Source organism: Stenotrophomonas sp. BIO128-Bstrain (assembly GCF_030128875.1).
GTDB lineage: Bacteria > Pseudomonadota > Gammaproteobacteria > Xanthomonadales > Xanthomonadaceae > Stenotrophomonas > Stenotrophomonas bentonitica_A.
This window is the reverse complement of record NZ_CP124620.1, coordinates 3,602,672-3,716,264: the sequence shown is the minus strand read 5'-3', so window position 1 is coordinate 3,716,264 and position 113,593 is coordinate 3,602,672. Positions and strand designations below refer to the sequence as shown.

Annotated in this window: 104 protein-coding genes, 1 tRNA gene and 1 riboswitch (2 of these 106 cut by a window edge); of the genes, 67 read left to right on the top strand and 38 right to left on the bottom strand. The window is 67.5% G+C overall.

The genetic code is table 11. The features are described from left to right. The 3 genes from oleC to POS15_RS16960 form a co-directional block, all read left to right on the top strand. Window positions 1-1,267, top strand: partial view of an olefin beta-lactone synthetase gene (gene oleC, locus POS15_RS16970; protein WP_026070057.1) — the 3' portion only. The gene continues 389 nt to the left of window position 1, outside the view; 1,267 of the gene's 1,656 nt are visible here — the last part of the coding sequence; its start codon lies off the left edge, out of view; the stop codon is at window positions 1,265-1,267. Beyond that, complete coding sequence (oleD, locus tag POS15_RS16965) at window positions 1,264-2,274, top strand: 2-alkyl-3-oxoalkanoate reductase (RefSeq protein WP_019184874.1); 1,011 nt, start codon at window positions 1,264-1,266, stop codon at window positions 2,272-2,274. Before oleC ends, oleD begins: the two co-directional genes overlap by 4 nt. A 63-nt stretch (window positions 2,275-2,337) precedes the next feature. Further along, on the top strand, window positions 2,338-2,493 hold the full coding sequence (locus POS15_RS16960) for a DUF1328 domain-containing protein (RefSeq protein ID WP_019184873.1): 156 nt from the start codon (window positions 2,338-2,340) through the stop codon (window positions 2,491-2,493). Window positions 2,494-2,574: 81 nt separating this feature from the next. Here POS15_RS16960 and ddlA read toward each other — a convergent pair whose 3' ends face one another. Beyond that, a complete protein-coding gene (ddlA, locus tag POS15_RS16955; protein WP_019184872.1) occupies window positions 2,575-3,681 on the bottom strand; it encodes a D-alanine--D-alanine ligase in 1,107 nt (368 codons plus the stop codon). Window positions 3,682-3,843: 162 nt separating this feature from the next. Between ddlA and POS15_RS16950 the strand changes: the two genes are divergently transcribed. Genes POS15_RS16950 through POS15_RS16940 form a run of 3 tightly spaced genes read left to right on the top strand, consistent with a single transcriptional unit; the run spans window position 3,844 to window position 6,883 of the window. Next, window positions 3,844-4,485, top strand: coding sequence for an SCP2 sterol-binding domain-containing protein (locus POS15_RS16950; RefSeq protein ID WP_019184871.1), 642 nt, complete (start codon window positions 3,844-3,846; stop codon window positions 4,483-4,485). Then, window positions 4,482-6,140 (top strand): ubiquinone biosynthesis regulatory protein kinase UbiB, encoded by a 1,659-nt coding sequence (gene ubiB / locus POS15_RS16945; RefSeq protein WP_284128546.1) that lies wholly within the window; start codon window positions 4,482-4,484, stop codon window positions 6,138-6,140. Before POS15_RS16950 ends, ubiB begins: the two co-directional genes overlap by 4 nt. Further along, a complete protein-coding gene (locus POS15_RS16940; RefSeq protein ID WP_046272360.1) occupies window positions 6,137-6,883 on the top strand; it encodes a pseudouridine synthase in 747 nt (248 codons plus the stop codon). Before ubiB ends, POS15_RS16940 begins: the two co-directional genes overlap by 4 nt. Window positions 6,884-6,938: 55 nt before the next feature. Here POS15_RS16940 and POS15_RS16935 read toward each other — a convergent pair whose 3' ends face one another. Next, on the bottom strand, window positions 6,939-7,475 hold the full coding sequence (locus tag POS15_RS16935) for a DUF2059 domain-containing protein (RefSeq protein ID WP_019184868.1): 537 nt from the start codon (window positions 7,473-7,475) through the stop codon (window positions 6,939-6,941). A gap of 138 nt (window positions 7,476-7,613) precedes the next feature. On the opposite strand from POS15_RS16935, the gene arfB reads away from it, so the two are divergent. From arfB to dcp, 3 genes are all read left to right on the top strand, one after another. Beyond that, a complete protein-coding gene (gene arfB / locus POS15_RS16930) occupies window positions 7,614-8,045 on the top strand; it encodes an alternative ribosome rescue aminoacyl-tRNA hydrolase ArfB (RefSeq protein WP_019184867.1) in 432 nt (143 codons plus the stop codon). 46 nt (window positions 8,046-8,091) lie between these two features. Beyond that, window positions 8,092-8,652: a lysophospholipid acyltransferase family protein gene (locus POS15_RS16925; protein WP_235318846.1), complete on the top strand. Its 561-nt coding sequence runs from the start codon at window positions 8,092-8,094 to the stop codon at window positions 8,650-8,652. Between the two features lie 146 nt (window positions 8,653-8,798). After that, window positions 8,799-10,955, top strand: a complete 2,157-nt coding sequence (gene dcp / locus POS15_RS16920; protein WP_284128545.1) for a peptidyl-dipeptidase Dcp — start codon at window positions 8,799-8,801, stop codon at window positions 10,953-10,955. Between the two features lie 416 nt (window positions 10,956-11,371). On the opposite strand, the gene POS15_RS16915 is transcribed toward dcp, so the two are convergent. Next, window positions 11,372-11,821 carry a 3-dehydroquinate dehydratase gene (locus POS15_RS16915; RefSeq protein WP_046272278.1) on the bottom strand — a complete coding sequence of 150 codons (450 nt, stop codon included), beginning with the start codon at window positions 11,819-11,821 and terminating at the stop codon, window positions 11,372-11,374. Between the two features lie 3 nt (window positions 11,822-11,824). Beyond that, a complete protein-coding gene (locus tag POS15_RS16910) occupies window positions 11,825-12,235 on the bottom strand; it encodes a hypothetical protein (protein WP_284128544.1) in 411 nt (136 codons plus the stop codon). Between the two features lie 178 nt (window positions 12,236-12,413). On the opposite strand from POS15_RS16910, the gene lepB reads away from it, so the two are divergent. Together lepB and POS15_RS16900 are read left to right on the top strand one after the other, a co-directional pair. After that, the gene (lepB, locus tag POS15_RS16905) at window positions 12,414-13,043 is read left to right on the top strand and encodes a signal peptidase I (RefSeq protein ID WP_284128543.1); all 630 of its coding nucleotides are present in this window, start codon (window positions 12,414-12,416) and stop codon (window positions 13,041-13,043) included. A gap of 132 nt (window positions 13,044-13,175) precedes the next feature. After that, complete coding sequence (locus POS15_RS16900) at window positions 13,176-14,453, top strand: MFS transporter (RefSeq protein WP_284128542.1); 1,278 nt, start codon at window positions 13,176-13,178, stop codon at window positions 14,451-14,453. On the opposite strand, the gene POS15_RS16895 is transcribed toward POS15_RS16900, so the two are convergent. Continuing rightward, window positions 14,443-15,345, bottom strand: coding sequence for a LysR substrate-binding domain-containing protein (locus tag POS15_RS16895; protein WP_019184860.1), 903 nt, complete (start codon window positions 15,343-15,345; stop codon window positions 14,443-14,445). The genes POS15_RS16900 and POS15_RS16895 overlap by 11 nt on opposite strands. A gap of 10 nt (window positions 15,346-15,355) precedes the next feature. Then, window positions 15,356-16,321, bottom strand: coding sequence for a LysR substrate-binding domain-containing protein (locus POS15_RS16890; protein WP_284128541.1), 966 nt, complete (start codon window positions 16,319-16,321; stop codon window positions 15,356-15,358). A 108-nt stretch (window positions 16,322-16,429) separates the two neighbouring features. Here POS15_RS16890 and aceB point away from each other — a divergent pair, with 108 nt between their 5' ends. From aceB to POS15_RS16870, 4 genes are all read left to right on the top strand, one after another. Then, window positions 16,430-18,076: a malate synthase A gene (aceB, locus tag POS15_RS16885; RefSeq protein ID WP_284128540.1), complete on the top strand. Its 1,647-nt coding sequence runs from the start codon at window positions 16,430-16,432 to the stop codon at window positions 18,074-18,076. Window positions 18,077-18,128: 52 nt separating this feature from the next. Beyond that, window positions 18,129-19,421 carry an isocitrate lyase gene (gene aceA / locus POS15_RS16880; RefSeq protein WP_284128539.1) on the top strand — a complete coding sequence of 431 codons (1,293 nt, stop codon included), beginning with the start codon at window positions 18,129-18,131 and terminating at the stop codon, window positions 19,419-19,421. A gap of 223 nt (window positions 19,422-19,644) precedes the next feature. Beyond that, the gene (locus POS15_RS16875; RefSeq protein ID WP_019184856.1) at window positions 19,645-20,691 is read left to right on the top strand and encodes a GGDEF domain-containing protein; all 1,047 of its coding nucleotides are present in this window, start codon (window positions 19,645-19,647) and stop codon (window positions 20,689-20,691) included. A 13-nt stretch (window positions 20,692-20,704) separates the two neighbouring features. Further along, complete coding sequence (locus POS15_RS16870) at window positions 20,705-23,239, top strand: putative peptide modification system cyclase (protein WP_284128538.1); 2,535 nt, start codon at window positions 20,705-20,707, stop codon at window positions 23,237-23,239. Here POS15_RS16870 and POS15_RS16865 read toward each other — a convergent pair. Beyond that, the gene (locus tag POS15_RS16865; RefSeq protein WP_019184854.1) at window positions 23,226-23,525 is read right to left on the bottom strand and encodes an NHLP-related RiPP peptide; all 300 of its coding nucleotides are present in this window, start codon (window positions 23,523-23,525) and stop codon (window positions 23,226-23,228) included. The genes POS15_RS16870 and POS15_RS16865 overlap by 14 nt on opposite strands. 171 nt (window positions 23,526-23,696) lie before the next feature. Between POS15_RS16865 and POS15_RS16860 the strand changes: the two genes are divergently transcribed. Further along, on the top strand, window positions 23,697-24,875 hold the full coding sequence (locus tag POS15_RS16860) for a putative peptide maturation dehydrogenase (RefSeq protein WP_284129662.1): 1,179 nt from the start codon (window positions 23,697-23,699) through the stop codon (window positions 24,873-24,875). 15 nt (window positions 24,876-24,890) lie between these two features. Here POS15_RS16860 and POS15_RS16855 read toward each other — a convergent pair whose 3' ends face one another. The 3 genes from POS15_RS16855 to POS15_RS16845 are packed head-to-tail and all read right to left on the bottom strand — an operon-like array spanning window position 24,891 to window position 29,737. Then, the gene (locus POS15_RS16855) at window positions 24,891-26,897 is read right to left on the bottom strand and encodes an acetyl/propionyl/methylcrotonyl-CoA carboxylase subunit alpha (RefSeq protein ID WP_026070053.1); all 2,007 of its coding nucleotides are present in this window, start codon (window positions 26,895-26,897) and stop codon (window positions 24,891-24,893) included. Between the two features lie 55 nt (window positions 26,898-26,952). Next, the gene (locus POS15_RS16850; protein WP_284128537.1) at window positions 26,953-28,563 is read right to left on the bottom strand and encodes a carboxyl transferase domain-containing protein; all 1,611 of its coding nucleotides are present in this window, start codon (window positions 28,561-28,563) and stop codon (window positions 26,953-26,955) included. A gap of 10 nt (window positions 28,564-28,573) precedes the next feature. Beyond that, window positions 28,574-29,737, bottom strand: a complete 1,164-nt coding sequence (locus POS15_RS16845; protein ID WP_019184850.1) for an isovaleryl-CoA dehydrogenase — start codon at window positions 29,735-29,737, stop codon at window positions 28,574-28,576. A 146-nt stretch (window positions 29,738-29,883) separates the two neighbouring features. Here POS15_RS16845 and POS15_RS16840 point away from each other — a divergent pair, with 146 nt between their 5' ends. From POS15_RS16840 to POS15_RS16830, 3 genes are all read left to right on the top strand, one after another. Then, on the top strand, window positions 29,884-30,489 hold the full coding sequence (locus POS15_RS16840) for a TetR/AcrR family transcriptional regulator (RefSeq protein WP_019184849.1): 606 nt from the start codon (window positions 29,884-29,886) through the stop codon (window positions 30,487-30,489). Between the two features lie 114 nt (window positions 30,490-30,603). Next, on the top strand, window positions 30,604-31,122 hold the full coding sequence (locus POS15_RS16835; protein ID WP_019184848.1) for a c-type cytochrome: 519 nt from the start codon (window positions 30,604-30,606) through the stop codon (window positions 31,120-31,122). A gap of 94 nt (window positions 31,123-31,216) precedes the next feature. Further along, window positions 31,217-32,662 (top strand): ExeM/NucH family extracellular endonuclease, encoded by a 1,446-nt coding sequence (locus POS15_RS16830; protein WP_019184847.1) that lies wholly within the window; start codon window positions 31,217-31,219, stop codon window positions 32,660-32,662. 83 nt (window positions 32,663-32,745) lie between these two features. Here the strand turns inward: POS15_RS16830 and POS15_RS16825 are convergent, their stop codons facing one another. Further along, entirely contained in the window at window positions 32,746-33,612 is an 867-nt protein-coding gene (locus POS15_RS16825) for an EamA family transporter (protein WP_019184846.1), read from the bottom strand. 56 nt (window positions 33,613-33,668) lie between these two features. On the opposite strand from POS15_RS16825, the gene POS15_RS16820 reads away from it, so the two are divergent. From POS15_RS16820 to POS15_RS16810, 3 genes are all read left to right on the top strand, one after another. After that, window positions 33,669-34,343, top strand: coding sequence for a CocE/NonD family hydrolase (locus POS15_RS16820; RefSeq protein WP_019184845.1), 675 nt, complete (start codon window positions 33,669-33,671; stop codon window positions 34,341-34,343). Further along, window positions 34,340-35,440 carry a cell division protein ZapE gene (gene zapE, locus POS15_RS16815; protein WP_019184844.1) on the top strand — a complete coding sequence of 367 codons (1,101 nt, stop codon included), beginning with the start codon at window positions 34,340-34,342 and terminating at the stop codon, window positions 35,438-35,440. The genes POS15_RS16820 and zapE overlap by 4 nt, the downstream gene beginning before the upstream one ends. Before the next feature lie 127 nt (window positions 35,441-35,567). Then, window positions 35,568-35,828, top strand: a complete 261-nt coding sequence (locus POS15_RS16810; protein WP_019184843.1) for a hypothetical protein — start codon at window positions 35,568-35,570, stop codon at window positions 35,826-35,828. A gap of 256 nt (window positions 35,829-36,084) precedes the next feature. On the opposite strand, the gene POS15_RS16805 is transcribed toward POS15_RS16810, so the two are convergent. Then, the gene (locus POS15_RS16805) at window positions 36,085-36,906 is read right to left on the bottom strand and encodes a DUF2884 family protein (protein ID WP_284128536.1); all 822 of its coding nucleotides are present in this window, start codon (window positions 36,904-36,906) and stop codon (window positions 36,085-36,087) included. Window positions 36,907-37,473: 567 nt separating this feature from the next. Between POS15_RS16805 and POS15_RS16800 the strand changes: the two genes are divergently transcribed. The 5 genes from POS15_RS16800 (at window position 37,474) to POS15_RS16780 (ending at window position 43,647) form a co-directional block, all read left to right on the top strand. Further along, window positions 37,474-39,858 (top strand): ribonucleoside-diphosphate reductase subunit alpha, encoded by a 2,385-nt coding sequence (locus POS15_RS16800; RefSeq protein WP_019184841.1) that lies wholly within the window; start codon window positions 37,474-37,476, stop codon window positions 39,856-39,858. Between the two features lie 147 nt (window positions 39,859-40,005). Beyond that, on the top strand, window positions 40,006-41,025 hold the full coding sequence (locus tag POS15_RS16795; protein WP_019184840.1) for a ribonucleotide-diphosphate reductase subunit beta: 1,020 nt from the start codon (window positions 40,006-40,008) through the stop codon (window positions 41,023-41,025). Window positions 41,026-41,153: 128 nt separating this feature from the next. Next, complete coding sequence (locus POS15_RS16790; protein ID WP_019184839.1) at window positions 41,154-41,567, top strand: acyl-CoA thioesterase; 414 nt, start codon at window positions 41,154-41,156, stop codon at window positions 41,565-41,567. 54 nt (window positions 41,568-41,621) lie between these two features. Further along, a complete protein-coding gene (locus POS15_RS16785) occupies window positions 41,622-42,440 on the top strand; it encodes an NAD-dependent protein deacetylase (protein ID WP_070474332.1) in 819 nt (272 codons plus the stop codon). Between the two features lie 58 nt (window positions 42,441-42,498). Continuing rightward, window positions 42,499-43,647 (top strand): NADH:flavin oxidoreductase/NADH oxidase, encoded by a 1,149-nt coding sequence (locus tag POS15_RS16780; RefSeq protein WP_046272298.1) that lies wholly within the window; start codon window positions 42,499-42,501, stop codon window positions 43,645-43,647. Between the two features lie 51 nt (window positions 43,648-43,698). Here the strand turns inward: POS15_RS16780 and POS15_RS16775 are convergent, their stop codons facing one another. Next, window positions 43,699-44,631, bottom strand: a complete 933-nt coding sequence (locus POS15_RS16775) for a LysR substrate-binding domain-containing protein (protein WP_284128535.1) — start codon at window positions 44,629-44,631, stop codon at window positions 43,699-43,701. Between the two features lie 224 nt (window positions 44,632-44,855). Between POS15_RS16775 and aceE the strand changes: the two genes are divergently transcribed. Both aceE and purU read left to right on the top strand, forming a co-directional pair. Next, complete coding sequence (gene aceE, locus POS15_RS16770) at window positions 44,856-47,528, top strand: pyruvate dehydrogenase (acetyl-transferring), homodimeric type (RefSeq protein ID WP_284128534.1); 2,673 nt, start codon at window positions 44,856-44,858, stop codon at window positions 47,526-47,528. Window positions 47,529-47,603: 75 nt separating this feature from the next. Further along, window positions 47,604-48,455, top strand: coding sequence for a formyltetrahydrofolate deformylase (gene purU / locus POS15_RS16765; protein ID WP_284128533.1), 852 nt, complete (start codon window positions 47,604-47,606; stop codon window positions 48,453-48,455). Between the two features lie 164 nt (window positions 48,456-48,619). Here purU and POS15_RS16760 read toward each other — a convergent pair whose 3' ends face one another. From POS15_RS16760 to metE, 3 genes are all read right to left on the bottom strand, one after another. Then, the gene (locus POS15_RS16760; RefSeq protein ID WP_284128532.1) at window positions 48,620-49,246 is read right to left on the bottom strand and encodes a nicotinamidase; all 627 of its coding nucleotides are present in this window, start codon (window positions 49,244-49,246) and stop codon (window positions 48,620-48,622) included. Window positions 49,247-49,297: 51 nt separating this feature from the next. Beyond that, window positions 49,298-49,987, bottom strand: a complete 690-nt coding sequence (locus POS15_RS16755; protein ID WP_019184832.1) for an epoxyqueuosine reductase QueH — start codon at window positions 49,985-49,987, stop codon at window positions 49,298-49,300. 70 nt (window positions 49,988-50,057) lie between these two features. After that, window positions 50,058-52,355 (bottom strand): 5-methyltetrahydropteroyltriglutamate--homocysteine S-methyltransferase, encoded by a 2,298-nt coding sequence (gene metE, locus POS15_RS16750; protein ID WP_284128531.1) that lies wholly within the window; start codon window positions 52,353-52,355, stop codon window positions 50,058-50,060. Window positions 52,356-52,568: 213 nt separating this feature from the next. Continuing rightward, window positions 52,569-52,802: riboswitch (cobalamin riboswitch) on the bottom strand. A 103-nt stretch (window positions 52,803-52,905) separates the two neighbouring features. Here metE and POS15_RS16745 point away from each other — a divergent pair. From POS15_RS16745 to POS15_RS16690, 12 genes are all read left to right on the top strand, one after another. Then, window positions 52,906-53,688 (top strand): hypothetical protein, encoded by a 783-nt coding sequence (locus POS15_RS16745; RefSeq protein ID WP_019184830.1) that lies wholly within the window; start codon window positions 52,906-52,908, stop codon window positions 53,686-53,688. A gap of 70 nt (window positions 53,689-53,758) precedes the next feature. Further along, window positions 53,759-54,322 (top strand): sigma-70 family RNA polymerase sigma factor, encoded by a 564-nt coding sequence (locus POS15_RS16740; RefSeq protein ID WP_019184829.1) that lies wholly within the window; start codon window positions 53,759-53,761, stop codon window positions 54,320-54,322. Then, entirely contained in the window at window positions 54,319-55,104 is a 786-nt protein-coding gene (locus tag POS15_RS16735; RefSeq protein ID WP_019184828.1) for an anti-sigma factor, read from the top strand. Before POS15_RS16740 ends, POS15_RS16735 begins: the two co-directional genes overlap by 4 nt. A gap of 90 nt (window positions 55,105-55,194) precedes the next feature. Continuing rightward, window positions 55,195-56,154, top strand: coding sequence for an acyl-CoA desaturase (locus tag POS15_RS16730; RefSeq protein ID WP_019184827.1), 960 nt, complete (start codon window positions 55,195-55,197; stop codon window positions 56,152-56,154). Window position 56,155: 1 nt separating this feature from the next. Then, window positions 56,156-57,436: an FAD-dependent oxidoreductase gene (locus POS15_RS16725; RefSeq protein WP_019184826.1), complete on the top strand. Its 1,281-nt coding sequence runs from the start codon at window positions 56,156-56,158 to the stop codon at window positions 57,434-57,436. Further along, window positions 57,433-58,200: a DUF1365 domain-containing protein gene (locus POS15_RS16720; protein WP_019184825.1), complete on the top strand. Its 768-nt coding sequence runs from the start codon at window positions 57,433-57,435 to the stop codon at window positions 58,198-58,200. Before POS15_RS16725 ends, POS15_RS16720 begins: the two co-directional genes overlap by 4 nt. Next, window positions 58,197-59,453, top strand: a complete 1,257-nt coding sequence (locus tag POS15_RS16715) for a cyclopropane-fatty-acyl-phospholipid synthase family protein (protein WP_019184824.1) — start codon at window positions 58,197-58,199, stop codon at window positions 59,451-59,453. The genes POS15_RS16720 and POS15_RS16715 overlap by 4 nt, the downstream gene beginning before the upstream one ends. A gap of 1 nt (window position 59,454) precedes the next feature. Continuing rightward, window positions 59,455-60,012: a DUF2878 domain-containing protein gene (locus POS15_RS16710; protein ID WP_026070048.1), complete on the top strand. Its 558-nt coding sequence runs from the start codon at window positions 59,455-59,457 to the stop codon at window positions 60,010-60,012. Continuing rightward, entirely contained in the window at window positions 60,009-60,806 is a 798-nt protein-coding gene (locus POS15_RS16705) for a DUF1295 domain-containing protein (protein WP_284128530.1), read from the top strand. Before POS15_RS16710 ends, POS15_RS16705 begins: the two co-directional genes overlap by 4 nt. Then, on the top strand, window positions 60,803-61,876 hold the full coding sequence (locus tag POS15_RS16700; RefSeq protein ID WP_019184821.1) for a class I SAM-dependent methyltransferase: 1,074 nt from the start codon (window positions 60,803-60,805) through the stop codon (window positions 61,874-61,876). Before POS15_RS16705 ends, POS15_RS16700 begins: the two co-directional genes overlap by 4 nt. A 28-nt stretch (window positions 61,877-61,904) precedes the next feature. After that, a complete protein-coding gene (locus POS15_RS16695) occupies window positions 61,905-62,441 on the top strand; it encodes a lipocalin family protein (RefSeq protein WP_019184820.1) in 537 nt (178 codons plus the stop codon). Between the two features lie 144 nt (window positions 62,442-62,585). Further along, a complete protein-coding gene (locus POS15_RS16690) occupies window positions 62,586-64,475 on the top strand; it encodes a patatin-like phospholipase family protein (protein ID WP_019184819.1) in 1,890 nt (629 codons plus the stop codon). 321 nt (window positions 64,476-64,796) lie between these two features. Here POS15_RS16690 and POS15_RS16685 read toward each other — a convergent pair whose 3' ends face one another. Continuing rightward, a complete protein-coding gene (locus POS15_RS16685) occupies window positions 64,797-66,167 on the bottom strand; it encodes a short-chain fatty acyl-CoA regulator family protein (protein ID WP_019185503.1) in 1,371 nt (456 codons plus the stop codon). A 111-nt stretch (window positions 66,168-66,278) separates the two neighbouring features. Between POS15_RS16685 and POS15_RS16680 the strand changes: the two genes are divergently transcribed. From POS15_RS16680 to mmsB, 5 genes are read left to right on the top strand one after another with little or no spacing between them, the layout of a single operon-like run. After that, window positions 66,279-67,784, top strand: a complete 1,506-nt coding sequence (locus tag POS15_RS16680; protein WP_019185504.1) for a CoA-acylating methylmalonate-semialdehyde dehydrogenase — start codon at window positions 66,279-66,281, stop codon at window positions 67,782-67,784. A gap of 25 nt (window positions 67,785-67,809) precedes the next feature. Further along, window positions 67,810-68,976 carry an acyl-CoA dehydrogenase family protein gene (locus POS15_RS16675; protein WP_019185505.1) on the top strand — a complete coding sequence of 389 codons (1,167 nt, stop codon included), beginning with the start codon at window positions 67,810-67,812 and terminating at the stop codon, window positions 68,974-68,976. Next, window positions 68,973-69,770: an enoyl-CoA hydratase gene (locus tag POS15_RS16670; RefSeq protein ID WP_019185506.1), complete on the top strand. Its 798-nt coding sequence runs from the start codon at window positions 68,973-68,975 to the stop codon at window positions 69,768-69,770. Before POS15_RS16675 ends, POS15_RS16670 begins: the two co-directional genes overlap by 4 nt. After that, window positions 69,767-70,942, top strand: coding sequence for an enoyl-CoA hydratase/isomerase family protein (locus tag POS15_RS16665; protein ID WP_019185507.1), 1,176 nt, complete (start codon window positions 69,767-69,769; stop codon window positions 70,940-70,942). Before POS15_RS16670 ends, POS15_RS16665 begins: the two co-directional genes overlap by 4 nt. Beyond that, window positions 70,939-71,829 carry a 3-hydroxyisobutyrate dehydrogenase gene (mmsB, locus tag POS15_RS16660; RefSeq protein ID WP_019185508.1) on the top strand — a complete coding sequence of 297 codons (891 nt, stop codon included), beginning with the start codon at window positions 70,939-70,941 and terminating at the stop codon, window positions 71,827-71,829. The genes POS15_RS16665 and mmsB overlap by 4 nt, the downstream gene beginning before the upstream one ends. A gap of 186 nt (window positions 71,830-72,015) precedes the next feature. On the opposite strand, the gene POS15_RS16655 is transcribed toward mmsB, so the two are convergent. Then, window positions 72,016-72,441: an organic hydroperoxide resistance protein gene (locus POS15_RS16655; protein ID WP_019185509.1), complete on the bottom strand. Its 426-nt coding sequence runs from the start codon at window positions 72,439-72,441 to the stop codon at window positions 72,016-72,018. A 111-nt stretch (window positions 72,442-72,552) separates the two neighbouring features. On the opposite strand from POS15_RS16655, the gene POS15_RS16650 reads away from it, so the two are divergent. Beyond that, a complete protein-coding gene (locus POS15_RS16650; RefSeq protein ID WP_019185510.1) occupies window positions 72,553-73,389 on the top strand; it encodes an AraC family transcriptional regulator in 837 nt (278 codons plus the stop codon). Between the two features lie 21 nt (window positions 73,390-73,410). On the opposite strand, the gene POS15_RS16645 is transcribed toward POS15_RS16650, so the two are convergent. Next, window positions 73,411-74,367 carry a cation transporter gene (locus tag POS15_RS16645; protein ID WP_019185511.1) on the bottom strand — a complete coding sequence of 319 codons (957 nt, stop codon included), beginning with the start codon at window positions 74,365-74,367 and terminating at the stop codon, window positions 73,411-73,413. Window positions 74,368-74,536: 169 nt separating this feature from the next. Between POS15_RS16645 and dusA the strand changes: the two genes are divergently transcribed. The 4 genes from dusA (at window position 74,537) to POS15_RS16625 (ending at window position 78,340) form a co-directional block, all read left to right on the top strand. Continuing rightward, the gene (dusA, locus tag POS15_RS16640; RefSeq protein WP_019185512.1) at window positions 74,537-75,553 is read left to right on the top strand and encodes a tRNA dihydrouridine(20/20a) synthase DusA; all 1,017 of its coding nucleotides are present in this window, start codon (window positions 74,537-74,539) and stop codon (window positions 75,551-75,553) included. A 212-nt stretch (window positions 75,554-75,765) separates the two neighbouring features. Then, window positions 75,766-76,134, top strand: a complete 369-nt coding sequence (locus POS15_RS16635; protein WP_046272358.1) for a hypothetical protein — start codon at window positions 75,766-75,768, stop codon at window positions 76,132-76,134. Between the two features lie 77 nt (window positions 76,135-76,211). Continuing rightward, a complete protein-coding gene (locus tag POS15_RS16630; protein ID WP_019185514.1) occupies window positions 76,212-76,895 on the top strand; it encodes a response regulator transcription factor in 684 nt (227 codons plus the stop codon). Between the two features lie 20 nt (window positions 76,896-76,915). Then, the gene (locus POS15_RS16625) at window positions 76,916-78,340 is read left to right on the top strand and encodes a sensor histidine kinase (protein WP_019185515.1); all 1,425 of its coding nucleotides are present in this window, start codon (window positions 76,916-76,918) and stop codon (window positions 78,338-78,340) included. Window positions 78,341-78,456: 116 nt separating this feature from the next. On the opposite strand, the gene POS15_RS16620 is transcribed toward POS15_RS16625, so the two are convergent. Next, on the bottom strand, window positions 78,457-79,242 hold the full coding sequence (locus POS15_RS16620; RefSeq protein ID WP_019185516.1) for a M90 family metallopeptidase: 786 nt from the start codon (window positions 79,240-79,242) through the stop codon (window positions 78,457-78,459). Then, window positions 79,209-79,484, bottom strand: a complete 276-nt coding sequence (locus POS15_RS16615) for a hypothetical protein (protein ID WP_026070147.1) — start codon at window positions 79,482-79,484, stop codon at window positions 79,209-79,211. Before POS15_RS16615 ends, POS15_RS16620 begins: the two co-directional genes overlap by 34 nt. A 129-nt stretch (window positions 79,485-79,613) precedes the next feature. Between POS15_RS16615 and birA the strand changes: the two genes are divergently transcribed. The 7 genes from birA to POS15_RS16580 all read left to right on the top strand — a co-directional run bounded on the left by birA (window position 79,614) and on the right by POS15_RS16580 (window position 84,053). Then, complete coding sequence (gene birA / locus POS15_RS16610) at window positions 79,614-80,579, top strand: bifunctional biotin--[acetyl-CoA-carboxylase] ligase/biotin operon repressor BirA (protein WP_026070148.1); 966 nt, start codon at window positions 79,614-79,616, stop codon at window positions 80,577-80,579. After that, window positions 80,576-81,313, top strand: coding sequence for a type III pantothenate kinase (locus tag POS15_RS16605; RefSeq protein WP_019185519.1), 738 nt, complete (start codon window positions 80,576-80,578; stop codon window positions 81,311-81,313). Before birA ends, POS15_RS16605 begins: the two co-directional genes overlap by 4 nt. A gap of 9 nt (window positions 81,314-81,322) precedes the next feature. Then, entirely contained in the window at window positions 81,323-82,171 is an 849-nt protein-coding gene (locus tag POS15_RS16600) for an SPOR domain-containing protein (protein ID WP_019185520.1), read from the top strand. Window positions 82,172-82,211: 40 nt separating this feature from the next. Further along, window positions 82,212-82,287 (top strand) — tRNA-Thr (locus tag POS15_RS16595). Between the two features lie 93 nt (window positions 82,288-82,380). Beyond that, window positions 82,381-83,301 (top strand): arginase, encoded by a 921-nt coding sequence (gene rocF / locus POS15_RS16590; RefSeq protein WP_019185521.1) that lies wholly within the window; start codon window positions 82,381-82,383, stop codon window positions 83,299-83,301. Window positions 83,302-83,492: 191 nt separating this feature from the next. Then, on the top strand, window positions 83,493-83,630 hold the full coding sequence (locus POS15_RS16585; protein ID WP_019185522.1) for an entericidin A/B family lipoprotein: 138 nt from the start codon (window positions 83,493-83,495) through the stop codon (window positions 83,628-83,630). Between the two features lie 201 nt (window positions 83,631-83,831). Beyond that, window positions 83,832-84,053, top strand: coding sequence for a CsbD family protein (locus POS15_RS16580; RefSeq protein WP_019185523.1), 222 nt, complete (start codon window positions 83,832-83,834; stop codon window positions 84,051-84,053). Window positions 84,054-84,143: 90 nt separating this feature from the next. On the opposite strand, the gene POS15_RS16575 is transcribed toward POS15_RS16580, so the two are convergent. Beyond that, a complete protein-coding gene (locus tag POS15_RS16575; RefSeq protein WP_284128529.1) occupies window positions 84,144-84,944 on the bottom strand; it encodes a hypothetical protein in 801 nt (266 codons plus the stop codon). Window positions 84,945-85,050: 106 nt separating this feature from the next. Here POS15_RS16575 and POS15_RS16570 point away from each other — a divergent pair, with 106 nt between their 5' ends. From POS15_RS16570 to POS15_RS16555, 4 genes are all read left to right on the top strand, one after another. Next, window positions 85,051-86,340 carry a tryptophan--tRNA ligase gene (locus POS15_RS16570; protein WP_070474392.1) on the top strand — a complete coding sequence of 430 codons (1,290 nt, stop codon included), beginning with the start codon at window positions 85,051-85,053 and terminating at the stop codon, window positions 86,338-86,340. 169 nt (window positions 86,341-86,509) lie between these two features. Next, complete coding sequence (locus POS15_RS16565; RefSeq protein WP_019185526.1) at window positions 86,510-86,839, top strand: hypothetical protein; 330 nt, start codon at window positions 86,510-86,512, stop codon at window positions 86,837-86,839. 40 nt (window positions 86,840-86,879) lie between these two features. Continuing rightward, window positions 86,880-87,812: an MBL fold metallo-hydrolase gene (locus POS15_RS16560; RefSeq protein ID WP_284128528.1), complete on the top strand. Its 933-nt coding sequence runs from the start codon at window positions 86,880-86,882 to the stop codon at window positions 87,810-87,812. Window positions 87,813-87,883: 71 nt separating this feature from the next. Further along, a complete protein-coding gene (locus POS15_RS16555; RefSeq protein ID WP_284129661.1) occupies window positions 87,884-89,536 on the top strand; it encodes a M28 family metallopeptidase in 1,653 nt (550 codons plus the stop codon). A 239-nt stretch (window positions 89,537-89,775) separates the two neighbouring features. On the opposite strand, the gene POS15_RS16550 is transcribed toward POS15_RS16555, so the two are convergent. Further along, window positions 89,776-91,110, bottom strand: coding sequence for an MFS transporter (locus POS15_RS16550; protein ID WP_019185530.1), 1,335 nt, complete (start codon window positions 91,108-91,110; stop codon window positions 89,776-89,778). A gap of 177 nt (window positions 91,111-91,287) precedes the next feature. Here POS15_RS16550 and yedA point away from each other — a divergent pair, with 177 nt between their 5' ends. Continuing rightward, window positions 91,288-92,190, top strand: coding sequence for a drug/metabolite exporter YedA (gene yedA, locus POS15_RS16545; RefSeq protein WP_019185531.1), 903 nt, complete (start codon window positions 91,288-91,290; stop codon window positions 92,188-92,190). Next, the gene (gene rarD / locus POS15_RS16540) at window positions 92,187-93,107 is read left to right on the top strand and encodes an EamA family transporter RarD (protein ID WP_019185532.1); all 921 of its coding nucleotides are present in this window, start codon (window positions 92,187-92,189) and stop codon (window positions 93,105-93,107) included. Before yedA ends, rarD begins: the two co-directional genes overlap by 4 nt. A gap of 463 nt (window positions 93,108-93,570) precedes the next feature. Here rarD and POS15_RS16535 read toward each other — a convergent pair whose 3' ends face one another. The 5 genes from POS15_RS16535 to POS15_RS16515 form a co-directional block, all read right to left on the bottom strand. Then, window positions 93,571-96,393 (bottom strand): TonB-dependent receptor, encoded by a 2,823-nt coding sequence (locus POS15_RS16535; RefSeq protein WP_284128527.1) that lies wholly within the window; start codon window positions 96,391-96,393, stop codon window positions 93,571-93,573. A gap of 430 nt (window positions 96,394-96,823) precedes the next feature. Further along, window positions 96,824-98,134 (bottom strand): ABC transporter permease, encoded by a 1,311-nt coding sequence (locus POS15_RS16530; protein WP_284128526.1) that lies wholly within the window; start codon window positions 98,132-98,134, stop codon window positions 96,824-96,826. A 10-nt stretch (window positions 98,135-98,144) separates the two neighbouring features. After that, window positions 98,145-99,305: an FtsX-like permease family protein gene (locus POS15_RS16525; protein WP_046274366.1), complete on the bottom strand. Its 1,161-nt coding sequence runs from the start codon at window positions 99,303-99,305 to the stop codon at window positions 98,145-98,147. A 14-nt stretch (window positions 99,306-99,319) separates the two neighbouring features. Then, on the bottom strand, window positions 99,320-100,009 hold the full coding sequence (locus POS15_RS16520; RefSeq protein WP_019185536.1) for an ABC transporter ATP-binding protein: 690 nt from the start codon (window positions 100,007-100,009) through the stop codon (window positions 99,320-99,322). A gap of 195 nt (window positions 100,010-100,204) precedes the next feature. Beyond that, a complete protein-coding gene (locus POS15_RS16515; RefSeq protein WP_284128525.1) occupies window positions 100,205-101,449 on the bottom strand; it encodes an efflux RND transporter periplasmic adaptor subunit in 1,245 nt (414 codons plus the stop codon). 279 nt (window positions 101,450-101,728) lie between these two features. Between POS15_RS16515 and POS15_RS16510 the strand changes: the two genes are divergently transcribed. Beyond that, window positions 101,729-102,964: a sensor histidine kinase gene (locus tag POS15_RS16510; protein WP_284128524.1), complete on the top strand. Its 1,236-nt coding sequence runs from the start codon at window positions 101,729-101,731 to the stop codon at window positions 102,962-102,964. Continuing rightward, window positions 102,961-103,563, top strand: a complete 603-nt coding sequence (locus tag POS15_RS16505; protein ID WP_019185539.1) for a response regulator transcription factor — start codon at window positions 102,961-102,963, stop codon at window positions 103,561-103,563. The genes POS15_RS16510 and POS15_RS16505 overlap by 4 nt, the downstream gene beginning before the upstream one ends. Window positions 103,564-103,684: 121 nt before the next feature. On the opposite strand, the gene POS15_RS16500 is transcribed toward POS15_RS16505, so the two are convergent. From POS15_RS16500 to POS15_RS16455, 10 genes are all read right to left on the bottom strand, one after another. Next, entirely contained in the window at window positions 103,685-104,251 is a 567-nt protein-coding gene (locus POS15_RS16500) for a cytochrome b/b6 domain-containing protein (RefSeq protein WP_019185540.1), read from the bottom strand. Further along, window positions 104,248-105,360 (bottom strand): catalase family peroxidase, encoded by a 1,113-nt coding sequence (locus tag POS15_RS16495; protein ID WP_019185541.1) that lies wholly within the window; start codon window positions 105,358-105,360, stop codon window positions 104,248-104,250. The genes POS15_RS16500 and POS15_RS16495 overlap by 4 nt, the downstream gene beginning before the upstream one ends. A 153-nt stretch (window positions 105,361-105,513) precedes the next feature. Continuing rightward, window positions 105,514-106,884, bottom strand: a complete 1,371-nt coding sequence (locus POS15_RS16490) for a leucyl aminopeptidase family protein (RefSeq protein WP_019185542.1) — start codon at window positions 106,882-106,884, stop codon at window positions 105,514-105,516. Between the two features lie 28 nt (window positions 106,885-106,912). Beyond that, window positions 106,913-107,623 (bottom strand): HAD family hydrolase, encoded by a 711-nt coding sequence (locus POS15_RS16485; RefSeq protein WP_019185543.1) that lies wholly within the window; start codon window positions 107,621-107,623, stop codon window positions 106,913-106,915. A 64-nt stretch (window positions 107,624-107,687) separates the two neighbouring features. Further along, on the bottom strand, window positions 107,688-108,164 hold the full coding sequence (locus tag POS15_RS16480; protein WP_019185544.1) for a hypothetical protein: 477 nt from the start codon (window positions 108,162-108,164) through the stop codon (window positions 107,688-107,690). Window positions 108,165-108,248: 84 nt separating this feature from the next. Next, window positions 108,249-109,340, bottom strand: coding sequence for an AI-2E family transporter (locus POS15_RS16475; protein ID WP_046274360.1), 1,092 nt, complete (start codon window positions 109,338-109,340; stop codon window positions 108,249-108,251). A gap of 136 nt (window positions 109,341-109,476) precedes the next feature. Then, window positions 109,477-109,950 (bottom strand): protein sip-5, encoded by a 474-nt coding sequence (locus POS15_RS16470; protein WP_284128523.1) that lies wholly within the window; start codon window positions 109,948-109,950, stop codon window positions 109,477-109,479. Then, the gene (locus POS15_RS16465; protein ID WP_284128522.1) at window positions 109,947-110,447 is read right to left on the bottom strand and encodes a phage holin family protein; all 501 of its coding nucleotides are present in this window, start codon (window positions 110,445-110,447) and stop codon (window positions 109,947-109,949) included. Before POS15_RS16465 ends, POS15_RS16470 begins: the two co-directional genes overlap by 4 nt. An 8-nt stretch (window positions 110,448-110,455) precedes the next feature. Then, on the bottom strand, window positions 110,456-110,821 hold the full coding sequence (locus tag POS15_RS16460) for a hypothetical protein (RefSeq protein ID WP_284128521.1): 366 nt from the start codon (window positions 110,819-110,821) through the stop codon (window positions 110,456-110,458). A 111-nt stretch (window positions 110,822-110,932) separates the two neighbouring features. Continuing rightward, a complete protein-coding gene (locus tag POS15_RS16455) occupies window positions 110,933-112,360 on the bottom strand; it encodes a Do family serine endopeptidase (RefSeq protein ID WP_019185549.1) in 1,428 nt (475 codons plus the stop codon). 555 nt (window positions 112,361-112,915) lie between these two features. Between POS15_RS16455 and POS15_RS16450 the strand changes: the two genes are divergently transcribed. Then, window positions 112,916-113,593 carry the 5' portion of a histone gene (locus POS15_RS16450; RefSeq protein ID WP_284128520.1) on the top strand. 327 nt of this gene lie beyond the right edge of the window, so the window shows 678 of its 1,005 coding nt (coding positions 1-678); its start codon is at window positions 112,916-112,918; its stop codon lies beyond the right edge, outside the window.

Sequence of the window (113,593 nt, the reverse complement as noted above, 5' to 3'; positions counted from 1 at the left end):
GCGCTGGTGCCGCTCCGCACGCCTGCTGGTGACCGTTGGCCGCCGCTGGGGCTGGGGTGGCACCACCCTGGCCCGGCTGGAAGCCCAGGGCGCTACGGTGGCGCCTGCGCTGGCCCCGACCGATGGCGAGGACGTCGCCGCGATCCTGTTCACCAGCGGCTCCACCGGCGTGCCCAAGGGCGTGGTCTACCGCCACCGTCATTTCGTGGGCCAGGTCGAGCTGCTGCGTGCCGCCTTCGGGATGGAGCCGGGTGGGGTCGACCTGCCGACCTTCCCGCCGTTCGCGCTGTTTGATCCGGCGCTGGGGCTGACCTCGGTAATCCCGGACATGGATCCGACCCGGCCGGCCCAGGCGGACCCGCGCAAGCTGCATGACGCGATCAACCGCTTTGGTGTCACCCAGCTGTTCGGCTCGCCGGCGCTGATGCGGGTGCTGGCCGATCACGGCCAGCCGCTGCCCGGCGTGCGCCGGGTGACCTCGGCCGGGGCACCGGTGCCGCCGGACGTGGTCGCGCGGATCCGCCGCCTGCTGCCCGACGACGCCCAGTTCTGGACCCCCTACGGCGCCACCGAGTGCCTGCCGGTGGCGGTGATCGAAGGCCGTGAGCTGGAGAACACCCGCCAGGCCACCGAGGCCGGCGCCGGTACCTGCGTCGGCCGCGTGGTCGCGCCGAACCAGGTGCGCATCATCGCCATCGATGACGCGCCGCTGCCGGGCTGGTCGCAGGCCCGCGAGCTGGCCGCCGGCGAGGTCGGCGAGATCACCGTGGCCGGTCCGACTGCCACCGACAGCTACTTCAACCGCCCGCAGGCCACCGCGGCGGCGAAGATCACCGAGACCCTCGCCGACGGCAGCACGCGCGTCGTACACCGGATGGGCGACGTCGGCTATTTCGATGCGCAGGGCCGGCTGTGGTTCTGCGGGCGCAAGACCCAGCGCGTGGAAACCGCGCACGGCCCGCTGTACACCGAACAGGTCGAGCCGGTGTTCAACGCACTGGACGGCATCGCCCGCACCGCGCTGGTCGGCGTCGGCCCGCCGGGCCGCCAGCGGCCGGTGCTGTGCTACGAACTGCAGCCCGGCACCGTCGATTCCCCAGCGCTGGTCGAGCGGCTGCGCCGTGAGGCCGCCGCGCACGCGCATACCGCGCGCATCGAGCGCTTCCTGCCCCACCCGGGCTTCCCGGTCGACATCCGCCACAACGCCAAGATCGGCCGCGAGAAGCTCGCGGTCTGGGCCACCGCGCAACTGGAGCAGCACGCATGAAGATCCTCGTTACCGGTGGCGGCGGCTTCCTTGGCCAGGCCCTGTGCAAGGGGTTGATCGAGCGCGGCCACCAGGTGCTGGCGTTCAACCGCGGCCATTACCCTGCGCTGCAGGCGATGGGCGTGGGCCAGATCCGCGGCGACCTGGCCGATGCGCAGGCGGTGATGCACGCGGTGGCCGGGGTCGATGCGGTCTTCCACAATGGCGCCAAGGCCGGTGCCTGGGGCAGCTATGACAGCTACCACCAGGCCAACGTGGTCGGCACCGACAACGTCATCGCGGCCTGCCGCGCGCACGGCGTGGGCAAGCTGGTCTACACCTCCACGCCCAGCGTGACCCATCGCGCCACCCATCCGGTCGAGGGCCTGGGCGCCGATGAGGTGCCCTATGGCGAGAACTTCCAGGCGCCGTATGCGGCCACCAAGGCCATCGCCGAGCAACGCGTGCTGGCCGCCAACGATGCGCAGCTGGCTACTGTCGCGTTGCGGCCCCGGCTGATCTGGGGCCCGGGCGACCAGCAGCTGGTGCCGCGCCTGGCCGAGCGCGCCCGCGCCGGCCGCCTGCGCTTCGTGGGCGATGGGCAGAACAAAGTCGATACCACCTACATCGACAACGCCGCACTGGCCCACTTCCTCGCCCTGGAGCACCTGGCCCCGGGCGCGGCCTGCGCCGGCAAGGCGTACTTCATCTCCAACGGCGAGCCGCTGCCGATGCGCGAGCTGCTCAACAAGCTGCTGGCCGCCGTGGACGCCCCGCCGGTGACCCGGTCGATCAGCTTCAGGACCGCCTACCGGATCGGCGCGGTCTGCGAGCGGCTGTGGCCGCTGCTGCGCCTTCGCGGCGAGCCGCCGATGACCCGCTTCCTGGCCGAACAGCTGTGCACGCCGCACTGGTACAGCATGGAACCGGCGCGCCGGGACTTCGGCTATGTGCCCCGGGTCAGCATCGAAGAAGGGCTGCTGCGGCTGGCATCTTCATCGAACGCACAGGAATCCATCACTCCCTGAACACCGCGGGTTGGTGAACATGGACCCACGCCAACTCCGGCACGCATCAACGCGAGGGTCGACATGCTGCATTACGCCGTCATCTTTTTTGTCATCGCCATCATCGCGGCGGTACTTGGTTTCTCGGGCATTGCCGGCGCTGCCAGCAACGTCGCCTGGATCCTGTTCGTCGTCTTCCTGATCCTGGCGGTGGTGTCGATGTTCCGCAAGCGGACCTAGTGTCCGGCGCGTCCCACGCCACGTCTCTCCGGCGTGGGACGCGCTGCGGAAACCACGACGGCCTGACATCGGCGACGATGATCAGGCCGTCGTTGCGATGGAGCTGCGCAGATCGCGCTCGTGGGCATGCCGGGCCATCGCCAGTTCCAGCAGCCGCGTAATCAAGGCGGTGTAATCCAGCCCGCTGGCGGCCCACAACTTCGGGTACATGCTGATGCGGGTGAAGCCGGGCAGCGTGTTGATCTCATTGATCACCACCTCCCCAACCGGGGTCAGGAACACATCCACCCGGGCCAGCCCCGCACAGTCCAGCGCTTGGTAGGCCCGCACCGCGATTTCCCGGATACGGGACTGCTCGGCATCGGTGATGGCCGCCGGCACCACGATGTCCGCACCGCTTTCGCTGATGTACTTGGTGTCGTAGGAATAGAAATCATCGTGCACGACCACCTCGCCGCAGACACTGGCCTCGGGGTGTTCATTGCCCAGCACGGCGCACTCGATCTCGCGGCCGGTAATCGCTGATTCCACCAGCGCCTTGTGATCGAACGACAGCGCCAGCGCGAGTGCGGTGTGGAACTCGGCCTCGCTGCGGACCTTGCTCACGCCCACCGAGGAGCCCTGGTTGGCCGGCTTCACGAACAGCGGCGTGCCCAGTTCGGCAACCAGCGCGGTGTAATCGGCCCGCGCCGCAGTGACCCGGTTGAAGCAGGCGAACGGTGCCACCGCCAGTCCGGCATCGCGCAGCAGGCGCTTGGCCACGTCCTTGTCCATCGCCACTGCCGAGCCGAGTACGCCGGAGCCGACGAAGGGCAGGTTGGCCATGCGCAGCAGGCCCTGCAGCGAGCCATCCTCGCCCAGCGTGCCGTGCACGATCGGGAACACCACGTCGATCTGCTCCAGCGCGGTGGCCGGATCGGTCGGGACCAGCTGCTGCCGCTCCAGGCCGGGCCGCACCGCCACCGCATTGCCCGAGCGGTGCAGCGCGATCCGTGCCGGGTCGCTGGCGTTGAGCAGGAAGTCGCGCGGGTCGCTCACGTGCCACTGGCCCTGCTTGTCGATCCCGATCAGGCTGACCTCGAACCGGTCCTTGTCCAGCGCATCGAGAATGTTCTTCGCCGATTGCAGCGAAACCTCGTGCTCGGCCGACCGGCCGCCGAAGATGATGCCTACCCGGGTCTTGCCCATGCCTGTTGCCGCTCCTGTCGCTGTGTTGGGGAGCCATAGCATGAACCGAGTCGGCGCCCGCGAAAACGCGTGTCCGGTGTCGATGTGGTGGGCACCTGGCGCGTGGCCAAGCGTGATGCCAGCGGACGCCCGCCGTTCAAGGGCGCGCGGTAGAATGCGGTGATGGCCCGTTCCCTGCTCTCTTCCCTCAAGCCGCTGGCTGGCAATGCGCTGCAGCTCACGCTCAACCGCGCACTGGCGCTGGACCCGGACACCCGCAGCGCGCTGGCCGCGCTGGATGGCCGCCACATCGCCCTGACCCTGGAATCGCCCGCGCTGGCGATGCGGATCGGGGTGGACGGTGAGCGGCTCACGGTCGGCCCGGTCGATCCGCAGCAGGAGCCGGACCTGGCCGTGCGCAGCACGCTGGGCGGGGTGCTGGCCCAGCTGCCGTTCCTGGCCAACGCCCGCCGTGGCGGTGATGCGCCGGCCGGGCGGGTCAAGGTCTCCGGTGATGCCGAACTGGCCCGCCGCCTGCAGCAGCTGGCGACCCGTTTCGATCCGGACTGGCAGCAGCCGTTCGTGCGCGTGTTCGGCGAGGTGATGGGCGTGCAGATCGCCAACACCCTGCGCTCGGCACTGCAGCACGCGCGCCGCGGCGCGTCCGACCTGGCGCACAGCGCCGCTGAATTTGTCACCGAGGAGTCGCGCGACGTGGTACCCCGAGCAGAACTGGATGCCTTCCACGACGATGTGGACGTGATGCGCGACGACGTTGAACGCATGGCCGTGCGCGTCCAGCGCCTGCGGCAGGTGGGCGCATGAAGGCGATCTTCCGGGCCAGCCGCATCGGCCGCATCATCCTGCGCTACCGCCTCGACGATCTGCTCCAGGGCACCCCGGCCGAACGCTGGCTGCGCCTGGCAAAACCGTTCGTGCCACGCGCCTCGGCCGACATCGCCGCACAGTCGCGCGGCGCGCGCCTGCGCCTGGCGCTGCAGGACCTCGGCCCGATCTTCGTCAAGGTCGGCCAGATCCTCTCCACCCGCCGCGACCTGATCCCGGCCGATGTCGCCAACGAGCTCACCCTGCTGCAGGACCGGGTCAAGCCGTTCGATGGCGCCACCGCGCAGGCGATCGTCGAACGTGCGCTAGGCCGCCCGGTCAGCGAAGCGTTCGCCAGCTTCGATCTGCAGCCGCTGGCCTCGGCCTCGATCGCGCAGGTGCACGCGGCCACGCTGGCCGATGGACGCCAGGTGGTGGTCAAGGTGCTGCGCCCGGACATTGAAAAGCAGATCGACGCGGACATCGCGCTGCTGAAGTCGGCCGCCGCGCTGATCGAACGCGCGCACCCGCGCGCCGACAAAATCCGCCCGCGCGAAGTGGTCGCCGAAGTCGAAAACACCCTGGCCGCCGAGCTGGATCTGCAGCGCGAAGGCGCCAATGCCAGCGTGCTGCGCCGCAACTGGATCGACTCGGACGATCTGTACGTGCCCGAGGTGATCTGGAGCCACACCGCCGAACGCGCGCTGACCCTGGAGCGCGTGTGGGGCATCCCGTCGGATGACATCGTCGCGCTGGACAAGGCCGGGATCGACCGCAAGGCCCTGGCTGCCAAGGGCGTGCGGGTGTTCTACACCCAGGTGTTCCGCGACAACTTCTTCCACGCCGATGCGCACGCCGGCAACATCTGGGTCGACACCGATCCGGCGCGCCGGGACAACCCGCGCTTCATCGCGCTGGATTTCGGCATCATGGGCCAGCTCTCCGAAGAAGATCAGTACTACCTGGCCGAGAACTTCATGGCCATCTTCAACAAGGATTACCGGCGCATGGCCGCGCTGCATGTCGAAGCCGGCTGGATGCCCAACAACGTGCGCATCGATGAGCTGGAAGCGGCCGCGCGCTCGGTGTGCGAACCCTATTTCACCCGCCCGCTGTCGCAGATCTCGCTGGCCGAGGTGCTGATCAAGCTGTTCCGGGTGGCCCAGCGTTACGAGCTCACGTTGCAGCCGCAGCTGATCCTGCTGCAGAAGACCCTGCTCAACATCGAAGGCGTCGGCCGTCAGCTCGATCCGGAACTGGATATCTGGGCGGTCGCACGGCCGGTGCTCGAACGCATCCTGCGCGAACGTTACAGCCCGCGCCGCGTGCTCAAGGAAGTGCGCAAGCGCCTGCCTGAAATCATGACGCATACCCCGGACATGCCGCGCCTGGTCCATGCCTGGCTGCGCCAGCAGGTGGAAGGCGACCACGAATTGTCGATGCGCTCGCGCGATCTGGCGGCGTTGAACGTCAGCGTGCAGAAGCTGCAGAAGCGCGCGGTGGCCGCAATCGCCGGCGTCGGCCTGATGATCGTCGCTGCGGTGCTGTATGGCCTGCAGCCGGGCGGCTGGTACTTCGGCGATGCCCCGGTGTGGAGCTGGGTGACCGGCGCGGCGGGCGTGTTCTCGCTGGCCAGTGCCTGGTGGCGCCGATGAGCGCGATCGAGCTGCAGGCCGAGGCCATCGCCGAGGTGCCGGCGGCGCTTCCGCCCCTGCAGCTGCTGCACCTGGACGACCAGCTCGCCGTGGTCAACAAGCCCGCCGGGCTGATGGTCCACGACAGCAAGCTTGCCCGGGGCGAAGACGACTTCCTCGCCGACCGCCTGCGCGAACAGCTCGGCAAGCCGATCTTCCTCGTCCACCGCCTGGACCGCGCCACCAGCGGCTGCTTGCTGCTTGCCTTTGATCGCGAAAGCGCCAGCGTGCTCGGCAAATCGCTGATGGGCGGCGACGTCACCAAGGATTATCTGGCGATCTGCCGTGGCTGGCCGGCCGACGAGGCCTTCACCGTCGATCACGACCTGGATGGCGGCCCCGGCAAGCCGGTCAAGAAGCAGGCGATCACCCACTTCCAGCGCGTCGCCGTGGGCGAGATCGCCATTCCGATGGGCGGGTTCGAGACCTCACGTTACGCCCTGCTGCGCTGCCAGCCGCAGACCGGCCGGTTCCGCCAGATCCGCCGCCACCTCAAGCACCTCTCGCATCACCTGATCGGCGACACCAGCCACGGCGACGGTCGCCACAACCGCAGCTTCCGCATGCAGGGCATCCACCGCATGCTGCTGCACGCCGAGCGCCTGCGCTTCCCGCATCCGGACGGCACGCCGATGGACATCAGCGCGCCGGTAGACGGGGAATTCCGCAAGGCGATGGATCTGTTTGGTTGGGACGTGCGATAGCCGACCAACGGTCGGCTCTACTTCACGACAGCCGACCAACGGTCGGCTCTACCGGTTATTTTTTTGCCGGCGCCGGCTCATTGACGATCGCTTCCAGGTCCTTCTGCAGATCCACGAACAGCGGCTGCATCTTGGCCTGGATCGCCACCATCACGTTCTGCATCAGCGCCGGCGTCTTGTCCAACAGGCTCTGCCCGGCCGAGCTCTCATAGAACTCGGCCATCGCCAGCACGTCTTCCTTGCTGAAGGTCTGCTTGTACAGATCCACGTACATCGGCCGCAGTTCCTTCCACGACAACGCCTGGCGCACCGTCTGGCTGGTCCGCTGCTCGATCCGCTGCAGCTGCGCCTGCTGTGTCGCATCCAGCTGACGCTGCTGGGCCACCTGCTGGAACTGCTGGCGCTGCATCGCCTCGATCTGCGGCAGCATCGTATCGAGCATGCTCTGCGCGCGCGAGGCGGCCAGCAGGCGGTTGATGTCGGCATCCGACGGCGGCGCGGCCAGCGCCGGCGCGATCGCGGCCAGGCCCAGCGCGAGGGCCAGGGTGAAGCGGGTCAGGCCGCGGCGGGCCAGCGGGCGGATCAGTGACATGGCGGAGCATCCTGCGTTGCGTGGAGTCCGGAGAATACCTGCGATGGCGTCATCAGGCCGTAATTGAGGACGTTATCGGCGACATCCACGCACGTTGCAGTCACCCGGCCGGCGGGTCCTCCCCTTACAATGCCGCCCATGGGCAACGGGCCAGTCACCATCAGCGCGCACCTGACGATTCCGGAGACGGAACTCGTCGAGCGGTTCGTGCGCGCCAGCGGTGCCGGTGGCCAGAACGTCAACAAGGTCTCCACCGCCGTCGAACTGCGCTTCGACGTGGCCGGCTCGCCTTCGTTGCCCGAGCCGTTGCGCGCGCGCCTGCTGGCCCGCCGCGACCGGCGCATGACCGGCGAAGGCGTGCTGGTCATCGATGCACAGCGTTTCCGTACCCAGGACCGTAACCGCGAGGACGCGCGCGATCGACTGGCCGCCTTCATCCAGGCGGGGCTGAGCGTGCCCAAGGCGCGCGTGGCCACCAAGCCGACCTACGGGTCGAAACTGCGTCGTCTGGACGCCAAAAAGGGGCGCGCGCAGATCAAGCGCGGGCGCACCACACGCAATTGGGAGTGATTGCTTGAACAACCGAAGTCCGCTGTTGCCGGTGGTTCCGCCGAACATGCCGCAGGTCAAACCGAACCGCTTCCTCCGCTGGCTGGCCCGCTGCACGCTGCGCCTGGGCGGCTGGAAAGTGACCGGCACCCTGCCGGACGTACCCAAGCTGGTCTTCATCATCGCCCCGCATTCGTCCAACTGGGACGGCTTCTGGGGCATGGCAGCGAAGATCGCACTGGGCATGCAGGTCAAGGTGCTGGGCAAGGCCTCGCTGTTCTGGTGGCCGCTGGGGCCGCTGCTGCGCAAGCTGGGCGTCATCCCGCTGGACCGCAGCTCGCCGCAGGGCACCGTGGAACAGGCGGTCAGCCTGATCCGGGGCTCGGACCGCCTGTGGTACGCGATCACCCCGGAAGGCACGCGCAAAGCGGTGCAGCACTGGAAGGCCGGCTTCCTCAAGATCGCGCGCATGGCCGACGTGCCGGTGCTGGCCGCGTACTTCCACTACCCGGAAAAGACCATCGGCATCGGTCCGCTGTTCCATCCCACCGGCAACGACGTGGCCGACATGGCTGCGATCCGCGAGTACTACCGCCCCTGGCAGGGCAAGACCCGCGGCACCGTCTGAACGCCGCCAGGCGGGTCGGGCGGGGTAGCCCCCACGGCCCGCACAGCCACGCGCCACGACCGGCACATGCCGCCTGCGGGCTTTGGGAGTAGGGTGACCGGCTGCGGGATTTTCCGTCCCGCGCCCTCATCCAAGGAGCCCGTTTCATGTCGCGTACCGTAGTTTTGGCCGCTGCCATCAGCCTGGCGCTGGCGGCCTGTTCCGGCAAGGAGTCCACCCCCGTGACCGATACCCAGCCCGCCCCGACCCAACAGCCGGCCGACGCCTCGGCCAACCCGCTGTTGAGCGCCAGCACGCTGCCGTTCCAGGCCCCGCCGTTCGACAGGATCAAGGACAGCGACTACCTGCCGGCCTTCAACGAGGGCATGAAGCAGCACCTGGCCGAAGTCCGCAAGATCGCCGACAACCCCGAGCCGGCCACCTTCGACAACACCATCGAAGCGCTGGAGCGCAGCGGCGAGACCCTGACCCGCGTGTCGCGCATCTTCTTCGGCCTGGTCCAGGCCGACACCAACGATGCACGCCAGAAGGTGCAGGAAGAAGTCGCCCCGAAGCTGGCCGAGCACCAGGACGAGATCAACCTCGACCCGAAGCTGTTCGCCCGCATCAAGACCATCTACGACCAGCGCGACGCGCTGGGCCTGGACCCGGTGCAGAAGCGCCTGGTCGAGCGTGACTACCAGGAGTTCGTGCGCGCCGGCGCGCAGTTGAACGATGCCGACAAGGCCTCGCTGCGCAAGCTCAACGTGGAAGAAACCACGCTGGCCACGCAGTTCCACACCCGTCTGGTGGCTGCGACCGCCGCCGGTGCCGTGGTGGTCGATGACAAGGCCAAGCTGGCCGGCCTGGACGAGGATGCGATCAACACCGCCGCCGCCGATGCCAAGGCCCGCAACCTCGATGGCAAGTACCTGCTGCCGCTGCAGAACACCACCCAGCAGCCGGTGCTCGGCTCACTGAGCGACCGCGAGCAGCGCGCCGCCGTGCTCAAGGCGTCGGAAACCCGTGCTGAAAAGGGCGACGCCAACGACACACGCGAGACCATCCAGCGCCTGGCCCAGCTGCGCGCGCAGAAGGCCAAACTGCTCGGCTTCGAGAACTACGCCGCCTACAGCCTGGCCGACCAGATGGCCAAGACCCCGGCCGCCGCACTCAAGCTGCTGACCGACACCGTGCCGGCCGCGACCGCCAAGGCGCGTGGCGAAATCAGCGAAATGCAGAAGGTGATCGACGCACAGAAGGGCGGTTTCAAGCTCGCTGCCTCCGATTGGGACTTCTACGCCGAACAGGTGCGCAAGGCGCAGTACGACCTGGACGAATCGCAGATCAAGCCGTACTTCGAGATGGACAACGTGCTGCAGAACGGCGTCTTCTACGCCGCCACGCAGCTGTACGGCATCACCTTCAAGCCGCGTACCGATATCCCGACCTACCATCCGGACATGAAGGTCTATGAAGTGTTCGACAAGGACGGCACCTCGCTGGCCCTGTTCTACACCGACTACTTCAAGCGCGACAGCAAGTCCGGCGGCGCCTGGATGGATGTGTTCGTCGAACAGGACGGCCTGACCGGTGCCAAGCCGGTGGTCTACAACGTGTGCAACTTCACCAAGCCCGCCGCCGGCCAGCCCGCGCTGCTGAGCTTCGATGACGTGACCACGATGTTCCATGAGTTCGGCCACGCGCTGCACGGCATGTTCTCGAAGGTGAAGTACCCGTCCATCGCCGGTACCAGCACCTCGCGCGACTTCGTCGAGTTCCCCTCGCAGTTCAACGAGCATTGGGCGCTGGACCCGAAGGTCTTCGCCAACTACGCCAAGAACTACAAGACCGGCGAGCCGATGCCGCAGGCGCTGGTCGACAAGATCCTCAAGGCCCGCACCTTCAACCAGGGCTATGCGACCACCGAGTACCTCTCGGCGGCCCTGCTCGACCTGGCCTGGCACACCCAGCCGGCCGACGCCAAGCTGCAGGACGTGGCGCCGTTTGAAGCGGCCGCGTTGAAGAAGTTCAAGGTCGACCTGCCGCAGGTGCCGCCGCGCTACCGCACCAGCTACTTCGACCACATCTGGGGCGGCGGTTATTCGTCCGGCTACTACGCCTACTTCTGGGCCGAAGTGCTCGACCATGACGCCTTCGAGTGGTTCAAGGAGAACGGTGGCCTGACCCCGGAGAACGGCCAGGTGTTCCGCGACAAGATCCTCTCGCGCGGCAACAGCGTGGAGCTGGCGGATCTGTACCGCGAGTTCCGCGGCAAGGATCCGTCGGTGGAGTCGCTGCTGGTCAATCGTGGCCTGAAGTAATCGCGGCATCCCGGTAGGTACCGACCGTTGGTCGGTACGCTTGCCACCGGTACACGCTGAAACGAAAACGGCAGGGGAAAACCCTGCCGTTTTTTTTGGGTTGCTGCTCCGCTGGGGTCTTCTGCGAGCTCGAGGGCCCCGTAGCGGCCGATAGGCCCCTGGCGCAAATGTCCCCCGGCCGCCACGCGGCCTCCTCCTTGATTTTGCCCAGGAGCCTACCGGCCGCTACGGGGCTCGGCTGCGGGAGGCAGGCGGAAGCCAGGCGTCTGGCGCTGGTCGGTGGGTCGGGCGTTGGGGCCCCATGCCCTTGGAGGCGAAATAAAGGGGGAGGGGGCGGCCGTAGGCCGACGCCGGAGGACATTCGCCGGAAAGGGCATGGGGCCCCAGCGCCCGATCCACCGACTAGCCCGCATCCCTCACGTCCCCACGTGCACGCCTTCGGCGATCTCACTGCACCCCAGGTGATCGAGCGCGATCTCCAGCGCGTGCATGTAACTCTGCGCGCAGTAGCCGCGCGCCACGCCGATGCGCTGGCCCACATCCGCTGGCAGGCACGCTTCCGGTGCGCGCGCATCGTCGTCGTGCACTTCCACGTAGGCGTTGTGCAGATGCGGCAGCAGGCGCTGCAGGCGCGCGCTGTCCACGCACGCACCCGGATCGAGCAGGGTGACTTCGCCACGGCTGTGATCGGCCACGCGCAGGGCGTCCAGCAACTCCTGCTCCGAGCCGCACGCGCGGATCGCCACCGTGGTGCCCGCATCGATCGCACGGTGCACCAGGGATTTCAGGACCAGCGCCGGCAGCGGCTGCGCGGTACGGATCAGCTGCCCGGCCGCTTCCGGCCCGCGGATGATGAAGATCGACATGGCTCAGCCCTCCACGGTCTGCAGGCGATGGGCGGCGATCGCCAGCGACAGGCGACACGCATCCTGGCGGCCGCTGCTGCACACCACCCGCGCGGCCGGGGCATGTTGCGGATGCAGGTGCTCGTCCAGCGCGTCGTCGTCGTTGCTGGCCATCTCGATGTACGGCGCCGGCAGGTCCTCCAGCGCGGTGCGCAGCGCCTGGCCGTAGCGGGCCCACTGCGGTGCATCGACCGCTGCGGTGGCGATCAGGACCAGCGCCGGGCGGCTGCGCTGGGCACGCTGCAGACAGCGCACCAGGGCCGGCAGGGAGTTACAGTCACGGCAGGCCAGGCGGTGTCCGGCAACCCGCGCAGGCAGCGGCGACGCGTCCGGCACGGCGTTCGACGGTGTGTGCCGGATCAGCAGGATGGTCATGGAGCGTCTCTTCGAAGCGCCCTTCGGCGCGGTGTCGCCACGATGCGGCCGCGCCCCGTAAAACCGCGATGCCGACCGGGCGGCCCCTGCGTAAACAGTGCGTAGCTTTTTCAGCGCGGGGCAGGGAACTTGCCCGCCGTCCATTCGGTCACAGCCACACACTTCCTGGAGCGCCCGTATGGACACCCCCGCCGCCGCTGCCCCCAACGACCACCGCCTGCTGCGCTGGCTCAAGAAAGAAGCGCTGCCGCTGCTGGTCATGCTCGGCCTGCTCGCCGCGGCGCGCGACACCCTGGCCAACCACTACCAGGTGCCCAGCGGCTCGATGCAGCACACGCTGATGCCGGGCGACCGGGTGGTGGTGGACATGCGCGCCTACGGCGTGCGCCTGCCGTTCACCTCGGTGGAGCTGCTGCACACCGGCCAGCCGCAGCGCGGCGACGTGGCGGTGTTCGATTCCCCGCAGGACGGCACCCGCCTGATCAAGCGCATCGCGGCGGTCGGCGGGGATCGGGTCGAGCTGCACGACGGCCACCTGAGCATCAACGGCCATCCGCTGGCCCAGGCCGGGGTGGGTGAGATCGAGGACTTCGGCCAGCATCTGGCGCAGCTGGATCTGGGCCAGGGCGGTGGCCCGGACATCACCGGCCTGACCGTACCCGCCGGGCAGGTGCTGATGCTCGGCGACCACCGCGGCAACAGTGCCGACGGCCGCTTCTTCGGCCTGGTCCAGGCCAGCGCGCTGTACGGCAAGGCCTCGCATGTTTACTACCGGCGCGGCGAAGGCCTGACCTGGCAGACGCTGTAATCCGGGTAGCGAACTGAATCGATATATTCAACGTCTCGATTCAGACCTATCAGGTTATGGATCGACCTGCCGGCGCTGCCTATCCTGAGCGCTGACTCCTCGCTCCGGCCCACGCACGCGGGCCTTACCGGCATGAATGGCGACACCGCAGCGGTCCCCGACCGCAGCCCCCCGGCCACTACCAGCGCAGCGGCGGCCGGCGATCAGATCCAGCAGGGCACCCCGGCCTTCCGGCGCACGGCGGCCGCGCTGTTCCTGGCCGGCTTCTCCACCTTCGGGCTGCTCTACACAGTGCAGCCGCTGCTGCCCGAATTCAGTCGCCACTTCGGCGTCTCCGCAGCCAACAGCGCGCTGACCCTGTCGCTGAGCACCGGTCTGCTGGCGGTCTCCATGCTGATCGCGGGATTGATCTCCGACCGCATCGGGCGCCGCAGCGTGATAGTCGCGGCGCTGCTGGCGTCAAGCGTATTGTCTGTGGCCACCGCGATGGTGGATGACTGGACCACGTTGCTGGTGCTGCGCACGCTGCTCGGCATCGCGCTCAGTGGCGTACCGGCGGTGGGCATGACCTACCTCGCCGAAGAAATGGACAGCCGCGCGCTGGGCCTGGCGATGGGCCTGTACATCGGCGGCAACGCGATCGGCGGCATGAGCGGTCGTCTCATCGCGGGTATCGTGGCCGACCATTGGGGCTGGCGCTGGGGCATCGGCGTGGTGTCGCTGATCGCGCTGCTCAGTACCGTGCTGCTATGGATCCAGCTGCCGCCATCGCGCCACTTCCAGAGCCGCCGTGGCGGCCTGCGCGAACTGCCGGCGCGCTGGCGCAGCCTGTTCGGCGATCCCGGTCTGCCGTGGCTGTTCGCGACCGCCTTCGTGCTGATGGGCGTGTTCGTCACCCTCTACAACTACCTCGGTTTCCACCTGCTGGCACCCCCGTATGGCCTCAGCCAGACCGTGGTCGGTTTGATCTTCAGCGTGTATCTGGTCGGCACCTTCAGCTCGGCGTGGATGGGGCAGCAGGCCAACCGCCATGGCCGCAGCCGCGTGCTGGCGATCTGCTACGGATTGATCGCGCTGGGCATCGTGCTGCTGGCGATGCCGTGGCTGGGCTGCATGGCGGCCGGCATCGCGCTGGTGACGTTCGGCTTCTTCGGCGGCCACTCGGTGGCCAGCAGCTGGGTTGGCAGCCGCGCCGGTGCGATGCGCGCCGAAGCGTCCGCCCTGTATTTGTTCGCCTACTACCTGGGCTCCAGCGTGGGCGGCGTGCTCGGCGGCGTGTTCTACACCCGCTGGGACTGGCTGGGCGTGTGCGGCTTCGTCGGCGTACTGACTGTAGCCGGTGGCGTGATCGCCTGGCGCCTGGGCCAGCGCGTGCAACCGGGTACCGCTACGCTCGCGCTCAGCCGCTGACACCCTGCAGCAGCCGGGTGAAGTGACCGATCAGGGGCGACGCCGCACCGCGTCGGCAGGCGACGTGCACTTCGGAACTGGCCGCGCGATCACTGAGTGCGACGAAGCGCGCGCCGTCCACCTGGATATGGCAGCACGAGGCAGGCAGTACCGTTACCCCCAGCCCCGAGGCCGCCAGGCTGATGAGTGTCGAGGCTTCCCCTGCCTCCTGCACGATGCGTGGGGTGAACCCCGCGCTGCGGCACAGCGCGATGACATGATCGTGGATGCCCGCACCCACCTCGCGCAGGAAACCGACAAACGGCTCATGCGCGAACAGCCGCAGCGCCACCGCCGCATCGGCCGGCAACCCACGCACCAGCGGATGCTGGTCGTGCACCACCAGCGCAAGTGGATCACTGAAGAGCTTGCGTGACATCAGCGGCGCGGGCAGGGCACGTTTGCGGATCAACCCGACATCCAGCTCGCCGGCCATCAGCGCATCGATCTGCTGCAGGGTATTCATCTCGCGCAGTTTCAACTGCACCTGCGGGAATTGCTGACGGTAGGCGAAGATCGCGCGCGGAATCTGCGTGGACAGCGGTGTGGCCCGGGTCAGCCCGATGCGCAGCTCACCGGTTTCCCCGCGCTGCGCGCGCTGGGTCAGATCGATCGCGGTATCCACCCGCGCCAGCACCTCACGCGCCTGCTCCTGCAGCACGCGACCGGCGTCGGTCAGTTCCACCCGGCGGTTCGCACGCAGGAACAACCGCGCGCCGAGCAGCGTTTCCAGCTGGCGGATCTGCTGGCTGAGCGGCGGCTGCGACATGCCCAGCCGCTCGGCCGCGCGGCCGAAGTGCAGCGTCTCGGCGACGGCCAGGAAGTAGCGCAGGTGGCGGAGTTCGATGGACATGGGGCGTGCGTCAGCGCTCGGAATGACCACTTTCATCATAGCTGCGCGGACTGAACAGGTCCGGCTGGATCAGCTCGATGAATGCCCGCGCCTGCGGTGACAGAAACCGCCCGCGGCGCACGATCACGCCATAACTCCGCTCCGGGAACCACGCACTCATCGAGCGCGTCACCAGCTTCTCGCGGTCGGCATCGTGGAGGCAGAGCGCCGGCACGATCGAGATGCCCATGCCCATCGCCACGTATTGCTTGATCACTTCCCAGCCGCCGACCTCGAGCGCGACGGTGTAGGGCAGCCGATGCCGCTGGAACACCTGGTCCACCAGCCGGTACGTGATCTGGCGTTTGGGCGGCAGCACCAGCGGGTACCGCGAGATCGCCTCCAGGCTCAGCTCGCCATGCGCCAGCGGGTGCTCGGGCGGGGCGATCAGCACCTGTTCGAAGCGGTAGGCCGGGGCGTAGCTGAGGTCGGCCGGCACGTCGGTCATCGAGCCCACCGCCAGGTCGGCCGCATCGCTGCGCAGCAGGTCGGTGCCGTCGGCGCTGATCGCGTTGTGCAGGGTCAGGCGGACATCCGGGTGGCGCTGGCGGAAGCGCTCCACGATGCGCGGCAGCAGGTACAGGATGGTCGAGCTGTTGGCCGCGATGTTGAGCTCGCCGGCATCCAGCCCCTTCACCTTGTCGCGGAAGCTGGCCTCGAGCCCGTCCAGGTTCTCCACCAGCGGCAGCGCCATTTCATACAGCAGCTGCCCTTCGCGGCTGGGCACCAGGCGGCGGCCGCTGCGCTCGAACAGGCTGACGCCCAACTCGCGCTCCAGCGCCTGCAGCTGCTGGCTGATGGCCGGCTGACTGACGAACAGCGCCTCAGCTGCCCGTGAGACTGAGCCGAGGCGGACGGTCTGGCAGAACGCCCGCAGCGGTTTGAGCCGGTCGGATTTGTAGGAAAACCGGGGGCTTGGCGTGCGCGGCGTGGTCATGGCGTCATGAGTATAAGCACGCCTTATGTAAGCCATTGCAATAACTGCTTTGTCAAATATCGGCACGGCGGCGCACGGTGGAGCTCAACCGCACCGCAGGAGCCCGCCATGTCCGCCGTCGCTTACGCCACCGCCCAGCCCACCCCCGCCGATGCACCGGCCACCCCCGGCATTGCCCTCACCACCCAGCTGGCGGGCCAGTCCGCGCTGCTGCCGGCGGGGGTACTGGCGCTGCTGGTGTCGCTGCACCGGGCGGTGGAGCCGGAGCGTCAGCGCCGGCTGCAGGCGCGGGTGGCCCGCCAAGCGTTCTTCGATGGCGGCGGCCTGCCGGACTTCCGTGCCGATACCGCCGAGATCCGCGCCAGCGACTGGCACGTCGCCCCGCTGCCGGAGGCACTGCAGGACCGCCGGGTGGAGATCACCGGCCCGACCGACCCGAAGATGGTCATCAACGCGCTGAACTCCGGCGCCAAGGTCTTCATGGCCGACTTCGAGGATTCCACCGCCCCGGCCTGGCGCAATCTGCTGGCCGGCCAGCAGGCGCTGATCGGCGCGGTGCGGGGCGATCTGACCCACACCGGCCCGTCCGTGGATGGGAAGCCGGGCAAGCAGTACAGCCTGCGTCCGTTCAACGAGCAGGCCGTGCTGATCGTCCGCCCGCGGGGCTGGCACCTGGATGAGAAGCACGTGCGCATCGATGGCCAGCCGATCGCCGGTGGCCTGTTCGATGCGGCGGTGTTCGCCTTCCACAACGCCCGCACCCTGATGTGCAGGCAGCGGGGGCCGTACTTCTACCTGCCCAAGCTGCAGAGCATGGAAGAGGCGGCGCTGTGGGAGACCGCGCTGTCGCACATCGAGGGCATGCTCGGGCTGCCGCATGGGCAGATCAAGGTCACCGTGCTGATCGAAACGCTGCCGGCGGTGTTCGAGATGGATGAGATCCTGCACGCGCTGCGCGACCGCATCGTCGGACTGAACTGTGGCCGCTGGGACTACATTTTTTCCTACATCAAGACCTTCCGCCGGCACGCCGACAAGGTGCTGCCCGAGCGCGGCCAGGTGACGATGACCCAGCCGTTCCTGAAGGCCTATTCGGAGCTGCTGATCCGCACCTGTCACCGCCGCGGCGCGCATGCGATGGGTGGCATGGCCGCGCAGATTCCGATCAACCACGACGCGGCCGCCAACGAGCAGGCGATGGCGCGGGTGCGGGCGGACAAGCTGCGCGAGGTCACTGCCGGCCATGACGGGACCTGGGTCGCCCATCCCGTGCTGATCCCGGTCGCGCAGGCGATCTTCGACGAACACATGCCCGGACCGAACCAGCATCGCGTGCTGCGCAACGACGTGCAGGTGGGCCGCGATGACCTGATCGCCGCGCCCACCGGCACCATCACCCGCGCCGGTTTCGAGGGCAACGTGGAAGTCTGCGTGCGCTACCTGGCCGCCTGGCTGGACGGCAACGGCTGCGTGCCGATCCACCACCTGATGGAAGACGCGGCCACCGCCGAGATCAGCCGCAGCCAGCTGTGGCAGTGGCTGCATACCCCCGGCCAGCACCTGGACGACGGCACCGCCATCGACCTGGCCCTGCTCGACGCCACCCTGGCCCAGCTGCCGGCGCGGCTGGGCGATAGCGCCGCGCTGCCCGGCAGCGCCCGCATCCCCGAGTCCATCGCGCTGCTGGCCGACCTCAGCCGCCGCGAGGAGCTCACCGACTTCCTGACCCTGCCGGCCTACGACCGCCTCGACTGACCACCCGCCATCCACCTGCTGTTACCGCATCCGTTCCATTTGGAGATTCGACATGAGCACCCTGCAGACCGCCGAACAGATCCAGCACGCTTGGAACACCGACCCGCGCTGGGCCGGAATCACCCGCAACTACACCGCCGCCGATGTGGTGCGCCTGCGTGGCACCGTGCACGTGGAGCACTCGCTGGCGCGGCTGGGCGCGGAGAAGCTGTGGACGTACCTGCAGGAAAAGGACTTCGTCAACGCGCTGGGCGCGCTGACCGGCAACCAGGCCATGCAGCAGGTCAAAGCCGGCCTGAATGCGATCTACCTGTCCGGCTGGCAGGTCGCCGCCGATGCCAACCTGGCCGGCCAGATGTACCCGGACCAGTCGCTGTACCCGGCCGATTCGGTGCCGGCGGTGGTCAAGCGCATCAACAACACCCTGCTGCGCGCCGATCAGCTGCACCATGCCGAAGGCAAGGATGACATCGACTTCCTGCAGCCAATCGTGGCCGATGCCGAAGCCGGGTTCGGCGGCGTGCTCAATGCCTTCGAGCTGATGAAGGCGATGATCGAGGCCGGCGCGGCCGGCGTGCACTTCGAGGACCAGCTGGCCTCGGTGAAGAAGTGCGGGCACATGGGCGGCAAGGTGCTGGTGCCCACCCGCGAGGCCATCGAGAAGCTCAACGCCGCGCGCCTGGCTGCCGATGTGATGGGCGTCCCGACCCTGCTGGTCGCGCGTACCGATGCCGAGGCGGCCGACCTGCTGACCAGCGATGTGGATGGCAACGACCAGCCGTTCACCACCGGCGAGCGCACCGTGGAAGGCTTCTACAAGACCCGCAACGGCCTGGACCAGGCCATCAGCCGCGGCCTGGCGTATGCCCCCTACGCCGACCTGATCTGGTGCGAGACCGGCAAGCCGGACCTGGAGTTTGCGCGCAAGTTCGCCGAAGCGATCCACGCCAAGTTCCCGGGCAAGCTGCTGGCCTATAACTGCTCGCCCAGCTTCAACTGGAAGAAGAACCTGGACGACGCCACCATCGCGACCTTCCAGAAGGAGATCGCCAAATATGGCTACAAGTTCCAGTTCATCACCCTGGCCGGCTTCCACGCCCTGAACTACTCGATGTTCAACCTGGCCCACGGCTACGCCCGCCGCCAGATGAGCGCCTTCGTGGAGCTGCAGGAAGCCGAGTTCGCCGCCGCCGACCGCGGCTTCACGGCGGTCAAGCACCAGCGCGAGGTCGGCACCGGCTACTTCGACGCGGTGACCCAGGCGATCCAGCAGGGCCAGTCCTCGACCACCGCCCTGAGCGGGTCCACCGAGGAGGAGCAGTTCAACGCCGAACGCGCGGCCTGACCCGGCAAGGACGGCCAGGGTAGGCCCACAGGGCGGCCGGTTGGAGGACCTGCCGCCCTGTGTCGTCTCCGGACCCGGCTCTTCACATCGTCAGACGCGGTAGAACGCGCGTGTTTTCACGATCTTGGGGGGTAAAAGTCGGAAATGGGATAGGGCGCACAGTTTTGAGGAGTGCTATCCTCCATCGCTCACCAGGGGGACGCTGAAAAGCGGGTGTTCGGAAATGACCGGCAAGGGTGCGGCGGCGATCATGTGCGAACAGGAATCAGACATCGACCGCAAGGCGATGGCTGAGATCGTGCACGCCATCCTGAGCAACGGCGAGTCCGCATTGTTCTCCGAATTCGGCCGGCAACGCAAGCTGCCCTCAGGCACCCATCTGTTCCATCGCGGCCACGCCGGCAACACGATGTACGTGATCGTCAGCGGCTGCATCGAACTGGACTTCGGCGAAGACCTCGTCGTGAAGTCACTCGGTCCCAATGAATTCTTCGGCGAGCTGGGCCTGCTGATCGGCGACCACCAGCGCACGGCCGGCGCGCGTGCGGTCCAGGACAGCATCGTGCTGGAACTGGACCACGACGATTTCCAGCGTCTGGTCGACCGCGACCCTGGCCTGCTGGCCTACTTCCTGCGCCGCACGATCATGCGAGTGGTGAGCAACGAGCAGGTGCTGATCCGCCAGCTGCGCCGCCGCAACCACGATCTCGAAACCGCGCTGGACAACCTCTACGTCACCACCCACCAGCTCACCCACACCCGCGAGCTGGTGCGCACCGACGAGCTGACCGGCCTGCACAACCGGCGCGGCCTGGCGCTCTACCTGCAGGACTGCCGTGCGCAGGAAGGCAGCGCGCCGCAGGGCCTGCTGCTGATCGACTGCGACCAGTTCAAGCAGGTCAACGATGTGCACGGCCACCAGGCCGGCGACCGCGTGCTGCAGAGCGTGGCCAACATCCTGCGCTCGGTGGCCACCGAGCCGGACGTGGCCTGCCGGCTGGGCGGCGACGAATTCTGCCTGCTGCTGCGCAGCGCCGACCAGGACAGCCTGCAGCACGCCGCCGAGTTCATTCTCAGCGCGGTGCATGGCCTGATCGGCCGCGCCCACGGCGTGCCGCACGTGTGCCCGGTCAGCATCGGGGTCTGCCTGATCGACCCGCAGACCGATTGGAGCGAGTGGTACGCTCGCGCCGACAATGCGCTGTACCAGGCCAAACGGCTGGGCGGCAACCGATTGCACTGGTCGCGATCAGCGACCGCCACCCCCTGATCGGGAGATCGGCATGAACGGCGACAACGGAACGTCGACCCAGGCCCCGCAGATGCGGGCGCTGCTGTTCACCGATCTGTGCGACTCGTTGATCCTGGTGGAGCGCATCGGTGATGCGGCGGCGGCGGAACTGTTCCAGCAGCACGACCGGTTGGTGTTGACGCTGCAGCAGCAGTGGAATGGTCATCAGATCGACCGCTCCGACGGGCTGTTCCTGCTGTTTGATCGTGCGATCGATGCGTTGGGGTTTGCGCTGGATTACCAACGCGGCCTGCAGGAGATCGGCAAGCAACGCAACATCGTGCTGCGTGCGCGCGCAGGCCTGCATGTGGGCGAAGTGCTGACGTGGGAGAACAGTCCCGAAGCGATCAAGGTGGGCGCCAAGTCGCTGGAGGTGGAGGGCCTGGCCAAGCCGATGGCCGCACGGCTCATGACCCTGGCGCGGCCAGGACAGATACTGCTCTCGGCGGTGGCCGAATCATTGACCCATCGCGCCACCGGTGAACTGGGCGAGCGCGGTGAACAGCTGCTGTGGAGGTCGCACGGCCGCTGGCGGTTCAAGGGAGTGCCGGCCAGACAAGAGGTGTTCGAGGTAGGTGAAATCGGGTTCGCACCGCTGCGGATGCCGCGCGGTAATGCGAAGGCGCGGCGCGACCTTCCGTTGTGGCGGCAGCCGGCGGCTTTGGCTGCCGAGGTACTGTTGGTGGTCGTGGCCGGTGTGGGTGCGTGGATGCTGCTGCGTCCGGAGCCGGCCATCGCCTTCGCCGAACGGGATTGGGTGGTCATCGGCGACGTGCGCAACCTGACGGGCAATGTGGTTCTGGATGATTCGTTGCAGCAGGCATTCCGAATCAGCCTGGAACAGTCCCGGCACGTCAACGTGCTGAGTGACATGAAGGCGCGCGGCATCATGGAGTTGATGCGCCGGCAGCCAGGCGCACCACTGGATGCGACCTCTGCATCCGAAGTCGCGCTGCGCGCGGGCGCCCAGCTGGTCCTGCTGCCGACCGTCAGCGAGATGGGCGGGCGCGCGCGGATCAGCGTAGAGGTGCTTGAACCGCATTCACAGCAAACCCTGGCGGTTGCCTCTGCCGACGGTGAAGGTGTGCAGTCGCTTCTTGGTTCGATCGACCAGGTCACGACACGGCTGCGCGATCAGTTGGGAGAAGGCAAAGCCAGGCTCAAGGTCGACTCGATGCCGTTGCCGCTGGTCACCACCTCGAGCCTGGATGCATTGCGTGCGTACGCGCTTGGCCAGCGCCGTTACGGCGAGGGAGACTACCGGGGGGCCCTGGCCATGTATGAGCGGTCTGTCCAGCTGGATCCGAATTTTGCCCTTGCGTGGATGGGCCAGGTGCGTGCGCGCGTTGCCGATGTCGACAAGCCTGGCGCCCTGGCAGTGGTGCGTCGCCTGAAGTCGCTGTCGTACAGACTGCCGGCTCGCGAAGAGCTGTATCTGGACGCATGGTTCACCACGTTGACCGATCAGTCCAAGGCCGCCGATGCCTGGATGCAGCTGGCGAGCCTTTATCCGGATTATTTCTCGGCGCAGCACAATGCCGCTATCTGGCTATATACCGACAATCGCTACGCAGAGGCGTTCACCTATGCCAGCCGCGCAGCGGACAGCCGTTTTGAGCTCTCCAATATCGCCTACGACCAACTGGGGCGCATCGCCTTGGCCAAGGGCGACCAGGCTGGCGCGCGACGCGCGCTGGAAACGGCTGTTGCTGGTGGCCGTACCGCCAGCCATCGCTATCTCGCTGCTGTTGCGGCGAGCGAGCGCAACTATGCTGAAGCAGATAAGCACCTGGCCCAATCCACCCACAACCGGCACGCGGGTGTGGAGCGGATTTCCATTGCGGCGGATCGCGGCCAGTGGCAACGTGCCGAAGCAGAGGCGGCTGCGGGCGTCAGTGCAATGGCGGGCGAAACAGGTTTTGATCGCCAGTTGTATCTGCTGCCACAGGCGACGGTGCAATGGGCGGCTGGCAACCGCGAAGCTGCGCTGAAGAATGTGCGCGCAGCAGCGGACAGTGCATTGAAGCGATTGGCTGACAAGGGCAATCCGGACGCCAGCGAAGATGCCATGATGGCCATGGGCACGGCATTGTTGGCTGCCCGCATGGGCGACATGGACACCAGCAGCCGCGTGCTGGGCGTGATCCACAGCGGCCGTGATGCCGGTGGTGCGACTGCACTGGACGAAATGCGGGCAGTGGTCGCCGCCGAACGCCTCCGCCTGACCGGCGACGCGCCTGCGGCCATGCAGAAGCTACGGCCTTTCCTGCGCGATACGTCCAGATTCCAGACACGCGTCGCGGCGATGAATACGCTGCGTGCATTGGGGAGGAACAGCGAGGCCCTGGCACAGGCGGATTTTCTCCGCAGCAATCGTGGCATGGCGTATGCCGAACTCGATTGCGGGTATTGCATGCAGGCGATGAACATTACCGACAGCAATGCCGCCAGCCGTATTGCGGCAGAGTTGCGCGGTGGCAAGCGTGTTGCTGGGCTTGCCGCCGCGGACCTGCTTACGGACCCTTGAGCGTGTGGCTGCCTGCCGGGTTGGCGTCCAGTGCCGGAACGGTCTGATTCTGCAGCGACGTGAACATGTCCTGCAGCTCCTGTTTGGCCGCCAGAATGTCGCTCTTGGCGGCAAGCTCATTGACTTCGCAGCAGACACCGAGCGCCGCAGCGTCTGCGGTGGACATGCCGATCTCCACCAGCGCGGCGGCGGGATCGGAGGCGAACAGTGCACGGAACGTATCATCGGTTCCCAGGCGGCAAATCAAGGCCAGGGCGATGGCGGGTTCCAGGGGCGGCAACGACATGGCTACTTCCTTCAATCGAATCGGTTTGGGAGCCGCGAGAGCACGGATCAGAGAGCAACATCGACCGCGATCGACCAGGCTTTAGCACTCGTTGAGTCGGTACAGATTGGACGTCCCGTGCCGATATGGCAGGACGACGGCGCGGTGCCGGTGAAGTCGGAGAGTCCCACAGTGCGGATACGTCGCTGCGAAGTCGTGTTGTTCGAGCCACGCGAAACAGTGGAGTTCCAGTTGCAGAATCTGCTCAGCGGCGGCAATGGAATGGTTCGCAGCCTGGGGTGGACGGCTTTGGCCCCCCACCTGGATGGACCGGTGCCGGTCAGCCCCCGTCAGCGCGATCTGCTGGGCGTGCTCGGTCCGAGCCAATGGGTTTGGGCCGACAGCATCGGGATGCACGGTGATGAGCAGGCTGCCTTGGTCGATGCCGGGCTGGTGCTGCTCGAGCAATCGGAAACCGACAGTACCGCGGCAGTGCATTTGGCCAATGACCAGCGCCTGCGCGACAGTCACTGGCATCCTTTGGCGGCCATCCTGCACGCATTCACCCGCTGGGATGCCGTGGATGCGGTAAAGAACACCGTGGATGGCGGCACCGATACGGCCAAGGGAATGCGCGAGGTACTTGGTCCGCCGCCAGCGAACACCGCGACACGCGGTGAAGTCGAGGCGATCGTGTTGCCGCACACCGAGCCGACGGAGTTCGATGCGCTGCTGCTGCGGCGCGCAACCTGCAGGAACTTCGACGATTCCCGCGTCCTGCCGTTACCCATGTTCACCCAGATGCTGGCAAGAGTATTTGGCGCCCAGTCACAGGTAAGAGTGGGACCGGACCTGGTTTTCCACAAGAAGAACAGTCCCTCCGGCGGGGGCCTCCACCCCATCGAGGCCTATCTGGTCGTGCAGAACGTGGACGGCGTGCGCCCCGGCCTCTACCGGTACCGTGCCGATAGCCACGACCTGGTGCCCCTGCCGGACCCGGAACGGCCACTGCGCGACTTCATCATGGAGAGCGTCGGCCAGCAGCACTGGTTTGCCAATGCACATTGCTTGGTCGCCCTGGTCCCACGCTTCGATCGAACGTTCTGGAAGTACCGCCGCCACGCCAAGGGATACCGGGTCGTGACCCTGGAGGCGGGGCATCTGTCGCAGACGCTGTACCTATCTGCAACCGACCTGGGCCTGGGGGCGTTCATCACCGGTGCGATCAATGAAAAGCATCTCGAGCGCGGCTTTGGCCTGGATCCTATCCGGCAGGGAGCGCTGGCGGTCTGCGGGTTCGGCTGGCGCGGCCAGCACATGCAGACAGCCGAGCTTGATCCACTGGAGCAGGTCTGGCAGCGGGTTGGCTGAGCGGACGAGCGGGGCTCAGGCCCCGTCCGCCTCGAAATCCACCAGCACCGCCCCATCGCCCACCTGGTCTCCGGCTTTCACCCGGTAGCCCTGCACGGTGCCATCGGCCGGCGCCTGCAGCGTGTGCTCCATCTTCATCGCTTCCAGCACCAGCAGCGGCGCGCCGCGTTTGACCGCCATGCCCGGTGCCACCAGCGTGGCCACGATACGACCCGGCATCGGCGCGACCAGGCTGCCGGCATCGGCAACGGACTGGTCCGCTTCGCTGACCGGATCATGCAGAGTGAAGCGCTGCACGCCTTCGCTGCCGAACAGGTACAGCTCGTTGCCGTCGCGGATGACGGTGGCGCGGTGCAGCTGCTCGCCGATCTGTACGCGCAGTGCATCACCGGCCAGGCGGCCGCTGCCCTGCAGCGCGTTGCCGTCCATGTGGACGGTCCAATGTTCGCCCGTGCCCGTGCCCGTGCCCGCGCCCTGCACGGTCACGCTGCGCTGGGCACCTCGGTGCTCCAGCGTCAGCGCGCGTGCGGCGGCCGCGCCCAGGCGCCAGCCATCCTGGGCCTGCCACGGCGAGTGCGGGTCACGCGCATCACGGCTGGCAGCCTCGCTGGTGGCCACGCCGGCGATCGCGGCGAGCGCCCAGAGTGCCGGATCGCTGTCGTTGTCGTTGGGGGTGAGGGCGGCCTGCTCGCGCTCGATCAGCGCGGTGTCCAGCTTGGCCTGGGTAAACGAATCGGTCATCACCAGCCGGCGCAGGAAGGCGGCATTGGTAGTCACGCCAACCACTTCGCACTCGGCCAGCGCCTGCTGCATGCGGCGCAGCGCGGCGTCGCGGTCGACATCCCAGACGATCAGCTTGGCGATCATCGGGTCGTAGAACGGGGTGATCGCATCGCCCTGTTCGACACCGGCGTCCACGCGCACGTGCGCGGTGTTGGCCGGCAGGCGCAGGTGGCGCAGGGTGCCGGTGGACGGCAGGAAACCGCGGTCGGCGTCTTCGGCGTACAGGCGGGCTTCCAGTGCGTGCCCGCGGATCTGCAACTGATCCTGCTGCAGCGGCAGCGGCTCACCGCTGGCCACGCGCAGCTGCCACTCGACCAGGTCGGTGCCGGTGATGCACTCGGTGACCGGGTGCTCCACCTGCAGGCGGGTGTTCATTTCCATGAAGTAGAAATCGCCATCGGGGCCGGCGATGAACTCCACCGTGCCCGCGCCGACGTAGTTGACCGCGCGCGCGGCATCGACGGCGGCCTTGCCCATCGCGGCGCGGCGCTCGGGCGTCATGCCGGGGGCAGGCGCTTCTTCCAGCACCTTCTGATGGCGGCGCTGCACCGAGCAGTCGCGCTCGAACAGGTACACCACGTTGCCGTGGCTGTCGCCGAACACCTGGATCTCGATGTGGCGCGGGCGCTCGACATACTTCTCCACCAGCACGTGTGCGTTGCCGAACGCCGACTGCGCCTCACGCTGGCAGCTGGCCAGCGCCTCGGTGAAGGTCGCGCTGTCGTCCACGCGGCGCATGCCCTTGCCACCGCCGCCGGCGCTGGCCTTGATCAGCACCGGATAGCCGATGCTGTCGGCCTGCTTGCGCAGGAACTCGGGGATCTGCTCGTCGCCGTGGTAGCCCGGGGTCAGCGGCACGCCGGCCTGCTGCATCAGCGCCTTGGCCGCGCTCTTGTCGCCCATCGCGCGGATCGCCGCCGCAGAGGGGCCGATGAAGACGATGCCCGCCTCGGCGCAGGCCTGCGCGAAACCGGCGTTCTCCGAGAGGAAGCCGTAGCCGGGATGGATCGCCTGCGCGCCGGTGCGGCGGGCGGCGGCCAGGATGGCGTCGCCGCGCAGGTAGCTCTCACGCGCCGGTGCCGGGCCGATCGCGATGGCCTCGTCGGCCAGGCGCACGTGGCGCGCGTTGCGGTCGGCGTCGGAGTACACCGCCACGGTGGCGATGCCCAGGCGCTGGCAGGTAGCGATGACGCGGCAGGCGATTTCGCCACGGTTGGCGATCAGGATCTTGGTGAACATGGTGGTCTCGTTGCGCGGGCCAGGGGCGGCGGTGCCAGGCGGCACCGCCCGTGCATTACATGCGGAACACGCCGAAGTCGGTCTTCTTCGCCGGGGCGTTGAGGCTGGCCGACAGCGCCAGGCCCAGCACACGACGGGTGTCGGCCGGATCGATCACGCCGTCATCCCAGAGCCGGGCGCTGGCGTAGTAGGGGTGGCCCTGCGATTCGAACTGCTCGCGGATCGGTGATTTGAAGCCGTCTTCTTCCTCGGCCGACCACTGCCCGCCCTTGGCTTCGATGCCATCGCGCTTGACCGTGGCCAGCACGCTGGCGGCCTGCTCGCCGCCCATCACGCCGATGCGTGCGTTCGGCCACATCCACAGGAAGTTGGGCGAGTAGGCGCGGCCGCACATGCCGTAGTTGCCGGCGCCGAACGAGCCGCCGATCACCACGGTGAACTTGGGCACCTTGGCGCAGGCCACGGCCATCACCAGCTTGGCCCCGTCCTTGGCGATGCCGCCGTGCTCGTACTTGCGGCCGACCATGAAGCCGGTGATGTTCTGCAGGAACACCAGCGGAATGCCGCGCTGCGTGCACAGTTCGATGAAGTGCGCGCCCTTCAGCGCGGACTCGGAGAACAGGATGCCGTTGTTGGCGATGATGCCCACCGGGTAGCCGTGCAGATGCGCGAAGCCGGTGACCAGGGTGTTGCCGTAGCGCGGCTTGAACTCATCGAAGCGCGAATCGTCGACCAGGCGCAGGATCACTTCGCGCACGTCGTAGGGCTTGCGCGTGTCGGCCGGAATCACGCCATACAGCTCGTGGGCCGGATGCCGCGGTTCCACCGGGGCCTGCACCGCCAGCGCCGGCTCGGGCTTGCGCCAGTTGAGCTGGGCGATGATCGCGCGGACCCGGGCCAGCGCCTGCAGGTCGTTGTCGGCCATGTGGTCGGCCACGCCGGAGATGCGCGTGTGCACATCGGCACCGCCCAGTTCTTCGGCGGTGACCACTTCACCGGTGGCCGCTTTCACCAGCGGCGGGCCGCCGAGGAAGATGGTGCCCTGCTCGCGCACGATCACCGTTTCATCGCTCATCGCCGGCACGTAGGCGCCACCGGCGGTGCAGCTGCCCATCACGCAGGCGATCTGCGGAATGCCCTGCGCGGACAGGTTGGCCTGGTTGTAGAAGATCCGGCCGAAATGGTCGCGGTCCGGGAACACCTCGTCCTGCAGCGGCAGGAATGCGCCGCCCGAATCCACCAGGTAGATGCAGGGCAGGCGGTTCTGCTCGGCCACTTCCTGCGCGCGCAGGTGCTTCTTGACCGTCATCGGGTAGTAGGTGCCACCCTTGACCGTGGCATCGTTGGCCACGATCACGCACTCCACTCCGGAAACCCGGCCGATGCCGGCGACCACGCCGGCGCTGGGGATCGGGTCGCCATACATGCCGTGCGCGGCCAGCGGGGCGATTTCCAGGAAGGCGCTGCCCGGGTCGAGCAGGGCATCGATGCGCTCACGGACCAGCAGCTTGCCGCGTGCGGTGTGCTTGGCGCGTGCCGCTTCGCTGCCGCCCAGCGCGGTCTGCGCCAGGGTGGCGCGCAGGTCGTCGACCACCGCCTGCAGCGCGGCGCGGTTGGCCTCGAAGGTGTCGCTGCCCGGTTGCAGCTGGGTGCTCAATACGGTCATGGCAGGGCCCTTACTTGGTGCGCTGGAACAGTTCGCGGCCGATCAGCATGCGGCGGATCTCCGAGGTGCCGGCGCCGATTTCATACAGCTTGGCATCGCGCCACAGCCGTCCGGTCGGGTACTCGTTGATGTAGCCGTTGCCGCCCAGGATCTGGATCGCCTGCCCGGTCAGCCAGGTGGCCTTCTCGGCCGAATACAGGATGGCGCCGGCCGCGTCCTGGCGCGTGGTGCGGCCCTGGTCGCAGGCGCGGGCCACCGCGTAGACATAGGCGCGGCAGGCGTTGAGGCCCACGTACATGTCGGCCAGCTTGGCCTGGATCAGCTGGAAGGTGCCGATCGCCTCGCCGAACTGCTTGCGCTCGTGCACGTACGGCATCACCACGTCCATGGCCGCAGCCATCAGGCCGAGCGGGCCACCGGACAGCACCACGCGCTCATAGTCCAGACCGGACATCAGCACCTTGACGCCACCGCCGACCACGCCAAGCACGTTGGCTTCGGGCACTTCGCAATCCTCGAACACCAGCTCGCAGGTGTTGGAGCCGCGCATGCCCAGCTTGTCCAGCTTCTGTGCGGTGGAGAAGCCCTTCATGCCCTTCTCGATCAGGAACGCGGTGATGCCCTTGGCACCCGCATCCGGATCGGTCTTGGCGTAGACCACCAGCACATCGGCATCCGGGCCGTTGGTGATCCACATCTTGTTGCCGTTGAGCACGTAGTGATCGCCACGCTTGTCCGCGCGCAGCTTCATCGAGACCACGTCCGAGCCGGCGCCCGGCTCGCTCATCGCCAGCGCGCCGACCAGCTCGCCGCTGCACAGGCCGGGCAGGTAGCGCTGCTTCTGGTCTTCGTTGCCGTTCTTGCGCAGCTGGTTCACGCACAGGTTGGAGTGCGCCCCGTAGGACAGCGCGATGCCACCGGAGGCACGCGAGATCTCTTCCATCGCCACCACGTGCGCGAGGTAGCCCATGCCGCTGCCGCCGTATTCCTCTTCCACGGTCAGGCCGAGCAGGCCCTGCTCGCCGAGCTTGCGCCACAGCGCATTGGGGAACAGATTCTCTTCGTCGGCCTTGGCCGCCAGCGGGGCGATTTCAGCGGAGGCAAAATGGGCCACGCTCTGGCGCAGCAGGTCGATCTCTTCGCCGAGATCGAAGTTCATGGTCGGGACGTGCATGGGCGACTCCGCAACAACAAGGGATGGGACGCGCCGGGAGGGATGGACGGGCTGACGGGGCCGTCCCGCGGGCGATGTACCCCCAGCGTAGCCGGGTTCGACAAAGAAGTGAACACAAATTCAAAAATTGAACATAGAATCAACAAATGGCCTATAAACGCTCCGCCCTGATGGAAGAACGCCTTGCCGGCGCCCGTGAACGCATCCTGCTGGCGACCCGTGCGCTGGTGGCCGCCGGCGGCTACCGCAACGCCCCGGTGACCGCCGTGGCGGCCGAGGCCGGGGTGTCCACCGGGCTGATCTACCGGCACTTCCCTTCCAAGGCCGAGCTGTTCGTGGAGGTGCTGACGGCCGCGGTGGACCACGAGCTGCGCATCTTCGAGGCGATCGCGGCAGAGCCGTTGCCCGCGCCCGAGCGCCTGCGCCGGGCGATCACCGCCTTCGTGCGGCGCGCGCTGGCCGGCCCCGGGCTGGCCTATGCCTTCATCGCCGAGCCGGTGGATCCGGAAGTGGAAGCCGAGCGCATCCGCTGCCGGCGCCTGTTCGGCGACGTGTTCCGGCGCATCGTGGCCGATGGCGTGGAAGCAGGCACCTTCCCGCCGCAGGACACCCATGTGGCCGCAGCCTGCATCGTGGGCGCGTTCACCGAGGCGCTGGTCGGCCCGACCGCACTCAGCCGCGACGCGCACGGCGATGAAGATGCGCTGGTCGAGTCGATCTGCATTTTCTGCCTGCGTGCCGCCGGCGCCTGACTCGCGCCGATGCTGCATTGCGACACCGGCGGGTCGCTTGCGCAGCGCCGCCGACGCTGGTCATACTCGGCCGACAAGCCGTGGTCCAACGACTACCAGCCAGGGGTATAGAGAGTGCGGAATTACGACCTCGAGTTCCTGAAACGCTTCTCCATGGTCATCGCGCTGCTGATGGCCATCACACTGGGCCTGATCATCTTCGCGGCCTACCTGCACACCAGCATTCCCCCTGAAGTCTCGCCGATGGCGGCAAAGCGCACCGAGCAGCGCATCGCGCCGGCCGGTGCGGTCTACGCCGGCAGCACCGGTGCCGCCGCGCAGGCTGCCGCCCATGCCGCAGCGCTGGTCAAAGCCGCCTCGCAGGTCGCCTACGGCGGCACCACCGACGGCAAGGTGATCTTCGACAACCTCTGCACCGCCTGCCATACCAATGGCGTCGGCAATGCGCCGACCCTGGACCACAGCCATTGGGATGCGCGCATCGCCCAGGGCAAGGACACGCTCTACAAGCACGCGGTGGAGGGCTACACCGGCCCGGACGGTGGCATCATGCCGCCCAAGGGCGGTAATCCGGCGCTGACCGAAGAGCAGATCCATGCCACGGTCGATTGGATGCTGGCCAACCTGAAATAACGGCTTTGCCGGATCAGGCCACCGACGCCGCCGAAGGGCGGCGTTTCACGTTATGTGGTTAGCCTTGTCGCACTTCCCTGGAGTCCTGCTTCCGATGCGCCGTACCCCCCTCGTGTTCGCTCTCGCGCTGGCGTTGTCCGGCGCGGTCCATGCCGCCCAGCCGCAGCCCGCTACCTCGCCGCAGGTGCGCCCGGCGCCGACCCCGTCGGCCACTGTCACCCTGACCGCGCCGCCCACCGACTGGCGCACGCTGGATGGCCAGCAGGTCCGCATCGCCGCGCCGCTGACCCTGGCCGGCACCGATGGCCTGTCGCGCTTCGGTGAGCTGACCGTGGCCTTCGGCGGCCGCCTCTGGCAGCCGAGCGAAGTGGCCGCGCCCGGCACTGCGGGGCACGCGCAGGTGGTGGCCGACAACCTGCATCGCCGGCTGGTGCTCGACGATGGCAGCGACGCCCGCGACCCCGGCCCGGTGGCCTACCTGCCGGCGGCGGCGAACCTGCGCACCGGCATGGTCCTGCGCAATGTGGAAGGCGTCGTCCGTATCGATCCCAAGGGCAACACGCGTCTGCAGGTGAGCCGTCCCCTGAACCTGCCGGCACTGGAGCGCCCGGCAGTCCCGGTGGTGGCTGGCGCCCTGCACGTGGCCGCGTTCAATCTGGAGAACTTCTTCAATGGCGACGGCCAGGGCGGTGGTTACCCGACCCTGCGTGGTGCGCGCACCCTGGCCGAACACCAGGCGCAGAAGGCCAAGCTGGTCGCGACCATCAACGCGCTCGGCGCCGATGTCGCCGCACTGATGGAACTGGAGAACGACGGCTACGGCCCGCAGTCGGCGATCGCCCAGCTCGTCGATGCGCTCAATGCGGACCGCGGCCAGGGTGCCGACTGGCGTTTCATCGACGCAAAGCAGGGCCCGGGTGACAACCCGATCCGGGTCGGCATCATCTACCGCGCCACGCGCGTGACCCCGGTCGGCGCCCCCGCCGTGCTGGAGAAGGAGCCCTTCGGCGAGCGCAGCCGCGTGCCGCTGGCGCAGGCCTTCCGTGCGGGCAAGGGCGCCCCGTTCGTGGTCGTGGCCAATCATTTCAAATCCAAGGGTTGCTCAGAGGCGACCGGCGCCGATGCCGATCAGAAGGACGGCCAGGCCTGCTGGAATGCCACCCGGGTCGCCTCGGCCACGCTGCTGGACCAGTGGCTGGCGACCGACCCGACCGGTGCCGGCACCCGCGATGCGGTGCTGCTGGGCGACTTCAACGCCTACGCCATGGAAGATCCGATCCGCACCCTGCACGCCGCCGGCTGGCGCGATGCGTTCGCCGTGGCGAAGGTCGAACGGCCTTACAGCTACGTCTACAACGGCATGACCGGCCGGTTGGATCACGCGCTGTTGAGCCCGGGCATGGCCAAGCGCCTGCGTGCGGCGGCAGAGTGGCACATCAACGCCGATGAAGCCGACGATGTGGGCTACCGCGACCGCAACGAAGCGGGCCCGTGGCGCAGCTCGGACCATGATCCGCTGCTGCTGGGGTTTGATCGCTGATACCGCGCGGGTGCGCCGGCACGCCCGGCCACCGTCGCGTTGCCCGGGTAGTGCCGGCCGCTGGCCGGCACCGCATCAACCAGTTACCACGTGCCCCACGCGATCAACCCGATCGCCACCACGGCCAACGCCAGGCCCACCCGGTTCCACACACTGGTGCGCTCGCCGAAACCGACGATGCCCACCAGCGCACCCAGCACCACCACGCCGATGTTCATGCCGGCAAATACCACCGCCGGGCTGTCCGGCAGGTGCTGGTGGGCGCGCACGTAGAACAGGATATTGCCGAAGTTGAGCAGGCCGAGCAGGGCGCCGCCGACCCCGTTGCGCCACTGCAGGCGGGCGATGCCGCGCAGGTGGCGCCACAACTGCAGCAGGAACATCAGCACGAAGGCCAGGCTGAAACTGGCCAGCAGCGCAGCCATCGAGGGCGTGCCCGACAACGCCACCTTCTTGAGCAGGATGTCGACCAGCGCATAGCCCACCCACACCGCCAGCAGCCATGGCCAGGCCCGCCCACCGGAGGGCTCGGCCGCACCAGCGCGCGGGCGCACGCTGATGCCCAGGATCGCCAGCAGGCCCAGCCCCAGGCCGGCCAGCTTCCAGCCGTTGGCGCTCTCCCCGAACACCAGGAACGCGGCCAGCAGCGAAAGCAGGAGCGACAACCGCTGGGCCACGTCACTGCGCACGATCCCGGCGCGGGTCACCGCGCGGGCCATCATCAGGAAGATCGCCGGCAGCGCCACGGCCAGGCAGAGCAGGGCCGCCCACGGCGCATGCGCGGTCTGCAGCGAGGCCAGCGAGGGTTGCAGCAGCACCGCGCTGAGCACGCTGGCGACCAGATAATTCCAGGTCACCACCTGCGGCATGTCCAGCCGCTGGCGCGGCGCCAGCTTCAGCAGGACCGAGACCAGCACGCTGCAGAGAACGCTGAAAACCAGATAGTGCATGTACGGATCCGGCGGGGGCGGCGGTGAAGCACGCGGAGGGACGGTATTATGACGCCATGCACAATCCCCCATTTCCCCAAGAAAGCGGTGCGCTGACGCTGGACGGACCGGTTGGTCCGCTGGATGTCGTGGTTGATCTGCCCGAGGCCGGTGTCGCGGTGCAGCCGGTGGTGGCGATCGTCTGCCACCCCCTGTCCACCGAGGGCGGCAGCATGCACAACAAGGTGGTGACCATGGCCGCGCGCTCGCTGCGCGACCTGGGCATCGCCACCGTGCGCTTCAACTTCCGCAGCGTCGGCGACTCGGCCGGCACGTTCGACAACGGCGTGGGCGAGCAGGACGACCTCAAGGCCGTCGCGGCCTGGGTCCGTGCGCAGCGGCCCGGCCAGGCGCTGTGGCTGGCCGGTTTCAGTTTTGGTGCGTATGTCTCGCTGCGCGCCGCGGGCGACCTGCAGCCGACCACGTTGATCTCGATCGCGCCGCCCGCCGGGCGCTGGGATTTCGAGGGCATGCAGCCGCCGGCCCAATGGCTGGTGATCCAGGGCGAGGAAGACGAGATCGTCGATCCGCAGGCGGTCTATGACTGGCTGGATGGCCTGGATGCACCGCACGAACTGGTGCGCATGCCCGATACCAGCCACTTCTTCCACCGCAAGATCGTCGACCTGCGCGGCGCGCTCATCCATGGCCTCAAGCAGTGGCTGCCCAACCCCGCCCCCGACGCGGCATGAGCGAGACCGTGATGACCCCGTCGCAGCGCTACGCCGATGGCGTGGCCCGGGGCGAATGGCAGAACGACCCGGCCCAGCATGCCGCCCTGGCCGAGCTGGACCGCATCCACCTCGCGCTGGTCGACAGTGCGCAGGACGGCTGGCTGGATCGCCTCTCCGCATTCTGGAAGAAGCCCGAGCCGGTCAAGGGCCTGTACTTCTGGGGCGGGGTGGGGCGCGGCAAGACCTTCCTGGTCGATCTGTTCTATGACGGCCTGCCGATCGAGCAGAAGTACCGCACCCATTTCCACCGCTTCATGCGTGGCATCCACGAGCGGCTGCGCGAACACCAGGGGCAGAGTGATCCGCTGGCGAAGATCGCCCAGGAATGGCGCAGCAAACTGCGCGTGCTGGTGCTGGATGAATTCTTCGTCACCGACATCGGCGATGCAATGCTGCTGGCGCGCCTGCTCGAGCGCATGTTCGCCGAGGGCGTGACCCTGGTGACCACCTCCAACACGGCGGTGGAGAACCTGTACCTCAATGGGCTGCAGCGTGACAGCTTCCTGCCCGCGATCGGGCTGCTGCAGACCTACTGCGTGGAGCTGTACGCCGAAGGCACCGAGGATTACCGCATGCGCGCGCTGACCCGCTCGCCGGTGTACCAGTCCCCGATCGATGCCGGCAGCGATGCCTGGCTGGCCGGCCGCTGGGCCGAGCTCAGCGGTGGGCAGCCGGCGAAGGCGGGCAACATCGAGATCGAAGCGCGCAAGATTCCGGTGCGCGGCCGCGGCAAGAGCATCGTCTGGTTCGATTTCAAAGCGCTGTGCGAAGGCCCGCGCGGCCCGTCGGACTACATCGAGATCGCGCACGAGTTCAACACCGTGCTGCTGGGCGACATCCCGCACTTCGACAAGCTGAATGAAGATGCCGCGCGCCGCTTCGTCAACCTGATCGACGAGCTGTACGACCGCCACGTCAACCTGGTCTGCACCGCGACCGATTCACCGGTCGGGCTGTATTCCGGCGTCCGGCTGCAGGGCGCGTTCGAACGTACCGCCTCGCGCCTGATCGAAATGCAGAGTGCCGAATACCTGGGTACCCCGCACAAGGCGTGAGGGGTTCCGCTGGTTGTAGAGCCGAGCGCGGGCTCGTCTCCACCTCACGCGCTAAGTCAGAGTGATTCAACTGCGCACTGGGAAGTGCCTGCACAAGCTCAAGCAAACAGAGTTCAGAGAATTACTGATGAGCAGGGAAATCGACCAGCACGTTGCGCGAGCCATCGTTGAGCTTGCCATCTTTCTAGAGTTTTCGGCGGATGATGTATTGGATCCTGATGCTGCAATCCAGCGGCTTGAACAATTGGCGTCGACATTGCAAATGATGGACTTGGAGTCCCAATCATCTTTGTGCTCACAGTTTGAGAGCATCGCAATGGAGTATTCAGATGAGCAGGCAAGGTTTGTGGAAAGCTTGGGCGAAGTGCTGGGGCTGATCAAAGAGTAGGTTGTTCATCTGTAAAGATCCCGGATTTTCTGGCAACAGGGCTGTCAGAGAATTCGGGTTCGCGCAGAGGCAGAGCATGAGTACGAGGCGCGTTCGAACGTACCGCCTCGCGCCTGATTGAAACGCAGAGCGCCGAGTACCTGGGCACCCCGCACCGCGCGTAGCTCCACGCCGGGCCTGGACAGGCCGTGAGGTAGATCCACACCATGCGTGGATAGGCCGTGCAACGTAGATCCACGCCATGCGTGGATGTTCTCTACAACGGCGGTAACACCAGCGCGTCTCCGCGCGGCTGTTCGTGCGCGATCGGCGCGGCCGCGTCCTCGTCGCGGTCCATCACCATCATCGCCAGCGGCTTGCCCTGGTAGCGCACCTCCAGCGACTGCTGGATCGCATCCAGCGCCAGCACCTGGGTGCACAGCGACTGGGCCTGCGCCTCCAGCGCCTGCCCGCGCGCCTCCATGCGGCGCTCCAGGTCGGCCTCCATCTTCTCGGCGCGGGCCTCGATCCGGTCCGAGCCGCCGGTCAGCATCGTCCACATCACGCCGCGGGCCAGCGAGGCCGACATCGACTCGGCGGCCTGCTCGATCCGGGCTTCAAACTGCTCGCCGAACAGATCCTGCTCCCAGATCCCGCGGCCCAGGGTACGGCCGACGTACTCGTGGGCATCTTTGCGCAGCCCATCCACCTCGCGCGCCTTGCGGCGGCTGCCGGTCATGATCTCCACCGTGGCGCCCAGCGCATCGAAGGCGATGTCCGTGGCTTCCCCGGCGACTCCGGCCACCGCAGGCACCAACTGGCGGGTGCCCCATTCGAGCTGGCGCAGGCGCTGGGCATCGGCGTCGCTGACGGGGATCGGCTGGCGATCGATGTTCAGCTCGCCATCGTGGAAGAAGATCTCCGCCGGCACCTGGTCGCGGTTGCGCAGCCAGATCCCACCACTGTCCACCAGCACGTTGTAAGGCGTGCTCACCCCGCACTGGCGGGAGGAGAGCTGCGGGGCCTTGCTCTCGCCCGCCGCGGCGGTACCGGCCACGGTCAGGCCCACCATCAGACAGCCGATCAGGGGCAGGCGCATGGTCGCGTTCATATAAAGGAGACAACCGAAGCGTGGCACCCCGGAGCGCCCCCGGCGCGGGTCGGAAGTCACCCTGACCGGCGGCCATTCGTTAGGGCTGCGTGAGCGGGCGTTGTTCTGTTTTCGAGGAGGACAATCCGGCCATTTGCCCTTGACTGCGCACTCGCTTTCGACAGGTCCAGACCGTTCGTCGGACGCTTTTCCGGCCCGGTCCTTGCGCCGCAAGGGATTAGGGAAATTCACTACATTTGGCGTTGACGACACCTGGTACCCCCACTATCTTGTGGCCGTCGGTACCGCCGACCACAAGTCGACGGGCGTATCGCCTTCACGCCGATGGCCTGAAGACCTACTGACAACCGCACGAAGTACAGCGTGTGGTGCCGGTCGCAGGATTCTCCGGGGGGAGAGGACCGGTGACGCAGGGGAACCGCCCGCAGGCTTGCCTGCCCGGGTCGCGGCTCCTGCGACGCCGCTAGTCCACCCTGAGCATCTCTGCATCGGTTCCGGCGCCTGCCAGGCAGACCCACGCTGTACCACCCCAAATCACGCCAAGAGGAAAACGCCGTGAGCACCGAAACCAGCGCAGCTATCGATAAGGAAAGCGAATTCCTGCTGACCTCGCCGCCCACGGCGACCGCCATGAGCGTGACCAAGCGCAATGGCACGACCGAACTGGTGGACCTGAACAAGATCGTGCGCGCCGTACAGCGCTGCTGCGAAGGTCTGCATGCGGTGGATCCGATGCGCGTTGCGACCCGCACCATCTCCGGCCTGTACAACGGCGCGACCACCCAGGAGCTGGACGAGCTGTCCATCCGCACCTCGGCGCTACTGATCGGTGAAGAACCCGAATACGGCCGCCTCGCCGCGCGCCTGCTGGCCAACTTCATCGCCAAGGAAGTGTCCGGCCAGGAAATCCATGCGTTCTCGCAGTCGGTTGGCCGCGGCCACGAAGTGGGCCTGATCAACGCGCGCCTGCTGGAGTTCGTGCAGGTCAACGCGCGCAAGCTCAACGACGCGATCGATCCGTCGCTGGACCTGCATTTCGATTACTTCGGCCTGCGTACCCTGTACGACCGTTACCTGCTGCGCCATCCGCACACCCGCAAGGTGATCGAGACTCCGCAGCAGTTCTTCCTGCGCATCGCCAGCGCGCTGAGCGAAGACGTGCCGGAAACCCTGGCGCTGTACAAGCGCATGGGCAACCTGGATTACCTGCCGTCCAGCCCGACGCTGTTCAACTCCGGCACCACGCATGAGCAGCTGTCCTCGTGCTTCCTGCTGGATTCGCCGCAGGATTCGCTGGAGTCGATCTACGCCAAGTACGGCGACATCGCCCAGCTCTCCAAGTTCAGCGGCGGCATCGGCGTCAGCTACAGCCGCGTGCGTTCGCGCGGTTCGCTGATCAAGTCCACCAACGGCCATTCCAACGGCATCGTGCCGTGGCTGAAGACCATGGATTCCTCGGTCGCCGCGGTGAACCAGGGCGGCAAGCGCAAGGGCGCGGCCTGCGTGTACCTGGAAACCTGGCACGCCGACGTCGAGGACTTCCTCGAACTGCGTGACAACACCGGTGACGAATCACGCCGTGCGCACAACCTGAACCTGGCCAACTGGGTGCCGGACCTGTTCATGCAGCGCGTGGAGGCCGACCAGGAATGGTCGCTGTTCGATCCGAGCGTGGTGCCCGAGTTCACCGATCTGTTCGGCGAGGCCTTCGAGCAGGCCTACCTGCAGGCCGAAGCCCAGGGCAAGGCCCAGCGCACGATCTCCGCCCGCAAGCTGTACTCGCGGATGATGCGTACCCTGGCCGAGACCGGCAACGGCTGGATGACGTTCAAGGACAAGTGCAACCGCGCCAGCAACCAGACGCTGCGCCCGGGCAACGTGATCCACCTGTCCAACCTGTGCACCGAAATCCTGGAAATCACCTCGGCCGAAGAGACCGCGGTGTGCAACCTGGGCTCGATCAACCTGGGCAATCATTTCGATGGTCACGGCGAGTTCGATTTCGACAAGCTGGCCGACACCGTGCGCCTGGCCGTGCGTCAGCTCGACCGCGTGATCGACCTGAACTTCTACCCGATCGAAACCGCCCGCCGCGGCAACCTGCGCTGGCGTCCGGTCGGCCTGGGCTGCATGGGCCTGCAGGACGTGTTCTTCCGCAAGCGCCTGGCCTTCGACAGTGCCGAAGCCCGTACGCTGTCGAAGAAAATCGCCGAGACGATCTACTTCCACGCCCTGGAAACCTCGTGCGAGCTGGCCCAGGAACGCGGCAAGCACCCGTCCTTCGCCGACACCCGTGCGGCCAGCGGCGAGCTGCAGTTCGATGCCTGGAACGTGGTGCCCGAAGACACCGCGCGTTGGGATGCCCTGCGTGAGCGCATCAAGGAACACGGCCTGCGCAACTCGCTGCTGATCGCGATCGCCCCGACCGCGACCATCGCCTCGATCGCCGGTTGCTACGAGTGCGTCGAGCCGCAGGTGTCCAACCTGTTCAAGCGCGAAACGCTGTCCGGCGACTTCCTGCAGGTCAACCGTTACCTGGTGAACGAGCTCAAGAAGCTCGGCCACTGGACCCCGGAAATGCGCGACGCGATCAAGCTGGCCGAAGGCTCGATCCAGGGCATCACCCAGATCCCGGAAACGCTGCGCCACGTGTACCGCACCGCCTGGGAACTGCCGATGCGTTCGCTGATCGACATGGCCGCCGACCGCGGCGCATTCATCGACCAGTCCGCCTCGCTCAACCTGTTCATGGAAAGCCCGAACATCGGCGCGATGTCCTCCATGTACATGTACGCCTGGAAGCAGGGCATCAAGACCACGTACTACCTGCGCTCGCGTCCGGCGACCAAGATCGCCAAGACGACCGTCAGCAGCTACACCCCGGTCGAAGCCGTCGCCTGCTCGCTGGAAAACCCGGAAAGCTGCGAGGCGTGCCAGTAACCAAGGCGTGCCGGCCCACCGGGCCGGCACCGCCGGGTACGCCGACCAACGTCGGCGCCTATCCGGGAACACCGGTTCCGCCGGAAAAATCACACATCCGGTAGCGACCGACCGTTGGTCGGTCGTTGCCAAGAAGGACGAAACACCATGGCCGACAAGCCTCGTCAAATGCTGCTCGATCCAGGTTTCGAACTGACGTTGCGCCCGATGCGCTACCCGCAGTTCTATGACATGTATCGCAACGCCATCAAGAACACCTGGACGGTCGAGGAAATCAACTTCCAGATCGACATCAGCGACCTGCACGGCAAGATGTCGCCGGGCGAGCGCCACCTGATCCACCGCCTGGTCGCGTTCTTCGCCACCGGCGATTCGATCGTGTCCAACAATCTGGTGCTGAACCTGTATCAGCATCTGAATGCGCCGGAAGCGCGCATGTACCTGTCGCGCCAGCTGTACGAAGAAGCGCTGCACGTGCAGTTCTACCTGACCCTGCTCGACAACTACCTGCCCGATCCGGACGAGCGCGCCAAGGCGTTCGACGCGGTGGAGAACATCGACTCGATCAAGAAGAAGGCGGACTTCTGCTTCAAGTGGATCGACTCGATCCAGAACCTGAAGCGCATCGAGACCCGTGACGAGCGTCGCCAGTTCCTGCTCAACCAGATCTGCTTTGCGGCGTGCATCGAGGGCCTGTTCTTCTTTGCAGCTTTCGCCTACGTGTACTACTTCCGTTCGCGTGGCCTGCTCAACGGTCTGGCCTCGGGCACCAACTGGGTGTTCCGCGACGAGAGCGCGCACATGGAGTTCGCCTTCGAGTGCGTGGACGTGATCCGCGAGGAAGAGCCGGACCTGTTCGACGATGCGATGAAGCAGCAGGTGTATGACATGCTGGCCGAGGCGATCGAGTGCGAAGTGCAGTTCGCCGAGGACGTGCTGTCGGGCGGCGTGGCAGGCATTTCGACGCGTGACATGCGCCAGTATCTGCAGCATTGCGCGGACAATCATTTCCATCGCCTGGGCATGGAGAAGAAGTACAACGTGCGCAATCCGCTGAGCTTCATGGAGCTGCAGGACGTGCAGGAGTTGACCAACTTCTTCGAGCGCCGTTCGTCGGCCTACCAGGTGGGCGTGAAGGGCGAAGTGTCGTTCGACATGTCGTTCTGATCTGACGCTCGCGTCGTGATTCCGAAGAGCCCCGGACCTGTTCCGGGGCTTTTTCGTCTGCGCTCTACGCGACCCATCCACCCCCCTGTCGTATCATCCGCGCCACCCCACCACTCCCGGCCCCCGCCATGACCCCGATCCCCGAAACCATCCCGCCCATCGAAGTCCGCATGGCCGAGATCGTGTTCCCCAACCACACCAACCACCTGGGCACTCTGTTCGGTGGCCAGGCACTGGCCTGGATGGACAAGGCGGCGTTCCTGGCCGCGGCCCGCTACTCGCGCCGCACCGTGGTCACCGCGCGCTCGGACCAGGTCGATTTCAAGCTGCCGATCCGCATCGGCCAGATGGTGGAAACCGTCGGCCGCATCGTCGAAGTCGGGCGCAGCTCGATGAAGGTGGAAGTGGAACTGATCGCCGAAGATCTCCACACCGGCGAGCGCAAGCTGTGCACGCGCGGGCACTTCGTGATGATCGCGCTGGATGCCGACGGCCACCCGACCAGTGTCCCGTCGCTGCCGGGTGACATCCCGGGCCCGTAAGCGGCTGCCGATCTCCGGATTGCCTCACCCCCCCTGCGCCCCCATCTGCTGTCCATGAGCACACCTCTCGCCGAGTTCATCGACCGCGCCCAGCGCCTGTTCGTGCTGACCGGCGCGGGCTGCAGCACCGATTCGGGCATCCCGGATTACCGCGATGCCGATGGCCAGTGGAAGCGGACGCCGCCGGTCACCTATCAGGCATTCATGGGTGAGCTGGCCACGCGCCAGCGCTATTGGGCGCGCAGCCTGCTGGGCTGGCCACGGTTCGGTTGGGCCCAGCCGAACCGCACGCACGCCGCGCTCGCTGCGCTGGAAGCGCGTGGCCAGGTCGAGCTGCTGCTCACCCAGAACGTCGACCGGCTGCATCAGCGGGCCGGTAGCGAAGCGGTGATCGATCTGCATGGTCGGCTGGACCAGGTGCGCTGCATGGGCTGCGAAGCCCGCACGCCGCGCGAGGCGTTCCAGCACCGGCTGTTGGCGCTCAATCCGGGCTGGGAGCACCTGGAGGCTGCGCAGGCGCCAGACGGCGACGCTGATCTGGACATGGATTTCTCGTCCTTCCAGGTGCCGGCCTGCCCGGCCTGCGGCGGCGTGCTCAAGCCGGATGTCGTGTTCTTCGGTGAAAGCGTGCCGCGTGAGCGCGTGGCCACCGTTCACGACCATCTGCAGCGCGCCGATGCGGTGCTGGTGGTCGGCTCCTCGCTGATGGTCTATTCCGGCTTCCGCTTCGTGCAGGCCGCGGCCCAGGCCGGGTTGCCGATCGCCGCGCTCAACCGCGGGCTTACCCGCGCCGATGCGCTGCTGAGCCTGAAGGTCGACCAGTCCTGCGCCGACGCGCTGGCCTTCCTGCTGCCGGGGACCGCCACCGCCTGAGCCGCTGCGAAACACTGATCCACTGGCACGGTTGCCTCCGCCGCCGCACAGGAGTGCAATGGCGCCCGGTTCCATTTCCTCTTCCCGAGTTCCCCCCTTGAGCCAGCTCTTTTCCTCCATTTCCTTCGGCCCCCTGTCCCTGCCCAACCGCATCGTGATCGCGCCGATGTGCCAGTACTCCTGCACCGACGGCCTCGCCAATGACTGGCACCGCATCCACCTCGGGCAGCTGTCGCAGTCCGGCGCCGGCCTGCTGATCCTGGAAGCCACCGCCGTGCTGCCGGAAGGCCGCATCAGCTGGGCCGATCTGGGCCTGTGGGATGACGCTACCGAAGCCGCGCTGGCCTCGGTCGTGGCCTCGGTCAGGCAGTGGTCGCCGATGCCGCTTGGCGTGCAGTTGGGCCATGCCGGCCGCAAGGCCTCGGTCAACAAGCCGTGGGAAGGCGGCGGCGCGATGGACCCGTCCGATCCGCGCGCGTGGCCCACGGTCGCGCCGTCCGCGCTGCCGTTCGCCAAGACCGATCCGACCCCGACCGAACTGGATCTGGCCGGTATCGATGCCATCGTGGACGCCTTCGCGGCGGCGGCACGTCGCGCCGAACGGGTGGGCATGGACCTGATCGAACTGCATGCCGCGCACGGTTACCTGCTGCACCAGTTCCTGTCGCCGCTGAGCAATCGCCGTGAGGACGAATACGGCGGTTCGCTGGAGAACCGCATGCGCCTGCTGGTGCGTGTGTTCGATGCGGTGCGCGAAGCGGTGTCCGATCGCATTGCCGTCGGTGTGCGCATCTCCGCCAGCGACTGGGTGGCCGGCGGCTGGGACATCGAGCAGAGCACGACCCTGGCGCACGTGCTGGACGCGCGCGGGTGCCAGTTCCTGCACGTCTCCAGTGGCGGCAATGACCCGCGCCAGCAGATTCCGCTGTCGCCGGGCTACCAGGTGCCGTTCGCGCAGGCGATCAAGGCGCACAAGCTGCGCATGCCGGTCATCGCGGTGGGCCTGATCACCGAGCCCTCGCAGGCCGAGTCGATCCTGCGCCATGGCCACGCCGATGCGATCGCGCTGGCCCGCGGCATCCTCTACGACCCGCGCTGGCCGTGGCATGCCGCCGCCGCACTCGGCGATTCGGTGGCACCGGCACCGCAGTACCTGCGCTGCGAACCGCGCGAAGCACGCGGTGTGTTCATCGCCCCGGAACGCTGACCCGCGAAAGGTCGTGCCGGCCGCTGGCCGGCATCCCGGGTGGCCCTGCGCTCAGCCGGCGTCCAGCCGCCATGCGGGCGGCAGCCCCTCGATGATGTGCTGCATCAGCGCCCGCACCTTCGGCGTCAGATCGCGGCGATCGCTGACGCACAGGAACAACCGCATCGGCTCCGGTGAGGCCTGCGTGCTCTCCGCATCGCCGGGCTCGAACAGCGCCTGCAGCTCACCGCGCGCGAGATAGGGCGCGGCGACGAACGCGGCCAGCCGGGTGATGCCGCCGCCGGCCACTGCCATCGCGGCCAGCGCATCGATGTCGTCGCTGACCAGCGCCGGAGCGACCTCGGCATCGAAACGCATGCCGTCGCGCACGAAGCCCCACGGCAGGTAGCGCCCGTCCAGCGGGTAGCGCAGCAGCAGACAGCGGTGCTCGCGCAATGCCTCCGGCGTCAGGGGAATGCCAGCCCGCGCGAGATAGGACGGGGCCGCGCAGAACACGAACGGCACCTGCGCGATCGGGCGCGCCACCAGGCCTTCCTCCAACTGCGGCTCGATCCGGATGCTGACGTCCACGTCTTCGTGGGCGTGGTCCACGCTGCGGTCGGTGAGCAGCAGTTCGATCGCCAGGCGCCGGAAGCGCGCCTGAAGCGAGGGCAGCAGCGGCGCCAGCGCGTGCCGGCCGAAGGCGGTGCTGCTGGCGATCCGCAGGCGCCCTTCGGGCGTGGCGTCCAGATCGGTCACGGCAGCCTGGGCGCGCTGCAGGTCGCGCTCGATATGGCGCACCTGGGCCAGGTACAGCGCGCCGCGCTCGGTCAGGGCCAGGGTGCGGGTGGTGCGGTTGAGCAGGCGCACGCCCAGATGCGCCTCCAGCCGGGCGATGTTCTGCCCGACCGCGGCCGGACTGACCCCCAGCGTCCGCGCGGCCGCGGCCAGGCTGCCGGCATCGGCGGTCCGGATGAAACTGCGGATTGACTGGAGAATGTTCATGCTGGCCGCCATTCTCGCGCTCCATTGGAAAGAATTTCTTTATAAAGCGCCAAGCCCATCCGGTCTACCCGCCCCGCTGGGCCCTGCTTATCGTGCCTGTCCCGCAACCGCCAGGTTGCCTGCTCGCCCGGCTCCGCAGCCTGGGCGACGCCGCTTCCGCGTTGTGCCGCCCCCGCTGCCGTCGCGTCCTGCGCACGGCCTGGCAGCCTTCCCCGGAGATGGACATGAACCCAGCGCTCGCCCCCCTCGATACCGACCCGCAGGAAACCCAGGAATGGCGTGAGTCGCTGGAGGCGGTCATCCACGCCGCCGGCCGCCCGCGCGCGCACTACCTGATGGACCAGCTGACCGAGCTGGACACGGCCCGCCATGGCGACCTGCATGGCCGTGTGTGGACGGCGTACACCAACACCATTCCCGTGGAACGCCAGCCGGCCTACCCGGGCGACCTCGGCATCGAGCGCCGGCTCAACGCGATGATCCGCTGGAACGCGATGGTGATGGTGCTGCGCGCCGGCAAGCACTCCAACGTGGGCGGCCACATCGCCACGTATCAGTCCGCAGCGGTGCTGTACGACGTCGGCTTCGATCACTTCTTCCGCGGCCGCACCGACACCTTCGACGGCGACATGATCTACATCCAGGGCCACTCGGCGCCGGGCATCTACGGCCGTGCGTTCGTCGAAGGCCGCATCGCACCGGAACGGATGGACAACTTCCGCCGCGAATCCGACCGCGATGGCCTGTCCTCGTATCCGCACCCGCGCCTGATGCCGGACTTCTGGCAGTTCCCCACGGTCTCGATGGGGCTGGGGCCGCTCACCGCCGCCTACCAGGCGCGCTACATGCGCTACCTGGAATACCGCGGCCTGAAGGAACATCAGGGCCGCAAGGTCTGGGCCTTCCTGGGCGATGGCGAAATGGACCAGCCCGAATCGCTGGCCGCCATTTCCGTGGCCGGGCGCGAACGCCTGGACAACCTGGTGTTCGTGGTGAACTGCAATCTGCAGCGGCTGGACGGCCCGGTGCGCGGCAATGCCAAGGTCATCCAGGAACTGGAAGGCACCTTCCGTGCCGCCGGCTGGAACGTCATCAAGGTCATCTGGGGCGGTGGCTGGGACGCGCTGCTGGCCAAGGACAGCACCGGCCTGCTGCGCCAGCGCATGATGGAATGCGTGGATGGCGACTACCAGACCTTCAAGTCGCAGAACGGTGCCTATGTGCGCGAGCATTTCTTCGGCAAGTATCCCGAGTTGCTGGCCCTGGTCGCGGACCTGAGCGATGACGAGATCTGGGCGCTCGCGCGCGGCGGTCACGATCCGCAGAAGGTCTACGCCGCCTACGCGCAGGCGGTCGCCGGCAACGGCCGGCCAAGCGTGATCCTGGCCAAGACGGTCAAGGGCTTCGGCATGGGCGAGGCCGGTGAAGGCCAGAACATCAACCACCAGCTCAAGAAGATGAGCGCCGATGCCGTGCGTGCGTTCCGTGATCGGTTTGATCTGCCGGTCAGTGACGACCAGCTGGAGGAGATGCCCTACCTGCGCCCGGCGCCGGGCAGCGCCGAAGCGCGTTATTTCGCGCAGCGCCGCCAGGCCCAGGGCGGCCAGCTGCCGGCGCGCCTGACCCACGTCGATCCGTTGCCGGTGCCGGCGCTGTCGGCCTTCGCCACCCAGCTGCAGGGCAGTGGCGAACGCGGCCAGTCCACCACGATGGGCTTCGTGCGCATCCTCACCACGCTGCTCAAGGACCCCAAACTGGGCAAGCTGATCATCCCCATCGTGCCCGATGAATCACGCACGTTCGGCATGGAAGGCCTGTTCCGCCAGATCGGCATCCACTCCTACCTCGGCCAGTTGTACACCCCGCAGGACGCCGGCCAGCTGAGCTATTACAAGGAAGCCAAGGACGGCCAGATCCTGCAGGAAGGCATCAACGAATCCGGTGCGATCTGCTCATGGATCGCCGCCGGCACGGCCTACAGCAACCACGGCCTGGCCACGATTCCGTTCTACATCTTCTATTCGATGTTCGGCCTGCAGCGCGTGGGCGACCTGGCCTGGGCGGCTGCCGATGCGCGCACCCGCGGCTTCCTGCTCGGTGCCACCTCCGGGCGTACCACGCTGATGGGCGAGGGGCTGCAGCACGACGACGGCCACAGCCATGTGCTGTCCTCGGTGATCCCCAGCTGCGTCTCCTTCGATCCCACCTACAACTTCGAATTGGCGGTGATCATCCAGGACGGCCTGCGCCGGATGTACGTGGACCAGGAAGACATCTACTACTACATCACCGTGCTCAACGAGGCCTATCCGCACCCGGCACTGCCCGAAGGCAGTGAAGCGGGCATCCTCAAGGGCCTGTACCTGCTGCACCCCGCCGCCGCCGACAGCGACCCCGCGCTGCGCGTGCAGCTGATGGGCAGTGGCGCGATCCTGCGCGAAGTGGAAGCCGCGGCGTCGCTGCTGCAGCAGGACTTCGGCATCGCCAGCGACGTGTGGAGCGCCACCAGCCTCACCGAGCTGCGCCGCGATGGCCTGGCGGTCGAGCGCTGGAACCTGCTGCATCCGGTGCAGGAACCGCGGGTGCCGTACGTGCAACAGTGCCTGGCCGCGCACCCCGGCCCGGTGATCGTGGCCACCGACTACATGAAGATCGTCGGCGACCAGATCCGTCCCTTCATCGATGGCCGCCGCTTCACCGCCCTGGGCACTGATGGCTTCGGCCGCTCGGACACGCGCGAATCGCTGCGTACGTTCTTTGAAGTCGACCGCCACTTCATCGTGCTTGCCGCGCTCAAGTCGCTGGCCGATGAGGGTCGGATCGAACGTGCCCAGCTGCAGGTGGCGATCGACCGGTACGGGATCGATGTGGAAAAGGCGGACCCGACGGCGGTGTAACTGCTGGCACGGGCACCCTTGGTTGCATCTGAGAGCATCGACCGCAGCCCGGCGGTGCTCGCTTACACTGGCCGGATGCGCCCTGATTCCATCCTCACCCTGTCATGCCCGGACCGTACCGGGATCGTCTACCGTGTGTCCGGCCTGTTGTTCGAGCTGGGCTGCAACATCCTCGATGCCCAGCAGTTCGGCGACGACGAGAGCAGCCGGTTCTTCCTGCGCGTGCACTTCGATCGGGCCGCCGATCAGTCACTGGGCGACGTGGAAGCCCGCATGGCCACGCTGGCCACCGAGTTCGGCATGGACTGGCAGCTGCATGATGCCCGCCGCCGGGCACGGCTGCTGGTGCTGGTGAGCAGGCAGGGGCATTGCCTCAATGACCTGCTGTTCCGTGCGCACAGCCGGCAGCTGCAGGTGGACATCGCGGCGGTGGCCTCCAATCACGAGGACTTCGCCGCGCTGGCCGGCTCGTACGGCGTCCCCTTCCATCACCTGCCGGTCAACGCGGACAACCGCGCCGTGCAGGAGCAGCAGATCATCGACCTGGTCGAACGCGAGCAGATCGACCTGGTGGTACTGGCGCGCTACATGCAGATTCTGTCGCCGCGCCTGTGCGAGGCGCTGGCCGGGCGGGCGATCAACATCCACCACAGCTTCCTGCCCAGCTTCAAGGGCGCGCAGCCGTATCATCAGGCGCACGCCCGCGGGGTCAAGATCATTGGTGCGACCGCGCACTACGTGACCCCGGATCTGGACGAAGGCCCGATCATCGAACAGGACGTGGCGCGCGTGGATCACGCGATGACGCCGCGCGATCTGGTGCGGCTGGGCAGCGATACCGAATCGCAGGTGCTGGCGCGCGCGGTACGCCGGCATGTGGAGCATCGGATCCTGCGCAACGGGCATCGCACCGTCGTCTTCCGCTGACGGGCAGGAACCCACCGTTGGTGGTACGACGCTCCGGTAGTGCCGGCCGCTGGCCGGCTCCTCGCACGCGTCGAACGGTATCGGGAGCCGGCCAGCGGCCGGCACTACCGTGGGTACCGACCGTTGGTCGGTACGCCGTTCCGGCCGGCGCCCGGGTTCGCCCGTCAGATCACCGCGATCTTCGCCTTCGCCAACGCCTCGCGCACCATCCCATCGTTGGCGTCGGTCACCGGCCGGGTCAGGTCCCAATGGAATTTGACCCGGAAGCCGGACTTCACCGCGTCCTGGGCGCTCCACAGCACGCAGTAATCGCGTGCCAGGCCGCACACATGCACCTCGCGGATGCCGCGCTCATGCAGCCAGCCGGCCAGGCCGGTGGCCGGGCGGGTCCCGTCGGGACCGTGGTTTTCACGGAAGGCACTGTACGAGTCCACCGCGCGGCGGGTGCCCTTGCGCAGGATCAGGTCAGCCACCGTCCAGTCCACGCCCGGGTGCAGCACGGCACCGGCGCTGCCCTGCACGCAGTGGTCCGGCCACAGGGTCTGCGGCTGCGCGTGCAGCAGGATCGCCTCGAACGGGAGGTGGCCCGGGTGCTGGCTGGCGAAGGAGGCGTGGTCGGCCGGGTGCCAGTCCTGGGTCGCTACCACGGTGCCGTAACGGCGCTCGGCCAGCAGCGCCGCAATGTCCGGCACGATCTCATCGCCGTCCACGCAGGCCAGCGCACCACCGGGCATGAAATCCGGCTGCAGGTCGATCACGACCAGGGCGACATCGGCGGGGTAACGGCTCATGGCGGCTTCACAACGGTGGGGCGCCCAGTCTAGCCGACGCCCCCGCAGCGGTCAGTCGGCGTCGCCCTGCCGGGAGGTGCCATCGCCGTAGTACAGCACGCCCAGTTTGATGCGCTCGCGGCCGGTCTCGCGGCGGTGGCGGTTGGCGTCGCGCAGCGAGTACACGCAGCCGCAGTACTCCTGCTGGTAGAACTGCTCTCGCTTGCTGATCTCCACCATCCGCGCGGCACCGCCGCCCTTGCGCCAGTTGTAGTCCCAGTACTGGATACCCGGATAGTGCGCAGCGGCGCGGTGGCCGCAGTCGTTGATCTGGTTCATGTCCTTCCAGCGCGAGATGCCCAGCGAGCTGCTGATCACCGCAAAGCCGTTCTCATGCGCGTACAGCGCGGTGCGCACGAAGCGCATGTCGAAGCACATCGTGCAGCGGATGCCGCGCTCGGGCTCGTTCTCCATGCCGCGCGCACGCGAGAACCAGTTGTCGGTGTCGTAGTCGGCGTCGACGAACGGCACGCCATGTTTCTCGGCGAAGCGGATGTTCTCCTGCTTGCGCAGTTCGTATTCCTTTACCGGGTGGATGTTGGGGTTGTAGAAGAAGATCGTGTAATCGATGCCGGAAGCGGTGATCGCTTCCATCACCTCGCCCGAGCACGGTGCGCAGCACGAATGCAGCAACAGTCTGGTGTGCCCGTCGGGCAGGGACAGGGTGGGTCGGTCGATCGGTGTCAGGTCATGCAGGTTCATGCGTTTCTCGTCGACCCCACCGCCGGCAACGGCGGCGATGGGGTCCTTGGGGCGGTCCACAAAGAGGCGATCACGCGGCGTTGGCGTCTGCCGTTTCCTCGCGCAGTTCACGCGCGGCGGCCACCAGTGCTTCCAGCGCGGCGCGGGTTTCCTTCCAGCCGCGGGTCTTCAGGCCGCAGTCGGGGTTGACCCAGATCTGCTCCGGGCGCAGCACTTCGGCGGCCTTGCGCAGCAGGGCCAGCATCTCGGCCTTGTCCGGTACGCGCGGGGAATGGATGTCATACACGCCCGGGCCGATCTCGTTGGGATACTGGAAGCGCACGAACGCATCGAGCAGTTCCATGCGCGAGCGCGAGGTCTCGATCGAGATCACGTCCGCATCCATGGCGGCCACCGAGTGGATGATGTCGTTGAACTCGGAGTAGCACATGTGGGTGTGGATCTGGGTCGCATCGCGCACGCCGCTGGCACTGATCCGGAACGCTTCCACCGCCCAGTCCAGGTAGTCGCGCCACTGCGCACGACGCAGCGGCAGGCCTTCGCGGATCGCCGGCTCGTCGATCTGGATCACGCCGATGCCGGCGGCCTCCAGGTCGGTCACTTCATCGCGCAGGGCGAGTGCGATCTGCCGGCAGGTGTCCGCACGGGACTGGTCATCGCGCACGAACGACCACTGCAGCACCGTCACCGGGCCGGTCAGCATGCCCTTCATCGGCCGCTGGGTGAGCGACTGCGCGTACTGCGACCAGCGCACGGTCATCGGCTGCGGGCGCGTCACATCGCCGAAGATCACCGGTGGCTTCACGCAGCGCGAGCCGTAGCTCTGCACCCAACCATTCTTGGTGAAGGCGAAGCCATCGAGCTGCTCGCCGAAGTACTCGACCATGTCGTTGCGCTCGAACTCGCCGTGCACCAGCACGTCCAGCCCGATCTGCTCCTGCACGCGCACACAGTGTTCGGTCTGGGTGGCCAGGAACGCATCGTAATCCGCATCGGACAGCTTGCCGGACTTGTTGCGGGCACGCGCCTCACGTACTTCCAGTGTCTGCGGGAACGAGCCGATGGTGGTGGTCGGGAAGCGCGGCAGCTTCAGCGCCGCGGCCTGGGCCAGGTGGCGCTGCGGATAGCGGCTGTGGCGCTGCGCATCGGCCGGGGTCAGCGCGGCCAGGCGCGCGGCGACGGCCGGGTTGTGCACGCGTGGCGAACGACGGCGCGATTCGATGCACTCGCGCGAATGGGCGAGCGGCGCTTCGGCACGCGCCGGTGCATCGATCGCATCGGCCAGCACGCGCAGCTCGCCGAGCTTCTGCCTGGAGAACGCCAGCCAGCTGCGCAGTTCGTCGTCCAGCTTCTTTTCGTGGTCCAGATCGACCGGGGTGTGCAGCAGCGAACACGATGGCGCCAGCCACAGCGCATCGCTGCCTACATGGCCGTGGGCGTAGCGCGCCAGCACCAGCGCGTTGTCCAGGTGGGTGCGCCAGATGTTGCGGCCGTTGACCAGGCCGGCCGACAGCACGCGACCGGCCGGCAGCGCCTTGATCACCGCGTCGAGCTGTTCCGGTGCGCGCACCAGGTCCACATGCAGGCCATCGACCGGCAACGATGCGGCCAGCGCGAGGTTGTCCTCCAACGCACCAAAGTAGGTCGCCACCAACACCTTGGGGCGCGCGGCCTGCGCCAGTACCGCATAGGCATGTTCGAACGCGGCGCGCGTGGCCTCGTCCAGGTCCTGCACCAGCAGTGGCTCATCCAGCTGCACCCACGCCGCGCCGGCCGCCTTGAGTTCGCCCAGCAGCTGCACGTACACCGGCAGCAGCGCATCGAGCAGATCCAGCGCGTTGCTGCCATCGGTGGTCTTGGACAACCGCAGGAAGGTGACCGGCCCGATCAGCACCGGCCGGGTTTCGATCCCCAGCGCCTTGGCCTGGCGGTATTCGGCCAGCGGCTTGTCGCCGCGCACCGTGAAGGCCTGGCCGGCCTGCAGTTCCGGCACCAGGTAGTGGTAGTTGGTGTCGAACCACTTGGTCATTTCCAGCGCATGCAGGTCGATGCCATCGCGCTGCAGGCCACGCGCCATCGCGAAGTAGCCGCTCAGCGGCTCGGCATCGGCGAGCGCGCGATAACGGGCCGGGATCGCATCGAACAGGAAGGCGGCATCGAGCACCTGGTCATACAGGCTGAAATCGTTGCTCGGTGGCACATCCACGCCGGCCTCGCGCTGCAGCTGCCAGTGGCGCTCGCGCAGCTCGGCCGCGGTGTCCTGCAGCGACGCGGCGCTGCTCTCGCCGGACCAGAAGGCTTCGAGCGCGCGCTTGAGTTCGCGCTTGGCACCGATGCGCGGGAAACCCAGGTTGGTAACAGTGGTCATTGGAACGTGTCCTCATTGCGTAGGGGCATTGAGGAACGAAGGAACCGCGCGCCGTCCGGGGCCTTGCAGCCCGTTCCGCCCCGCCAGCGACCTTCGCCCCCGCGGGCGAACCGGATGCCGTGAAGCGGACGCACGGGGGCAGCGCCATGCAGACGGCAGGGCGGCAGGCCCCGGCAACCTCCCCGCGGACGTTCCAGGTCGAATCAGGGGACGGTCGTGTCCCCCGGCCGGGGCCGGTATTCGGGCTGATGGACACGGGCGCGGGCGCCCACCTACTCCCTGCCGCTTCCCAGGCCCAAGGGCCCAGTGCTGTTGACAGGTGTCGTTTCCATTCACCGCTGCGGGGCAGCTCCGGAATGGGCGCGCAAGGCGCCTTCACCGGATTCCCGTTTAAATCCATCCCTTCATCTGCATGAAGAGATGAATACCTTCGGCGAGCACAAGGTAGGCCGAAGCGGAGCGATGGTCAAGTCGTCTGCGCGATCCGCCCACTGCATCCAAACCACCGCCGCCTGCGTATCTCCCTGCAAGCCCGCCCGTTTGGACCTCCATGCGCCAGCCCTTGCCCTGCCTGATCCTGCTGCTGTCGGTGATCGCCGCCCCCGTAAGTGCCGCCGATCAGACCGTGCAGCGCCAGGAAGGCCGCGCGTACGCCACTGCCGATGGCCGCCTGCTGTATCGGGAGACCCATTGGCTGCAGGGGCCGGCGAGCGCACAGTCGCGCCTGGTGCTTTACCGCTGCAGTGACGGCCGGCCCTTCGCGCGCAAGTGGATGACCCCGCAGGGCAGCCCGCAGACGCCGGATTTCACCCTGGACGATGGTCGCGACGGGTATCAGGAAGGCGTGCGCGGCCGTGCCGCCGACCGCCAGGTATCGGTCCGCGCCAGCGCCCAGGCACCCACCTTCAGCCGCGCCATCACCCTTCCTTCGGGGGCGGTGGTGGATGCCGGTTTCGATGCGGCGGTGCGCAGCCATTGGGCCGCGCTGCAGGCCGGGCAGAGCGTGGCCTTCCAGTTCCTGCTGCCCAGCCGGCAGCGCCTGGTGCCGTTGAAACTCCAGCGCACCGGCGCGGTCAGCTGGCAGGGCGAGCCGGCCGAGCAGCTGCAGATGAAGCTCGATGCCTGGTTCGGCTTCGCGGTGCCGGCGGTTACTCTGGTCTACGCCAGCGCGGACCAACGCCTGCTGCAGTTCACCGGCACCGGCAACGTCCGTGACGAGAAGGGCAGGTACCCGCAGGTGCGGGTCGAGTTTCCGGCGGCACCGGTTGCCACGCCTGCGGCCGAGTTGTCCGCCGCGCGGACGCAGCCGCTGGTGAAGACATGCGGTGCCTGATCGCCCCCTTGCAGACGGCGCCGGGAGCAACGAGGATGCCGATACGCCCGTTATCGACATTGAGCCTGCAATGCCCGAGCTGGACGCCGCCGCCGCATCACACCGCCTGGATGAACTGCTTGCCCGGGTCGCCGGCGGGGATCGCCAGGCGTTCGAATCGGTCTATCAGCTGGCCTCCGGCCGCCTGTTCGCCATCTGCCTGCATGTGCTGCGCGACCGCGGGGATGCCGAAGAGGTCCTGCAGGAGGTCTTCACCGCGGTCTGGAACAAGGCGGCGCAGTTCGACCGCGCCAAGGCGGCGGCCATGACCTGGCTGTCGATGCTGGCCCGCAACCGCGCGATCGACCGCCTGCGGGCCGCGCCGCCGCGCGCGCTGGATGATCTGTCCGTCGCCGAGGAACTCCCTGATGTCGCGCCGCAGCCGGCCCAGGTGGCCGAGCAGGCGTCCGACCACGAGCGCCTGCAGGACTGTCTGGAGACCCTGGAGCCGCGCCGTCGCTCCCTGATCCGGCTGGCCTTCCTGGAAGGCGCCAGCTATGAAGAACTGGCGCGCCGCATCGGCTCGCCGCTGGGCTCGGTGAAAAGCTGGATCCGCCGCGGGCTGGGCCAACTTCGCGTGTGCCTGGAACGATGAACGTCCGCGACCTCCATGATCTGCATGACGACGGCGAGCCGCCGAGCGCCGACATCCTGGCCGGCGAGTACGTGCTTGGGGTGCTCGATGCCGCCCAGCGCGCCGGCGCCGAACGGCGCATCGCCAGCGATCCCGGCTTTGCACGGTTGGTGACGCAGTGGGAGAACCGCCTCGCGCCCCTGCTCGCATCGCTCGGCAGTGAACCGGTGCCTGCGCATCTGTGGCCACGCATCCGCACCTCGCTGGGCTGGCCTGCCGCAACGGCCGGCTCACCGCGCCTCTGGCAGCGCACCGGGTTCTGGCAGGGCATGACCGGGTTGGCTGCCGCGCTTGCACTGGTGGCAGTGTTCAGCCGCCGTGACCTGGCGCCGACCGAACCGGTGTCCACGCCGGTCGCGGTCACACCCACCACGCCGCCGAGGCCGGCCGAGCCGGAGCAGGCCACCAGGCCGGTCACGCCGCTGCTGCACGACGATGGCACCCCGGGCTGGCTGGCCTCGGTCGACAAAACCCAGGGCAAGGTGCTGATGGTGCCGGTGCCGGCCGCGGCCGATGCCGCCGGACGCGCGCCGGAGCTGTGGCTGATCCCGGCCGGAGGCGCACCGCGCTCGCTCGGTCTGGTCTCCATCGATCGCGCGCACACGGTTGCCGTTCCGGACGCGCTGCGTGATGCGCTTGTGAACGGCTCGGTGCTGGCGATCACGCTCGAGCCGGCCACCGGTGCGCCGCAGGGCATTCCGACCGGCCCCATCATCGCCAAGGGCGACATCGCGAACCTGTAACCGCGCACGTCCGGAATTATTTTCCGGATCCGTGCATCCAAACGCCGCCGGCTCCCGTATCTCCTGATAACGCCTCAGGAGAAGCGATTCATGTCGGTCAGCCCCACCCCCGACGCAGGACGCACCGCACAGCGACGCCGCTGGGCCACGCTGTGGCGTTGGTTCGATACCAGCGCCGATGCAGCCGCCGCGGTGGACCAGCCGCAGCGCGTGGACTGGGTGCGGGCGATCCCCTTCGCGGCGATGCACCTGGCCTGTCTGGCGGTGATCTGGGCAGGTGTCTCCTGGGTCGCGGTGGGCGTGGCGCTGGCCCTGTACGCGGTCCGGATGTTCGCGATCACCGCGTTCTACCATCGCTACTTCTCGCACCGCACGTTCTGCACGTCGCGCACCGTGCAGTTCATCTTCGCGCTGATCGGCGCCTCCAGCGTGCAGCGTGGGCCGCTGTGGTGGGCCGCGCATCATCGCAACCATCACCGTCACACCGACACCGCCGCTGATCCGCACTCGCCCTCGGTGCATGGGTTCTGGTGGAGCCACATGGGCTGGTTCCTCACCGTGGAAGGCTTCCGCACCGACTGGTCGCGCATTCCGGACCTGGCCAAGTACCCCGAACTGCGCTGGCTGGACCGCTTCGACACGCTGGTGCCGATCGCACTGGCCGCTGCCCTGTTCGGCCTGGGCGCCCTGCTCGAGCGCATCGCGCCGTCCTGGGGCACCAGCGGCGGGCAGATGCTGGTGTGGGGATTCTTCATTTCCACCGTGGTGCTGTTCCATGCCACGGTGACGATCAACTCGCTGGCGCACCGCTTCGGCCGCCAGCGCTTCAACACCGGTGATGACAGCCGCAACAACCTGTGGCTCGCCCTGCTGACGTTCGGCGAAGGCTGGCACAACAATCACCATTTCTTCCCGGGCACCGCGCGCCAGGGCTTCTACTGGTGGGAAGTGGATGTCACCTGGTATGGCCTGCGGGCGATGGCCGCGCTGGGCCTGGTGCGCGATCTCAAACCCGTGCCGGCCTGGGTGCTGGCCAAGGCGGAGCACTGACATGCGTATCGCCGTGATCGGATCGGGCATCGCCGGCCTCTCCAGTGCGTGGTGGCTGAGCCAGCAGCACGAAGTGACGCTGTTCGAGGCCAACGACTACCTGGGGGGCCACACCCACACGCATGAGGTGGAGGTCGACGGCCGCACGCACGCGGTGGACACCGGCTTCATCGTGTTCAATCCCGCGCACTATCCGCTGCTCACCGGGCTCTTCGAGGAACTGCGCGTCGCCTCGCAGCCGACCACCATGAGTTTCTCGGTGCACAGCGAGCGCACTGGGCTGGAGTACAACGCCACCTCGCTGGATACGCTGTTCTGCCAGCGCCGCAATCTGGTTTCGCCGCGCTTCTGGGGGATGCTGCGCGATCTGCGCCGGTTCTACCGCGAAGCACCGGCGCTGCTCGAGCGTGACGATGATGGCCCCTCGCTGGGCGAATTCCTGGCCAAGGGCCGCTACGGCCGCACCTTCATCGACGAACACCTGCTGCCGATGGCCTCGGCGCTGTGGTCCTCGCCCACGGCCAGCCTGGCCGCCTTCCCGGCACGCTACCTGGTGCAGTTCATGGCCAACCACCAGATGCTGCAGATGACCGGGCGCGCGCCGTGGCGGGTGGTGCAGGGCGGCTCGACACGGTACATCGATGCGCTGCGCAGCCGCTGGCAGGTCCGCGAGCGGCTGGAGTGTCCCGTATTCGGCGTGGAGCGCCACGAGCATGGCGTACGCGTGCACAGCGCTGCCGGGCTGGAAGGCTTCGACCAGCTGGTGCTGGCCTGCCACAGCGACCAGGCCCTGGCCTTGCTGTCCGATGCCGATCTCACCGAGCGCGCGGTACTGGGTGCGATCCGCTACCAGCCCAACGAGGTGGTGCTGCATACCGATGCAAGTCTGCTGCCGCGTGACCGCAAGGCTTGGGCGGCCTGGAATGCGCATGTGCCGCGCGATCCGCTGGCGCCGTGCACGGTCAGCTACTGCATGAACCTGCTGCAGGGCATCGATACGCCCACGCCGCTGGTGGTCACGCTCAACCGCAGCAACGCGATCGATCCCGCGAGCGTGCTGCGCCGCCTGCAGTACGCGCACCCGGTGCACGACCACGCGATGGTGCGTGCACAGCAGCGTTGGGCCGAGATCCAGGGCCATCGCCGCACCTGGTTCGCTGGCGCCTACTGGGGCTGGGGTTTCCACGAGGATGGCATCCGTAGCGCCCGCCGTGTGGTCGATGCGCTGCAGGCGCTGGATGCCGAGTCCTACTGGCCGCTGGCCGAGGCACTGCCGGCATGAGCGCCAGTGCGATCTATCGCGGCTGGATGCGCCACCGGCGGCACACGCCGCACCCGCATGCGTTCGGCTACCCGATCGCGCAGCTGCTGCTGGATCTGGACGAACTGCCGCGTCTGTTCGAGGGTCGCTGGCTATGGTCGGTGGGCCGCCGCAACGTGGTGGAGTTCCGCCGCAGTGATTATCTCGGTGCGCCCGGGCAACCGCTGGCCGAGGCCGTGCGCGAACGCATCACCCAGGCCCTGGGCCGCGCGCCGCAGGGCCCGATCCGCCTGCTGACGCATCCGCGGTATGCCGGCCACGTGTTCAATCCGGTGAGCTTCTATTACTGCTACGCCGCCGACGGCACGACGCTGGACAGCATCGTGGCGGAGATCACCAACACGCCCTGGAAGGAGCGCCACGCCTACGTGCTGCCGGTGGCGCAGGCCGATGCCCAGGGCCGCGCGCTGTGCTGGTCGTTCGACAAGCAGTTCCACGTCTCGCCCTTCATGCAGATGGACTGCGAGTACCGCTGGCGCTTCACCGCGCCGGGCGATGACCTGCACGTGCACATGCAGGTGTGGCGCGAGGGCGTGTGCCAGTTCGATGCCGATCTGGTGATGCAGCGCCATCCGTTCACCGGTCGTGGCCTGGCGGGCGTGCTGCTGCGTTACCCGCTGATGACCCTCAAGGTGGTGGCCGCGATCCACTGGCAGGCGCTGCGCCTGTGGCTCAAGCGCAACCCCGTCCATGACCACCCTTCTCTTGCCGGAAAATCCCCATGAACGACATGACCCGTGCGGTGGCCCTGCCGCAGCCGTCCGCCCTTGAAGGGATCCTGCGTGGGCGCCTGTTGGCTCAGCTCGCCCCGCTGCGTGGCGGCCATCTGCGCCTGCGCGATGCGCTCGGTGATGTGGTGATCGGTGATCCACAGGCCACGCCACAGGTGACGGTCTGGGTGGATGACCCGGCCTTCTATCGCGCAGTGGCCGCGCAGGGCAGTGTGGGCGCAGGCGAGGCGTACATCCGTGGCGACTGGCGCTGCGATGATCTGGTCGCGCTGGTGCGGCTGCTGGTGCGCAACCGGGATCTGCTCGATGGCATGGAGGGCGGGCCGGCGCGTGTCGGTGGCTGGTTGCTGAAGGGCTGGAACCGGCTGCGCCGCAATACGCGCGAAGGCAGCCGCCGCAACATCGCGGCGCACTACGATCTGGGCAATCCGTTTTTCTCGCTGTTCCTGTCTCCGGACCTGATGTACTCCTCGGCGCTGTATGCGAGCCCGGACGACACGCTGGAGGCGGCCTCCGAGCGCAAACTCGCGCGCATCTGCGAGCAGCTGCAGCTCACCGCCACCGATCGCGTGGTCGAGATCGGCACCGGCTGGGGCGGCTTCGCGCTGTACGCGGCGCGGCACATCGGTTGCCACGTCACCACCACCACCATCTCGGTCGAGCAGTACACGCTGGCCCGGCAGCGGGTGGAGGCGGCCGGGCTGCAGGACAAGGTGACCCTGCTGCTCAAGGACTACCGCGATATGGAGGGCCAGTACGACAAGCTGGTCTCCATCGAGATGATCGAGGCGATCGGCGCGCAGTACCTGGACACCTACTTCGCCACGCTCACCCGGTTGCTCAAGGACGATGGCCTGGCGCTGCTGCAGGCCATCACCATCGAAGACCAGCGCTACGAGCAGGCCCGGCGCAGCGTCGACTACATCAAGCGCTTCGTGTTTCCCGGCAGTTTCATTCCGTCGATCAACGCGATCGTCGCCGCCAAGACCCGCAGCAGCGACCTGCAGTTGATCGGCCAGCATGATTTCGGCCCGTCCTATGCGCTGACCCTGCGTGCCTGGCGCCAGCGCTTCCTGGCCCAGTTGCCCGCGGTACGCGCACAGGGCTTCGATGCATCCTTCATCCGCCTGTGGGAGTTCTATCTGGCCTACTGCGAGGGGGGCTTCCTGGAGCGCTCCATCGGCGTCTCGCAGTTGCTGATGGCGCGTCCGGGCTACCGGCCCGCGCTGATTGCCGGGGAAGGCTGAAGTGACACGATTCTGGGCCAACGTGATCGGCAACCAGCTGGTGTGGCTGTACGCCGTGATCGGTGCCGGCCACGGTCTGCGCTGGCCGGCGTTGGTGGCGGCTGCTGCCTACGTGGGCAGCCAGCTGGCGTTGACGGCGCAGCCGTCGGTGGAGCTCAGGCTCATGCTGGTGGCGATCGGGTGCGGCCTGCTCGTGGATGGGCTGGCGGGTGCGTCCGGGTGGGTGACCTACGCGGCTGCCAATGAGCGCGCGTGGATCGCACCGGTCTGGATTCTGGCCCTGTGGGCCGCCTTCGCGATGACGCTGACCGTGTCGTTCGCGGTGCTGCAGCGGCATCTCATTGCCGCCGCGCTGGTCGGCCTGCTGCTGGCGCCGCTGGCGTATCTGTCCGCTGCGCGCGGTTGGTCCTCGGTGGTGTTCGCCACACCGCAGTGGCACGGCGTGCTGCTGCTCGGCCTCGGCTGGGCGGTCGCGCTGCCGCTGCTGGCCGCCTGCGCCCGCCATTGGCAGGGCCGCACGGCACCCCTGACCACACTCGCTCCTGGAGAGACACGATGAAGATGCTGTGGGTGGTGTGGCTGTATGCCGCCGTGATCATGACCTGGGGCTGGTGGTGGCAACGCCGGCACCAGAACATCGGCGTGGTCGATGTGCTCTGGGCCAAGGGCGTCGGCGCGTCGGCCCTGTTGCTGGCCCTGCTCGGCGATGGTGCGGCGATGCCACGGATCGCACTGGCGGTACTGGGTGGCCTGTGGGGTTCACGCCTGGCGCTGCACCTGTGGCACCGCGTGCGCAGCGAACCCGAGGATGGCCGCTACCAGCACCTGCGCAGGCACTGGAACGGCCACCAGGGAAAGATCTTCGGCTTCTTCCAGTTCCAGGCCCTGCTGATCGTGCTGTTCGCGCTGCCGTTCGTGGCCGTGTCGATCAATCCGCAACCGCAGGGCTGGGGCTGGCTGATCGCGGCAGTGGCGATGTGGCTGCTGAGCGTGAGCGGTGAATCCATCGCCGACCGCCAGCTGGCGCGCTTCCGCGCGAATCCCGCGAACAAGGGCAAGACCTGTCGTGACGGTCTGTGGCGCTACTCGCGGCACCCCAACTATTTCTTCGAGTGGCTGCACTGGTTCACCTACGTGCTGCTGGCCGTGCAGTCGCCGCTGTGGTGGCTGGCGTGGTCGGGCCCGTTGGTGATGTACGTGTTCCTGCGCTGGGTCAGCGGCATTCCCTTCACCGAGGCGCAGGCGCTGCGCTCGCGCGGTGAGGATTACCGCGAGTACCAGCGCACCACGCCGATGCTGTTCCCGTGGTTCCCCTCCCGTTCGTCGCATGCCCGCAAGGAGTCTTCACCGTGAATGTCGCCAGTGACCAACTGCCCCTGCCGGACTACGCACCGGGCCTGACCGGCCTGGCCGAACGTGGGCTGGTGCCCGATGCCCTGTTGCGGCTGGGCATCCGCCGCCAGTGCGAGCAACGCCTGCGTGAAGAGCTTGCCGGCGGCCAGCAGGTCCAGTCGCAGCGCTTTGCCGCGCGTATTGCCGGGCTGGCCAGCAGCGCGGTGGCGCTGCACGTGGATGCGGCCAATCGCCAGCACTACGAAGTGCCGGCCGCGTTCTTCCATCGCTGCCTGGGCAAGCGCCTGAAGTACAGCAGCTGCTATTACGCCACGGGCAGCGAAACGCTGGACGAGGCCGAAGAGGCGATGCTCGCGTTGTACGGCGAGCGCGCGCAGCTGGCCGATGGACAGCACATCCTGGAATTGGGCTGCGGCTGGGGGTCGCTGACGCTGTGGATGGCCGAGCGCTACCCGAACGCGCAGATCACTGCTGTCTCCAACTCCAACAGCCAGCGCGAGTACATCCTGGGCCAGTGCCGCACGCGTGGCCTGATCAACGTTACCGTGCTGACCCGTGACGTGAACCATCTGATGCTGGATGCGGAGACCTTCGACCGCTGTGTCTCCATCGAGATGTTCGAGCACATGCGCAACTACCCGCAGCTGCTGCAGCGCATCCACCGCTGGCTGCGCCCCGAGGGCAAGCTGTTCGTGCATATCTTCGTGCACCGCACGCTGATGTACCCGTTCGAGACCGAGGGCGACGACAACTGGATGGGCCGCCATTTCTTCACCGGTGGCCTGATGCCGGCGGCCGATACGCTGCTGTTCTTCCAGCAGCACCTGCAGCTGCAGCAGCGCTGGCTGCTCGACGGTACCCATTACGAGCGCACCGCCAATCACTGGCTGGCCAACCAGGATCGCGAGAAAGAGGCGGTGATGGCCGTGCTGCGCCAGACCTACGGCGATGCTTCAGCCGCACTGTGGCACCAGCGCTGGCGCATGTTCTGGATGGCCTGCGCGGAACTGTTCGGCTATCAGCAGGGCCAGCAGTGGCAGGTGGCCCATTACCTGTTCAACCGTCCGTGATCACCCCACGTTCCTGGAGGAAGCCGTCATGTCGATCCGCGCTCTCATTCCCCTGCTGGCTGTCGGCATGATGCTCGGCGGCTGCAGTGGCAACACCCGTCCGATCCCGCCGGTGGCGCACGTGGACGTGCCGCGCTTCATGGGCGACTGGTATGTGATCGCGCATATCCCCAGCCGGCCCGAGCGCGAGGCGTTCGACGCAGTGGAATCCTACGCACTGCGTCCGGATGGCCGCATCCAGACCACCTTCCGCTATCGCAAGGGCAGCTTCCAGGCGCCGGTCAAGACCATGCACCCGGTCGGCACGGTGAAGGAAGGCACCGGTGGCGCCATCTGGGGCATGCAGTTCATCTGGCCGATCCAGGCCGAGTACGTGATCGTCTACCTGGACGCGGAGTACCAACAGACCATCGTCGGCCGCAGCAAGCGCGACTACATGTGGCTGATGGCCCGCACCCCGACCATCTCCGACGCGGACTACCAGGCGGCGATGACCCGGGTCGCCGCGCTGGGCTATGACCTCTCCCAGGTGCGGCGCGTGCCGCAGTCCGGCAAGGCCGAATAGGCCGTTCCGTGCCGCGCTTCTCAGGCCCTGAGAAGCGCACGGGCGATACTGTCGCCATCGACCTCTTTGGCCCCTGGATCGTTGCGGGGGCAGGCGGGGAGGGTGTGCGGATCGGCCGCGCACGGGCGGACAGAGGACGGCAACGTGGCGGACAAGTACTGCGATCTGGTCATGAAGGGCGGCATCACCAGCGGCATCGTGTATCCCAACGCGGTGCTGTCGCTGGCCCGCGAGTACCGCTTCAAGAGCATCGGCGGCACCTCGGCCGGCGCCATTGCCGCTGCCGTGGCCGCTGCCGCGGCGCTGGGTGACCGGCGACGCCAGGCCGGTGAGCGGGTGGCCGCGGCGGTAGGCTTTCCGGGGCTGGCCGGGGTATCGGCGCAGCTGTCCCGGCAGGGCTTCATCCACAGCCTGTTCCAGCCGGCGTATGGCGCGCGTACCGCGTACCGCCTGCTGGTGATGCTGACCGGCAAGGCTGGCCTGCTGCGCAAGATTGCCTGCCTGCTCGCCGCGGTATTCGCGATCGCACCGCTGGAACTGCTGGTCTCACTGGCGGGCCTGCTCGGGATCGGTTACTTCGCCGGGGGCATCGACGGCATCTGGGCGACGCTGCTGCCGTCGTTGCTGTGCGCCTACGGCGCTGGCGTGCTGGCCTCGGCACTGCGCGTGGCGCGCGTGGCACGGCGTAACCTGCTTGGCCTGTGCAATGGCAGCACCCAGTCGAACGCTTCCGCACCGGCGCTGACGGATTGGCTGCACACCCAGCTGCAGGCATTGGCCGGCAAGCCGGACGAGCAGCCATTGACCTTCGGCGACCTGCATGCCGCACCACGTTATCCCGGCGAGCCCAGTGGCGCGCACGCGATCACGCTGCAGATGATCACCACCTGCGTCTCCCACACCGAACCGCGCACGCTGCCGTTCAACGCGGCGCACTTCTGGTTCCTGCGCGAAGAGTTCGCGCAGTTGTTCCCGGCCAGCGTGGTCGACTGGCTGGTCGCGCGCGCCGGCACTCCCGAACACGTCGATGGGCGCGACTACTACCGCCTGGTCGATGGCGAGGACCTGCCGGTGCTGGTGGCCACGCGCATGAGCCTGAGCTTCCCCCTGCTGATCAGCGCGGTGCCGCTGCACGAGCCGGCCCGGCGCGAGCGTCGCTGCGAGCCGGTCGCCGATGCCGAGCCCCGACGCGACAACACCAACGTCGCCGACAGCATGGAAGGGCTCACCAGTGGTGGCCAGAGCTGTGGCCCGGTGATCGCCGCGTTCCGTGTGTGCTGGTTCTCCGATGGCGGGATCAGCAGCAACTTTCCGATCCACCTGTTCGACGCCGCGCTGCCGCGCTGGCCCACGTTCGGCATCAATCTCGTCTACGCGCAGCCTGCCGACGCCGTGAGCGTGGTGGCTGGGGGCGACGCCCATGCGCGCGCGGAGCAGGCCGTGTTCCTGCCGACCGAGAATCGCCATGGCTGGCAGCGTACCTACCAGTCCATCGCGCAGCCGATGGCTGCGGCGGAGATGTCCGGCTTCCTGTTCTCGATCGTCTCGACCATGCAGAACTGGCGCGATGTGCTGCAGGCGCGTGCGCCGGGGTACCGCGACCGCATCGTGCATGTCGCGTTGGAGGGCGACGAGGGCGGCATGAACCTGGACATGCCGCAGGCCGTGCTCAGCCGCATCGCCGACAAGGGCAGCATCGCCGGGGAGCGCTTCTGCGATTTTTCCTTCGCCAACCACTACTGGATCCGGTGGCGCAATCTGGCCTCGGCCTACCAGCGCTACACGCTGGATGTCGCGCGCACCGATGACCCCGCGCAGCGGGTGGCAGCGTACTCGGATGCATACCAGAGCGTTGCCACGGGAACGCCGGTGCCGCCGTCCTACCGCTTGAGCTCGGAAGACAAACGCCGCGAGTCGCAGCAGCTGTGGCGGCACATGGTCGAGCAGGGCCAGATCTGGGAAGACCTGGGGCCGGACCTCACCGACGGTGCGCCCCGGCCGTTGCCGCAGATGAAAGTGACGCCGATCTATTGAGCCGGACATGGACCGCGTCGTGATCGCAAATGCCGGCAATTGGTCGGCTGCCCATGACACGTCACACGACCGGTAGAGCCGACCGTTGGTCGGCTGCTCATGAAGCGTCACACGACCGGTAGAGCCGACCGTTGGTCGGCTGCTCTTCGCGACGGGTCAGCCGTCTCGGCACCGGAGGCAAGTCGACCAACGGTCGACTCTACCCGCCATGTCGGGGGCAACATTCCCGGCACCGGAGGCAAGTCGACCAACGGTCGACTCTACGCGCCATGTCGGGGGCAACATTCCCGGCACCGGAGGCAAGTCGACCAACGGTCGACGCTACCCGCGTCCCGGTAGCTGCGGGAACGCGCGCTGCATGCAGTCTTCGCGCGGGCACACCCGGCAGCCTGGACCGATCGAGACCGAGTTGCCCGGGCTCTGGATATCCAGCCCGCGCGTGTAGATCAACCGTTCGGCATGCTGCAGGTCGCAGCCCAGCGCCACCGCGAAGGTCTTGCGTGGCTGGCCGTGCCCGATCGGGCCGCTGCTCACTTGCCGCGCCAGCCAGAAGTGGCGGCGCCCGTCCGGCATGCGCGCGGTCTGGGTCAGCACGCGGCCTGGCTGGTTGAAGGCTTCGTACACGATCCACAGCGGGCACGAGCCGCCCACCTGTGAGAAGTGGAAGTCGGTGGCCGAGTGCCGCTTGGAGACATTGCCGGCGCGGTCCACGCGGATGAAGAAGAACGGCAGGCCGGGCGCGCTGCGCCGGGCCAGCGTGCTCAAGCGATGGCAGACCGCCTCGAAGCCCACGCCGAAGCGATGGGCAAGCGCATCGATGTCATACGCGCTGTGCTCGGCGGCACGCAGGAACTGCGCGTACGGCATCACCAGCGCGCCGGCGAAGTAGTTGGACATGCCGATCCGCGCCTGGGCGATCTGCTCCGCTTCGCCGAAGCCCGCGCGTGCGATCACCGCATCGATCTGCGCGGCGTAGCCAAGCAGGGCGAGTTCGGCGGCCATCTGGAACGCCTGCTGGCCCGGTTCGAGGTAATCGGGCAGCCACAGGGTGCGGCTGCCGCCATCGTAGACGCGCTTCTCGCGGCCAGCCTGCAGCGGCCCCACTTCCACCAGCACGCCATGGCGGTCGGCCAGCAACTGGCGCAGGCGCGGCGCAACATGCCCGGCCACCAGCCCCCATTCGCTGAACAGCTGCTCGGCCAGGTCGTCCAGCTCGGGGATGTGGTTGTGCATGCGGTTGAAGAAGTCACGTACCTGGTCGCCCGCGGGCAGCGCCTGCCCGGCATGCACATCGCCCAGCTGGAACTCCAGCGCGGCGGCATGCTCGCGCAGCATCAGGTGGCGGCGGTGCAGGTCGAGCAGGGCGCGGCTGATCTGCGGCAGGTTGCCGGCCATGGCGCGCAGCTCGGTGCTGCTGACATCGGCCAGGCCCAGATCGCGCAGGGTCTCGCCCAGCGATTCCTGCAGCGCGCCGGGGTCATCGACCTCGAACAGTTCACTGACGTCACCCAGCACCTCGCGCAGCTTGCCCTGCACCGCCGGGGTCAGCGGCCGCTTGTTGCGCTCGATCTGGTTCAGGTAGCTGGCCGACAGCCCCAGGGCCTTGGCCAGCGCCAGCTGGCTGTAGCCACGCTGCTCGCGCAGCTTGAGCAGGCGCAGGCCGAGCTGGCGTTGGACAGGCTGGCTATTCACAGAATTCACAAGAATCGTAGCGGGCATTGGCCAGATTAAGCGCATACAGCCCGGAAATCGAGGGTGGCACTGTGAATAATGCCAACAACTTTCGACCCGCCGGGATTGTCCATGACTGTTGCAGCGCCCCGTATCCGCATGTTGATCGATGGCCAGTTCATCGAATCGGCCAGCTCGCATTGGCAGAACGTGGTCAATCCGGCCACTCAGGACGTCCTGGCCCAGGTCCCGTTTGCCACCCCCGGCGAAGTCGACGCCGCCGTCGCCTCGGCCAAGGAAGCGTTCAAGACCTGGCGCAAGACCCCGATCGGCACTCGTGCGCGCATCTTCCTGAAGTACCAGCAGCTGATCCGCGAGAACATGAGCGAGCTGGCCCACATCCTCAGCGCCGAGCAGGGCAAGACCGTGCCGGATGCCGAGGGCGATGTATTCCGTGGCCTGGAAGTGGTCGAGCACGCCGCCGCGATCGGCAACCTGCAGCTGGGCGAGCTGGCCAACAACGTGGCGAACGGCGTGGACACCTACACCCTGCTGCAGCCGCTGGGCGTCTGCGCGGGCATCACCCCGTTCAACTTCCCGGCGATGATTCCGCTGTGGATGTTCCCGATGGCCATCGCCACCGGCAACACCTTCATCCTCAAGCCGTCCGAGCAGGACCCGATGGTCACCATGCGCCTGGTCGAACTGGCGCTGGAAGCCGGCATCCCCAAGGGCGTGCTGAACGTCGTGCACGGTGGCGAAGACGTGGTCAACGCGATCTGCGATCACCCGGACATCAAGGCGGTTTCCTTCGTCGGTTCCACCCGCGTCGGCACCCACGTGTACAACCGCGCCTCGCTGGCCGGCAAGCGCGTGCAGTGCATGATGGGCGCCAAGAACCACGCCGTGGTGCTGCCGGACGCCAACAAGGAACAGAGCCTCAACGCGATGGTCGGCGCCGCCTTCGGTGCGGCCGGCCAGCGCTGCATGGCCGCCTCCACCCTGGTGCTGGTCGGCGAAGCACGCGAGTGGGTGCCGGACCTGGTGGCCAAGGCCAAGACGCTGAAGGTGAGCGGTGGCAGCGTCGCCGGTACCGATGTCGGCCCGGTCATTTCCTGCGCCGCGCGTGAGCGTGTCGAAGGCCTGATCGCTTCGGGCGTGGAACAGGGCGCCAAGCTGGTGCTCGACGGCCGCAACCCGCAGGTCGATGGTTTCGAGAAGGGCAACTTCGTTGGCCCGACCATCTTCGCTGGCGTCAAGCCGGGCATGCGCGTGTACGACGAAGAAATCTTCGGGCCGGTGCTGGTGATCCTGGAAGCGGACACGCTGGAAGACGCCATCGAACTGATCAACGCCAACCCGAACGGCAACGGCACCGCGCTGTTCACCCAGTCCGGTGCGGCGGCGCGCAAGTTCCAGGAAGACATCGACGTCGGCCAGGTCGGCATCAACGTGCCGATCCCGGTGCCGGTGCCGCTGTTCTCGTTCACCGGCTCGCGCGCCTCCAAGCTCGGCGACCTGGGCCCGTACGGCAAGCAGGTGGTGATGTTCTACACCCAGACCAAGACGATCACCTCGCGCTGGTTCGATGACGAGACGCTGGGTCATGGCGTCAACACCACCATCAGCCTGAAGTAAGCACCAGCAACAACGGAGTTCGACCATGAGCCACTCGATGACGACGGAACTCGACGAAGCGCAGCAGGCCTATAGAGAGGCAGCGCGTGACTTCGCCCAGGCCGAACTGGCGCCGCACGCCGCGCGATGGGATGCGGAGGGCATCTTTCCGCGCGAGGCGATCGCCAAGGCAGGGGAACTCGGGTTCTGTGGGTTGTACATGGACCCCGAGGTCGGCGGCAGCGGCTTGAGCCGTCTGGACGCCGCCGTCGTCATCGAGGAGCTCGCCAATGTGGACCCGTCCACGGCGGCCTATGTCAGCATCCACAACATGGCGTCGTGGATGGTGGCCAAATGGGGCCAGGAGAGCCTGCGGGCCGAATGGGGCGCAGACCTGTCGTCCGGCATCAAGCTGGCCTCGTACTGCCTGACCGAGCCGGGTGCCGGCTCGGACGCGGCCTCGCTGAAGACCAGCGCGGTGCGTGATGGCGACCACTACGTGCTCAACGGCTCCAAGGCCTTCATCTCCGGCGCCGGTGCCACCGAGCTGCTGGTGGTGATGGCGCGCACCGGCGGCGCCGGTGCCGGTGGCATCAGCGCGATCGCGGTGCCGGCCGATCTGCCCGGCATCAGCTATGGCCGCAAGGAAGAGAAGATGGGCTGGAACAGCCAGCCGACCCGTGGCATCACGTTCGAGAATGTGCGCGTGCCGGTCAGCCATCTGCTCGGCGAGGAAGGCAGTGGCTTCAAGCTCGCCATGAAGGGCCTGGACGGCGGCCGCATCAACATCGCCGCGTGCTCGCTGGGCGCGGCCCAAGGCGCCGTGGATGCCGCCCGCCGCTACATGGGCGAGCGCCGCCAGTTCGGCAAGGCGCTGTCGGAGTTCCAGGCGCTGCAGTTCAAGCTGGCCGACATGGCCACCCAGCTGGTCGCCGCACGGCAGATGGTGCACACCGCCGCGCGCAAGCTCGACGCGGGCGCCAGCGATGCCAATGTGTGGTGCGCGATGGCCAAGCGCTTCGCCACCGATGCCGGCTTCAACATCTGCAACGACGCACTGCAGATCCACGGCGGCTACGGCTACATCCGTGAATACCCGATCGAACGGCTGCTGCGCGATTCGCGCGTGCACCAGATACTGGAGGGCACCAACGAGATCATGCGTGTGATCGTGGCCCGCCACCTGCTCAACACTGAAGAGGAACTGCGATGATGGAGTGGCGCCAGCATGATCACGTCGGCCTGAAGGTCGAGGCCGATGGCCACGTCGCGGTCATCACCCTCGACAACCCGCCGGCCCACACCTGGACCGTGCACAGCCTGTCCGCACTGCGCGATCTGGTCGGCGCGCTCAATGCGGACCGCGATATCTACGCGCTGGTGATCACCGGTGACGGCGAGAAGTTCTTCTCCGCCGGTGCCGACCTCAAGCAGTTCGCCTCCGGCGACAAGGCCGCCGCACGTGAAGCGGCACGTCGCTTCGGCGAAGCCTTTGAAGCGCTGTCCGGTTTCCGTGGTGTCTCCATCGCGGCCATCAACGGCTACGCGATGGGCGGCGGTCTGGAATGCGCGCTGGCCTGCGACCTGCGCATCATCGAAGAACACGCCCAGGTGGCGCTGCCGGAGGCCACCGTCGGCCTGCTGCCGTGCGCCGGCGGCACCCAGAACCTGCCGCGCCTGGTGGGCGAAGGCTGGGCCAAGCGCATGATCCTGCTGGGCGAGCGCATCGATGCGGACACCGCACTGCGTATCGGCCTGGTCGAAGAAAAGGTCGCCAAGGGTGAAGCCAAGGCACTGGCGCTGGCGTGGGCGCACAAGGCGGGCAAGCAGAGCCCGACCAGCATCGCCGCGTGCAAGACGCTGGTGCAGGCCACCCGCACCGGCACCCACGCCTCGGCGCTGGTGGCCGAGCGCGAGGCCTTCGTTGATCTGTTCGACAGCGCCGACCAGGCCGAAGGCGTGAACGCCTTCCTGGAAAAGCGTGCCGCGCAGTGGAAGAACGCATGAGCACCGTCGTCGCCAACGACGAGGCGCCGGTGCTGTTCGAAGAGCGCGCCGCCGCCAATGGCACGCGCATCGGCATCGCCACGCTCAACGCAGCGCGCACCCTCAACGGGTTCTCGCTGCCGATGGCGCACCTGCTGCGCGAGCGTCTGGACGCGTGGGCCACCGATGACGGCATCGCGCTGGTGGTGCTGCAGGGCGCAGGCGAAAAGGCGTTCTGCGCCGGCGGCGACCTGCACAGCCTGTATCGCAGCATGGTCGACTACCGCGAGGGCGGGAAGACCGACATCCGCGACAACGCCTACGCAGCGGAATTCTTCGACGTCGAGTACCGCGTCGACTACGCCATCCACACCTATCCCAAGCCGATCCTGTGCTGGGGCCATGGCATCGTGATGGGCGGCGGCATCGGCCTGATGTCCGGGGCCAGCCACCGCGTGGTCAGCGAGCGCTCCAGGCTGGCGTTCCCGGAGATCACCGTGGGCCTGTTCCCGGACGTGGGCGGCAGCTGGCTGCTGCCGCGCGTACCCGGCCACGGCGGGCTGTTCCTGGCCCTGACCGGTGCGCCGCTCAACGCCGGCGATGCGATCTATGCCGGCCTGGCCGATATCCACATCGCCGAGGCACAGCGCGCGACTGTGTTCAACGCGCTGGCGGACGTGCACTGGAGCCGCGAGGCCAAGCGCAACCATGAGCAACTGACCGCGCTGCTGCAGCAGCATGCCAGCGACGCTGCCACCGGCCCGCTGCTGCGCAATGCCGCCGCCGTGGATGCGCTGTGCGCCGGTGACGACGTTGGTGCGATCGTCGAGGCGATTCTTGCGCTGGAAACGGACGACGCCTGGCTGAGCACTGCGAAAGCCACACTTGCCGCCGGTGCGCCCGGCTCGGCGCGGCTCGCGTTCGAGCTGCAGCGCCTGGCCGAGGGTGCCTCGCTGGCCGAGGTCTACCGCATCGAATACATCGCAGCCCTGCACGCGGCCGCCCACGGCGACTTCGCCGAAGGCATCCGCGCGTTGCTGATCGACAAGGACCGCACCCCGCAGTGGCAGCCGCGCACGCTGGCCGAAGCCACGGCCGAGTGGGCCCGCACCTTCTTCGTTTCGCCGTGGTCCGATGCCGCGCATCCGCTGGCCGACCTCGGTGCCACCGTCCCTGAAAGGAGCCACGCATGAGCCGTATTGCATTCATCGGGTTGGGCAACATGGGTGGCCCGATGGCCGCCAACCTGGCCAAGGCCGGTCACGCGGTGCGCGTGTTCGATCTGGTGCCCGCCGCCGTGCAGGCCGCCGTCGATGCCGGCGCCACCGCCGCCAGCTCGGCACTGGATACGCTGACCGGGGCCGAGATCGTCATCTCGATGCTGCCGGCCAGCCGCCACGTCGAAAGCGTCTACCTCGGTGACGACGGCCTGCTGGCCGATATCCCCGGTGGCGCGCTGGTCATCGACTGCAGCACGATCGCGCCGGCCACCGCCCGCAAGGTCGCCGAAGCCGCTGCCGCGCGCGGCCTGCAGATGCTGGACGCCCCGGTCTCCGGCGGCACTGCCGGTGCCCAGGCCGGCACCCTGACCTTCATCGTCGGTGGTGAAGCCGAGGCCTTGGAGCGCGCGCGCCCGCTGCTGCAGGCGATGGGCAAGAACATCTTCCATGTCGGCGCGAGCGGTGCTGGCCAGGTCGCCAAGCTGTGCAACAACATGGCGCTGGGCGTGATCATGGCGGTGACCGGTGAGTCGATCGCGCTGGGCGTCGCGCACGGGCTGGACCCGAAGGTGCTCTCGCAGATGATGGCGGTCAGTACGGGCCGCAGCTGGGCGACCGAAGTGTGCAACCCGTGGCCCGGCGTGCTCGAAAACGCCCCGGCCTCGCGTGGCTACAGCGGCGGCTTCGGCAGCGACCTGATGCTCAAGGACATGGGCCTGGCAGTGGAAGCGGCGATGAGTGTCGGCGCCTCGATCCCGCTGGGCGAGCTGGCGCGCAACCTGTATTCGATGAATCACCAGGCCGGTCGCGGCAAGCTGGATTTCTCCAGCGTGGTGCAGCTGATCACGCACGACAAGTAGCGGGTAGTGCCGGCCGCTGGCCGGCAACGTCACTATCGACACCGGCGCCATCCGGCTTCACCGGTAGGCAACGACCGTTGGTCTTTGCAACAGAACAAGATGCATCCCATGGGTACGCCCACGGGATCCACCGCGGTGGGATGGGCGGTTGCCAGACGATCAAGTCAGGCAGCCGCCCATTTTTTTTCAGACCACCGTCAGCGTCACGTCGATGTTGCCACGGGTCGCGTTGGAGTACGGGCACACGATGTGGGCCTTCTGCACCAGTTCTTCGACCTGCTCGCGCGGCAGGCCCGGAACCGAGATCTCCAGCGCCACTTCGATGCCGAAGCCGGTCGGGATCTGGCCGATGCCGACCTTGCCGGTGATCTGCGTTTCAGCCGGCAGAGCGACCTTGGCCTGGCCGGCCACATACTTCAGCGCGCCCAGGAAGCAGGCCGAGTAACCGGCGGCGAACAGCTGCTCCGGGTTGGTGCCCGGGCCGCCCGCACCGCCCAGCTCGCGCGGGGTGGAGAGCTGGATGTCCAGCACGTTGTCGGAAGAGACGGCGCGGCCGTCGCGGCCGCCGTTGGCAGTGGCCTGGGCGGTGTACAGAACGTTGGCAATGGACATGGGAATCTCCTGCGGAGTGAAAGGGGTGGGCCAGATGGCAGGTGTACTTTGCGCGCCTGGGTCGTACTTATGGCAACATTTCGTCCAGAAAACTTGATCTGGAGTCCGCCAATGGTCGATCGACTGCAATCCCTGCTGGACCGCTTCGCGGTGTCGGCCGAGGTGTTCCATGCCGGCGCGCTGTGCGGCATCAACGATCTGCCCGCCGACGGCGAGCGCGGCCAACTGCATCTGATCCGCGAGGGCGATGTGCGCGTTGAGCATCCGGACGGCAGCGTGCTGCAGATCACCACGCCCAGCGTACTGCTGTACCCGCGCCCGCTCGCGCACCGCTTCGTCACCGATGCCACCCGGGGGGCCGACTTTGCCTGCGCCAACCTGCAGTTCGAAGGCGGGGCCAATAATCCGGTCGCCGCTGCACTGCCGCCGGTCGTCTGCCTGCCGCTGGACGGCCTGTATGGCGGCCAGCCGGTGCTGTCGCTGTTGTTCGAAGAAGCCTTCGCGCAGCGCTGTGGCCGCCAGGCGCTGCTGGATCGCCTGTTTGAAGTGGTGGTGATCCAGATCCTGCGCGCGCTGATGGAGAGCGGCCAGATCCGCGTCGGCCTGCTGGCCGGCATGGCCCATCCGCGCCTGCGCCACGCGCTGGTGGCCATGCATGAAGCACCCGCCGACGAGTGGACGCTGGAGTCGCTTGCCCAGCGCGCCGGCATGTCACGGAGCGCCTTCGCCGACAGCTTCCGCGACACCATCGGCAGCACGCCCGGGCACTATCTGCAGGGCTGGCGCACTCGCCTGGTACAGCAGGCGCTACGCCGCGGCCATCCGCTCAAGCGCATCGCCATCGATGTGGGCTACGGCAGCGAAGCGGCGTTGTCGCGCGCGTTCAAGGCGCAGACCGGGCAGTCGCCACGGCAGTGGAAGCAGGGCAGTGTGGCCACCGAGCGATAACGCGACGCACGCCGGCCTTGCTCAGATCGCCCACTCCCGATCCGTGGTGAACATGATGGTCAGCCAGCGGTCCGGCGACTCCTCACCCAGCGCCTCACCGATCTCATCGCGCAGCCGGTCCCACTCGATCAGCGCGCGCGGCGGATCATCGGCGCGCACCACGAAGAACAGTTCGATCTGCTCACCGCGCCCGACCTTGGCCACGTAGCTGCGGTACTCCAGGAAGCCGTGCCGGGCCACGATATCGCGCGCAACCTCATCGACATGCGTCTGCAGATCCAGCGGCGTGATCAGCAGAATGTCCGACAGTGCCTGCCGCACCGTGCCCATCGGCGCCACCACCACGAACAGGCAGACCACCAGCAGGATCGCCGGATCGATGTACGGCACCAGCCACGCCCACGGCGTGCCGCCCAGCACATAGCCGCCGACGAAGGCGACCAGATACGCCGCCGACATGCTGGCCGCGACGACCCAGTTCTTGGCATCCAGGGCAATGAAGTCCGAGCCGATCGACCGGTTTGCCCGGCGCACGAACAGTGCCAGGCCGGTTTCGGCCACGATCGAGATCACCGCGAACAGGATTGCCGGCCCCAGCGCGATCTCGCGTCCGCCGGACATCAGGGTATCCACCGCATTGACCGCGGCATACAGCGCCGCGCCGATCATCAACGTGCCGCTGACCCCGAGCACGATCGGCTCCAGGTGCCAGAAGCCCATGGTGAAGCGCTGGTTCAAGCGCGACTGCAGGGTATCGACGTGGGTCGACAGGCTGATCAGGCGCACCACCAGCAGCGACAACCAGGTCATCACCACGTCGATCAGCCCGTAGATGCCATCGAAGATGATCAGCGAGGAGTTGGCCAACAGGCCGAACGCCACGGCCGCGGCGGCCATCGCCAGGGAGGCGGCGATCGACAGGCGCAGGACGCCTTGCTCGGTGGTGGGGTCGAAGCTGGGCAGACGGAGTGCGGGCATGGATGCCTGGGAGGGACGTGCAAGGCTGCATTGTCTACCGCCGTCGTTGCAGGCGGGTACTCCGCGCGCGATCCGGCCGCCGGCTGCACTCTCGGGCAGCGTTCATGGGAAGGGGGTAAACTATTGATTGCGCTGGCATTGCCAGTGAATCCAGACAGCCCCGCGCCCCATGACCCAGCCGATCACCGACGCCGCCGCGCGTTACGCCGCCTCCCTGCGCCTGTCCGTCGCCCCGATGATGGACTGGACGGACCGCCATTGCCGGTACTTCCATCGGTTGCTGGCACCGGGCGCACGGCTGTACACCGAGATGGTGCACGCCAACGCGGTGATCCATGGCGACCGCGAGCGCCTGCTCGGCTTCGACGGCAGCGAGCATCCGCTGGCCCTGCAGCTGGGCGGCAGCGATCCGGCCCTGCTGGCTCAGGCTGCGCGTATCGCGCAGGAATGGGGCTACGACGAGGTCAACCTCAACTGCGGCTGCCCGTCCGACCGGGTCCAGGCGGGGCGCTTCGGTGCCTGCCTGATGCGCGAGCCGGCGCTGGTCGCCGAGTGCGTGGGCGCGATGGTTGCCGCGGTGGACATTCCGGTCACGGTGAAATGCCGCTTGGGCGTGGATGACGACAACGACTACGAAAACTTCGTCAACTTCGTCGATCAGTCGGCAAACGCCGGGAGTGCGATGTTCGTGGTACATGCCCGCAACGCGTGGCTGAAGGGCCTGTCGCCCAAGGAAAACCGCGAAGTGCCGCCGCTGCGGTACGACTGGGCGCACCGCCTCAAGACCGATCGCCCGCAGCTGCAGATCGTCCTCAACGGCGGCTTGGCCACGGTCGAGGCGGCGCAGGCCCAGCTGCCGGCCCTGGACGGGGTGATGCTGGGCCGTGCGGCCTACCACGATCCCTACGTGCTGCATCAGCTCGAGGCCGCCCAGACCGGCGCCGCGCTGCAACCTCGCGAAGCCCTGCTGCGCGCGATGCAGCCCTACATCGAGGCCCGGCTGGCCAGCGGGCTGGCCCTCAAGCACATCACCCGCCACCTGCTGGGCCTGTTCCATGGGCAGCCCGGTGGGCGCGCCTTCCGCCAGATCCTGAGCGAGGGCTCGCACCGGGTCGGGGCCGACTGGAGCCTGATCGAGCAGGCGCTGGCAGTGACCCGGGCGCAGGCCGATCGCGTCGCCGCGTGAGCCGCGTCACCTTGTCGGCTTGACAAGCATCCCGCTTTGACCGCCAATGTTCACTTATATGAACGGCGCGGGGAGGCAGCTGGAAAAGTTCAGATCGGATTCACTGGCTAAAACCAAGAATTCGCTAAAGATTCGTAAAGCGCCGGCCCAGGCTGGCGGTTGCCGATTCACAACTTTTGAACGTTTAGCCGCGCTCCGCTAGGATCAGACCGATGTTCTCCGTGACCCGCCACCGCCGCATTGCCGCCTTCGCCCTGTTGGCGACGGGCGCCGCTGCCTCCAGCAGTGCGTGGGCACAGATGCCACCGCCGGAAGCGGCCCGTGCCGAAATGATGCGCACGGCCGAACGTGGTGGCCCGCAGGAGCGCTCGCTGTCCGACGCGGTGCGTCGGGTGCAACGTACTACCGGTGGACACATCCTCGGCGCCGAGCGCGTGCCCTTCGATGGGCGCGATATCAACCGGGTGAAGTACATGGATGATCGCGGTCGCGTCCGCTATATGGACGATCCGGCGACATCGCGTTCACAGCCCCGCACGCCGCGCTCGGATATGTCATCACTACGCGGCGATAACCCCTGAACAGGGATAGTTGTCCGCAGTCATCTGCATTACCCACTGGCCCCATGGGGCCATACCCAGGACACTAGGGAGAGTTCATGCGTATCCTTCTGGTCGAAGACGAAGCCCCGCTGCGGGAAACACTGGCAGCCCGGCTCAAGCGCGAAGGCTTTGCCGTCGATGCTGCGCAGGACGGTGAGGAAGGTCTGTACATGGGCCGCGAAGTACCGTTCGACGTCGGTATCATCGATCTGGGCCTGCCCAAGATGTCGGGCATGGAACTGATCAAGGCGCTGCGCGACGAGGGCAAGAAGTTCCCCGTGCTCATCCTGACCGCGCGCTCAAGCTGGCAGGACAAGGTCGAGGGCCTCAAGCAGGGCGCCGACGATTACCTGGTCAAGCCGTTCCACGTGGAAGAGCTGCTGGCCCGCGTCAATGCGCTGCTGCGCCGCGCTGCCGGCTGGAGCAAGCCGACGCTGGAATGCGGCCCGGTCGCGCTGGATCTTGCCGCGCAGACGGTCAGCGTCAACGGCAGCAATGTGGACCTCACCAGCTACGAGTACAAAGTGCTCGAGTACCTGATGATGCATGCCGGTGAACTGGTCTCCAAGGCCGACCTCACCGAACACATCTACCAGCAGGACTTCGATCGCGACTCGAACGTGCTGGAGGTCTTCATCGGCCGCCTGCGCAAGAAGCTCGATGCCGACGGCGAACTCAAGCCGATCGAAACCGTGCGTGGCCGCGGTTACCGCTTCGCCATTCCGCGCAACGAAGGCTGAGCTGCGGCTGGCGATAGATGATGTCCGGCCGTCTGTGGTTCTTTAAACGCTGGCGGCCGCGCTCACTGCAGGCGCGCCAGCTGCTGGCCGCCTCGGTGGGCCTGGTGGCCTTCCTGGCCCTGGCCGGCTACGCGCTGGACGCCGCCTTCGCCGATACCGCGAAGGCCAACCTGCGCGAGCGCCTCAAGAACTACGCCACCGCCTACGCGGCCGGCATCGACTTCACCCGCGATCGCTCGCTGTACATCCGCGAGCAGCCACCGGATCCGCGCTTTGATGTTCCCGGCAGCGGCCTCTATCTGCAGGTCGTGATGCCCGACGGCAAGGGCAACTCCATGTCCGCCGAAGGCCCCATGCTGCCCACCGTGGGCGGCGGCATGCTGGCTCCGCGCCAGGAAGTCTTCGAAGGCCCGTTGCCGATGATCCAGATCGACGGCAGCGAGGGCTCGGCCTACCGCTATGGCATGGGCCTGGTCTGGGATGCCGACGCCGACCCGGCCACCGAATTCCCGTACACGATCTACGTGCTCGAAGACTCGCGCGCGCTCGGCGCGCAGCTGCGCGTGTTCCGCGGGCGGGTGTGGTTCTACCTGGGTGGCATCGGTCTGATCCTGCTGTTGCTGCAGACCGTGATTCTGCAATGGAGCCTGCGCCCGATGCGGCGCGTGATCAACGAACTGACCAAGGTCCAGCGCGGTGAAACCGAGCGCATGAGCGAACGCCATCCGCGCGAGCTGGAGCCGCTGACCGACAGCATCAACGCCTTCATCGAGAGCGAGCGCGAAAACCTCGAGCGCCAGCGCAACACCCTGGCCGATCTCGCGCACAGCCTGAAGACACCGCTCGCGGTGCTGCGCACGCAGCTCGACAGTGGCGCGCGCGATGAGGATCTGCGCGAAGAATTCGACGTGCAGCTGCGGCGCATGAACAACCTGGTGTCCTACCAGCTGGCGCGCGCGGCGTCGTCCGGCCACAAGCTGTTCTCCGCGCCGTTGCCGATCGAGTCCAACGCCGAAGAGATCGTGCGTGGCCTGGAGAAGGTGTATGCCTCGAAGGGCGTGCTGTGCGAATTCGACATCGATCCGGCCGCGCGTTTCCATGGCGAGCCTGGTGACCTGCAGGAGCTGCTCGGCAACCTGCTGGAGAACGCCTTCAAGTGGGCCAAGCGCCGCGTGCTGCTGACCGCGCATCCGTTGCCGGCGCCCGGTGCGCGTCGCGCAGGCCTGGTGCTTTCGGTGGACGATGATGGCCCGGGCATCGCACCGGAAGACATCGCCAAGGTGCTGCAGCGTGGCGTGCGTGGCGATGAGCGCGTGCAGGGCCACGGCATCGGCCTGTCGATCGTGCAGGACCTGATCAAGGATTACCGTGGCGAACTGCAGGTGACGCGTTCGCCGGAACTGGGTGGCGCGCGCTTTGAAGTGAAGCTGCCGCCGGGGCCGTAAAGGTTGTACCGACCAGCGGTCGGTACCTACCCGTGGTCTGCAGGGTGCATCATCGATCTGGATCGCCCGGCATTTCCAAGGCGCTGGTGGCCCACGACCGTTGGTCGTGGCGCGCCTCACCGCATCAGCGGTGACGGTCCATAGAACCGCTGCAGATGCCCGGCCACCGCCGGCATCTCACGCGCCAGCAGCGCCGGTGCGGAGAAGTGGTACTCGCTGACCACCGCGAAGAATTCTTCCGGCGCCTCGGACGCGTAGGGGTCGATCAACGTCTGCCGACCGCTGTCCACCTCGGCGCAGAACGTGTCGTAGGCCTGCTGGAAATCCGCTGCCCATTGCGTTTGCCACGCCCGCGGCAACGGCGGCGTGCCGTCGATCGCCCCGTCCAGCGCATCGATCTTGTGCGCCATCTCATGCACCGCCACGCAGAACCCGGCTTCGGGATCGGCGATGTCGGCCTGGATGTCGGCCCAGGAGAGAATCAGCGGACCGCTGTCCCAGGATTCGCCAATCAGCGCGTCGTCCCATTCGTGCAGCACGCCGGCGGCATCCACATGGCTGCGGTGCACGCGGAACGCGTCGGGATAGACGATCAGCTGCGACCAGCCACGCAGGCCGATTTCGCCCAGTTCCAGCAACGGCAGGCAGCACAGCGCGGCCAACAGCACGCCGTCGGCCTCATCGAGCTGCAGTTCGGCGGCCGGGCTGATCGTCTTCTCGTGGAGGAAGCGGGCGGCGAGGGCGCGCAGGCGCTCGCGGCGGGCTGGGTCCAGCTGCTGCAGCCACGCGGCGCGGCGGCAGGTGCGGTCCCAGAGGGTGGGGTCGATCTCGCGTGGCGTGCGGCGCAGCCAGCCCAACAGTCGTTCGATCAGCGGAACATACCCGGCAGGAAGCTGTGCCATTTCGGCGCACGCAGGCGCGGCAGTACGTCGTCATCGCCACCGCCGCCGGTGCTGGTACCGCTGCTGGCGCTGGGCTTGACGGTCGCCGGGGCGGCGGCCGCCGAGGCCGACGCGGGCGCACTGCGCTCGTTCTCGCTGCCCGAATAGACACACGCGCCGCGGCCCGCCGTGGTGAGCGCATCGGAAGCGTGCGCGGCCAGCGGGGCCATCAGGAGGAGCAGGCAATGGGCGAACGGGCGCATCGTCAACATCCACAGGGCGGGTCAAGTTCTCGATTCTAGCCCGATTCGCCCAAGGGATTGGAAGGCCTCCGGTGGGCGCTGGCGGCGGCTTTCCCGCATACTTTTCCCGTTTACCCGATGGAAGCTGCCGTGGACGACCGCCAACTGCTGGCCAAACTGGGCGCCGGGCGCCTGTCCGGCGACGCGCTGGCGCGCGAACTGGGCCAGACCCGCGCCGCGATTTGGAAGCGGATTCAAGGACTTAGAGCCGCCGGGGTCGATATCGACGGCCGTGCCGGTGACGGCTACCAGCTGCAGCAGCCATTGGACCTGCTGGAGGCCGATGCCATCCAGGCTGCGCTGCCGGGCCCGGTGTCCGCCGAACTGGCCTCGCTGGAGATCGCCTGGTCGGTGGCGTCAACAAATAGTGAATTGTTGCGTTGCAGCGCGCCGGAGCGCGGGGTGGCGGTGCTCCTGGCCGAGCGCCAGACCCGTGGCCGCGGGCGGCGGGGGCGGGTGTGGGCCTCGCCGTTGGCGGCGCATGTCTACCTCTCAGTATTACGCGGCTTTGCCGGTGGCCTGTCGCGGCTGGGCGGGCTCAGCCTGGTCGCCGGTGTCGCGGTGGCCGAAGCACTGCGCGAGGCGGGCTTCGGCGGTGTCGCGCTGAAGTGGCCGAATGACCTGGTCGTCGACGGCCACAAACTCGGTGGCCTGCTGATCGAAGGCGGCGGTGAATTCGCCGGCCCTGCGCGGGCCGTGATCGGGCTTGGCGTCAACGTACGCATGCCGGCCACCTTCGCGGCGGAGATCACCCAGCCCTGGACCGATCTGGACACGCTGTGTGGCGAACAGACCTCGCGCAATGCCGTGGTCGCCCGCATCCTGGCCGCGCTGCTGCCGGCACTGGACGCGTTCGAGCAGCAGGGCCTGGCGCCGTTCCTGGCCCGCTACGCCGCGCTGGACAGCCTGGCCGGGCGCGAGGTGCAGGTGGAAGAAGGCGGCGTCCTGTTTGCCGGCACGGCACTGGGCCTGGCCGACGACGGAGCACTGCGCGTGCGTATCGACGGCAGCGAACGGGTTTTCCATGCGGGCGAAGTCAGCGTGAGGGCGCAATGAGCGACTGGTTGTTTGACCTGGGCAATTCGCGCTTCAAGTTCGCGCCGCTGCAGGGCGTGCGCGCCGGTGACGTGCAGGCATGGCCGCATGGCGCCGAAGCAATGCCTGCGGTGGCACTGGAGGCGCTGCCCTCGGGCGATACCGCGTATGTCGCCAGCGTCGCAGCGCCGTCGCTGACGGCCGCCATGCTGGATGTGCTGCAGGCCCGCTTCCGCCACGTCCGTGTCGCGCGTACCGAGGCCGAGTACGCCGGTGTGCGGATCGCCTACGCCGACCCCAACCGCTTCGGTGTGGACCGCTACCTGGCACTGCTGGCCGTGGCGGCGCGGGGCCAGGCCGTGCTGATTGCCGGGGTGGGCACCGCGCTCACCATCGATCTGCTCGACGCCGATGGCCAGCATCACGGCGGGCGCATTGCCGCCTCGCCGACCACCATGCGCGAAGCGCTGCATGCGCGCGCCGTGCAGTTGCCGGCCGCAGGCGGTGACTACAGTGAGTTCGCCAACGACACCGCCGATGCCCTGGCCTCCGGCTGTGATGGTGCGGCGGTCGCCTTGATTGAACGCAGCCGCACGCAGGGCGGCGAACGCCTCGGCGCGCTGCCGCATCTGCTGGTGCACGGGGGCGGCGCACCGGCGCTGCTGCCGCTGCTCGGCGATGCCGAGTTCCAGCCCTCGCTGGTGCTTGATGGGCTGGCCCGCTGGGCCGTGCACCAACCGCCGTCGGCAGGCTAGGATCAGCCGATGCTTACCCGTGCCCTGATCGTCGTCCTGGTCATCCTCAACCTCGGTGTCGCGCTGTGGTGGCTGCTGCGCGGTGAACCGGTCAGCGCGCCGCCAGCTTCGCCGGTCGGTGTGGCCCAGCTGGAAGTGCTGCCGGCCACGCAGGCGCCGCCGGCTGCCGCAACGCCGCTGGACGCCGCGCCGGCACTGCAGGACGTCACGCCCGCTTCCGCGCCGGTGGCCCAGCCGCCGGTGCCCACGGCCGCGCCGGCCAGCGCCGAGCCAGCCGCCGCCGTGGCTGACACGCCTGCACCGGCGCCCGCCACCAGCGTGCCTGCACCGGCCCCGGTGGCGGCAGCTCCGGTACCGGCATCCACACCCGCTCCGATCACCGCAAGCCCCACGCCCGCCCAGTGCGTGAGCCTGGGGCCGTTCGCTGACCGTGCTGCCGCCCAGGCCGCCCAGTCACGCGCCGGGGGAGCCCTGCGTGGGGCCAGGCTGCGCGAGGTCGCCGATGCCGGCGCCACCCGTTACCGCGTCCTGCTGCCGCCCGCTGCCAGTCGTGAAGAAGCGCAGGCCACGGTCAAACGCATCGTCGCGGCCGGGGTGAGTGATTACTACATCATTGCCCAGGGCGAAGAGGCCAATGCCATCGCGCTGGGCCAGTACCGCAACCGGGAAGGTGCGGACCGCCGCCTGGCGGCCCTGAGCGCGGCCGGCTTCAAGGCGACCATGGTCGCCAGCGGGGGCGATGGCAGCGCACAGTGGTGGCTGGATGCGACCCTGGCCGATGGCACCGGCGCCGCCGCGGTCCGCCAGCGCACCGGTGCGGCCCAGCAACGCTCGCTGGAATGCGCGCGCTTGCGCTAGAATCCCGGCTCCGCGACGGTCCTCCCGCCGCGATGCCCATGCCGGCATAGCTCAGTTGGTAGAGCAACCGCCTTGTAAGCGGTAGGTCCCCAGTTCGAATCCGGGTGCCGGCACCATTGATGCACAGTCGATGACGACTGCTGCAGCGCCGCGAGTCGTATCACGCCGCGCTGGCTATGCTGGTCCTCTTTGCAATGGAGGCAACAGCGATGGCGATGTATTCCCCGGTGTCCCTGATTGGCGTTCCCACCGATATCGGTGCGGGCCACCGTGGCGCAGGACTGGGACCGGACGCCCTGCGCATCGCAGGCCTGGGTGACGCGCTCACCGCGCGCGGCGTGGAGGTGCGCGACCTCGGCAACCTGGATGGCCCGCGCAACCCGTGGACGGCACCGGTGCAGGGCTACCGCCATCTGGACGAGGTGGTGGCCTGGAACCGCGCGCTGATGGAGGCGACCTACACCGAACTGCAGGCCGGCCGCATGCCGATCATGCTCGGTGGCGACCACTGCCTGGGGATCGGTTCGATCACCGCGGTCGCGCGCTGGTGCCGCGAGCAGGGCAAGGACCTGCGCGTGCTGTGGCTGGATGCGCATTCGGATTTCAACACCAGCGAGGTCACGCCCTCGGGCAACGTGCACGGCATGCCGGTGGCCTGCCTGTGCGGGCTGGGCCCGGACGCGCTGACCCGCCTCGGTGGTGATGCCCCGGCGATCCGCCCGCAGCAGGTACACCAGATCGGCATCCGCTCGGTGGACCAGGAAGAGAAGCGGCTGATCAAGCAGCACCAGGTGGATGTCTACGACATGCGCTACATCGACGAAGCCGGCATGAAGCGCACCATGGAGGCGGCGCTGGCCGGCATCGATGCCAACACGCACCTGCACGTCAGCTTCGACGTGGACTTCCTGGACCCCAGCATCGCGCCGGGCGTGGGCACGACGGTGCCGGGCGGGGTCAACTACCGCGAAGCACAGCTGGTGATGGAGATGATCGCCGACACCGGGCGCATGGGCTCGCTGGACATCGTCGAGCTGAATCCGCTGCTGGACAACCGCAACGCCACCGCCGAACTGGCCGTCGATCTGGTCGAAAGCCTGTTCGGAAAATCGACGCTGATGCGCGATTGAGCAAGGCTGGCTGAACCGTATTTGCGTGCATTCACATCCGCTGCACGCCTCTCCCGCCAGATTGCACTTCACGCGGCGCCGTGTGGTTGAACCCACGGCACTGCAGGTCGGGAAGGGGAGCTGCGCTGGCGTGCTCTTCTGACAGGCGGGACCGGATTTCGGTATTGAATTTGAACAACCAGGAGAACCCCATGAAGCGTGTTATCGCACTGATGCTGTTGTCGATGTTCTCGGTGGCCATGCTGTCCGGCTGCAACACCGTTGCCGGTGCCGGCAAGGACGTGCAGAAGGCCGGTGAAACGGTCGAAGGCGCTGCCAAGGGCAACTGATCCAACGGATCAGTCGTCAACGGAAAAGGCCGGGATTTCCCGGCCTTTTTCATGTCCGCCAAATGGCGGCGGAACGCGTGCAGTGGTGAATCATTCAAGCTCGTGAGCGTGCGTTTCATCGCTGCTTGACCGCGCGGCAACGCGACCACGCGCATTCTGGACCCACGGCGAGATGGCCGTTGCAATCAAGGATGCGAACCCATGAACAAAGACATCATTTCCGGCAAGTGGACGCAGCTCAAGGGCAAGGCGCAGGCCAAGTGGGGCGACCTGACCGACGACGATTTCAAGGTGGCCGAAGGCAATGCCGAGTACTTGGCAGGGCGCTTGCAGGAACGCTATGGCTGGGCACGCGACCGTGCTGAAACCGAAGTCCGCGACTTCGAAGCGGCCATGCGCAAGGATTATCCGGATTACCACTGAGTGGTGATCCATGACGACGGCGCCGCCGTCGGGGGTTGAAACCGGAACGGGCCGCGAAAGCGGCCCGTTTTCTGTGGGGCACCTGCGCGATCAGCGGCGGCGCTGCGGCGGGGGATCGGGCACGTATTGGCCCGGGAAGGCCTGGGGCTCGTCGCGCACCGGCGCGCTTGACCTTGGAATGCTCCCGCGTGCCACCAGATTGCGCTCGCTGTCGTAACGCACCTGCACCTGCTGCGTCGGAAAGGCCGTGTCGCGTTCGAACGCGGTGTTGCGCACCCGCGACGGCTCGCGCTGGCCGTGGCCGGTGCCCAGTTGCGGTGCCGGGGCGCTGGAACCGGTCACCCGCACGCGCTCCGTCGTCGAGGAGCGCGCCTGTGGGCGTGCCCTGGCATCGGCGGAGTCGGCCACGGCGGGGGCGGCTTCCCATGACACCCGCCCCGCCTCGCGGAACACGGCCACGCCGATCACGCCGATGTTGGCCGGGCGTCCGGTGCGGCCGGCGTAGCTGCGGTCCGGATCGGTGAACACGAACTGGGCGACCTCGTCGGCGGATTTGCGCCAGCCATGGATGTCGGTGGTCTGCCACGGGTTGAGCACGTAGCCGGTCTGGTGGGGCGCGGCCACCTCGCCGCTGATGGCATTCAGGCCATCGACCGAAAGCACCACCAGCACGCGCTCGGCGCTGCCGTTGCGCAGGCGCACGCTGTAACGGTGGCCCTGCTGGCCCGCGATCCAGCGCTGGCCGTCCTGGCGGTACTGGGTCAGGGCCTGGCCGCTGTCGCGGTCGATCACCGTCAGGTGGACCGGCCCGGTGTCGTAACGAAGCGGCAGCGCCGGCTTGAACCCGCACAGGGCCAGCACGGCAAGCAGGGGCAGGATCAAACGTTTCATGGCAGGGCTCCGCAGGGCAGGTGCACGATCAAACGCACGGGCCGGGCCAACGGGGTCGAGCGCGGGCAGGTAAACTGGGGCGGTTCATCTGTCCGCATTGATTCCCATGACTACCCGCGTCCTTACCGGCATCACCCCCTCCGGCACGCCCCACCTGGGCAACTACGTCGGCGCCATCCGTCCGGCGATCACCGCCAGCCAGGCCTCGGAAATCGAGAGCTTTTTCTTTCTGGCCGACCTGCACAGCCTGATCAAGGCGCAGGAGCCCGAGCGCACCCAGCGCTCCACGCTGGAGATCGCGGCAAGCTGGCTGGCGTGCGGGCTGGATCCGGACAAGGTGTGGTTCTACCGGCAGAGCGACATCCCGGAAACCACCGAGCTGATGTGGTTCCTGACCGTGATCGCCAGCAAGGGCATCCTCAACCGCGCGCATGCCTACAAGGCCGCCGTGGACAAGAACCGCGAAGAGCAGCTCGACGACGATGCCGGGGTCAGCGCGGGGCTGTTCATGTACCCGGTACTGATGGCCGCCGACATCCTGATCTTCAAGGCCAACCGCGTGCCGGTCGGCCGCGACCAGATCCAGCACATCGAGATGGCGCGCGATTTCGCGCAGCGCTTCAACCACGTCTACGGCCAGGAGTTCTTCCCGCTGCCGGAGGTGGTGATCGATGAGCAGGTCGCTACGCTGGCGGGCCTGGACGGCCGCAAGATGAGCAAGAGTTACCACAACACCATTCCGCTGTTCGCCCCGCGCGCGGAGTTGAAGAAGCTGGTGTTCTCGATCCTCACCGATTCGCGCGCGCCGGGTGAGCCCAAGAGCACCGAAGGCTCGGCGTTGTTCCAGATGTACCAGGCCTTCGCCACCCCGGAGCAGACCGCTGCGTTCGCGCAGGCCTTCGCCGAGGGCATCAGCTGGGGCGATGCCAAGCAGCAGCTGTTCGAGCGGATCGACAGCGAGATCACCCCGCTGCGCGAACGCTATGACGCCCTGATGGCCGAGCCGGAGAAGATCGAGGCGCTGCTGCGCCGTCGTGGCCAGCAGCTGCGCGAGCAGTTCGCCGTGCCGCTGCTGAAGGAGCTGCGCCATGCGGTTGGCCTGCGCGATCTGTCCACCGCCGGTGATGTACCCAGCGAGGAAAGCGGCGCTGCGCGCGCGGCACCGCCGCTGTTCAAGCAGTACCGCGAAAAGGACGGCCGCTTCTACTTCAAGCTGCAGGCCGGTGACGGCACGCTGCTGATCCAGAGCGAGGGCTTTGATTCGCCGCGCGACGCCGGCCAGCTGATCGGCGTGCTCAAGCAGACCGAGCATGGTGACGGGCTGCAGAGCGAATTGTTCAAGGTCGAGGCGGAGGTGGATGTCGTGCTTGCCGCACTGCAGGCACTGCGCGAGTAACGCCGCCTGCTGGCCAACACCCAGCCACCCGCAGCACCACGTAGTGCCGGCCGCTGGCCGGCAACCAGGCGACCGCGCCATCACACAGGCGTCGGCCGTTGGCCGGTGCCACCGCTATGGCATGATGCCCCTGCACGCCGCGGGGCGTGATCCTGCACGGGAGACTGCGATGGCCTGGTTGTCGTTGTTGTTGTTCCTGCCCTGGTTCGTGCTGCTGGGCACGCTGTACTGGCTGTTCCCCCGCCAGCCGCGTGGCACCGCGCGCCGCGTGTTCGACGGCGCCGCGCTGGTGCTGGCCTTCGTGCTGAGCATCCTGGCGATGCTGTGGGGCCACCATATCGGCGTGGTCCAGAACGATGCCGGTCCAATCTGGCGGCAGGTACTGGCCGTGCTCTATGCCTACGGTGCCTTCCTGGCGGTGATGGTGGCCGCGGTGCTGCTGCGCGGGCCACTGCTGAGCGCGACTGCGACCAAAGCCGCATCGAAGCCGCTGCACTGATCGACGTAAGATGGGGGCGTTTCGTGCCAGGGATGCGTTGATGCACTCCGACCCCAGCATTCATACGATCGACACCGCGTTCCAGCGGGATGATTTCGATGCCGCCTACCTGATCGTCGAGAACGGCCGGGCAGCGTTCATCGATTGCGGCACCGGCCTGGCCGTGCCGGCGATGCTCGCCGCGTTGAGGCGCGCCGGCTGCACGCCCGAGCAGGTCGACTGGCTGATCCTGACCCATGTGCATCTCGACCACGCCGGCGGTGCCGGCCTGCTGATGCAGCAGCTGCCCAACGCCGCCCTGGTGGTGCATCCGCGTGGTGCGCCGCATATGGTCGACCCGACCCGCCTGATCGCCGGGGCCACCGAGGTCTACGGTGAAGCGGAGATCGCGCGCAGCTATGGGCCGATCCTGGCCGTTGCCGCTGACCGGGTGGTGATCGCCGAAGATGGCTACACCGTGGATCTGGCCGGGCGCACGCTGCTGTGCGTGGATACGCCGGGGCACGCCCGCCATCACCTGTGTGTGTGGGATGCGCGCAGCCGCAGCTGGTTCACCGGCGACACCTTCGGGCTGTCCTACCGCGAGCTGGACAGCGCGCAGGGCGCCTTCATCGTGCCCACCTCCTCACCGGTGCAGTTCGATCCGGAGCCGCTGAAGCAGTCGATCGCAAAGATGCTGGCCTACGATCCGCAGGCCATGTACCTGACCCACTACGGGCGCGTGGCACCCCCGTGGAAACTGGCTGACGATCTCGTCGAACAGATCGATGCCATGGTCGAGATCGGTCGCCAATGCGATGGTCGGCCGGATCGGCATCGCTGCCTGGTCGCGGCGTTGACCGCGCTGTACCTGGAACGCGCGCAGGCGCATGGCTGCCCGCTGGATGATGAAGCGGTGGCCCGGGTGCTGGCGATGGATATCGAACTCAACGCCCAGGGCCTGGCGTGCTGGCTGGATCGCGACCGCCGCTAGTGCACGGTCACGGGGGTGTCACGTTACACTCCGGTGTCCTGTTTTCCGTCCTGGTGTCTGCCGTGAATCCGATGCGCATGCTGCTGCTGTCGTCCTGCCTGTTCGTGGGCGGCCTGGCCCACGCCGCCAATGACCTGCCCGGCGGCGGCATCGATCCGGAGGCACTGTCGCGACATGTGCGGATCCTGGCCTCGGACGAGTTCGAGGGCCGCGCCCCTGCCACGCCCGGTGAAGAGCGCACCGTCCAGTACCTGATCGAAGAGTTCAAGAAGTACGGCCTGCAGCCCGGCGGCGTGGATGGCGGCTGGGTGCAGCCGGTGCCGATGGTGCGTGCGCAGGTCGACGGCCCGGTGCGTGCGCAGCTGCGCCAGAAGGGCAAGCAGCGCGCCCTGGTCAATGGCGAGGACGTGACCCTGCAGAGCCTGCGGCCGCAGGATGCGGTGGCGATCAAGAACGCCCCGCTGGTGTTCGTCGGCTACGGCATCGATGCCCCCGAACGCCACTGGAACGATTACAAGGACGTCGACCTGCACGGCAAGATCGCCGTGGTGCTGATCAACGACGCCGATTTCGAGGCCGACCAGCCGGGCGCATTCGATGGCAAGGCCGTGACCTACTACGGCCGCTGGACCTACAAGTTCGAAGAAGCCGCGCGCCGCGGTGCGCAGGGCGTGCTGATCGTGCACGAGACCGCACCCGCCGCGTATGGCTGGGCCACGGTGAAGAGCTCGGGCACCTCGCCGCTGTTTGATATCGAACGCACCCGCGAGCAGGCCCTGGCCCAGCACGTGCCGGTGCGCGGCTGGATGCAGCGCAGCCTGGCCGAGCAGCTGTTCCGCGATGCGGGCCTGGATTTCGAGGCCGAGAAGCGCCGTGCCATGAGCCCGGCCTTCAAGCCGGTGGCCCTGGGCGATGCGCAGCTCTCGGTGGACTTCAAGCTCAAGCGCGAACAGGTGATCACCCGCAACGTGGTGGCCAAGCTGCCGGGCGGTGCGCATGCCGATGAAGCGGTGATCTTCTCCGCGCATTGGGATGCTTTCGGTATCGGCCAGCCCGATGCCAAGGGCGACCGCATCCGTCGCGGCGCGATCGACAACGCCACCGGCGTGGCCACCGTGCTGGAGCTGGGCCGCGTCTTCGCTGCCGGCCCGCAGCCGCAGCGCACGCTGTACTTCGTGGCGCTGACCGCCGAAGAGAAGGGCCTGCTCGGGGCCAGCTACTACGCCGCGCACCCGCTCGCCCCGCTGGACAAGACCGCCGCCGTGTTGAACATCGAGATGTTCAGCCCGGATGGCCCGACCCGCGACATCGCCTCGTGGGGCAAGGGCCGGGTCTCGCTGGAAGGGGATCTGGAGCGCGTGGCCAAGGCACGTGGCCGCACCTATTCGCCCGATGCGAATCTGGAAGCGGGCTTCTTCTACCGCGCCGACCACTTCGCCTTCGCTCGCCTTGGCGTGCCAGCGATCACCATCGGCCCGGGGCTGGACATGCGTGAGGGCGGGATCGAGAAGGGCCGTGAACTGCGCGATGCGTACTTCGCCGCCTGCTACCACCAGGCCTGCGATGCGTGGACCCCGAGCTGGGACCCGAGTGGTCATGCCGCCGACACCCTGCTGGTCTACGACCTGGGCGCGGAACTGGCCAACAGCCGTCGCTGGCCGCAGTGGGAAGAAGGGTCCGAATTCCGCGCCGAGCGCGAGAAGAGCGAATCGGCGCGCCGTTGAGGCGTACCGCAGGCGGCGCTCAGCGCCGCCGCAGCAGGCGCCACGCGCCCCCGCCGCTGGCCGCGAGCGCGGCCAGGCAACAGGCAATCATCGCGCCGAACGGTTGACGCATGGCAACGCAGCGCCCGTCAGGGCGCTGCGTTGCGTAAGAGGACGTGCTGGCCTGGGCGAACGCCGCCGGTACCCGCATTGCCAGCATCCACCCGCCCAGCGTGATCGCGGGGCGGGTGGTGCGGCCGTTACTTCCGGGTGCCATCGAGCCAGTTCGGGCCCTTGTTGGTCAGGAAGAACATGTAGACCACCAGCGACACCGCGATGATCGCCGTGACATACACCGCGAACATGCCGACCTGGCCGGTCTTCAGCGCGCCCTGGTACAGCAGCGGCGCGGTACCGCCGAACAGCGAGTTGGCCATCGCGTAGCCAAAGCCCACGCCCAGCGCGCGCACATGGGTCGGGAACAGCTCGGCTTTGACCACCGCATTGATCGAGGTGTAGCCGGTCAGGATCACGAAGCCGATGCCCAGCACCAGGAAGGCCATGAACGGATCGTGCTGGTTGGGCAGCTCGGTGATCAGGTACCAGCTGTACAGCACGCCACCTATGCCGAAGAACACCAGCAGGCTTTTGCGGCCGACCATGTCCGACAGCCAGCCGCCGATCGGCTGCAGCACCATCAGGAAGGTCAGCACGCCGAGATTGATCATCGTGCCGGTCATCACGTCATCGCCCGCGAAGGCGCTCTGGATCATCTTCGGCCCGTTGACCGAATAGGTGTAGAACGCCACGGTGCCGCCGGCGGTGATCAGGAAGCACAGCAGCAGCGGACGCCACTGGTTGACGAACAGTTCGCGCATCGAGCCGGAGGCCTTGGCGCGGCCATCGCGGGCGGCATCGATGGAATCGGACTGCAGCGATTCGTCCATGCTGCGGCGCAGCCAGAACACCACGATCGCCGCGACACCGCCGATGCCGAACGCCACGCGCCAGCCCCAGGCGGAGATTTCCGGCTTGCCCCAGAAGGTCAGCATGCCCAGCAGGGTCAGCTGCGCCAGTACGTGGCCGCCGACGAGGGTGACGTAATGGAACGAGGACAGGAAGCCGCGGCGGCCCGGGATGGCGGCTTCGGACATGTAGGTGGCACTGGTGCCGTACTCGCCACCGGTGGCGAAGCCCTGCAGCAGGCGCGCGAACAGCAGGATCACCGCGGCCCAGATGCCGATCTGCGAGGCGGTCGGGGTGATCGCGATCAGGAACGAACAGGCGGCCATCACCGTGACCGACACCGTCAGCGCCAACCGGCGGCCGTAGCGGTCGGCGAAGCGGCCGAAGTACCACGCACCGATCGGGCGCATCAGGAAGGTGGCGGCGAAGATCGCCCACACGTACATCGTGGAGTTCTTGTCGGCGGCCGAGAAGAACTGGGATTCGAAATAGACGGCAAAGACGGAGTAGACGTAGACGTCATACCACTCGACCAGATTACCGGCCGAGCCTTTGAGGGTATTGGAGATGGAGCGCCGCAGGGCGGCCCGTTCGGGGTGTGCCGCAGTGGCGGGGACGGAAGTGCTCATGCAGGGTAGGGGTCCTGGCTGGGAAGCGTTGATTACTCTTGTTACCTTACCGCACGTCAAAAACGGGTGCGTGTCAGGCATCACGGTGCGGCTGGATGAAATCAGCGTGCCAGCACAAAGCGTGCCGCGCCATCGGCAACGGCCTAGAATTCGTGTTCCCCCGCACCGTGGTGGCCCATGGCCGTCCTACCCCCCTCTCCGTCGGCCGCTCCCCGCAGCGGCCTGGTCGTCCTGGCGCTGCTGCTGGTGTACGTGGTCTGGGGGTCCACCTATCTGGGGATCCGGCTGGCGCTGGAGGGCGGCGCACTGCCGCTGACGATGGTCTCCGGCGGCCGCTTCATCATCGCCGGTTCGCTGATGTATGCCGTGTTGCGCTGGCGTGGCTCGCCCGCGCCGACCCGGCGCCAGTGGCGGAACCTGGCGATCATGGGCCTGACCATGCTGGTCCTGGGCAACGGCATGGTGGTGCTGGCCGAGCGCACGGTCTCCTCGGGCCTGGCGGCGACCGCCGTGGCCTCGGTGCCGCTGTGGATGGCCCTGTTCGGTGCGATGCGTGGGCAGAACGCCAGCCGCGGCGAGTGGCTGGGCATCGCGATCGGCTTCCTCGGCGTGGTCTGGCTCAACGCCGGCAGCAGCCTGACCGCCTCCCCGCAGGGCCTGATCCTGCTGCTGATCGCCCCGATCGGCTGGGCCTTCGGCTCGATCTGGGCACGCGGCCTGGACCTGCCCAGCCCCTTCATGACCGCCGCCGGGCAGATGCTCTGCGGTGGCGCGATGCTGATCGTGCTCGGCCTGCTCAGCGGCGAACGCCCGACCACCTGGCCCAGCATGAATGGGCTGCTGGCGGTGGCCTACCTGTGCATGTTCGGCTCGATCGTCGCCTTCACCGCCTACGTGTGGCTGCTGCACAACGTGCGCCCGGCACTGGTGGCCAGCTATGCCTACGTCAATCCGGTGATCGCGGTGATCCTGGGCGTGATCATCGGCAACGAGCACTTCGGCGGGCGTGACCTGCTGGCCATGGCAGTGATCCTGGCCGGCGTGGTGGTGCTGACCCTGGCCCGGACGCGAGCGAAGTGAGCCTGCCCGCACCACACAGCCTGCAGGAGCAGCGCCGCGGCCTGGCGATCACCGCGTTCACCTTCACCCTGTGGGGCCTGGTGCCGGTCTACTGGCACCTGCTCAATGCGGTGCCCTCGCAGCAGATCATCGCGCACCGCATCATCTGGAGCACGGTGCTGGTGGTGGCCTGGCTGCTGCTGAGCAACGGCCCGGGCTGGTGGAAGGCCATCGCGGCGCAGCCACGCGCGCTGCCGACGTTGGCGCTGAGCAGCGTGGCGATCGCGTTCAACTGGGGCCTGTACATCTGGGCGATCAACGCCGGGCATGTGATCGAGACCAGTCTGGGCTACTTCATCAATCCGCTGGTGAGCGTGGTGCTCGGCGTGGTGGTGCTCAACGAGCGCCTGCGCCGCCTGCAGTGGCTCGCGGTGGGCTGCGCGGCCCTCGGTGTGGCGTGGCTGACCATCGATGCCGGCAGGCCGCCCTGGATCGCCCTGGGGCTGGCCTGTTCGTTCGGTCTGTACGGGTTGCTGCGCAAGATGATTTCGGTCGACCCGGTGGCGGGGCTCGGGGTGGAGAGTCTGTATCTGTTCCTGCCGGCGATCGGGTTCGCGCTGTGGAGCGAGAACGGGCACGGCGGGGCGTTCTTCAGTGGCTGGGGCTGGCGCAATGATGCGCTGTTGATCCTTGGCGGGGCGGTGACGGCGCTGCCGTTGATCGGGTTTGCGTACGGGGTGAAGCGGATTCCGCTGTCGCTGGTCGGAATCCTGCAGTACATCGCGCCGAGTATCGGGTTGTTGTTGGGCGTGTTCTTTTTCCGCGAGCCGTTTGATACGGCCAAGGCGGTGGGTTTCGCTGCGATCTGGACCGGGTTGCTGCTGTTCATCGGCGACGGTCTGTGGCGGTCGCGGGCGGGTGGTGCGTTGAAGCGCTGAAGGCTGAGAAGCCTGAAAGCCTGAAAGCTTGAGCCCTGGTTTGCTGGGCTGCGTGGCCAGGCGGGGTGTGGGTGGGTGCGCGGGACCCGCCGTGAACCCATCCATGGATGGCGGCATACGAGCTTACATGGGTGAAGGCGCATTGCTTGCGAGGCACTGCCTCGCATGCGACTGAACGCACAGCCGCCAGCGGCTGGGCCGGGCCGCGGAGCGGGACTTGCAGCGGGTCCCGACAACCCACCCGTGCCCGCCCAAGCCAGGGCGAGTCCAGCACTGAAGGCTGTTGTTCCAAGGAGCTATTGCTCCAAAGAGCTGTTGCTCTTAAAGCCATCGCTCCAGAAGCCATCGCTCCAAAACTGCAGCGCAAAAAAAAAGACGGCGCCCGAAGGCGCCGTCTTACTTCCACTCGGCGGCTTGGAGAGAGTAAGCCGCAGATCAGAAAGGGGTGATCAGGCAAGCCCGATCAGAAACGCTGCTGGTACTTCATGTACATGTAACGGCCGATATCGAACCCGCCGTAGTACGTGAAGCTGCTGTTCGGCTGGCTGTACATGATCGGACCCTGATGGTCGAACACATTGTTCACGCCCATCGAAACCGTACCGTTCCACGGCAGCACGTAACGCACCTGGATGTCGTGGAAGGTGTTCGAACCCACCTTGTTGACGCCCTGGCGGCCCGTGTACGCCGAGCTGAAGCCCGGATTGCTGCACTCGGTCGTGTACGCGCAGTTTTCCTTCATGCTGGAGTAGTAACGCGCCGTCCAGCCCAGGCCGAAGTTGCCGTACTGATAATCCAGGTTGAGGTTCGAACGCACGCGGAAGTTGCCTTCCCAGCCCGTGTACTGACGCACCGGCGTGGTGTCGACGTTGTCGTTCTTGCGCTCCAGGTAATCCACATACGTGGTGTTCCACGAGACCGCGAACTTGCCGATCGCCAGTTCCGGCAGGCGGTAACGCACCGAGAGGTCATAGCCGGCGGTTTCCTGGTAGCCGGCGTTGAGCAGCGTACGGTCCAGGCCGTTGACCTGGCCGATGGTGCGGCCCGACTTGGCACGGGTGAAGCGGTCGCATGCGGCATCCACACCCAGCACATAGCACTGGTTGAGCATGTCCGTGGCCGACTCACCGACGATCACGTCGTTGATGCGGATCTTCCACCAGTCCAGGCTCAGGTCCAGGCCCGAGACGAACTCCGGGCTGTAGACCATGCCCACGGTCCAGGTCTTGGCGGTTTCCGGCTTCAGTTCCGGGTTGGAGCCCGAGCTGAAGTCGGTGCCACCCTGCTGGCCGGGCACCGTCGCAGCGCTGCCGTCCGCGGCGAGCTGGCGGAAGTTGGCCGGGACACCATTGGCCAGGCAGCGCGCCAGGACCTGCGGGTTGTTGGCGGCCGCACCGAAGTTGGTATCGCACGGATCGGTGTACGAGTCGCGCGTGCTGGTGGTGCCGCCGTACAGATCTTCCACGGTCGGCGCGCGGAAGCCGGTGCCGTAGGTGGCGCGCACCAGCAGGCTGTCGATCGGCTTCCACTTCAGGCCGAACTTGGTGTTCGTGGTCGAGCCGAAGTTGTTGTAGTCCGAATAGCGGCCGGCCATGTCCAGCGACAGCTCACGCGCGAAGGCCATGTCGGCCAGCAGCGGAACCTGCAGTTCCAGGTAGACCTCGTTGAGCGAGTAATCGCCCTGGGTCGGCTGGCCGGTGGTGCCGGCGATCTGGCCGTTGCGGACCATCAGGTCCGGCGAGTAGCTGGCTTCTTCGCTGCGGTGCTCGACACCCAGTGCACCCAGGATGTCACCGGCCGGCAGGGTGAACAGCGAGCCGGAGATGTTCGCGCTGGCCACCTTGGTGGTGCTCTGCATCTTGTCGGTGAAGCGGGTGAACAGGAAGTCCTGCACGTCCTGGTTGCTCATCGAGCCCGGGCCGGTATAGCCCATCGGCGCCAGCGGGTTCCACGGGGTGCAACCGGCGATCACGTTGCCGACGCTGCCGCAATGGGCGACGTTGTTGGCATCCAGGAACGACGGGCCGACCGACTGGTTCACGTTCGGCTGGTACATGCTGCCCGTGCCGATGCGCTCGCCTTCATTGCGGTTGTACATGTAGCTGACGTTCCAGTCCCAGTAACGCGAACCGGTGTCGAAGCTGCCTTCCAGGCCCAGGCTGGCGCGCTTGGTGGTCAGGTTGTTCTCGGTGCCGCGCGGCAGCTCTTCGGTACGGTGCGCGAAGGCAACGTCCTGGCCGAACGGGTTGAACGCGCTGTCCTTGGACAGCAGCGCACGCGAACCGGTGCTCTGGTACGGATAACCGGCCAGCTGCTTGCTCGACTCGCGCTCGCTGTACAGCGCATCGGCGACCAGGCGCAGGTCATCGGTGATGGAGAAGCCACCGTTGGCGAACACCGACTTGCGCTGCAGACCGGTGAGCAGGCTCATGTTGGTCTTGGTGTTGGCGTCGTTGGCCTTGTCGGCCGGCTTGAAGTTGCCGAGCTGGGTCGGATCGCCGCCCGGGCCCACGCTGAGGTTGCGGCCGTTGACGGTCGCATAGCCCCACGGGGTGACACCGCTCAGGCCGTCGCCGGTGTGGCGCGGGCCGTTCGGGTAGGCGGTGAACTCACGCGCGCCGCCCAGGACCGGATCTTCGTCGGTGTACTCGCCACCCACGGTGACCCAGCCGCGGTCGAAGGTCTTGCCGAAGGTCGCGCTGTAAGCGGTCTTCTGGCCGTCACCTTCGCTGTACTGGCCAACGTAGGCGTTGACTTCGGCACCGTCGAAGTTCTTGCGGGTGATGATGTTGACCACGCCGGCGATGGCGTCCGAGCCGTACAGGGCCGACGCACCGTCGGTCAGCACTTCCACGCGCTCCACGATCGAGGACGGGATCGAGGCCAGGTCGGAGTAACCGCCGGCGCTGACGCCCATGCGGCGGCCGTCGATCAGCACCAGGCTGCGTTCCGGGCCCAGGTTGCGCAGGCTCACGTACATACCGCCGAAGTCGCGGCCCGATTCCAGCGAGGAGGCACGGCTCATGCTCGGCGAACCGGCGGCGGTGACGTCCTGCAGGATGTCGGCGACGTTGACGTAGCCCTTCTTCTCGATCTCGGCGCGGTTCAGCGCAACGCCCGGCTGGGCCGATTCGACACTGGCCTGGCGGATGCGCGAGCCGGTGATCTCGATGCGATCGAGGTTGGTGGTGCCGTCATCGGCACTCTGTGCGAAGGCGGGGGCACTGCAGCTGGCGACAAGCGCGATGGCGATCGCGTTGCGCAGCGGATTGGTCTTCAAATACATCCGTGCGTTTCTCTTTCTCTGTAAAAACATTCGCCCGTTCGGGCGGCGTGGGGAACAACACACCACGACGTGGGGGGCGGGAGTCTAATGACTTTTCAAATTTTTTACTTTCATTTGAAAGCGTAAAAAGCGCTGTAAATGAACGATGGCTGACAAAACCACGCATTCAGACGAAACCTTTTTGTCATCGTCGCGAGACGCATGCAGAAGCGGTCCGCCGCGCTGGGTCGATGCGCAATAGCGGCGACGTGCGAAGCAACTTGAGCGCGTGCGATGTTCCTTTGCAGCGCGTGTACAGCTGCGCGCTGGAGAGCTAAACGTGCAGTGAACGTGCGCTGCAAAAAAAAGAACCGCACTCTTGCAAGTGCGGTTCCGGAGTTGCTATTTCGCGTGCGCGATCACGCGCACGCGCGTTGTCCGATCGTATCGCTCAGGTCTCGCGCAACGCCGTGGTGATCGGCAGTCGCGCCGCGCGCAGGGCCGGGAACAAGCCGCCCACCAGGCCAATGCCCAGCGCCCACTTCAAGCCTGTCCACAGCAGCTGCGGCGACACCTGGAACTGGAACACCACCTGGCTGAAATTGTTGCCCAGCGTGGAAACGGTGTAGTTGTTGAACACCAGCCATGCCACCAGACCGCCGAGCAGGCCGCCGAGCAGCGCCAGGAGCATCGTCTCCAGCATCACCGCGGTCACCACTGGCACGCCACGGAAACCGATCGCACGCATCGTCGCGATCTCTCGGGCACGCGTCGCCACCGCCGCATACATGGTGTTGAGCGCACCGAACACCGCACCGATCGCCATGATCGCGCCGATCACCGTGCCCAGGATGCTGATCAGCTTGCTCAGGCCACCGGACTGCTTGCGGTAGTAGTCACGGGTGGTCTCCACATCCAGCTTCAGGCGCGGGTCGGCCTCCATGGCCGCCTTGAACTGCTGGAAGCCCGCGGCCCCTTCGGTGCGTACGTTGACCGACTGGTAGGCACTGCGGTTGTAGGTGGTGGACAACGTCTGGGTGTCCGACCACAGCTCCGACTCGTGCACATCGTTGGAGGCGAACACGCCCACCACCGTCCACTCCTGCTTGCCCAGCTGCAGGGTCTTGCCGATCTCCAGGCCCTCGAACTGCGCCTGGGCGCCCTTGCCGACCACGATTTCGCGCAGGCCGGGCTTGAACCTGCGGCCGGCGATGATGCGCACGTTGTCGCGCACCGCCCACGCCTGCTCGCCAACGCCGCGGAACTGCACGTTGGTATCGCTGTGGTCGCTGCGCGAGAGCAGGCTGATCACCTGCGACAGCTCGGCGGAGATCAGCGGCTTGCCATCGCTGCCGCGGGCCACGCCGGGCAGGTTCTCGATCAGTGGCACCTGGTCGCGCATGACCACCGAGTTGGTTTCGGCCTGTGAGCCGCCGCGCAGCACGATGGCCACGTCATCGCTGCCGCTGCGCTCCAGGGTGGCCTTGAAGCCATCGCCCATCGCCAGCATCGCCACCAGCACCCCGACCACGCCGGCGATGCCGACCACGATCACCGAGGAGGCACCCCAACGCTGCGGCAGGCTGGCGATGCCGATCCGCGCCGCTGCCAGCGACAGACGGCCAGTACGGGTGAGCACCAGCCAGGCGGCCAGCAGCACGGCGATGGCCAGCACCATCCACCACGGCAGCACGATCCACACTACCAAGGCGACCAGCAGCGCCAGCACCGTCACGACGTTCCATATCCATTGCTTGTTCATGGTGGTCTCCTCAGCGCCCGGCCAGTGCATCGACGATCTTCAACCGCTGCGCGCGCAGTGCCGGCAGCAGGCCCACCACGATCCCGATCACCGCCATCAGGCATAGCGCCACCCCCCACGTCTGCGCCGGCACGCCGGGCAGGCTGATCATGCCCTGGCTGCTGGCGCTGATCACCGGCATCACGATCGAGGCCAGGCCCATGCCGATCAGCCCGCCGAGCACGATCAGCAGCACCGACTCCACCATCACCAGCACCAGCACGGTGCCATCCTTGAAGCCCAGCGTCTTGAGGATCGCCAGCTCCGGGATGCGCTCGCGCACCGCCTGGGCCATGGTGTTGCCGGTCAGCAGCACCAGGGTGAAGAACACCGCCGCCATGATGCCGGTGACGATCAGGCCGATATCGGCGAACTGCTTGGCGAAGGCCTGCGAGAACGAGGCCTCGGTCTGCGACTTGGTTTCGTGATCGGAATTCAGCGACAGCGCATCGATCGCCTGGGCGACGCGCGAGGCGTGTGCGGGGTTCTCCAACTGGACGGTATAGAAACTGACCTGGTTCTTGATGTAATCGTTGGATTCATCGAAGTAGCTCCAGTGCAGCATCAGCTGGTTTTCCGCACTGGCGTTGTTGCGGTCCTTGGCCCGGTAGATGCCGCTCAGCACCAGCGGCCAGTCGTTGCTGCCCTTGCGCGGGAAGATCGTGGCCTGCATCGGAATGGTATCGCCCACTTTCCAGCCGAAGCGCTTGGCCAGGGCTTCACCGACCAGCGCACCGGTCCGGGTGTTCTTGAACGCCTCGGCCTGCTCGGGCGGCAGCTCGAACTCGGGGTACAGGTCCATGTAGTTGTCCGAGACGGAGAAGCTCGGGAAGAAGTTCTTCTGGTCCTGGTAGATGCCGCCGAACCACATCGCGTAGTTGACCTTGCGCACGCCGGGGGTGGCTTCGATATCGCGCAGCAGCCGCAACGGCAGGCTCTGGGTGATCGACAGCTTGGAGGAGACCACCAGCCGCTTGGCACCTTCGATGGTGTCACCGCCGGAGTTGAAGGCCACCCGCACCGAATCGAGCATGCCGAACAGCAGGAAGGCCGCCACCACCGACAACAGCGTCAGCAGGGTGCGGGTCTTGCTGCGGAACAGCTGTGCCCAGACCAGCGAAAAATATTTCATCGCCGCATCCTCCGTCAGTGGGCCGCTGGCGCGCCGGCCAGTTCGCCCTTGTCCAGGTGCACCGTATGGGTGGCGTACTCGGCGGCCTTGGGATCATGGGTGACCATGATGATGGTCTTGCCGTGTTCGCGGTTGAGCTGCTGCAGCAGCCCCAGGATTTCCTCGGCGGACTGGCGGTCCAGGTCGCCGGTGGGCTCATCGCAGATCAGGAAGGTGGGGTCGGAGACGATCGCACGGGCGATCGCCACGCGTTGCTGCTGGCCACCGGACAGTTCGTTCGGGCGGTGGCTGCGGCGGTCGGCCAGGCCGACCAGGGTCAGCGCGATCTCGGCATTGCGCTTGCGTTGTGCGGCGCCTAGGTGGGTGAGCAGCAGTGGCAGCTCCACGTTCTTCTGCGCGGTCAGCATCGGCATCAGGTTGTAGAACTGGAACACGAAGCCGACGTGGTGGCTGCGCCAGGTGGAGAGCTGGCCGCCGCTCATGCGGTCGATGCGCTCGCCTTCGATCTCGATCTCACCGCCGGTGGGCGTGTCCAAGCCGCCGATGAGATTGAGCAGGGTGGTCTTGCCCGAGCCGGACGGGCCCATCAGCGCGACGAAATCGCCGGACTGGATGTCCAGGTCGATGCCGTGCAGCACCTGCACTTTCTCGGGGCCGCGCTGGTAGGTCTTGGTGATGTTGCGGAGCGAAACCAGGGTGGACATGGGTGGTTCTCCGTGGATCGGATGGAAAGACGTACGGCGCGTCTGGGCGAAGGCTTCCGGACGCCAGGGGGACGGGCAGCGCTCACCGTGCGCGCCGGGACGGCACGAGGAAATCGCACTTGCCGCGAGCGTGAGCGGCTCGCGTACCGCGTGGGCGCAGGCCGGTGGCGCAATGGCCACCGAGCCCGTTGTCTGTCAGGGGGTTTCGGTGACCTTGCTGCCATCGTGCAGCTCGGCCGGTGGGGTGGTCACCACGACCTCGCCGGCCTTCAGGCCCTGGGTGACCTGGCGGTCGTTGTTGAGCGTGGTACCCACGGTGATCGCGCGCTGTTCCACCCGGGCATCGTCCTTGACCACGAAGGCGACGGTCTTCTGCCCGCGCTCCACGATCGCCGAGGCCGGCACGCGCACGCCCTGCGGCTTGGCGGCTTCGGCGGCTTCGGCGGGGCGGGCGCTTTCCAGGAAGCTGACCCGCACGCCCATCTCGGGAACGATGCGCGGGTCCTTGGCCTTCAGCGCCACGCGCACTTTCACGGTGGCCTTGCCGCGGTCTGCAGTGGGAATGATCGCGATCACCTCGGCCGGAATTTTCCAGTCCGGGTAGGCATTGAGGGTGGCTTCGACCGGCATCTTCGGCTGCACCCGGCCGATGAAGGATTCGCCGACCTCGACTTCGATCTCCAGCGAATCCATGTCCACGATGGTGCCGATGCCGGTCCGGGTAAAACCGCCGCCGGCCGACAGCGGCGAAACGATCTCACCCGGCTGTGCGGCCTTGGCGGTAACCACGCCGGAGAACGGCGCGCGCACGATGTTGTTGTCCACGCCCAGATCGGCGATCGCCAGTGAATCGCTGGCCACGGTGGTGTTGCGCTGGGCGGTCTTGAGCTGGGCGCGCAGGGTGTCGCGCTGGGCGATGGCCAGGTCGTACTGGGAACGCGAGACCAGTTGCTGGCCGACCAGCGCCTGCAGGCGCCCGGCCTCGGCATCAGCCTGGGCGACCTGTGCCTGCAGACCGGCCAGTTGGCTGCGTGCGGCCTCGAGCTGCGAGGCCGACAGACTGCGCTGGGCGTTGGCATCGATCGGGTCGAGCGTGGCCATCACCTGGCCTTCTTCCACGCGCATGCCTTCCTCGATCATCACCTCGCGGACCTTGCCGGTGATCTTGGCCGAGACCGTTGCCATGCGCCGGGCGACCACATAGCCGCTGGCGTCGAGCACCGAGCTGCTGGCGCCGCCCTGCTGGATCGCCACGACGGGCGCGGTGGTCACGGCGATGGGGCGCTCGCGGCCGAACACGAACCAGGCCAGGCCGGCGAGCAGGATGAGAAGGACGACCGCCAGCGCGATCCAGCGGCCACGTCGCGGGGGCGACGGCGGCGGCGAACCGGCCTTGCGGTCGATACGGAGTTCCTTGAGCAGTTCAGCGGATGCGTTCATCGTGAGTCTGGACGGGGAATCGGGCCGAGTGTGACCGCATCGGCGGCCGAGGGGCAAACCGGCACGGTGGCCGGGTGGCGGACAGCATGCCCCGCGGCCTGGCGCGGCGGCAGTGACAGCTGTCACCTGCATGGGCTGACGACGGCCACTGGGGCCGGGCGGCCCCGGGGGTGACGCTGTGGGTGTCCTCATCGAGTCCACTGCCTTGCCCCTGACCTGCCTTCACGACGTGGAGATCCACCACGGCAGCGCCGCCTGCGGCGCATCGGCTGAAGTGGCATGATCGCGCCTGATCGTCCTGCTTTGGAAACGTCCGTGCCCTCCAGTCGGTTCGCCTCCCTGTTGCGCCCCGCGCCGGACTCGGCCGTGGCCGAGAACATACGGCGCGGCAAATCGCCGTGGGTCGATGCGATCCACCTGCTGTGGACGCTGTGGGTGTTCCTGACGCCGTTGTTCGGCGGCGGCTACACCTGGCGCTGGGCGGCGCTGACCCTGCTGACCTACCCGGTGTTCCTCGTGCTGTACGCCGGGGTGCTGCTGGCACCGCGCTGCCACGCGCCGCGCTACGCGCTGTCGATGGTGGTGCTGGGGCTGGTGCCGCTGGCGTGGTACCCCTCGGCAGTGAGCTATTTCATCTTCGGCTGCGTCACGCTGCGCGTCTCGCGCCGCAGTGGCTATGGGCGCTACCTGCTGCAACTGGCCGGGTTGAACGCGCTGTTCGTGGTGGTGGGCTTGCTGGCCCATTACCCTTGGCAGGCGCTGATCTGGATTCCGAGCATGGCGATGATCATCAGCCTGGTGGTCAACTTCGAGACCGCCAGCCATGAACAGGATGCGGCGCTGCAGCTGTCCCAGGACGAAGTGCGTCGGCTGGCGGCGACCGCCGAGCGCGAGCGCATCGGCCGCGATCTGCACGACCTGCTGGGGCACACGCTGTCCTTGATCACCTTGAAGCTGGAGCTCTCGCGCAAGCTGGCCGACCGCGATCCGGTGGGCTCGCGCCGCGAAGTGGCCGAAGCCGAAACGATCGCGCGCCAGGCCTTGGCCGAAGTACGCAGTGCGGTCACCGGGATCCGCGCCAGTGATCTGGCGGCCGAACTCGCCTCGGCCCGGTTGCTACTGGAGTACCAGCATGTGCATCTGCACTACGCGCCACCGCCACCGATGCCCGTCGATATCGAGCGCGCGCTGTCACTGGTCCTGCGCGAGGCGGTGACCAACGTCGCCCGCCACGCGCAGGCGCGGCAGGCGTGGATCACCTTCGAGCAGGACGGGCGCACTTTGTCGATGCAGATCCGCGATGACGGGCGTGGCGGTGCCCACGTGGATGGCAACGGCCTGACCGGCATGCGCGAACGGGTCGCTGCCCTGCGTGGCACCCTGGTGCTGCACGCGGCGAAGGGCGAGGGGACGTCCGTAACGGTCCGCGTGACCTTGCCGGCCGCGACCACGGCGGTGGTGGCGCCTGTGGCGGTGCCGACCGCGCCGTCGCTGCCGGCCCGGGGCGCATCATGATCCGCATCGTGCTGGCTGAAGACCAGGCGATGGTACGCGGCGCGCTATCGGCGCTGCTCGGGCTGGAGCCGGACATCGAGGTGCTGGGCAGTGCCGCGGATGGCGAGGCCGCATGGCGGATGCTGCAGCAGCTCAAGCCGGACATCCTGGTCACCGATATCGAAATGCCCGGCTTGTCCGGGCTGGAACTGGCGCAGCGGATCGCCCGCCAGGGCCTGCCGATCAAGGTGGTGATCGTGACCACCTTCGCGCGTTCGGGCTTCCTGCGCCGCGCACTGGATGCCGGCGTCTGTGGTTACCTGCTCAAGGATGCACCGGCCGAACGCCTGGCCGATGCACTGCGCCAGGTGCAGCACGGCGGCCGCGCGATCGACCCGCAGTTGGCGCTGGATGCATGGTCGCAGGCCGACCCGCTCAACGATCGCGAGCGCCAGGTGCTGCGCCTGTCCGGCGACGGCCGCTCGGCCAGCGAGATCGCCATGCAGCTGGGGCTGTCGCACGGCACCGTGCGCAACTACCTGTCCGAGTGCATCGGCAAGCTTGGCGTGGCCAACCGCATCGAAGCGTACCGGCTGGCGCGGCAGAAAGGCTGGTTGTAGTGCCGGCCGCTGGCCGGCTCCCGTTATTCTCGATCGAGAGGATGCAGAGCCGGCCAGCGGCCGGCACTACCGGGGTGCCGGAGATGCATGCGATCCGATACCACCGGCCAGCGGTCGGTGGTTACCGCGGATCCGTGTCGGTGGGGGAAGTGCCGCCCGGGCCCTTTGCCATCGCCTGGAACACGCCATCGCGGCGCACCCACAGGTGGAACAGCGCGGCCGACAGATGCATCACCACCGTGGCGAACAGCACATACGCCAGCAGGCTGTGGGCGTTGCGCAACGCGGCATACAGCGCCGGGTTGTGCGGCAGGATCGCCGGCAGATGCACGCCGCCGCCCATCACGATCGGGTAGCCACCGGCCGAAAGCATGCCCCAACCGATCAGCGGCATCGCCAGCATCAGCCCGTACAGCACCCAATGCGAAGCATGCGCGGCGGCGGCCTGCCAGGCGGGCAGATCGGCCGGCAGCGGCGGTGGGCGATGCCGCAGGCGGTTGTACAGGCGCACCAGCACCAGCAGCAGGATCGCGATGCCCAGCGGCCGATGCAGATCGATCAGCACCGGCCGCCAGTGCAGCGAGGCAACCATGGTCACGCCCACGAACAGCATCGCCAGGATCATCGCCGCCATCAGCCAGTGCAGGACGCGGGCGAGGAGATTGAAATGGCCGGCATCACGGTTCATCGCGCACCCTCCTTGCCCGTGGCGGCGGGTGCCTTGCCGCTGGCGATTTCGCGCTCGCGGCGGTTGAACGATTGCGAGTACACCGCCGAGCGTGCGGCCAGGATCGGATCATCGGTGCCGGCCACGCCGCTGGGCAGGATCAGCGGATCGTAGTTCAGATCGCGGCAGGCGCCGGTGGCCTGCGGTTGCATGCTGCTCAGCGTCAGCGTGCCGGCCTTCACCTGGCGGCGGTCCTCCGGCCAGACCTGGGAGGGGTCGTTGATCGGGTCGCCGTCGTTGGCGATGGTCACCCACATGTCCCAGCGCACGGGGCCCTGCGCCAGGCGCCGGGCGAACTCCTCGCTGAGGAAATCGTCGTCGGACTGCGCGCGCTGTTCCGGGGTCATGTCCTCGAAGGGCGCCTGCGGCCGCATGCTCCAGCGCACGAAGCGGTGGCTGCCATCGGCGGCGGTGAAGCGGAAACTGTTGACGCCGTTGTAAGCGGTGTTGGCCCAGCTGTTCGACCAGGGGGCGGTCTTGGCCCACTGCTGGAAGGCACGCGCGGACGGGTACTTCTCCAGCACGGCGGCCATCTTCGCCGGGTCCGGTTTGCCGGTGGCCGGGTCCGGGATGCCGGCGCGGGTCTGTTCCAGGAAGGCCTCGGCGGTGGGCACCGCGAAGAACGGGAAACTGTTCATCGCCATGCGCCATTCCTGGCCGTCATCGCTGACCAGCTGCAGCGCCATGCTGCGCACGCGGGCCTTGTTGTCGGCGCCATGCGGGTCGCCGCCGCCGATCGAGAGGCGGCCCAGTACCGGCACCTGGCGCTGCCGGAACACGCGTGCCGAACTCAGCGCTGCCCCTTCGGGCGTACCCTGGAAGACACCGCTGACGCACACGCCCTTGGTGTGCGCACGGCGGAAGCCGGGCTGCGGCGGACCGGTCGCCTCGATGGCATCGGTGAAGGTCTGTGCGGTGACGCGGTCGCGGCCGATCCAGCCGGCCAGCCAGGCAAAGGCCAGCACCAGGCCGCCGGCGATCAGGGCGATCAGCGCGATCCACAGCAGCGGTGAGGGAGGGCGTGGGCCGCCCGGTTCGCGACCAGCGCGGGTGTAGCCGAAGAGCGACATGTCCGGATTCCTGCCTTCACGATGCGTGTGGGGGGCGACAGGGGCATGGTGTCAGAACGCGGCGCAGGCCGATATTCACATTTTCGACAACTGTTGAAAACAACGATCCCCGCCGGAGCGGGGATCGTCGGGTTCAGCCGCTGGTGCGCTGCCTCAGACGGCGTAGCGCGTCTTCAGCATCGCCCAGGCCGAACGCAGCGCCAGCGCTTCGCCACCGGCCGGACGGCCCGGGCGTTCGCCGTCGTTCCAGGCGTACACATCCAGATGCGCCCAGGTCTGGCCTTCGGCGATGAAACGCTCCAGGTACAGCGCGGCCGTGACCGAGCCGGCCATGCGCGAGCCGGCGTTGGCCAGGTCGGCGATGTTGCTGTGCAGGTAGCGCAGGTACGGGCGCCACAGCGGCATGCGCCAGACCGGATCGCGCACCGATTCACCGGCCTGCAGCCACTGCTGGGCAAGAGTGTCGTCGTTGCTGAACAATGCCGGCAGATCCGGACCGAGCGCGATGCGGGCCGCGCCGGTCAGGGTGGCGAAATCGAGCACGATCTCCGGCTGCTGCTCGCTGGCGTAGGTCAACGCGTCGGCCAGGATCACGCGCCCTTCGGCGTCGGTGTTGTCGATCTCGATGCTCAGGCCCTTGCGGGTGGCGATCACCTCGCCCGGGCGGAACGCATCCGGACCGATCGCGTTTTCCACCGCCGGGATCAGCAGGGTCAGCTGCACCGGCAGCTGCTGGGCCATGATCAGCCCGGCCAGGCCCAGCGCGTGCGCGGCGCCGCCCATGTCCTTCTTCATGTTGCGCATGCCATCGCCCGGCTTGATGTCCAGCCCGCCGGTGTCAAAGCACACGCCCTTGCCGACCAGCGCAACGTGCGGCTGCCCTGCATTGCCCCAGCGCAGCACGATCAGGCGCGGGGCCCGGTGCGAGGCGCGGCCCACGGCATGGATGGAGGGGAAGTTCTGCTCGAGCAGGGCATCGCCGGTGATCACCTCGATCTGCGCACCGTGGGCGGTGGCCATTTCACGCGCGGCGTCTTCGAGCTGCTGCGGGCCCATGTCCTCGGTCGGGGTGTTGACCCAGTCGCGCACGCGCAGGCTGGCGGTGATCACATCGCGCACTTCGGCCGAAGGCGTGGCGGCCAGCTGGGCCGGCGCGCGGTTGGGCGTGCGGTAGCGCGCGAAACGGTAGCTGCCCAGCCCCCAGCCAAGCTGCAGCAGGGTCTCGATCTCCGGCGCCAGCGCGTCGGCCAGTGTCCACACGGTGCCTTCCGGCAGCGCGAACGGTGCATGCGCGTAGCTGTAGACATCGCCCGGGTCGCCGACACCGACGATCGCGCCGGCCAGGCCGTGCTCGCCGGGCAGCAGCACCACGCTGCCACCGCTGCCGTTGAAGCGCTGCGCATCCAGCCACGCGCCGAGCGCGTCGGACTGCCGTGCGCGCCAGCCGGCGTACTGCTCGCGGGTCATCACATGCAGCGGCAGCGCATGCGAGGTATCGGACGTGAAACCGTTGATCTGGGACATGGGATTCGAAGGCTCCTTGGGCGGCCGCTCAGGCATGCGGGACGGATGCGTTCGCATCCAGCCAGTCGGCCAGCCCGGTCAGGGTGTCGAACTGCAGATCGGGCTGCAGTGAAGGATGAGTCCAGGTGTGCTCGACGCGGTTGATCCAGCAGCCGCGCAGGCCTGCCTGCATCGCACCGACCACGTCCATCTCGGCGTGGTCGCCGACGTGCAGCACGTGGGCGGGGGCGACCCCCAGGCGCTCGCAGGCGGCGTGGAAGATGCTGGCGGCTGGCTTGGCCGCGCCGTGCTCGCGCGAGCCGAGCTGGAAGGTGAAGTGGTGCGATACGCCGATCCGCTGCAGGTCGGCATTGCCGTTGCTGAGGGCGGCCACCGGCACGCGCGCGGCGATCCGGGCCAGCGCGTCCATGGCATCGGGATAGAACTCCACCTGGTTGCGCGCGGCATAGAACGCTTCATAGGCCGGTTCCAGCAGGGCCGGGTCGGCGCCGCTTTTCTCCAGCGCCTCGCTCAGCGTCAACCGGCGCAGCGCGCTCAGGTCGTAGTGCAGATGCGGGTTGTCATGGAAGGAGCGCTCGCGCAGTTCGCGCATCGCCGCCACCGGGTACATCGCGGCGGTGGCGGGGCTGTGCTGGAGCATCCACTCGTACAACACCTGGTCGATGCGGGCGCCAATGGGGGCGAACGGCCACAAGGTGTCGTCGAGGTCGAGGGTGATGGCTTGGACGGGAAAATTCACCCCGCCATTCTACGCCTGCGCGCGCGGGCTTTCATCGCGCGCGCAGGGAGTGCAGGGCTGTGCTTCAGCGCAGGTCGTAGGAACAGCTGATGGATGCCTGCCCGTCCTGCTGCCGCACGTTCAGGTCATGTCGACCCACTTCCAGGGTGTAGTCGCCAGCTACGCTGTCGCGCATCTTCGCCAGCGCGGCGATCTGCTCGACGCTGGCCGTGCTGAAGTAGGCGGTGTAGCTGTCAACGCCGTCCTCGCCGCTGGCGCCGTCGTACAGGTACAGGCGGTTCACCGGCTGGCCCAGCACAAGCAGCGGCGTGGTCAGCGCATACTCGCCATCGGACAGCTCGCCGTACGCCTGCAGCTCGGTCGGCTTGAGCACCTTCGCCAAGGCAGCGAACTGCGCGGGCGTCAGGTGACGCTGGCAGGTGACCGCCTCGACCAGCTGGCGACTGGCAACCTCGGTGCTGGGCGGGGTTGCGGCGAACGTCGGTGCGGCGAGCGTGACAAGGCCGGCGAGGGCAAGACAACGGACAGCGAGAGAAGACATCAGGGCCAGGATCCATCCAGAAAAGTGCGGGTATTCTGGCAGCATCCGAGATTGGGCGGCGAGCCTGTCCCGGGCCTGACAGGCTTACTCCAGCAACCGCGCCCAGCCCTGCGTGCCGTCCAATCGTGCCAGTACCAGCTTGATGCAGACCAGCAACGGCACCGCCAGCAGCAGGCCGACCATGCCCCACAGCCAGCCGAACACCATCAGGGCCAGGATCAGGATCAGCGGCGAGATCGCCATCCGGCGGCCGAGCACGATCGGCGTCACCACCTGTCCTTCCACCGTATGCAGGGCGAGATAGCAGGCCGCCGGCAGCAGCGCCTTGAACGGATCGCTGAACTCCACAAAGCCCATCAGCAACATCAGTGCCACGCCGATCAGCGGCCCCACATAGGGCGCGAAGTTCAGCAGGGCGGCCACGGTGCCCCAGAGCAGCGCCTCCTGCAGCGAGATGCCGAGCAGCAGCAGGATGCCGGAGAAGACCAGGCCGACCAGCGTGTTGATCACCGTGATGGTCAGGACATACCGGGAAACCTCGCGCTCGATCGAGCGCAGGATGTCGGCGGTGAACCGTTGCTGCTGGCGGCTGGGGAACAGGGCGATGGCGTGCTTCTGCAGGCTCTGCCCGTAGATCATGAAGAACAGGGTCAGCAGCACCACCGCCAGCACCGAGGCGGCCAGGCGTGGTGCGCGGGTCAGCACCTTGTAGGGATCATCGAGCTGGGTGCGCACGATCTGCACCCGGCGGCTGCCTTCGCCACCGGCCACGCGCGCGAAGTTCTCCGCGGCCTGGTTGGCCTGCTGCACCGGCTTGGTCAGGTTCTGCACCTGGCGGGCGACCTTGCGCAGCTGCTGCGGTGCTTCCTGGGCCCATTCCATCGCCGGGCCGACCAGCTGCACGCCGAGCGCGGCGGCGCCGCTCAGGCCGACGCCGAGCACCAGCACCGCGCCGAGGAACCGGGGAATCCAGATCTTCTGCAGCATCCGCAGGATCGGGTTGCCGACCAGCGCGAAGAACATCGCCAGCAGGATCGGCAGCACCACGTCCTGTGCCGCCCATAAGGTGAAGGCGACGGCCAGGGTGGCCAGGATCACCAGCGACATCGGGGCGCGAGGGCGCGGCGCGGGCGGTGCGACGACGGCTTCGGCAGAAGGGGGAACCGGGACGCTCATTCGGGTCGCACACGGGAAAGGAGCGCCATTATTGGGCAAGCCGGGTGCGCGTGGCGTGTGGGGTGCGTGCAGACGAAGAAAGGCCCCGCGGCAGCTGCCGCAGGGCCTTCGGAAGATGCTGCCGACCGCAGTGCGATCAGCGTTCGGACAGATCCGTGGCTGCTTCAGCCGGTTGCGGCTGGGACGGCGAGGCCGGATCAACCCGCCGCTCCGGCCCGAGCCGTGGCGCGGCCGGTGCCGGTGCCGGGGCGGCCTGACGCGGGGACTGATCGGCCGCGTCATCCACCTTGTCTGCGGCCTGCTCGGCGGTATCGGCCGCTTCGCTGGCCTGCAGCGAGGCGAACGCGGCCTGGGTGCTGGCGACCAGATTGGAGACCGAGCCGATCATCTGCAGCCATCGCGCGCCCTGCACTTTCGCACCGAGACCGGTGGGCTCCAGCTTGCCGGCCAGGAAGCCGCCGGCGAGACCGACGGTGATGATCCGCAACGGCGTCCATCCGGCCCGCCAGACGCTGCTGAGGGTGAACCAGCTGCTGCGGGTTTTCTCGACCCGCACCGCCACCACCAGCTCGGCGCGCTGGACACGTTGCCGCAACGCTTCGAAATTCATCGCTTCACCCCCGTGGTATCCACGTCGGCATCGGGATCTTCATCGCTGGGTTCGTCATACAGCCCCAGCCGCGACAACTGGCGCCGCGTGGCATGCATGCCGGTATGGCGGAAGAAGAACGACACCCGCCACATCGCGTAGCCGGCGACCAGCAGGCTGACGATCGACGTGATCAGCAGCGAATGGAACCAGGACAGGCCCCAGCGCTGCATCAGGGCGATCAGCGTACCGGCCAGCAACAACCAGGCCGATGCACCGAACACGATCGCCACGCCGGCCCAGGCCAGTGCCCGGCCAAACGCGCTGCGCGCCAGCGCGAAATCGGCCGAAGCCAACCGTCGCAGGGAGCGCAGCGTGTGCTTGGCCGAATCGACTGTCTCACGGCCGGCCTCACCGACCTGACGGATGCTCTCGTCCAGGCGTGGTGCTTTTTCACCGCTGTCCGGTGGCGGGGTATCCGCGCCACCGGGAGCGGTCGACTGGGCTTGATCGCTCACGCCGCTGCTTACTTGTCGCCGCCGCTACGGGCCAGCTTGGCGATGATCCAGCCGGCCGCGAAGGCGACGCCGAAGGAGGCCAGCGGGCGCTCGCGGATCAGTTCAGCGGCGCTGTCGACCAGGTCCTTGCCCTTGTCCATCAGTGCATCGACCTGTTCCTTGGCGGCGGCACCACCGAACTCGGCAGCGGCCAGGCCGGACAGCGCGGTATCGGACAGTTCGGCCTTGACGTTGGCCTTGCCGATGCGCCGCTCGTCACCGGCAGCACCGGTCGCGCCCTTGATGGCACCGCCGGCAGCGGTGGCGGCCGACTTCAGGTGCGAGCCGGCTTCGCCCAGGTGTTCCTTCAGGTTCTCGGTATTGGTGGGGCTCATCGTGTTTCTCCTGCTATGCGATGGGGAAGGTGACCGCGGACGATCCGACGGCAACGAACACAAGGTAATAGCACCGGCCGGGTGTAAGCCACGTTACGGCTGCCGCCGCGTTCAGCGCATCACCAGCTGGCCACCGCCGTTTCCACGGATGATCCGCAGCACCAGCTGGGCCGGACGCTGCTGGAAGTTGGCACGCCAGCTGGCGAGATCGGCAAACTCACCTGCCGTTGCCGCGGTGATCACATCGCCCTGCGCCAGCCCGGAGTTGGCGGCGCGGCTGCCGCGTTTGACCTCGCTGACCAGCACACCACTCACGCCGGCCTGGCGCAGCGACTCGGGCAGATCGACGAATGTGGCACCGCTCAGGCGCGGGTCGAGCGATTCCCCGGTGACCGCGCGCGCCTGCTCCTTGAGCGTGGCCTTGATCTGCAGCGGCTTGCCCTCGCGGCGCACGTCCAGGGTCAACGTGCTGCCGACCGGCTGCAGGCCTTCCACGTTGTGCAGCGCCTGCGCGCTGTCCACCCGCTGGCCATTGGCCGACACCACCACATCGCCCGGCTTGAGGCCGGCAGCGGCGGCACCGGAGCCGGCCAGCACGCGGGTGACCAGCGCGCCGCGCGTCTCGGTCAGGCCCAGGCCCTGCGCGATCTGCTGGGTCAGGTTCTGCGCCTCGATGCCGAGCGTGCCACGCACCACCACGCCGTGCTTGACCAGCTGGTCCACCACGTCGCGCGCCAGGTTGGAGGGGATTGCCAGGCCCAGGCCGATATTGCCGGCCATGCTGCCCTGCGGGTTGAAGCTGGCGGTATTGATGCCGACCAGCTGCCCCTGCAGATTGACCAGCGCACCGCCGGAGTTGCCCGGGTTGATCGAGGCATCGGTCTGGATGAAGTTCTGGTAGCCCAGCCCGCGGATACCGCTGCGCCCCACGGCCGAGACGATGCCGGAGGTGACCGTCTGGCTGAAACCGAACGGGTTGCCGATCGCCACCACGAAGTCGCCGACGCGCAGCTGCGCGCTGTCGCCGAGCTTGATTTCGGTCAGGTTGCCGGTCGGAATCCGGATCAATGCGACATCGGTATCGGCATCGGAGCCGATGAATTCCGCCTTGACCGTGCGCCCGTCGGCCAGGGTCACCTGCACGTCGTCGGCGTTATCGATGACGTGGTGGTTGGTCAGTACCAGCCCCTCGGCGGCATCGATGATCACACCCGAGCCCAGCGATTCGTTGATGCGCTCCTGCGGCACCTCGGGGAACAGCCGGCGGAAGAAGGGATCGTTGAAGTAGGGGTTGCGCACCCGTACCACTTGCTTGGTGTTGACGCTCACCACGGCCGGCATCACCCGTTCCAGCATCGGTGCCAGCGACGGCACCGCCTGGCCGGCGACCGCTGCGGGCAGCGCGGCCGTGGTCGGGATCGTATACGCGGCCGGCGCCGCCTCGGCACGGTTGTCCAGGTGCGCATTGATGGCCGTGGCGGTGAACCCGCCGAAGGCAGCGGCGAGGGCGAGCGTGAGCAGGGTCGGGAGCGGTCGCATGGTCCGGCGGTTCCGTGTCGGAGGGGACGGGGCAGGGGAAAACACGTATACGGTAATTCAACCTGAATGAGTGTGTCCGCTACCGGCTAAACCCTGGATGAAATTCATTGCCGGCGGCGTCGCGCCGCACGACGGATGGGCGCCGGCAGCCAGGGCGATGTGTGCCGCTGGCCACCTGCAGAGCGGGTGCGCCACGATACCCGCGGCAGGGGAAGACCGTACCGGCAGGCGCGTCCATCGGCCGCGCCCGCGCCATCCAAACCAGCGCAAATACGCAGTACGAGGGCACGGAATGGATCAACTACGACGATCCATCATTGCATCGCCGGGCGCGGCGGACATGCGCATCGAGACACATCGCATGCATCTTCTGCGGGAACGCCGATGCTGTTTTCAAGGGGTTTCGTGCACGCGGCCGGTGCATTGCTTGCTGCCGCCGATGAGGGTGCTACTGTCGACTTGGCACGTGCATCGCATCAAGACCGTTCCACGATGGACCGCGCCGGTATAGCATCGCCAGCGATTTGACTAACCAGGCCCCTTAGGAGGCACTCAATGAGCAACGGTAATGGTGTGACCACGGTTCTCTCGCAGACCGTCGAAGATGCAAAAGAAACCGCCACCAACGTCGGCGAGACCATCGCACACGTAGCGGAAGATGCAGTCGCTTCGGTCAAGAAGACCGCCAAGCGCGCGCGCAAGGCTGCCACCACCCAGGTCGCCAAGGTCAAGAAGGCCGTGACCAAGGTCGAGAAGACCGTCGCCAAGAAGGCTGACAAGGCGGCCAAGTCGGTCGGCAAGACCCTGGCCACCGCCAAGCAGAAGCTGGAAGCGGCCAAGAAGAACGCCAAGGCCGAAGCCACCGCGATCAAGAAGCAGGTCGCCAAGAAGAAGGCCACCGCTGAAAAGGCCGTGACCAAGACCACCAAGGCTGCCGGCAAGAAGGCCACCACCGCCAAGAAGGCCGTGACCAAGAAGGCGGCTGCTGCCAAGAAGACCGTGACCAAGAAGGTCGCCACCGCCAAGAAGGCCGTCGCCAAGAAGACCGCGACCGCCAAGAAGGCCGTGACCAAGAAGACCGCCGCCGCCAAGAAGACCGTCGGCAAGAAGGTCGCCGCTGCCCGGACCGCTGTTGCCAAGAAGTCGGCGACCGCCAAGAAGGCCGTGACCAAGAAGACCGCAGCGGCCAAGAAGGTTGCCGGCAAGAAGACCGCCGTCGCCAAGAAGACCGTC

Bases quoted from the DNA above. Each gene is read 5' to 3' on its own strand.
- oleD (WP_019184874.1), top strand. From the start codon at position 1,264: ATGAAGATCCTCGTTACCGGTGGCGGCGGCTTCCTTGGCCAGGCCCTG.
- POS15_RS16960 (WP_019184873.1), top strand. From the start codon at position 2,338: ATGCTGCATTACGCCGTCATCTTTTTTGTCATCGCCATCATCGCGGCG.
- ddlA (WP_019184872.1), bottom strand. From the start codon at position 3,681: ATGGGCAAGACCCGGGTAGGCATCATCTTCGGCGGCCGGTCGGCCGAG.
- POS15_RS16950 (WP_019184871.1), top strand. From the start codon at position 3,844: ATGGCCCGTTCCCTGCTCTCTTCCCTCAAGCCGCTGGCTGGCAATGCG.
- ubiB (WP_284128546.1), top strand. From the start codon at position 4,482: ATGAAGGCGATCTTCCGGGCCAGCCGCATCGGCCGCATCATCCTGCGC.
- POS15_RS16940 (WP_046272360.1), top strand. From the start codon at position 6,137: ATGAGCGCGATCGAGCTGCAGGCCGAGGCCATCGCCGAGGTGCCGGCG.
- POS15_RS16935 (WP_019184868.1), bottom strand. From the start codon at position 7,475: ATGTCACTGATCCGCCCGCTGGCCCGCCGCGGCCTGACCCGCTTCACC.
- arfB (WP_019184867.1), top strand. From the start codon at position 7,614: ATGGGCAACGGGCCAGTCACCATCAGCGCGCACCTGACGATTCCGGAG.
- POS15_RS16925 (WP_235318846.1), top strand. From the start codon at position 8,092: ATGCCGCAGGTCAAACCGAACCGCTTCCTCCGCTGGCTGGCCCGCTGC.
- dcp (WP_284128545.1), top strand. From the start codon at position 8,799: ATGTCGCGTACCGTAGTTTTGGCCGCTGCCATCAGCCTGGCGCTGGCG.
- POS15_RS16915 (WP_046272278.1), bottom strand. From the start codon at position 11,821: ATGTCGATCTTCATCATCCGCGGGCCGGAAGCGGCCGGGCAGCTGATC.
- POS15_RS16910 (WP_284128544.1), bottom strand. From the start codon at position 12,235: ATGACCATCCTGCTGATCCGGCACACACCGTCGAACGCCGTGCCGGAC.
- lepB (WP_284128543.1), top strand. From the start codon at position 12,414: ATGGACACCCCCGCCGCCGCTGCCCCCAACGACCACCGCCTGCTGCGC.
- POS15_RS16900 (WP_284128542.1), top strand. From the start codon at position 13,176: ATGAATGGCGACACCGCAGCGGTCCCCGACCGCAGCCCCCCGGCCACT.
- POS15_RS16895 (WP_019184860.1), bottom strand. From the start codon at position 15,345: ATGTCCATCGAACTCCGCCACCTGCGCTACTTCCTGGCCGTCGCCGAG.
- POS15_RS16890 (WP_284128541.1), bottom strand. From the start codon at position 16,321: ATGACCACGCCGCGCACGCCAAGCCCCCGGTTTTCCTACAAATCCGAC.
- aceB (WP_284128540.1), top strand. From the start codon at position 16,430: ATGTCCGCCGTCGCTTACGCCACCGCCCAGCCCACCCCCGCCGATGCA.
- aceA (WP_284128539.1), top strand. From the start codon at position 18,129: ATGAGCACCCTGCAGACCGCCGAACAGATCCAGCACGCTTGGAACACC.
- POS15_RS16875 (WP_019184856.1), top strand. From the start codon at position 19,645: ATGACCGGCAAGGGTGCGGCGGCGATCATGTGCGAACAGGAATCAGAC.
- POS15_RS16870 (WP_284128538.1), top strand. From the start codon at position 20,705: ATGAACGGCGACAACGGAACGTCGACCCAGGCCCCGCAGATGCGGGCG.
- POS15_RS16865 (WP_019184854.1), bottom strand. From the start codon at position 23,525: ATGTCGTTGCCGCCCCTGGAACCCGCCATCGCCCTGGCCTTGATTTGC.
- POS15_RS16855 (WP_026070053.1), bottom strand. From the start codon at position 26,897: ATGTTCACCAAGATCCTGATCGCCAACCGTGGCGAAATCGCCTGCCGC.
- POS15_RS16850 (WP_284128537.1), bottom strand. From the start codon at position 28,563: ATGACCGTATTGAGCACCCAGCTGCAACCGGGCAGCGACACCTTCGAG.
- POS15_RS16845 (WP_019184850.1), bottom strand. From the start codon at position 29,737: ATGCACGTCCCGACCATGAACTTCGATCTCGGCGAAGAGATCGACCTG.
- POS15_RS16840 (WP_019184849.1), top strand. From the start codon at position 29,884: ATGGCCTATAAACGCTCCGCCCTGATGGAAGAACGCCTTGCCGGCGCC.
- POS15_RS16830 (WP_019184847.1), top strand. From the start codon at position 31,217: ATGCGCCGTACCCCCCTCGTGTTCGCTCTCGCGCTGGCGTTGTCCGGC.
- POS15_RS16825 (WP_019184846.1), bottom strand. From the start codon at position 33,612: ATGCACTATCTGGTTTTCAGCGTTCTCTGCAGCGTGCTGGTCTCGGTC.
- POS15_RS16820 (WP_019184845.1), top strand. From the start codon at position 33,669: ATGCACAATCCCCCATTTCCCCAAGAAAGCGGTGCGCTGACGCTGGAC.
- zapE (WP_019184844.1), top strand. From the start codon at position 34,340: ATGAGCGAGACCGTGATGACCCCGTCGCAGCGCTACGCCGATGGCGTG.
- POS15_RS16810 (WP_019184843.1), top strand. From the start codon at position 35,568: ATGAGCAGGGAAATCGACCAGCACGTTGCGCGAGCCATCGTTGAGCTT.
- POS15_RS16805 (WP_284128536.1), bottom strand. From the start codon at position 36,906: ATGCGCCTGCCCCTGATCGGCTGTCTGATGGTGGGCCTGACCGTGGCC.
- POS15_RS16795 (WP_019184840.1), top strand. From the start codon at position 40,006: ATGGCCGACAAGCCTCGTCAAATGCTGCTCGATCCAGGTTTCGAACTG.
- POS15_RS16790 (WP_019184839.1), top strand. From the start codon at position 41,154: ATGACCCCGATCCCCGAAACCATCCCGCCCATCGAAGTCCGCATGGCC.
- POS15_RS16785 (WP_070474332.1), top strand. From the start codon at position 41,622: ATGAGCACACCTCTCGCCGAGTTCATCGACCGCGCCCAGCGCCTGTTC.
- POS15_RS16780 (WP_046272298.1), top strand. From the start codon at position 42,499: ATGGCGCCCGGTTCCATTTCCTCTTCCCGAGTTCCCCCCTTGAGCCAG.
- POS15_RS16775 (WP_284128535.1), bottom strand. From the start codon at position 44,631: ATGAACATTCTCCAGTCAATCCGCAGTTTCATCCGGACCGCCGATGCC.
- aceE (WP_284128534.1), top strand. From the start codon at position 44,856: ATGAACCCAGCGCTCGCCCCCCTCGATACCGACCCGCAGGAAACCCAG.
- purU (WP_284128533.1), top strand. From the start codon at position 47,604: ATGCGCCCTGATTCCATCCTCACCCTGTCATGCCCGGACCGTACCGGG.
- POS15_RS16760 (WP_284128532.1), bottom strand. From the start codon at position 49,246: ATGAGCCGTTACCCCGCCGATGTCGCCCTGGTCGTGATCGACCTGCAG.
- POS15_RS16755 (WP_019184832.1), bottom strand. From the start codon at position 49,987: ATGAACCTGCATGACCTGACACCGATCGACCGACCCACCCTGTCCCTG.
- metE (WP_284128531.1), bottom strand. From the start codon at position 52,355: ATGACCACTGTTACCAACCTGGGTTTCCCGCGCATCGGTGCCAAGCGC.
- POS15_RS16745 (WP_019184830.1), top strand. From the start codon at position 52,906: ATGCGCCAGCCCTTGCCCTGCCTGATCCTGCTGCTGTCGGTGATCGCC.
- POS15_RS16740 (WP_019184829.1), top strand. From the start codon at position 53,759: ATGCCCGAGCTGGACGCCGCCGCCGCATCACACCGCCTGGATGAACTG.
- POS15_RS16735 (WP_019184828.1), top strand. From the start codon at position 54,319: ATGAACGTCCGCGACCTCCATGATCTGCATGACGACGGCGAGCCGCCG.
- POS15_RS16730 (WP_019184827.1), top strand. From the start codon at position 55,195: ATGTCGGTCAGCCCCACCCCCGACGCAGGACGCACCGCACAGCGACGC.
- POS15_RS16725 (WP_019184826.1), top strand. From the start codon at position 56,156: ATGCGTATCGCCGTGATCGGATCGGGCATCGCCGGCCTCTCCAGTGCG.
- POS15_RS16720 (WP_019184825.1), top strand. From the start codon at position 57,433: ATGAGCGCCAGTGCGATCTATCGCGGCTGGATGCGCCACCGGCGGCAC.
- POS15_RS16715 (WP_019184824.1), top strand. From the start codon at position 58,197: ATGAACGACATGACCCGTGCGGTGGCCCTGCCGCAGCCGTCCGCCCTT.
- POS15_RS16705 (WP_284128530.1), top strand. From the start codon at position 60,009: ATGAAGATGCTGTGGGTGGTGTGGCTGTATGCCGCCGTGATCATGACC.
- POS15_RS16695 (WP_019184820.1), top strand. From the start codon at position 61,905: ATGTCGATCCGCGCTCTCATTCCCCTGCTGGCTGTCGGCATGATGCTC.
- POS15_RS16680 (WP_019185504.1), top strand. From the start codon at position 66,279: ATGACTGTTGCAGCGCCCCGTATCCGCATGTTGATCGATGGCCAGTTC.
- POS15_RS16675 (WP_019185505.1), top strand. From the start codon at position 67,810: ATGAGCCACTCGATGACGACGGAACTCGACGAAGCGCAGCAGGCCTAT.
- POS15_RS16670 (WP_019185506.1), top strand. From the start codon at position 68,973: ATGATGGAGTGGCGCCAGCATGATCACGTCGGCCTGAAGGTCGAGGCC.
- POS15_RS16665 (WP_019185507.1), top strand. From the start codon at position 69,767: ATGAGCACCGTCGTCGCCAACGACGAGGCGCCGGTGCTGTTCGAAGAG.
- mmsB (WP_019185508.1), top strand. From the start codon at position 70,939: ATGAGCCGTATTGCATTCATCGGGTTGGGCAACATGGGTGGCCCGATG.
- POS15_RS16655 (WP_019185509.1), bottom strand. From the start codon at position 72,441: ATGTCCATTGCCAACGTTCTGTACACCGCCCAGGCCACTGCCAACGGC.
- POS15_RS16650 (WP_019185510.1), top strand. From the start codon at position 72,553: ATGGTCGATCGACTGCAATCCCTGCTGGACCGCTTCGCGGTGTCGGCC.
- POS15_RS16645 (WP_019185511.1), bottom strand. From the start codon at position 74,367: ATGCCCGCACTCCGTCTGCCCAGCTTCGACCCCACCACCGAGCAAGGC.
- dusA (WP_019185512.1), top strand. From the start codon at position 74,537: ATGACCCAGCCGATCACCGACGCCGCCGCGCGTTACGCCGCCTCCCTG.
- POS15_RS16635 (WP_046272358.1), top strand. From the start codon at position 75,766: ATGTTCTCCGTGACCCGCCACCGCCGCATTGCCGCCTTCGCCCTGTTG.
- POS15_RS16630 (WP_019185514.1), top strand. From the start codon at position 76,212: ATGCGTATCCTTCTGGTCGAAGACGAAGCCCCGCTGCGGGAAACACTG.
- POS15_RS16625 (WP_019185515.1), top strand. From the start codon at position 76,916: ATGTCCGGCCGTCTGTGGTTCTTTAAACGCTGGCGGCCGCGCTCACTG.
- POS15_RS16620 (WP_019185516.1), bottom strand. From the start codon at position 79,242: ATGGCACAGCTTCCTGCCGGGTATGTTCCGCTGATCGAACGACTGTTG.
- POS15_RS16615 (WP_026070147.1), bottom strand. From the start codon at position 79,484: ATGCGCCCGTTCGCCCATTGCCTGCTCCTCCTGATGGCCCCGCTGGCC.
- POS15_RS16605 (WP_019185519.1), top strand. From the start codon at position 80,576: ATGAGCGACTGGTTGTTTGACCTGGGCAATTCGCGCTTCAAGTTCGCG.
- POS15_RS16600 (WP_019185520.1), top strand. From the start codon at position 81,323: ATGCTTACCCGTGCCCTGATCGTCGTCCTGGTCATCCTCAACCTCGGT.
- rocF (WP_019185521.1), top strand. From the start codon at position 82,381: ATGGCGATGTATTCCCCGGTGTCCCTGATTGGCGTTCCCACCGATATC.
- POS15_RS16585 (WP_019185522.1), top strand. From the start codon at position 83,493: ATGAAGCGTGTTATCGCACTGATGCTGTTGTCGATGTTCTCGGTGGCC.
- POS15_RS16580 (WP_019185523.1), top strand. From the start codon at position 83,832: ATGAACAAAGACATCATTTCCGGCAAGTGGACGCAGCTCAAGGGCAAG.
- POS15_RS16575 (WP_284128529.1), bottom strand. From the start codon at position 84,944: ATGAAACGTTTGATCCTGCCCCTGCTTGCCGTGCTGGCCCTGTGCGGG.
- POS15_RS16570 (WP_070474392.1), top strand. From the start codon at position 85,051: ATGACTACCCGCGTCCTTACCGGCATCACCCCCTCCGGCACGCCCCAC.
- POS15_RS16565 (WP_019185526.1), top strand. From the start codon at position 86,510: ATGGCCTGGTTGTCGTTGTTGTTGTTCCTGCCCTGGTTCGTGCTGCTG.
- POS15_RS16560 (WP_284128528.1), top strand. From the start codon at position 86,880: ATGCACTCCGACCCCAGCATTCATACGATCGACACCGCGTTCCAGCGG.
- POS15_RS16555 (WP_284129661.1), top strand. From the start codon at position 87,884: ATGCGCATGCTGCTGCTGTCGTCCTGCCTGTTCGTGGGCGGCCTGGCC.
- POS15_RS16550 (WP_019185530.1), bottom strand. From the start codon at position 91,110: ATGAGCACTTCCGTCCCCGCCACTGCGGCACACCCCGAACGGGCCGCC.
- yedA (WP_019185531.1), top strand. From the start codon at position 91,288: ATGGCCGTCCTACCCCCCTCTCCGTCGGCCGCTCCCCGCAGCGGCCTG.
- POS15_RS16535 (WP_284128527.1), bottom strand. From the start codon at position 96,393: ATGTATTTGAAGACCAATCCGCTGCGCAACGCGATCGCCATCGCGCTT.
- POS15_RS16530 (WP_284128526.1), bottom strand. From the start codon at position 98,134: ATGAACAAGCAATGGATATGGAACGTCGTGACGGTGCTGGCGCTGCTG.
- POS15_RS16525 (WP_046274366.1), bottom strand. From the start codon at position 99,305: ATGAAATATTTTTCGCTGGTCTGGGCACAGCTGTTCCGCAGCAAGACC.
- POS15_RS16520 (WP_019185536.1), bottom strand. From the start codon at position 100,009: ATGTCCACCCTGGTTTCGCTCCGCAACATCACCAAGACCTACCAGCGC.
- POS15_RS16515 (WP_284128525.1), bottom strand. From the start codon at position 101,449: ATGAACGCATCCGCTGAACTGCTCAAGGAACTCCGTATCGACCGCAAG.
- POS15_RS16510 (WP_284128524.1), top strand. From the start codon at position 101,729: ATGATCGCGCCTGATCGTCCTGCTTTGGAAACGTCCGTGCCCTCCAGT.
- POS15_RS16505 (WP_019185539.1), top strand. From the start codon at position 102,961: ATGATCCGCATCGTGCTGGCTGAAGACCAGGCGATGGTACGCGGCGCG.
- POS15_RS16500 (WP_019185540.1), bottom strand. From the start codon at position 104,251: ATGAACCGTGATGCCGGCCATTTCAATCTCCTCGCCCGCGTCCTGCAC.
- POS15_RS16495 (WP_019185541.1), bottom strand. From the start codon at position 105,360: ATGTCGCTCTTCGGCTACACCCGCGCTGGTCGCGAACCGGGCGGCCCA.
- POS15_RS16490 (WP_019185542.1), bottom strand. From the start codon at position 106,884: ATGTCCCAGATCAACGGTTTCACGTCCGATACCTCGCATGCGCTGCCG.
- POS15_RS16480 (WP_019185544.1), bottom strand. From the start codon at position 108,164: ATGTCTTCTCTCGCTGTCCGTTGTCTTGCCCTCGCCGGCCTTGTCACG.
- POS15_RS16475 (WP_046274360.1), bottom strand. From the start codon at position 109,340: ATGAGCGTCCCGGTTCCCCCTTCTGCCGAAGCCGTCGTCGCACCGCCC.
- POS15_RS16470 (WP_284128523.1), bottom strand. From the start codon at position 109,950: ATGAATTTCGAAGCGTTGCGGCAACGTGTCCAGCGCGCCGAGCTGGTG.
- POS15_RS16460 (WP_284128521.1), bottom strand. From the start codon at position 110,821: ATGAGCCCCACCAATACCGAGAACCTGAAGGAACACCTGGGCGAAGCC.
- POS15_RS16455 (WP_019185549.1), bottom strand. From the start codon at position 112,360: ATGCGACCGCTCCCGACCCTGCTCACGCTCGCCCTCGCCGCTGCCTTC.